The following is a 114,608-nucleotide window of genomic DNA, read 5'->3' as shown; positions in this document are numbered from 1 at the left end:
ATCGTCCATTGCTCGATCGGGCGCGGCTATGAACTCGCCGCCGCCTATCGCCAGCAGGGTCATGAGGCGACGATCGAGGCGTGCATCCATTACCTGACGCTCGACGAGGAGGACCATGTCCGTCGCCTCGTCGGCCGTGCCAAGATCAACCCGCCGATCCGCCCCCGCGCCGAGCGCGAGGCGCTGTGGCGGCACCTCGCGGCAGGCAATATCACCGTCGTTTCCACCGACCATGTAAGCTGGTCAGCCGACCGCAAGGACGATCCCGACATGCTCAAGAACGCCTCCGGCGCGCCGGGGCTCGAAGTGCTTGTGCCGTTACTGGTAAAGGGCCTCGTTGAGCGCGATTTGCCGCTGAGCCATGCCGCGCGGCTGCTTGCGCACAACCCGGCGCATCTCTTCCGGCTGGGCGGCACCAAGGGCGCGCTGGCGGTGGGCCGCGATGCGGACGTGATGCTGATGGCGAAAAACCCCTATCGCTACGATCCCGCCGCCTCGGGAATGAATGTCGTCGGCTGGAGCCCCTATGAGGGCATGGAACTGCCCTATCGCGTCGAGGCCGCCTATCTGCGCGGCGAACAGATCTCCGCCGGTGGGCGGACCAGCGCCGAACCCGGCACCGGCCGGTTCCAGCGCCCGCTGCGGCAGGCGGCATGACCAGGGTCGTCGTCGACGCGGCGCGCTTGTGGGAGGATCTGATCGAGCTGGGCACGATCACCGAGCCCGGCAAGCCCTATACCCGCCGCTCCTTCTCGCCGCTGTTCGATGAAGGCCGCGCGCTGCTGACGACCTGGCTCGAAGCCGTGGGCGCCACCGTGCGCGTCGATGCCGGCGGCAATCTGATCGGGCGGATCGAGGGCAGCGAGCCGGGCCTGCCCGCCATCGCGATCGGATCGCACAGCGATACCGTGCCCGCCGGCGGCCGTTTCGATGGTATTGCCGGGGTGATCGCCGGCATCGGCGTCGCGCGCGCCTTCGCCGAGGCGGGCGAGGCCTTGCGCCATCCGCTGGAAATCATCGATTGCCTCGCCGAGGAGCCGAGCGAATTCGGCCTGTCCTGCATCGGCAGCCGCGCGATGGTGGCGCGGCTCGACCCGCCGATGCTGGAGATGACCGACGCTAAGGGCCGCACGCTCGCCGATGCGCTGCGCGCGGTGGGCGGCGATCCCGATCGGCTGGAGGAGGCCCGGCGCAGCGATATTGCCGCCTTTCTCGAACTCCATATCGAACAGGGCCCGGTGCTCGAGGCGGAAGGCATCGACATCGGCGTCGTCACCGCGATCGTCGGCATCCGCCGCATCGAGATTCGCTTCACCGGCCAGGCGGCGCATGCCGGCACCGCGCCGATGCACCTGCGCCGCGACGCCGCCTATGCCGGCGCGCTCACCCTCGCCCGCCTGCGCGAGCGCGCCGAGCAAATTGCGGCTGAAGGCGGCCCCTATTTCGTCGCGACCGTCGGTATCATGGAAGTATGGCCGGGCGGCTCCAACGTCGTCGCCGGCAGATGCCGCCTCGTCGTCGACGTCCGCAGCTCGGACATGACCATGACCGACCGGTTCGCCGTGGAACTCGACGCGATCAGCCGCACCGCCGCCGAAACCGCGCGGGTCGAGCGCAGCGAGATCGCGGTGCTGTCGGACGGTGTGCCGGCGCTGTGCGATCCGACCTTGCGGACGCTGATCGCCGAGGCCGCCGCAACCGAGGGGCTGAGCGCAATCGACATCGCCAGCGGCGCCGGCCATGACGCCGCGTTCATGGCCGCCATCTGCCCCTCGGCGATGGTCTTCATCCCCTGCCTGCGCGGCATGAGCCACACGCCGGACGAATATAGCACGCCGGACCAGCTTGCGGCGGGGACGAGGGTGTTGCTGGAGACGGTGCGGCGGTTCGATCGGCGGTGAGCCGACGCAATGGCGCTCAGCGCTGGCGGACGGGGTCCAGCACGATCACGGTCGGCTCCGCCGCCGGCCCCGGCTCTCCGGCCTGCCGCGTCCGCCGTGGTAGCCCGCGGATCGCGATCAACCCCACCACCGCCGCCGCCGCGACATAGCCGGTCGGCGCCTGCGCGCCGAAGCCGTTGGCGGCGAGCCAGGTGATGATCGCCGGCGCGAAACCCGCGAACAGGGTGATCGCGGCGTTGTAGGAGATCGAGGTGCCGGTGGAGCGTATAGCGGTCGGGAACAGCTCGGCGAGGATCGCCGGCGCGGCGCCCGAATAGAGGCCGACCAACGCACAGAACAGCATCTGGATCGGCACCAGCAGCAACAGGCTGCGCGCCTCCGCCAGCGCCGCCATCAGCAGCGGCGCACCGATTGCCAGCGCGATCGCAGCCGCGCCCATCAGCGCGCGGCGCCCGAACCGGTCGGCGAGCGCGCCTGAGACGAAGCAGGTACCCGCCAGCACCGCATTGCCCGCCAGCGACGCCAGCAGCGCCTCGTTCGCCGAATAGCCGAGCGCCCGTTGCAAATGCACCGGCATGAACACCACCAGCGCGTAGATCGCGACGCCCCACAGCACCGATATGCCGAAGCCGCGCAGCAGCGCCTCGCCATGCCCCGCGAGCAATTGGCCGATCCGCGGCCGCCGCTCGGGTGCTTGCGCCGCCACCGCCTCGAACGCGGGCGTCTCGTCCAGCGTTGCGCGCAACCAGATGCCGATCGGCACGATCAGCAGGCCGAACAGGAAGGGGATGCGCCAGCCATAGGATGCCATCGCCTGCGCGTCGAAGATCTGCCCGGCGCTGATCGCGACCAGCGCCGCCAGGATGTTGGACATCGCCATGCTCGCCTGCAGCCACGCGCCGATGCGCGCGCGCCGCGTCGGCGGGGCATGTTCGATCAGGAACGCCGCAGCACCACCGATCTCGCCGCCGGCGGAAAGCCCTTGCAGCAGCCGGCCGAACAGCACGATCACCGGCGCTGCCGCCCCGATCATCGCGTGCGTCGGTGCCAGCGCGATGATCGCGGTGCCCAGCGCCATCAGCCCGAAGGTCAGAGTCAGCGCCGCCTTGCGCCCGGCGCGATCGCCGAAATAGCCGATCAGCACCGCACCCACCGGCCGCGCGATGAAGCCGACCGCGAAGGTCAGCAGCGCCTTGATCATCCCGGTGGTGCCGTCATCCTCGGGAAAGAAGGCCTGCGCGATGAACGGCGCGAACAGAACGAAAACCGAGAAATCATACCATTCGAACGCATTGCCGATCGCCGCCGCGGCAATCGCGCGCCGCCGGCCGGGGCTTTTGCTGTCGCTGCTCACGCCAGACAGCGGTGGATGCCCTCGGCCGCCACCGCGTCCAGCGCCTGCTCATAGCCCGCATCGGCATAGCGCAGCACGCCGAGCGCAGTGTCGTTGGTCAAAGCCAGCCGCAGCCGTTCATCCGCCGCCTCAGTTCCGTCAGCGATCACCGTCACCCCCGCACTCGTCATGAACCCCGCATAGCCCCCGCCCCCGGAATGAATCGCGACGAGGTCCGCCTGCGAACTTGCCATCGCCAGCGCATCGAGCAAGGGCCAGTCGGCCACCGCGTCCGATCCGTCGCGCATCTTCTCGGTCATGATCGTCGGATGCGCCATCCCCGCCGCGTCGAGATGATCGCGAGTGAAGGCGATCGGCCCAGCCAGCCGTCCGTCGCGCACCATGCGGTTCACCGCCAACGCCAGTTCGGTGCGCTCGCCATGGCCCAGCCAGGCGATCCGCGCCGGCAGGCCTTCCACCGGCACATGGACGCGCGCGAGTTCGATCCAGCGGCGGATGATCGCATTGTCGCCGAACACCTCGAGCAGATAGGCATCGATGCGCGCAATATCGTCGCGCTCGTTCACCAGCGAGATCCAGCGGAATGGGCCGATAGCGCGCGCGAACAGCGGCCGGAGATAGGCTTCGGTAAAAATGGGAATATTGAACGCGTCAGGCACGCCGCCCTCGACGGCCTGACTGCGGATCAGGTTGCCATTGTCGAAAACAATTGCGCCGGACCGCTGGAATCCGAGCATGGCGCGAATCTGCTGCGCGATGCTCGCGCGCCCCGCCGCCATCAGCGCCGCCGGGTCGCTGCGCAGCGCGGGCACCGTCTCCGGCGTCTCGCCGATCGGGATATAGCCATAGACGAGGTCGTGCGCGGAAGTCTGGTCGGTGACGATATCGGGCACCACGCCGCGCGCGAGAATCGCGGGGTAGATCTCGGCTGCATTGGCGCACAGCCCGATCGAGACCGCGCGGCGCTGGACAGCCGCCTGCGCCACCATCTCCAGCGCCTCTTCCAGCGACCCCGCGACCATGTCGAGCAGCCCGGTCTCGCGCCGCCGCGCAATGCGCGCGGGATCGACCTCGACGCACAGAATCGTCGCCCCCGCCATCCGTCCGGCAAGCGGCTGCGCACCCCCCATGCCGCCCAGCCCGGCGGTCAGTACGAACCTGCCGGCGAGATCGCCGCCGAAATGGCGCTCGGCGATGCGCATCAGGATCTCGTAGGTGCCCTGAATCACGCCCTGCGATCCGATATATTGCCAGTCGCCCGCGGTCAGCCCACCCCAGCAGATCAGCCCGGCCTCTTCCAGCCGGTAGAAATTCTCCGCCGTCGCCCAGCGCCCGACGAGGTTGCAGTTCGCCATGATGACCAGCGGCGCCCTGACATGGGTGCGCAGGATGCCGATCGGCTTGCCGGACTGGACGACGAGCGTCTCATCCTCCTCCATCGTCTTCAGCGCGGTGACGATCGCATCGTGCGAGGGCCAGTCGCGCGCCGCCTTTCCGAGCGCGGCATAGACCACCAGCCGCTCGGGCGCCTCGCCTACCGCCAGCACATTTTCCAGCAGTCGAAGCAGCCCTTCCTGCCGCCAGCCCTTGCAGCGCAATTCTCTGCCGCCCGGCACGGGAAAACCCCGGCTCATGCGAGCGCATGCTCCGCGATGGCTATGCCGAGCGCCTGTTCGACCACCGGATAGACGCTGGCGTCGCGCACCGACGAACTCAGCGGGATCAGATCCTTGGCTATGTGGAACACCAGCAGTTCGGCACCCTCCTCAATATGGCCGACGCTCACCGGCGCGCCTTCCGGAGTCAAAGTGGAGATCACGTCGGGATAGGTGGCGAGACGCGCGCCCGTCGGATCGTCCACCGCCATATATTCGTTCATCACGTGGAGCAGCACGCCCTTTCCGCCATCGTCGATCGCGATCGTGCCGATGTCGAACGCCTGTGCAGTATATTGCACAGTCTTTTTCGTGACCCGCCCGCGCGCCAATATGCGCCCGCCGGTGCTCGCGCAGATCGCGTCCACCACCGCCATGCTGCCCTTCGGCCGTGCATCGCGGATCGCCTCGCCAAGATCGAGCGCCAGCGAAATTCCGCCCAGCGCCGCATGCTGCTGCACATAGGATGCCCGGATCGGGTTACGGCAGCTCGCGATGAACCCGCCCGACATGTCGGAGGCGGCGCGCAGCACCGGAGATACCTTGGCGGTCGCGCCGCGCGTAACCAGTTCGATATAAGAACTCGAGGCGCGATGCCCGCCCGCCGCCGTCTGGATCATCGGCTCCGGGCTGGCGGCGAGGCCGAGCGACCCCATGTCCCCGGTCGGGTGCGCGCGCACGTCGCCCACCGCGTCTACCACCACCAGGCCAAGCTCCACTGCAGGCAGCCAGCCGTTGAGCGTGCTCGACATGCCGTTCTGGCCGACGATGAGGCCAGCAAGCGGCGCACCCAGTGCCTCCTGCAGCAAGGCCACAGCGCGAACATAGTCCTCACCACGCATCTCCCACCGCGTTGTGCCGGCAGGGGCTCCGATTGCCGCCGCCGTCGCGATCCACGCGTCCTCAGGCAGTTCGTCGATCGAGACGAGTTCAGGGCTGCCGCGATCAATTGCCGCGTTACCCAGCATCATGCCATGATCGGCCCAGCCGCCGCCGCCGCATGCGAATACCGAACCGCCCAGAACCGCGGCCTCGACATCGTCGCGGACGAGGCGACGCTTCATCGATAGAGGTTCACGCGCACGGGTTGATCGAGCGTTGTACCGTGGATCGCGACCATCTCGTCGAAACGGCGCCGAACCTCCTCGCTGGTCGCAGCCTCCTCGGTATAGCCATTGTAGCGCATGTTGCTGATCGCCTCGGCGGCATATGCGTCGAACCCGCCCTCGAACATGCGCGGCTCTGCGAAGAAGGCTATTGTCTCGCTTGCGAAGACTGGCGCGGCATGGGCAGAGAGAGCCGCAACCGCATCTGCGCGAACCTCTGTTTCGTCATGGTACGGCGCCATGACATACTGTGCCGCTCCTGCCGCTACTGGTTCTGCCACGCACAGAGTGCCGCCGGGCTTGAGGATGCGTTTCGCTTCGTTGAGTGCGCCTTGCATGCGCTCCCTAGGCACATGGTGAAGCGAATATACGAACAAAACAATGTCCGCACTGGCTTCGAGGAGCGGCAGCGCATCTGCCTGGCCGACCGCAAGCCGATAGCTGCCCCTGCCAAGCATGATCTCGTCTGTACTTTCTATGAAAGGATCGATGCCGATCACGTCCGCTCCGCGCTCCGCGAGCGCCTGAGCCATGGCGCCTTCACCGCACCCCACATCAATGACCTGCTTGCCGGCCACATCGCCGAGCACCTCGATCAAGCCTTCGAAGCGCGACTTTCGCTCGAGGGTAAACGGCATGTTCATTGAACGCTCTCTGTCCGACTGTCATTCTTTCCAGCTTATTTCCCTACTGCGCTCCCGCAAAGAAGGATGGACTGATACTTGGCCGAGATAAGCCATAGGGCAATTCGAACATTTACCCGGCCGCGCCCCTGCTCGCGGACGCGCCGCTGCCCTTGTTTGGACGACCGCCGGACGCCTCGGCAGATCGGCAAGTTCGTACACCGTATCGCGGCGGGCACCGCGTTGTTCGGCGCGGCGAAGGGCGTAGGGGTGACAGGCGATGACCTTGGGGCAATCACGAACGCGCGCGCAACCCGCGCCCCATTGCCGAGCATCAGCCGCCACCATCGGTCAGTTGTAACAGGCTGTCGCGATCGGCGCCGGTCACCGCGTAGCTGTCGATCAGCAGGAAGCGGCCGTTTCCGCGGCGGATCAGCGACATGTGCGTGCCCACATCGATCAGCTTCGCGATCCTGAACACGCCGCGGAAATTCCAGAAGTTCGATGCAAGCTGCTGCACTTTCCCATCTCGTTCCTTTGTGCGGACACCTTGGGCGGCATCCGGCAGGGCACGAAAGCCCGGGCTTCATCATCGTTCCCCGCTCGCGGATATGCAGAGAGCTGCCATGCCTGGCCAATGTGATTGGCGAAATAAATTTGATACAATTCCGCCACTTTTCCACACCACCTGCCGGCAATGTCAATGCCGCCTTCGCTATATCATTCATGCCAAAGCTTGCAGGGTAAATAGAGGAGCGCTCGCGCAAGGATTGCGGCGTGTCTCGGCATTTACAGCAAAAGACTGTAGCCTACCGTCCTGCTGACCGGCTGGCGTAAACTTCGGCGGCGCAGCTTTGGTTCTGCCACCTCCTAGGACCTGCTCGGATGCATGAAGGGCTTCCGATCTCCACCAACGCCGATTGCAGACCTCCTGCCGACTGGATCGCCGCGAATTTCGCCGCATCGGCCCACCATATCGTCGTGGATCGCATCACGCTGGACGATACCGATGCCCCACGGGCCCCGGAAATCTTCGCGCTGCGTCGGCGCACCGGCGCCTATTGGCGGGCGGTCCGCGCTATCAAAGATAGCATCGATCCGGTCCCCTGGGATCCGCCCCCCGCCATGGCGATCACACCGGGACCAGCCTGGCGCCGACAGTCGGGCTCTACCACAAGGCCAGCGGCGTGCCACTGGTCGCCGTCGGCGACGACCGGGCGCTGGTCGATTCAGCAATGGCTGCAGGCGGAAAGCTCCTGCATCCGGAGACGGTCTGGAGCCGCGCGTCCGCACGCGTCTGCGGCCGCGCAACCGGTGGCATGGCCGAGGAGCTCGCACGCTGGCGCGACGCCCTCGCGCGCGAGGACGCCTTGCTCGTGCCGGATTACAAGCATTGGGGCGAGCGGGCGCAGTGGCGCGGCGCGCAGCGGAAGGTAAGCAACGGGGCCCAGCTGCGTAAAGCCGAGGAACGTCTTTCTCCCCTGCCCTGCGATATGGCCCTGCCCGGGGGATCGTCCCTGTGACACGACCGATCGGCTACTATGTCCATCATCATGGCGATGGCCATCGCCAGCGTGCCGTCGCGATCGGCCGGGCCCTGGGGTCCGGCATCTGCCTGCTCGGAGCCGTCCTAGCCGGGCGTGGCGGCGGGTTGCCCGTCCTCGACCTGCCAGACGATCGGCTGCATGATGGCTTTGCCGGCGCCGCTCATGGCGACCGCCTTGGCTCGCTTCATTACGCGCAGATCGATCATGAAGGGATCCGCGCTCGGACAGCGGTCGTCACACGGTGAATCGCGAAGGCCCGCCCGCGGCTGATGGTGGTCGACGTGTCGGTGGAGATCGCGATGTTCGCGCGGCTGGCGTCGGTTCCGATCGTTTATGTGCGACTGAAAGGCAGGTGTCTAGACCGGCCCCATCTCGATGCGTTTCGCGCCGCCACCACGCTGCTCGCGCCCTTCCATGATGCGCTTGACGATAAGGAAACGCCGGCCTGGGTGCGCGCCAGGACCTTCTACGCTCCCGCGATCGTCGACGCGGCACCAACGCGCGCCCGCGTCGAGGAACACGTCGTTCGCGTCGTGACCGGCCGTGGCGGTGGTATTGCGGATGGCGTGCGCTGGTCCGAAGCTGCCTGCGCCGCGCCAGACCGTCGCTAGCGGATCATCGGTCCTGCCCCTCCCCGCGGATCTGCCACCCAATCTCGAACTGCGCGGATGGGTCGACGATGCGGATCGGATGATTGCCGGCGCCGGTGTCGTCGTCGGTGCTGCCGGTGATGGTCTCTTCATCTCGGTGATCGCGCATCCCAAGCCCTTTGTCTGCCTGCCCGAACCACGCCCGTTTGATGAGCAGGCGTCGAAGGCAAGCCGGTTGGCCGCGCTCGGGTCGGCGGTCGTCATATCCACATGGGCGCACGCTCCCTACTGGCCGCGGCTGCTCTACCAGGCGATGGTGCGTGCCTCGGCCTGGCCCGCGCAGCTCGCCGCGCCGGGCGGGCCTGCCAGGGTCGCACAATGGCTGGAGGCGCTGGTCGAGCCGGATCTCGGGCTTGCGAAGGCCCGGGCATGAAGTCGCAGGCAAAGCCATCGGTCGAGAAAGGCATTGCTGTCGTCGAGCGCCTTGCTGACCTCGGCACCCGCTATGATGCGGCGCCGAACTTTCCTGTCGAAAGCTTGGCCACACTCGTATCGGCGGGCTATCATCGACACTTTGCGCCCCGGGCGTGCGGCGGCGCGACCTTTGCGGACGGACCTGCGCGCCAGGGCGCGATGAGCCGCGCACTCCGCGATTTCGGACGCGGCGACCTCAGCATCAGGCGGCTGTACGAGGGCCATGTCAATGCACTCCAGCTGTTCGATTAGTACGCCAGCCGCTTCCAGCTCGACCGGCTCGACGGCGCTCGACGCCGGTGCCTGGTTCGGCGTCTGGGCGACCGAGCCTCCGCCCGGTGTGCGGATCGCCGGTGAACCGCCGGCCTTGTCCGGTGAAAAGCGGTTCGCGAGCGGCGCCGGCGGCCTCGACTACGTGCTCGTCACCGCCGCGATCGACGGTGGCGACCGGCGGCTGGTGATCGTTCCGGCCGACCATCCGGATCGCGCAAACCTGTTCGAATGGCGGGCGCGCGCCGCGCGCGCGAGTGCGAGCGGCCGCTACATCCTTGACAGCATGCCTCTCGACCCGGCGATGCTGCTGGGCGCGCCGGGCGACTATGATCGCGGTCCGCGCTTCACCGCCGGAGCCTGGCGGTTTTGCGCCGTCCAGCTCTGCCGTATCGAGGCGCTCGTCGACGAGATCCGCGCGGCAATGTCGGAGGATGCGAGGCAGAACAGGATCCAGCGGGCACGCCTGCCGAAGCCTTTGTGGCGATGCGCAACGCGGGCTTCTGGTTCGAGGAAGCAGCGCGCCAATTCGCGCTCACCGAGGATGATGCCGTTGTCGTCGCGCTCTTGGCCCGCGGCGTCGTCGAGCAAGCGGGCTTCACGGTGATGGCGGCTTCGGCGCGGATCCTGGGCACGCGAAGTGCCTTCGATGGCCAGCGCGCCGACAAGATCATCCGCGATCTGTCACTTATTTTTGCGCCAGGCCAGTCCCGACCATGCCCCCGACGCGGGGGCCGAAGTGCTGCTCGACCATGACTGACGTGACCCCCTGATTTTCCTCCAAGCATGATTAGAGCCCGGCCTGATGGAAGGACGGACAATGAAGCGAATGAGGTTCACGGAAGAGCAGATCATTGCGGTGCTGAAGGAAGCCGAGGCGGGAGCCAAGACGGGCGACCTGGCGCGGCGGCACGGTGTCTCTGAAGCGACGATCTACAACTGGCAGGCCAAGTATGCCGGCCTGGAGGTGTCCGAGGCGAAGCGGCTGCGGGCGCTCGAGGACGAGAACGCCAAGCTGAAGCGGCTCCTGGCCGAGGCGATGCTCGATAATGCCGGTCTGCAGGATCGTCTGGCAAAAAATTGGTGACGCACGATCAGCGACCATTCTTCATCGGAAACATCAGATGGATAAGGCTTACGGACGATCTCCATCCAACCCTTTGAATCCTTTCGGACTCAAGTCCATAACAGCCTCTAGGCCGGACCCTCGCTACCACCACCTCACTTCCCGACAGTCGAGCGCGGCGCGATAGCTTCAACGGTTGACCATTGCCAGCGCTGCGCTTCCATAGCGGTCTCCTGAGACCGCGAAGTCCGACAGCGCGCCGTCCAGCCGCTCCACCTCTTCGGCGGAGAGGACGAGCATTTCGGCCGCCAGGTTCTCCTCGAGATACTTGCGCCGCTTGGTGCCGGGGATCGGCACGACGTCGTCCCGGATTTGGAGGAGCCAGGCGAGCGCCACCTGCCCCGCCGTCGCGCCGTGCGGCCTGGCGATTTCGCGCACCAGTTCGGCAATATGCATATTGGCATCGAAGTTCGCGCCTTGCAGGCGCGGATCGCCCTTCGCGCGGAAATCATCGTCCGGATACTCCTCGGCGCGCTTGGCAGTGCCAGTCAGAAAGCCGCGGCCGAGGGGGCTGAACGGCACCAGGCCGATGCCTAGTTCGGCAAGCAGCGGCAGGATCGTTTCGTCCAGGTTGCGTTCCCAGATCGAATATTCGCTCTGGAGCGCCGAAACGGGCTGGACGGCATGGGCGCGGCGGATCGTGTCTGCGCCGGCTTCGGACAACCCGAAATAGAGTATCTTTCCTTCGGCGATCAGGTCCCGGACGGTGCCGGCGACGTCCTCGATCGGCACGTCTGGATCGACCCGATGCTGGTACAGAAGGTCGATGCGATCCGTCTGCAGGCGTTTCAGCGACGCCTCCACCACCGTGCGGATGTGCTCGGGCCGGCTGTCGGCGCCCGCGAACAGGCCCTGGCCGATCACGAAGCCGAACTTGGTTGCGATCTGAACGCCTTCGCGGCGATCCTTCAGCGCGCGGCCCAGCAATTCTTCATTGGTGAAGGGGCCATAGACCTCGGCGGTGTCAAAGAAGGTGCAGCCCAGTTCGATCGCACGGTGGATCGTCGCGATCGATTCGGCGTCGTCGGGCTGTCCATAGGCATGACTCATGCCCATGCAGCCGAGCCCTAGCGCGGATACTTCGAGGCCCTGTCGGCCGAGCTTGCGTCGTGTCAGCATGATCGTGTTTCCCTTGTCGTGGATAGGCCTGTTCAACCTGATGAGGCTTCAGGCGGGCCGCAGGATCGATGCCGCGTCGGTGCCGACGACCGTCGCCCATTCGCGAATGCGCCAGTGGCGGACGAGACCATTGTTCACGTAGGGGTCATCGCGGACGAAGCGTTCCACCACCTCGGGGCTCTCGCCTCTGAACAGGATGAGGCCGGTGTCAAGCGGATCGGTCAACGCGCCGGCCAGGATGAGTTCGCCCCGGTCGGCCGCCGCCCAGGCTCGTTTCAGATGCGCGTCGCGAAACTCGGCACGCCGTGCTTCATATGCTTCGCTGAAGTCCAGAAGGAGAACGTAGTGCTTCACGAAGATCGGCTCCTCACGGGCGGTTGCAGGGCGATGTCGATCACCCAGGCGCTGCAACGCTGCCCCTCCGCGGAGAGTTCTTCGCCAAATCGTCCGCGCTGACCCGACATATCGGAACCATCGGTTCGCAATCAGGCGCGCCACACTGGCCGGATTGCGGGACGGTCGCGGCCTAGTGCGGACACATGATAAGATTGTGCAGAAGGGGGAACTGGTTTGCTGTTCGACGGCAGGATTATTGCAGGCATCACCGTGTTCGTCGCCGTCGCCCGCACCGGCAGCTACGCCCGTGCGAGCGAACTCCTGGGGCTGTCGCGGTCAGGGGTCGGCAAGGCGATCGGGCGGTTGGAGGAGCGGACCGGTCTGCGCCTGTTCGATCGCAACGCCCGTGCGCTCAAGCTGACGGATCAGGGACGCACCTTTCTTGAGGAAGCGACGCCAATGCTTGAGGCATTGGGGCGGATCGCAACCCCCGCTGGGCCCAATGACGTTCGCGGACGCCTTCGGGTCTCGACGGACGGCGCGTTCGGGCCGGATGTGCTGATCCCCATGCTGCCCGACTTCCTGGCGGCCTATCCGCGCGTGAAACTCGATGTGCTGGTGCGCGACCGGATCGACAATCTGCTGATCGAGGGCTTCGATGTCGCGCTGCGCTTCGGCGAACCCGATTCACGCGGGCTCGACAAGCAACTCCTGATCCAGAGCCGCGTACTCACCTGCGCCAGCCCTGCCTATCTTGAGGCATTCGGCGTGCCCGGGCATCCCGAAGACATTACCGACCATCACCGCTGCATCCGCCTGATCGACGACGTCACCGGTAAGCCGCACGCCTGGAACTTCATTGACGCGGCCGGCGAAACACGCACGATCTCGCCGGATTGCAGCCTGACGGTGAACGACGCCCAATCGCTTATCGCCGCGGCACGCGCGGGCTACGGCATCGTCCGACTTCTCGACGTCGTTGGCGAGGCCCAGTTGCGCGCGGGCGAACTGGTCGAGATCCTTCCCGAATGGAACTGCCTGCGCTGGCCCGCCTATCTCTACACCCCAAACCAAGTGCATCGTTCGCCCGCGCTCGAGGCCTTCATGGCGTTTGTGCGCAAGCGTCTCACGGACTGACTCCGGATCGGCAGCGCGCCCCGGCGTCCGTATTCCCGCGACATTTCGGCGTCGAACCGACGCCGGTGCCGTGTGTTGAAGGCGCGATCATCAGGGAGGACCCAGCTTGCGATCGCCCTTGCCTCACTTCGCTGCCGCCGTGCTCGCCATCACCGTGCCGGCCGCGGCGGCCGTTCAGGACAGCCCGATGCCGATAAACGCCGAGACCACCAACCGTGCTCTGATCGAGGAGGCATTCTCCCGTTGGGCGAAGAACCAATTCGACATCTTCAGCCTGCTTGCCGAGGACGCAACCTGGCACATCATGGGGCAGGATCCCGATGTCGCGACGACCTATCGCTCCCGCCAGGCGCTGCTCGACGCGACGTCGCTGCCGCTGCGCGCGCGCCTGGCAGGACCGCTCAAGCCGACTGTGCGCCGCGTCTGGGCAGATGGCGATGACGTTCTTGTGCATTGGGACGGGACAGCTCCGCTCGCCGATGGATCGACTTACCGCAACAGCTATTTGTGGATCATGACGGTCCGCAGCGGCCGCGTGGTCGCGGTCACCGCTTTCCTCGACAATGCGGCCTTCAAGGCTGCGCTGGCGAAGCCGCTTGCATCGGGTGGCAGGACGCCCGCCGACTGACGGGGATCGGCAGCCCGACCAAGCCCGGCCGTCCTGCTTGCACCGGCCGTCCGCGCGTAGCGCGCACACGAATTCACAGGCGATCGAGCCAAGGGAGGAAATGTGGACTGGATCGATGCGGAAGCGACCATCGAGCTTTCACTGACGATCAACGGCGCTGAACGGCGCCTGGCCGTCGAGGCGCGCGTGACTTTGCTCGACGCGCTGCGCGAGCATCTGCAGTTGAGTGGGACGAAGAAGGGCTGCGACCATGGCCAGTGCGGCGCATGCACGGTGCTCGTAAACGGGCGGCGCATCAACAGCTGCCTAACGCTCGCCATGATGCACCAGGGCGATGAAATCGTCACGATCGAGGGCATCGGCGGCCCCGGCGCTCTGCATCCGCTGCAGGCCGCCTTCGTCGCCGCAGACGGCTTTCAGTGCGGTTACTGCACACCCGGCCAGATCTGCTCGGCAATTGGAATGCTCAGCGAGATCGACGCCGGGTGGCCGAGCCATGTCAGCGGTGATCCGGTGACGCCGGCGACGATCAGTCCCGAGGAGATACGGGAGCGAATGAGCGGCAATCTTTGCCGCTGTGCCGCCTATCCCCGCATCGTCGAGGCGATCAGCGCCTATGCACATGACCGCACGGAGAATGCCGCATGATCGCGTTCGACTATGTCCGGCCGACCTCGATCGAGGCGGCGCTCCTTGCCCAGCGGGCGCGCGGCACGGGGCGGTTCATCGCAGGAGGCACCAACCTGCTCGACCTGATGAAACTCGGCGTCGAGCAGCCGCGCCAACTGGTCGACATCAACGAACTCGACCTCAAAAGGATCGAGGAAACGGCCGATGGCGGGCTGCGCATCGGCGCGCTGGTGACCAATGCCGATCTCGCCGCCGACATCCGCGTGCGCACGCACTATACAATGCTGTCCCGCGCGATCCTGGCGGGCGCCTCTGCACAGCTTCGCAACAAGGCGACGACGGCTGGCAACCTGCTTCAGCGCACGCGCTGCTTTTATTTCTACGATCCAGCCACGCCCTGCAACAAACGCGAGCCGGGAAGCGGGTGCAGCGCCATTGGCGGGTTCAACCGGATCATGGCGATCCTTGGCACGTCAGCCGACTGCATCGCGTCTCACCCCTCCGACATGGCAGTCGCCATGCGCGCTTTGGACGTGCGGATCGAGACGGCGAGGCCGTCGGGATCACGTCGGACACTGACGCTCGACGCGCTGTATCGCCTGCCCGGAAAAACGCCACATCTGGAGACACATCTCGAGCCGGACGAACTTGTCACCGCGGTAGTCGTGCCGCCCCCGGCCCCCGGCCGCCAGATCTATCGCAAGGTGCGCGACCGCGCTTCCTTTGCGTTCGCCCTCGTCTCAGTCGCTGCAATCGTCGGGGTGGAAAAGGGACGCATCGCTCATGCCGCGCTTGCATTCGGCGGGATCGGGACGATGCCATGGCGCGATCGTGCGGCGGAAGCGCTGCTTATCGGCGCCAGACCAGATGAGGCGCTGTTCGCACGGGCGGCGGACATGGTGCTTGCCGAGGCACACGGCAGCGGCGCGAACGATTTCAAGCTGCCGCTCTTCAGGCGAACGCTGATCGCTTGCCTTTCGGCGCTTACGCAGGAGAGTGTCCGATGAATGCGACGGTGAAGATGGACGACAGGTTCGAGCGCAGCCTGCTCGATACGACAGCCGAGCCGTGCGTCGGCACGCCGGTCGATCGCGTCGACGGTCCGCTCAAGGTTGCCGGTCGGGCGCGCTATGCGGCGGAGCATTTTCCCGCGGGGCTCGCGCACGGCGTGATGTTGCGCGCGCCGTTCGGCAAGGGCCGAGTGACGCGGCTCGAATCCGACGCCGCAAGCGGAATGCAGGGCGTCATCGCCATCGTCACGGATGATCGGCTGATCCGCAACGGTGGCGATTTCGCGGGCGCCGCCGCGCCGGCGCAGGGCGTAAGCGACGTCGTCTATTTTGGTCAGCCGATCGGCGTCGTCGTCGCCGAGAGCTTCGAACAGGCGCGCGCGGCCGCGTTATGCGTCGAAGTCGGCTATGAGAATGAGGATGGTGTCTTCGACATGATGGCCGCACTCGACGATGCCGCGCCGCCCACCGACGACATCTTCGGGCTCTTCCTGATCCATACCGAGCAAGGTGATGTCGATGCCGCGATGAAGGCAGCCGCAGCTGACGTCGACGCGGTCTGGACGACCCCGAGCCACAGCCATGCGGCAATGGAGCCGCACGCGGCGGTGGCGGCATGGGATGGCGATCAGGTGATACTCGAGGCTTCCTACCAGTCGCCCGTCACGTCGCGCGATCAACTGGCGACAGTGCTGGGTATCGATGCGGCGAACGTCCGCATTCGTTCGCCCTTCGTCGGCGGCGGCTTCGGCGGAAAACTGGGGCTGATGCCCGAGGCGGCAGCGGCGGCAATCGCGGCGCGGCAGATCGGCCGTCCGGTCAAGATCGCCATGATGCGTCAGACGGTGTTCGAGACCACCGGCCGCCGCCCGGCGACACACCAGCGGATCCGGCTCGGCGCTGACGCAGAAGGCAGGCTGACGGCGATCGCGCACGAGACGATCACCGATCAGCTGGCCGGCGAAGTTTTCTTCGAGCCGGCTGGGATCGCCACGCATCTGCTCTATGAAGGCGACAACCGCCTGATCGACCACAAGGTCGTGCGCGTGAACAAGCTGCTCGGCGTATCGATGCGCGCGCCTGGCGAGGCGGCGGGCCAGCTCGGCCTGGAATGCGCAATGGATGAGCTTGCCGAGCGGCTTTCGATCGATCCGGTCGAACTGCGCCTGCGCAATGAGCCTGACCGCCATCCCGAGGAAGACATCCCGTTTTCCAGTCGATCGCTGGTCGCATGTCTGCGCACCGGGGCCGAGCGGTTCGGCTGGGCTTCGCGCAATCGCAAACCGGGCAGCATGCGCGAGGGCGAATGGCTGGTCGGCCACGGCATGGCCGCCGCCGCTCGCGGCAACTTGTTCGGTCCAGGCGCGGCGCGCGTAAGGATCGACGGCGACGGTCGCGTGACCATCGAAACCGAGATGACCGACATCGGTACCGGCACCTACACCATTCTGACGCAGATCGTCGCCGACCTCCTAGGCGTCGCGATCGACCGGATCGAGGTTCGGCTGGGCGACACCAATGATCCGCGCAGCGCAGGATCGGGCGGAAGCTGGGGTGCGGCAACAGCTGGGTCTGCCGTTTATGCCGCGTGCGCCGCGCTGCGCGCGGAACTTGCCGAGAGGGCCGGCGTGCCTGTCAAGGAAGCACGGTTTATAGGCGACGCGCTCATCGCGCGCGGCGAGCGCCATGTGTTGTCTGCGCTCGCCTGCGATGGCATCGCCGTCGTGGGCAGCACCGAACCGGGCGAAAGCAATTCCCGGTTTAGCCAAGCCGCCTACGGCGCGCATTTTTGTGAAGTGCGCGTCAACTCCGTGACGGGCGAAACGCGCGTGTCGCGCTGGAACAGCGTCTTCGCGGCGGGGCGCATTCTCAATCCGAAGACTGCGACGTCACAGGCGATTGGCGGCATCGTCTTCGGCATCGGCGCCGCGCTGACCGAGGAACTGATTCACGATGCGCGCACGGGCAAGGTCGTGAATCGTGATCTGGGCGAGTATCATATCCCTGTCCATGCCGACATTCCAGCAATCGACATCCTGTTCCTGGATGAACGGGACCCGGTCGCGAACCCGCTGATGCTGAAAGGCGTCGGCGAACTCGGCACCTGTGGATCTGGGGCGGCGGTCGCCAACGCAATTTACAATGCGACCGGCGTCCGCGTTCGCGATTTCCCGGTCACGCTCGACAAGCTGCTGTCCGGCCTGCCCGGCTGACATGATCTGCAACCTGCCCAGGAACAATGATGAAAGGCGCAAACACCACCCTCGTCGCCGCTGCGGCCAGCTGCGCGCCGTCGGACTGGACCTGGGTCGAGGACACAATGACGCCGCGTTCCTTCGCCCGCTCGTAGCCGGTGAAACCAAGATGCCACGGCAATGCCAACTGCCCAGCAGGTCCCCCGGTCATCAGTAAAGGTCAGGGCGATTATAGACCATCTCGCCGCAGCCATCACTTGGCCGCCACCGCCTGCGGGTTGCCTGGTGCCCGGCCCTGGGCCTGGATGTTCGCGCGCCGCCGACAGCGCTTCGGATCGAAACTGCTCCGCCGGATTCCGCGACACCATCACTGCGCGGAAGACCACATCCGCTCAACCGTCGCGGGCAAGGATCATCTCGCAATCCCATCCAATTGGGCAAGCAGCGCCCGTGCCAGTGGTTCGGCGCTCGCGGGGTTCTGACCGGTGATCAGCCGCCCCTCTTCCACGATCCGTGCGTCGAACGGCGCGGCGCGGCTGTAGACCGCGCCCTGACGGACAAGTTCAGTCTCGGCGAGGAGCGGCACGATCTTGTCATATCCGAGCATCGCCTCCTCCTCGTTGCTGAAACACGTCAGCGACTTGCCTGTGACGAGGTGCGCACCGTCAGGGGTCGTTGCAGTCAGCAGCCCGACCACGCCGTGGCAGATTGCAGCGACCGGCTTATCCTGTGCAATCAGCGCGGACGCGAGCGCGCCCAGGGCCGCACAACCGGGGAAATCCCAGAGCGTCCCCGTCCCTCCCACCAGGAAAATCGCCTGGATCCGCATGGCATCTACATCAGCCAGATCCAGCGGCGCCTCAAGTTGCGCCATGGCCGCCGACTGGCTGAGGAACCAGTGTCCTGCCGGCAGCAGCCATGGTTCTTCAAGGCTGGCGGGGTCGAGCGGCGCAGGCCGCCCCGCTGGCGTCGCGAATATGACATCATATCCGGCAGCCTCGAGTATCTGATAGGGCGTTGCCAGTTCTTCCAGCCACACGCCCGTACGGGCGCCGGTGTCGCCCAGTTCGGCCTGTGCGGTCAGTGCGAATAGGATCGTCTTGCTCATCGTGACTTGCCTCATGAACGTCGTCGACGAAGTGGCCGCCGCGTTCGATCGGGACAATCCACCGATTAGGTGGATGGGAGGCGTTGGGCTTTGTGGCATCATCGCGCCATGCTGATCCAGACGAAGCTCGCTCCGCCGAACAGGTCGATAGATTTGCTGTGGCGCGCGACCTTGGTCGATCGGATCACCGGCACCGGCCAGCATCTGACCGTCGTCTCGGCGCCGGCCGGCTATGGCAAGACGACCCTCCTCAGCCAATGCCATGCTCAGTGGCGGCGGGAGGATGTCGCCGTTGCCTGGTACAGCGTCGACGAATCCAAGTTCGAGGCCGATCAGTTCTTCGCCTATCTGATGGCGGCTCTCCACCGCGCCGGCCTGCCGCTGCCCTATTCGCAAGAGGCGATCGAGGCGGGACTTCCGGGGCTGGCGGCGGAAGCCGCTGCTCGCGCGATCGTGCTTGCGCTGGAGGCGAGCGAGGAACCGGTGCGCCTCATCATCGACGATTATCACCGCATTGCATCGCAGGGGACGAACCGGTTTCTCGACTATGTGATCGAACGCATGCCGGCCCACGCGGCGATCATCATCGCGTTGCGTGGGCTGCCCGACATCGCCCTGTCCAGCCTGCGCGTCAGCGGACAATTGCTCCAACTGGAACAGAGCGATCTCCGTTTTTCGGACAGCGAAGCCCGGTCCTTCATCAGTGACCAGTCCGGAAAGGTCGATTGGGAGGAGCTGATCGATCGCACGCAGGGCTGGCCTGCCGCGCTGCAGCTTCTGCGGCTGTGGCTCGCGGGGCGTGACCAGGTCGACACGCTGGCGCACTTGACGCGCCGATCCAGCGACCTGGCAGACTATCTGGCCGAGCAGGTGGTTTCCGGCCTGTCTCCTGAGACCCAGCAATTCCTGCTGGAAACCTCCATCGCCCAGCGCATCTGCAAGGGGCTGGGCGATGCGATATCCGGCCGGACGGACAGCGCCCAGATGCTTGATCAGTTGCGGCGGCAGAACCTGCTGGTCGCGCCCCTGGACGAAGAAGGCGTCTGGTATCGTTTTCATCCGCTGCTGCGCGAGTTCCTTTACGATTCGCTGGCGCAGCGCGGGCAGGCCATGCTCGACGCGCTACACCTGCGGGCGGCGTCATGGCTGGCCGGCCAGAATCTGCTGCCCGAAGCACTCGCCCATGCAGCGCTGGTTTCGGACGCTGCCGCGGCGCTGGGGATCATCGAGGCCGCGGGCGGATGGCGGATGGCGATCCGCGGCGGGCTGGCGCTGCTGCGCCATCTCGACGACCTGGACCCGGCAGCTGCCGGCGATTTCCCGCGCGTCACCCTTGGCCAGGCATATTATGCTGCACAGCATGGGCGGCTGCTGGAAGCGCGTGCACTTCTCGATGGCCTCCTTGCCGCCCGACCGATCGTCGAGGTCGAGCGAACCGATCCGGCGCTTGCCTGCGAGATCCTCTGCAACGACCTTGTCACGCACATCTACGAGGATCGCAGCTTTCCGCCGGAATGCCTGCCGATCCTGGAGCGCCAGCTGGCCCATGAAGGGCATGATCCGACATTGCGCGTGTTGCTGCATCATCTGCTGTGCCTCGACAGCTTTGATCGGGGGGACGATCTATGGTGCCGGGTGCATGGCGAAAAGGCGTGCAAATTGGCGCGCTTACATCAACTGCCGCTGCTGGAGGTCTACGCCTATCAGTATCTCGGCCTGTCGCAGATGCGCACGGGCCGCAGGCGCGAAGCCGAACTCTATTTTCGGCGAAGTCTCGAACATGCGACCCGCCATTTCGGTGAAGGCAGTCCGCAGGTTGCGGTCGCGATCGCGTTACTGGCCTACACGCTTTACCTGTCCGGTGACCTGTCCACCGCCACCGACCTGCTGGAATCCGCGCTGCCGGTGATCGAGGCGACGGAAGGCTGGCACGAGGTTTTCGTAGCCGCCTATGCCACGCAGGCCTGGTTCGCGATGCGGACAGGCAATCTGGCGCAGGCCGAATATGTCATCCAGCGCGGGCACGAGACGTCCGAACGTCGCAACCTGCCACGGCTGCGCTACCAGTTGGAGCTGATGCGCGTCCGCATGTTGCTGAGCCTGGGACATAGCGACAGGGCTGCGCAGCTTCTGGCAGGGATGGTCGCGCCATCGGCGACCTTCCTGCGGCGCGACCGGCGCCTCTCCTGCGACCACCGCGTCGCGCTCCTGACCTGCGCCCTGCAATGCGGCACGGTGGACGCGACCCTGATGGCCTCTCTGGAGGAGGATGTTGCCGATGCCGGATCCATCGTCCTCGAGATCGAGATGCACATCCTTCGGGCGGCGGCGCATGCCGCCGGCGGTCGCCAGACCGAGGCGGCGCGAAGTCTCCGCCTTGCACTCGAGGCCGCGGAGAGCGAAGGGCTGATCGGCATCGTGTCGCAATTCGGGGCGCTGCTGCCGGCGATCCTCGAAGCCTGCGAGGAAGTCCTCCACCTTTTCGAACCGGCGCAGCGCACGGTCGTCGCGCGTCTCCGGCAGAACAGCCCGGCGGCGCGCAAGGGCGCCATCGCCATTCCGCCTTCCGCAAGTGATATCATCGTCACGCCCCGCGAAGTCGATGTGCTCCGCGCGCTGGCGGACGGCATGTCCAGCAAGGAGATGGCAAGGAGCCTCGGCGTGGCGGAAAGCACGATCAAGACGCACCGCATCAACATCTACCGCAAGCTCAATGTCGCGACGCGTTCCCGCGCGATCTCCGCCGCGCGTAACCTGCGCCTCATCTGACGCCTCCACCTTTTCTCCTGATATACGCCCATCGCCGCTCCTCCCTAGGTTCGGGTTCCGGCGACCGGATCAAAGTCCGGCGCGGCGAACGATGGGGGCATGCGAGATGAAATTCGGGACATCCTTGGCGAGCGGGCTGCTGGGTTCCGCCTGTCTTTATGCCGGCGCCGCCCAAGCGCAGGATATGGACGGCAATGCCATCATCGTGACCGCGCGCCAGCGTTCGGAAAGCCTACAGCAGGTACCCGATTCCGTTACCGCTTTTTCCGCGCAGGCGATCGAGGAAGCGGGCATCCGCAACATTGATGACGTCACCGCGCTGATCCCGAACCTGTCGCTGGTCGACGCGCAGGACGCCGGCACCGTTGCGATCAGCATCCGCGGCATCGGCCAGGTCCGTAATGGCGAGGCGCCGGTCGCGCTGGTCATCGACGGCGTGCAGATGACGTCGACGGACGTGATCAAACAGACGCTCTACGATCTCGAGCAGATCGAGGTGCTGAAGGGGCCGCAAGGCGCGCTTTACGGCCGCAATGCCATTGGCGGTGCGATCAACATCACGACGAAGCGCCCGACGAACGATCTGGAGGGGCGGATCGGCCTCGACTATGCCAATGGCGACGACCGACGCCTGTCCGGTTCGCTGAGCGGTGCGCTTGTGCCCGACCTGCTTCTGTTCCGCATCGCGGCGGACTATCGCAAGTTCGACGGCGTCTTCGACAATGTGACGCTAGACCGGAAGGTGGATTTCGTCGAGGATCTGAACCTGCGCGGGCGGCTGATCCTGACGCCGACCGATCGGCTGACCATCGACGTGCGCGGGGCCTATGGCGATCTGGATGGCGGCGCATCCTGGTATATCCCGCTGCCCGATGGCCAGCCCAACAACACCGACATCCCGATCCAGAACGACTTTCTTGGCCGGAGCCCGCGCAAGACGAAGGACGCATCGCTCAAGATCGACTATGCGTTCGAGCCTTTTACGCTGACCTCCGTCAGCGCCTATAACGACACCAGCATCGACCTCATCGAGGATCTGGAATGGACGCCCGCGTCCATCCTGGGCGCGCGGCAGCTGCGCGGCTATGAAAGCTTCAGCCAGGAAATCCGTCTCGCCTCCCCCTCGTCGCGGAAGCTGCGCTGGACCGCCGGTGCCTACCTTCTCGATGCAAGAAAGAGCATCGACACCACCATCCTGCTATCCCCCGACCCGACGGCGAGCGGGTTGCCGCCTTCGGCCTATATTCCGGCGCCGGTGGCGGGGGCGGACGAGGACATCCTCACGAAGGCCGCCTACGGCCAGATCAACTACAGCGCGACCGACGCGCTGGAACTGACCGCGGCGCTGCGTTACGACCATGACCGGCGCGAACAGACCAACCGGCTCATCCCCAGCCCTCGCCGTGAGGCCAGTTTTGACGAGTGGCAACCCAAGCTATCGATCAAATACAGCTTTTCGCCCGACGCCATGGTCTATGCGACGGCCGCCCGAGGGTTCCGCAGCGGAGGCTTCAACCCACCGACCGGCGTGTTCCCGGAAGTCTATCGGCCCGAAGTTGCCGACACGCTGGAAATCGGCACGAAGAACAGTCTCGTTGACCGCAAGCTGACCCTGAATGCCGCCGCCTTCTACATGCGTTACAAGGATCAGCAGGTTTTCGTGCTGAACGTCGCCGACCAGGGCATCGTGAACGTCGCCAAGACCGACATCTACGGCTTCGAACTGGAGGCGCAGGCGCGACCGATGCGCAACCTGCAACTGGGTGCATCGCTGGGTTTCATCGATACCAGGATAAAGGACTATAACGGCACGGCCCAGTTCCGCGGCAACAGCGTGCCGCTGACCTATCGCTGGTCCTATACTTTGTTCGCCCAGTATCGCGCGCCGATTGCCGACAGTCGCTCACTGATTGCCCGCGTCGACTATTCGGGACGCTCCGGAAATTACTGGCACATCGATAATGCCGACAGGCAGGATGCGGTTCATCTGGCCAATGCGCGGCTGACCTTCGATGCGAAGCAGTGGTCCATCGCGCTCTACGCGTCCAACATCTTCAAGGAACGCTACACCGAGGAATTCTTCGCCAGGGAGTTCTCCGCCGGTGCAACCGACATCCGCTACCCCGGCCAGCCGCGCCGCTACGGTGTCGTCGCCAGCTTCAATTTCTGAGGAATATCGTGATGTCGACACAGATCCGCGATCTCGAGGACATGTTCCATGGTCCGCGCGCAGCCATCGAACTGATCGATCGCCGCCGCCATGGCCGGGGCGTCACCTATGAGGGGCAGGATGACCGCTTCTCGCAGAACTGGTATCCGTTGTGCCGCTCCGGTGAGGTGGCGCCGGGCGCGGTGCTGGGACGCAACTTCCTGGACGGGCGCGTCGCCGTCTATCGCAGCGAGGATGGCGTCGCCAACGTCGTCAGCGCCTATTGCCCGCACAACGGCGCGGATCTTTCCATCGGCAAAGTGGCGGGCGACCGGCTGGTCTGCGCCTTCCATCACTGGGAATTCGACATGCGCGGCAGATGCGCCCGCACTGCCACCGACGACCGCGTCGTCGATGGAATGCGGGTGTTCCGCTATCCCGTGCAGGAGCGGTTCGGCCTGATCTGGGCGTTCAATGGAGAGGAGGCGCTGTACGACCTGCCAGATCTGGGCTTCCCGGACGAGGAACTGGCCTTCCACAGCGACATCCCGCATCTCGACCTGCTGGCCGATCCCTGGGTGTTCATGTGCAACACCACCGACTTCAATCATATCAACATCGTCCACGGCATCGACATCGCCGGCGATGCAACCAATGATATCCGCTGGCACCAATATGGCTATGAATATGATCTAAAGGGCCGGTTCCGCGAAACGGGAGCGGAGATCGAGTACAAGGTCGGCATCCACGGCACCAACATCTTCTACCAGATGGGCAGCGTAAACGGGCGCTGGTTCGCCTTCCTCTACCCCTGCGGCATCCACCGGCCCGGCACCCTGCGCAGCTATTTCGTGATCGCGACGCAAAAGTCCGACGGCACCCCGGAAGACGATCGTCGCGTCCAGGAAACGCTCGATTTCGCGCAGGCGCTGGAGATCGCTGTGGTCGATCAGGACGTCGAGATCCTCAACACGATCCGCTTCACGAGGGGCATGTTCACGCGCAGCGACAAGGCGCTGGGCCGCTTCGTGGATTATCTCAAGACCTTTCCGCGCGCCCATCCGGGCGCCGATTTTATCCGCTGAAGGAGAAGGCGATGCTGACGGTCGAAATCGCGCGCCGGATCGCGGCGCCTGCCCAGAGGGTGTGGCAGTTCACCGGGGATTTCGCCGGGGACACGCTGACGCGCGGCTACGTCGCCCGGGTCGAGGCGAGCGGGCGCGGGATCGGCGCGCTCCGCACCTACCATCTCGACCCCGCGATCGGCGGCGGGGCCGTGGTCGAGCGGCTGATCGAACACGACGAAGCCGAGCGGGTGATCGCCTATGACATGGTCGATTATGGCCCCCTCCCCTGGGCCGACTATGGCGGACGGATCAAGGTGACCCCCGCAGGGCCGGATGCCTGCATCTTCATCATCCGCACACACTTCTTCCCGCTGGACCCGGCGCGGGACGACGAACTGCGCGGTCTTTCGCGCGGCAATATCGAGAAGTACATCGCCAATCTGGAAGCTGCTGTCGGACTGTAACGCAGCATCGATCGGCGGTCTTGAATCGAGCCTTTCCTCGCACTTCAACGGGGTTCTATTGCGATGATCCCTCCTGATGGCTCAATTCCGTCATGAAGAACATCCAGATCATCGCCGGTGCTGCGAACGCCACTTTCAGCGTGTTTCAGGCGACAGACGAGGAGTTTGCTGCCGTCTTTCCGGATGGGCGCGACATCGAATTGATCGAAGACCTGATCGGCCGGCTTGGGGAAGATGTTGCAGGCGCTATGTTGGCGCCGATCTGGGGCCGCCCAATCCTGAAGCGCGCCGCGCTCGGCATCCACCGCACACTGTTCTACGACAATGAGCAAGGGCGAGGACCACATCCCGCCGTCAAAACGGAAGGTCGACTTGAACAGCGGATCGGTCAATCAAGCCCAACGAGACCTGTTCGCCAAGCATCGCTAATCTCTCCACGCCGCCTGGATTAGAGGCATCCGACTCTCGTCGAAAATCGTGGTCCCGCGCAAAACTGGCATCGATAGCCCCGGGCCCGAGCGAACTCTCAGCCTGAAAACACACCGATGCCATGCAAACGGATACAGCGGCCGCAAACATTTTGCAGTGCTGATCGTGTCGGGCGAGAACACTCGCAAACGAGCGCGAATCTCCCGACCGATCGCGAGTCGGCGATTCGCTGCATCAAGCAAATCACGCGGCGTCCCCTGCCCGCCAACCGTGCACCCGAGAAAATTCGCGGTGTCGGCTAAGAACATCCGAGGGTGTTTTCCGTACTCTTTCCGTACGGCAACCCGGGGCGCGAGGCCAAGTCATTGAAAAAAATTGGCGCACCCGAAGGGATTCGAACCCCTGGCCTCTGCCTTCGGAGGACAACTGATAATCCTGTAAGCCGCAGAAAACCGCGATTCTCTGCTTTCGAAGTCCGGAACGAGAAGTGAACAAAGCGGCTCGTTTTTCGGTTTACACCGGACCAACACCGGAGCTGCGATTTCCCCGCGAAATACCTTCCTTTTTGGCGGGCCAGAGCGGATTCTGCTAAGGACCATTACGACGCATCGTGCGGTCTCAGATCTGGCGGCCGAGTCGCGATCTTGAGGACGCCGCCTCCGCTGATACCGGATCAACTCGTACGCACTCTCGATATCGTGAAGACCAAAATGATGATTTATGAGCGCGCGGTGACCTTCCCCTCCGTTTCGACGGACCCGCTGAGTTAGCCGGTCATTCGCTGCGCGGCTTGCTCGGGTGTAAGATGCCCAACTGCTGAATGCATGCGGCCCGCGACGCGAATGGCCGATGAGGCCAGGGGCTGGACGCTGCCCCTGAGCGGCCATCATCGTGGCAGCGAGTGGCAGTTCGATTCGTATATGCATCTCTTCGTATATTCACAGTCCTTCGACGTTCATTGCCTCGGCCAATCCCGACGCGACACCCGCCAAAGGCCCTCTTTCCTCTTCAGCGCAGGTGCCGCCGCCCCCCCCCCGAGACAGTAGCGACCCGCCGCCGCACCGGCCGCCCCCTTCCGCGAAAATCCGACTCGGTACCACCATGTCGTGCGAAACGACCGCCGGCCTTCCCAATCCATGCGCAGCAGCTCAGTTCACGCCGCCGGCCCGAAATCGCACCCAAAGGCACGTGCCGCGATTGCCGCCGGCATTGGATATTCAAGAGAGCAAATTGCGCCGGGCCGTTTATTCGAATTCGGTTTACGGACATACCCTATCTGGCTGTGACGATCTCATCGACCTGAGCGATCGCGTCACAGACTGGCGCAGCGTGCTTCATGTCGCAGCCAATCCGGAATTGGGGCGGGATGAGCTATTGCCCTGCTCGCTCGTGGGTGGATGTATCCGATGCCAAAGGGCATAGAGTGCCGGCAGGAACACGAGCGTGAGGACGGTGCCCACCATCGTTCCGCCGATCAGCGTGATCGCCATCGATCCCCAGAACACCGAACTGACGAGCGGGACGAAGGCCAGCACCGCTGCCAAGGCGGTCAGGATCACCGGTCGCGAGCGTTGGACGGTCGCCTCGACGACGGCCGAGTAGGGGTCTAGTCCTGCCATCTCATTGTCGTGGATCTGGCCAATCAGGATCAGCGTATTGCGCATTAGGATGCCCGCCAACGCGATCAGGCCAAGGATGGCGTTGAATCCGAACGGCTGTCCCGTCACCAGCAGCGTCGGAACCACGCCGATCAGCCCAAGCGGAGCCGTCAGCAGCACGATCACCATGGCCGACAGGCTCCGCACCTGCAGAATGATGACGATCATCATGAGCACGATCATGATCGGGAAGATCGGTGCAAGCGCTTCGTTCGCCTTCCCCGCCTCCTCAATCGAGCCGGCCATGTCGATATGGTATCCGCTCGGCAGACCCTTGCTAATCGGCTGCAGCTTCTCGAGCATCGCAGTCGAGACGTCGGGCGGTTGAAGCCCGTCAGCGATGTCGCCGCGAACAGTGATCGTCGGGACGCGGTCACGGCGTTGCAGAATGGGGTCTTCCATCCGCACTTCGAGCTTGCCGACTTGGCTAACCGGCACGCGCTCACCATTTGCGCCGGTCAGCATATAGTCCCCGATACGGACGGGATCGAGCCTGTCGGTTCCGCCTGACCGGGCGACAACATCAACCGTGCGGATATCTTCGCGCGCCTCGCTGACGGTTGCGCCGGTCAACAGGAACTGCAACTGCTCAGCGACATCGCTGGAAGTGAGGCCGAGGGCGCGCAACCGATCCTGATCCAGAACGAACCGTAACGCGGGCGCGCGTTCGCCCCAATCGCTGTTGACCGTCCGCATCATCGGATCGTCCTGCATCACCTTCTGGACGCGTGCGGCGATGCCACGGACGGTATCGACGTCCGGTCCATTGACACGGAACGCAACTGGGAAGGGCGACGGCGGCCCGAACACCAGTTGGGTAGCGCGAACCCGCGCGGCGGGCGCAAGCCCGTCAGCAGCAGCCTGACGGAGGCGCAGCTTCAGGGCATCGCGGTCTTCCTCCTTGTCCGTGCGGACAATGATCTTTGCGAAGGATGGGTCAGGTAGTTCCGGCGCAAGCGACATATAGAAGCGGGGTGCGCCCTGGCCGACATAGGTCGTGACGATGGCCGACTCCGGCTGCTTGCGCAGCCAGCTCTCCACCTCGCGGGCGGCTTCGCTCGTGCGACCGATGGCCGTCCCCTTCGGCATCTGCACTTCGACCAGCAGTTCGGGCCGATCGGAGGTCGGGAAGAACTGCTTCTTCACCGGCCCCATGCCGACACCGGCGATCAGGAACGCGCCCAGCGTCGTCAGCGCGACCAGCTTCTTGCGGCGCACCGCCCAGGCGATGACGCCGCGGACCTTCTGATAGCGCGGTGTCTGATAGATTGCGGCATGACCGCCCTCCACGGGCTTGATAGCGGGCAGAAGTTTCACGCCCATGTACGGCGTGAAGATCACCGCGACGAACCAGGATGCGATCAGCGCAAACCCGACAACCCAGAAGATGTTACCGGCATATTCGCCGGCGCTCGATTGCGCGAAGCCGACCGGCATGAGGCCGATCACCGTGACCAGCGTGCCGGCAAGCATCGGGGCGGCGGTATGGCTCCAGGCATAGGCCGAAGCGCGGATGCGATCGTATCCTTCCTCCATCTTCACCACCATCATCTCGATCGCGATGATGGCATCATCGACCAACAGGCCGAGCGCGAGAATGAGCGCACCAAGCGTGATGCGATCGAGCACCCGGTCGGTCGCCCACATGATGACGAGGGTGACGGCCAGGGTCAGCGGCACCGCGGCGGCGACCACAATGCCCACCCGCCAGCCCAGGCTGAGGAGGCTCACGACCATGACGATCGCCAAGGCTTCGAGGAAGGTCTTCATGAACTGGTCGACGGCATCACGGATGTTCACCGACTGATCGGTGACGCTGCTCAGCGTCATGCCCAACGGCAGGTCCTCACGCACTTTGTCGATTTCAGCGTTCAGCGCCTTGCCGAGATCAAGACCGTTCCAACCCTCGCGCATGACGACGCTGAGCAGCAGCGCCGGTTCACCCTCGCTGCGGATCAGGAAAGACGCGGGATCCTCATATCCCCGCGCGACCGTGGCGATCTCCGATAGACGCAACGTATTGCCGTTCGCCACGATGGGCAGGTTACGGATTCTCGACAGGTCGTCGAACGCGCCATCGAGGCGAACGACGACCTGCTGTCCCTTGGTCTCGATCGAACCGGCGGGCGTGATGAGGTTCTGCCTGGCGAGCGCGTCAAAGATCGCGCGTGGTGCGATGCCGAGCGTGGCAAGGCGCTCTTCGGCAAATTCGATATAGATGCGCTCGGGCCGCTCGCCCAGGATCTTGATCTTGTTGACGCCGGGTATATGGAGCAACCGCTGACGCAGGCTTTCGGCTTCCCGTGCGAGATTACGCTGTGGTTCGCCTTGGGCCTTGAGCGCGTAAAGGGCGAAGGCGACGTCGCCATATTCGTCGTCGACGAATGGACCGACGACGCCGCGTGGCAACTTTGATGCCTCGTCCGAAAGCTTTTTACGCGCCTGGTAGAATTGCTCGGGCACATCCCTGGGCGGCGTCTTGTCGCGCAAGGTCAACGTCGTGAAGGCAAGCCCTGGCCGGGTGAAGGTTTCGCTGCGGTCATACCAGCGCAACTCCTGCAGTCGCTTTTCCAGCGGCTCGGCGACCTGATCCTGCATTTCCTGCGCTGTCGCGCCCGGCCACGCCGTGACCACGGTCAGATTCTTGATGGTGAAGCTGGGATCTTCGGCTCGACCAAGACTGAGAAACGCAAAAATTCCCGCAAGGATGATCATGATAAGGAAGAACAAGGTTACCGACCGCTCGCGAACCGCGAGCGCCGACAGGTTGAACCAGCTTGACCCTCCCGAGCTTTCCGGCGTGCCGCTCATCGGGCGGCCACCCGCACGGCCTGGCCGTCATGCAGCATATGCGCGCCCATCGCCACGAAGCGATCGCCGGCTGTCAAACCCGCGCTGATCGTCGCGGTTTCCTCGCCAAGCGCAACAATGCGCACCGGGCGCCATGTCACCTTGGGCGGCCCGTCCTTGCTGACGATCCAGACGCCGGGCCCCTTGCCCGCATCGCGGATCGAGCCGAGCGGCACCTGGGTCGCACCGGCGTCCCCCGGCAACGCCAGCGTGACGGTAACCGTTGACCCCAACGGCGCACGGGCAGCCTCGCCGGCCAGGACATAGCGCGCCTCGAAAGTCCGCGTCATGGTATTGGCGGCATCCGAAAGCTGGCGAAGCGTGGCGCTGCTCTGCGTTCCACCATAGGTGCGCGCTCGCGCGGCAGAGCCGACCGCGGGTCGCAGATCTTCGGGCAGCTGCACCAGCGCCTCGCGTGGCCCAGAGCGCGCGACCCGCACGACGGTCTGCCCCGCGCCCACGACCTGGCCCGGCTCGGCCAAGGTCTCGACAACGGTCCCGTCGGCATCCGCGACCAAGACACTGTAGCCGGCTTCGTTGCGTGAGACGCGCGCCTGCGCTTCAGCCGCCAAAAGCTGCGCACGGGCCGCGTCAGCGGCCGCCTTGGCCTGATCGTAGGACGAGGCCGACACGGCACCAGCCCCAACCAGATCCCGCAAGCGGCGCTCATCGGCCGCCGTCTGCTCAGCCCGCGCCCTCGCCGCCTCGACCGTGCCGAGCGTGGCGCGCATCGCCAGCGCAAGATCGGTCTGGTCGATGCGCATGAGAGGCTGTCCACGGCGGACGAAGTCACCGGCATTCACCAGACGTTCGATGACCTTGCCGCCGACCCGGAAGCCGAGATCACTTTGCACCCGCGCGGCGACGATCCCGGTGAATTCACGGTTCGCCGTGCTCTCCGTCAACGGCGTCAACACCCGCACCAGCGGCGGCTTCGTGCGCGGGTCAGCTTCAGTCTGCTCACACGCCGTCAGGAAGAGCGGCAAAGCGAGGGCGGCGCGCCCGATAGTGAAAGGCCGACTCGACACAGGGGAACCTCCAGCAAATTCGGAGGATCACATGTTTCCTTGTGACCAATTAGTCAACAGGTCACAATCGTAAGCGGGCTTCCGGCTTTTAGCCTCATGGCGCCAGGCTGCGGAGGATAAGGCCAGTGACCTCGGTCTGGGCGTCAGGCAGTAGGTCGAGATTTTGCTCGAGATGGAGCGGATGGATGAAAGGAGCCATCGCATAGAAGATTGCGCGGCAAGTCTCGTCGAGCGGGGTCTTGCGCTCGAACTCGCCGGCTTCGCGTCCGCTCCTGACGATCTCCTCAAGCATCGTCCTGAGCGTTTCCTTGTACCGGTTGGAGGAGCTCCATTGCTCGGTGGCCGAGTATTTGGTGATGTCGTAGATCTTGCGATCTTCAAAAAACAGTTCGACGCTCAGCGTGGTCAGGCTCCTGAACATCCGGCGCAATCTCTCGCTGGCGCTGCCGCCTTCATCGATCGCCGCTCGCGTCTCCGTGGCTATGCGTTCGAGGTAGGTTGTGCAGATCGCCTCGCCGATCGCCTGCTTCGATTCGAAGAACCGGTAGATGTACGCCTTGGAGAAGCCTATCTCACGCGCAAGGTCGGCCACCGTCGTCTTGCCATAGCCATAGCGCTTGAAACACTCGTTGGCCGCCTCGACAATCTGGTCCCGGACCGCGTGCTCGGCTGGACCGCGCAAAGACGCGGCGAGAGGAGTCTTGTTGTTCATATGGGAGATATAGCGTTGCCGCGATTGATTGACAAACTGTGACCATATAGATCATTGGTCACCGTGATCGTTAATCGAGTCGAACCGCCATGCGCTTCCAAACCGCGACGTCGTTGATGCTTCTTTCTATCCTGCCGAGCGGTTGCGCGGTCGGGCCGCGCTATGTGAATCCGGTCTCAGCCGCACCCGAGACTTTCCTGGCCGGTTCCTCCGTTGAGGCACGCTCCGCCAACGGACGGATCGCAGATCTCGTCGATTGGTGGCGCTCGTTCGATGACCCGCTGCTCACCAGCCTCGTCGAACGGGCGCTTGCCGAGAATCTCGATCTGCAGCAGGCGGTAGCGCGGGTATCCCAGGCGCGCGCCGCCCTCAAGGGCGCCGATGCGTCGCTGCTGCCATCGGGTCAGATCACCGGGCAAGCAGGTGAGGCATATCAGTCACTCGAAACCCCGATCGGGCGCATCGGCAGCGCCTTTCCGCAGTTTGAGCGCTCAACCGAACTCTATCAGATCGATCTCGGCGCAAGCTGGGAAGTCGACCTGTTTGGAGGACGTGATGCCGCCCGCGATGCGGCAAGGGCGGAGTGGCAGGCCTCGGCCGCAGGTGCGGTCGCCGCACGGCTTGCTGTCGCGGCACAGACCGCCGACACCTATGTGCTGATCCGGGCCCTTCAGGCGCGCGTCGCTATTGCGCGCGCCCAGATGGAAACCCAGCAAAGACTGGTCGATCTGACGGCGCTTCAGTATGAAAAGGGCGTGGCGGCGGAGTTGCAATTGCGTCAGGCCGAAGGAGCACTCGCGCAGGTTCGAGCGATCGTCCCTGCACTGCAAAATGAATGCGATATCGCGATGAACGCGCTCGATGTGCTGCTGGGCGTTCAGCCGGGCGCAACCCGATCGGAACTCGCAGTATCCTCGCCGATACCGCTTGCCCCCGCGGTATCGATGGCGGGCGGGCCTGCATCGCTCCTGCGACGCCGGCCCGACATCATCGCGGCGGAGCGCACCCTCGCGGCTTCCAATGCCCGGATCGGGGCGGCGGTGTCCGAATATTATCCAAAATTCTCGCTCAGCGGGCTTCTCGGCTCGGCCACAACGGCAGCGGGCGGCCTTCTTACGGGCAAGGCCACGCAAGCGAGCGGATTTCTCGGTCTTCGCTGGCGACTGTTTGATTTTGGCCGCGTCGATGCCGAGATCAAGGCCGCCAAGGGGCGCAATGCTGAAGCGCTGGCGGCTTATCGCCAAGCCGTGCTCCGGGCCTCGCAGGATGTCGAGGACGCCTTCTCCACGCTGGTCGAGCAGGAGGCGCGCGCCGCGGCGTTGGGACAGGGCGAGATATCCCTTGCCCGTGCCCAGCAGGCGTCGCTGGCCGCTTACAAGGGCGGCGCGGTCAGCCTGGTCGAAGTGCTCGATGCGGATCGCCGGCTCCTGGAAACCCGCGACGGTGCGGTACAGGCGCGCGCGGCGGCCGCTCGCGGCGCCATCGCCTCCTTCCGCGCGCTCGGCGGCGGCTGGTCGCCATCCACCTGAAGGTCGAAGGAAGAATGGCTAGGGAGCAGTGGCCGCCAGCGCTGCAAAAATCTGCATCCGCAAATCGGAGTCCATATCATGGATGACGTTAGCATCGCCGGCGGCGGATTCGCCGGTCTCGCCCCCGCGCCGTAGCTCGGCCGCGCCCGCCGCAAGGTCGCGGCTTTCGATACCGGCCTGCAACGCAACCGCTTCGCCGCCATTTGCATGGCGTGCTTGGCCGCGACCACAGGCCGCCTCAGGACGTTATGGCCGAAGCGCGCAATTGGCTCACGCGCTATCCCAAGATCAGGTTCGTCAATGCCCGGCGAGAGCCTCTCCGGCGCCGTCGACTCCTTTTCCGTCCTCACGGGCAACGCCGAAAGCTTTACGGCGCGCCGCGTGGTCCTCGGCTATGGCGTCGTTGACCAGATGCCGGAAGTTCCGGGCTTCGCAGAAGTCTGGGGCAGGCCCTCGCGCGCTAACCCGTCGCCAAACTGGCCATCTGCGCGCCAAAGCGGATCTACGTAGAGATGGACGTGCCCGACAAGCCGTCTTTTTCTCGAAGCGACAGAAGACTGAGGGGTTGTGAATGTCGGTTAAAATGAGTTCCGGTCGCAGCCCCTCCTAAGCATGCGCGTGTTCGAGGGCGCCAGCGCTCCAGTCGCCTGTCTCGAGAAAATGCTGGCCATTCTTGTCAAGGCCGCCAGTGCAGCCGCTTGCTGGGCCGCATCGGTGGTGATGATGCTCTTTTCAAATAGCACCATCTCCTCCCAGTGATCTAAAATCGATAATTTAGCATGAACCGGCCCGTGCGGCCGAACAGTGGGCGCGCGACACCACGATTGCCGTTGCCGTTCGGAGCTTTGAGATCGAAGAACAGCGGATCGCCTTCGGTAAAGGAAAGCTGATTTGTCAAATTAGCGATGTGGAACTGTATCGAGAGATGGTCCGTGAGATCGATCAGCGCCCCGACGTTGATGATGTAATACGAAGGATAGAGCGTGACATTCAGGTCCTGCGAGTTCGAATAGCGCGCGGACCGATACTCGTACTGGCCGTATAATTTGACCGGAAGCCCGCTCACAGGCTTAAGGTCCCACCGCGGCTGGATGTTCAGCGTAGTGGTCGCCTGACGCCCCTCCCGGCGCCCGTCCTGGCTGACCGTGCCAAATGCATAGCTGTTCCCGACCTGGTTGACGATAGTGTAGCTCGATCCATTCACCTTCGGATTCTGCAGCACAATATTGGCCTTGAGATCGAAGCCCGGCAAGAAGGGCGGCCGAACCACGAACTCCAGCTCAGCGCCGTAGTTCGTCGTGCCGAAGGAATAGGGTTCGAAGATGAGTGGGCAAGAGGTGATCGTCGCCGGCGTCGCCGTCGTTCCTCCAGCGGTGCAGACCGGCGCGTTGATGTCCTGGTACTGGTTGATCAGGGTCCGGGGCGTGAACTTGTTGTAGAAGCCAGTCGCAGACGCGTCAAAGACGCGTCCACGGAAGCGCACGCCGCCTTCATACTGGTCAATATGCTCAACTGGATCGCCAAGCGGTGCCGACTGTGCGAATGCCACGCCATCGTTGAAGCTCGGCAGCCTGAACGATTGTGACGCGAGCGCATAGACGGCCAGCGTGTCGGTGATCCCGTAGTTCGCGCCTACCGACCAGCCATGGCCATTGTAGCGCTCATTGAGAAACTGCGGCGCACCGAGAGTCTGGACTTGGGTGTAGGCGCGATTCCCGGTCTCGGCGTTGCCGGGCAGAAAGACGGTGCAGCAGGACCTGTTCTGGAAGCGTACGCTCAGCTTCTCCGTTTCCCAGCGGAAGCCCGCGTCGATACGCAGGCGGCCGTCCAGCGCCTCCCAATGGTCCTGGATAAAGAGCGCGAAATTCTCGGCATCCCCGCTCGCCGCGTTTCCGGCAAAGCCAGGCAAATAGCTCCCATTCAGCGATAGCGAGGGGCCCACCTTGTTGCCCTTGGCATCGATGATGAAAAGGTCGACAAGCTCACTCGGACTTGCCAGCGTCGTGATCGTGAGGCTTTGGCGGAAGTCATAGTTATCATCGTTGGTGCTGTGATAGGCGCCAAACGTAAGATTGTGCCGACCGAGGAGTTCGAACTCCTTTTGCACCTTCAGGTTCTGCGCCGCGCTCGACAGTTTGGACCGCACGATCCAGGGGATCTGGAAGCTGAGATTGCTCCCCGCCGGAATCGCCTCTCCGTTCCGCGTGTTAAAGGCGCCGATATAGCCGCCGGGGCCGCCGATCGTCTGGTTGGCGCCATATTGCGCCCGCAGCTGTTCGAAATTGCTGAAGCCGGATTCGAGCAGGGGGGTGCGATACATCTGGTCGAAGGCCGCCGGGCTTAGCGCGTTGAAGTAGGTGGCGAGGATGTTGCGGTTGTAGAACGGAGCGTTGTTCGGGGTGCCTTCCGCCGCCTGGAAATTCGCGTCGAATGCGGGCTGGAGAACGTCTCCGGCCCAGCGGTTGGCAAGAAAGGACGCGGCGGTCGCAGCATCATTGCCTGCAAACAGAGCATTGAACCCGGCGGTACCGGACGTGTAGTTCGCATCGAATTCGAAGCGCCAGCCGGAATCCAGCTCCTTCGCGAATTTGGCGGTGATCGTCGTAAACACGGGGTGGATGCCATCGGCGAGATCCGCCGTCCTGACCCGACCGGAATCATCGATCTGCGTCACATAGCGTGTCGACGGGGACAGCAGCGTCCCGTCCCCGAAGTCAATTCCAATCGGCCTGACCGTGCTGTTGTCAATCCTAATCGGATTTTCAGCCGTGCCCGGTGTCGTAAAGCCCGGCACCTCAATGGGCAGATTGTTGTAAACCGCGGTGCGGTCGTTGAGGTGCGACAGATACAGTCCGAAGTTCGTCGTGCCGTCGCTGCTGTTGTAGGTGAGGTTGCCGCGGATCTGGCCGCCCTTGTCGGCGGTATAGCCGGTGTCGCGCAAACCGCCCGACGTCCGATAGAAGCCACCGATTGCGAAATGCAGGTTTTCGGTGATCGGGCCGGCGAGGTAGAAATCATTGCGGATGAAGTCGTAGGTCGCGAGCTCCAGCTTGTATCCGCCTTCGAGGCGATCGCCACCGGTCTTTGTCACATAGTTGACGATCGCGCCGAGACCGTTCGAGTAGAGGATGCCACCCGGGCCGCCCTTCACCACCTCGACGCGATCGGTCATCAGGTCGTTGGAGAAAAAGACGTCGTTGTTGGCGAACGGAACGTCCGAATCCTGGTAGACGGGGAGACCGTCGATCAATTGCGGGGCGTAGCGATAGCCGCTGCTGGGCAGACCGCGAACGGTCACATTATTACTGCGCTCGCCGGCGGTGCTGCCTTCTGCGAAGAAGCCGGGGATATTGTTCAGAAGATCAGCGGTGCTGATTGGCGCCAGCCGCTTGATATCCTCCTCGTCGAGCGTGTCGATCGTAAAGGTGGTGTCGAGCTTGCGCGTCTTGCGAACGACGCCGGTGACGATGATATCCTGTTCAAGGTTCCTCTCGGCGGCCCCAGCCGCGGCAGCATCCTTCGCGGCGCCCCCCCTGCCGCCCGCAGGTTTTGATTGCGGGGTCTGACCGAGTGCCGGTGCCGCAGCCGCCAGCGCGACGATGGACGCGGTCGCGGCCAAAGCGAAGACAGTCCGTCGCTGATGCGGATTCATCATATTCCTCCCCCATTCCTGTGATGTGAGCGTCGATCTGAGTCGAGTGCGGGCCGATAGAGCATGCGATTGTCGACGTCGTCAATTCCAAAATGTCGACGTCGACAATATAATGCCCGTGTTGCGGATTATGCGCTACACTGTCGGGGAATAGGTCGAACGGAGTGGCAGTTTGCAGACGATCAAGGATGTTGCAGCACTTGCAGGCGTTTCGGACAGGACCGTATCACGCGTCGTTAACGGCGAGCCGAACATCAGCAGCAAGACGCGGGCGCGGGTGGAGGATGCCATCACCCGCCTCAACTACATCCCCAACCTGGCGGCGCGCATGGTTCGGACGAACCGGTCGGGCGTGATCGGGCTGATCACCGACGTCGTGTCGACCACGCCGAACTCAGTAGAGATCATCCGCGGCGTCCAGGACCGCGTATCCGAGGCGAACCAGAGCCTGCTGATCGCAAACACGTCGGGCGCGTCCTACGAGGAAGCGAAGGTATGGCGGACGTTTCAGGAACATCGCATCGACGGCGTGCTGTTCGCCACAATGTACCATCACGAGATCGACTTCGACCCAGCGGCGCACAACATCCCTGCGGTGCTGGTCAATTGCTTCGCGCCGGACGGTGGTGTCCCCGCCGTGGTCCCGGACGACGAGAACGGTGGGTATGCGGCGGCCCGGCACGCCATCGAAAAAGGGCATCGGCGGATCGCGTCCGTCACCCTCAACCCACTGATCCTTGCGGCAAGGCTTCGCCGCGCTGGCTTCACCCGGGCCATGTCCGAAGCGGGCTTGACGGAACGTGACGACTGGGTCCAGCCGGGCATCCGGGGCCCGATCGGCGCAGAAGTCATGTGTGCGTTCGACGCTGCACGGGAGATCCTGGCGGCGGACGAGCAAGAACGGCCGACGATCATCCTTGCGGGAAATGACGAGATCGCGATGCAATGCCTGTTCGCCGCCGGCAGCCTGGGCCTGCGCGTCCCGGCGGATCTTGCCGTAATCGGCTTCGACGATTTCCGGATGATCTCCGAGCAGGTGATCCCCCCGCTGACCACGGTCGCCCTGCCCTATTACGACATCGGGATCCGTGCAGCTGACCGCCTGTTCGCCGTCCTCGCCGGCGATGACGGAAAGCCGACCGTGGAGAGGATGCCCTGCCCGCTCATTCAGCGCGGTTCGGCCTGATCCAATGTAACAGGCGCGGGCTTCAACCGCCATGCCCGAACGCGCACGCTCGCCGGCCTATCCGATATGGCACCGAACAGCGTACTTTCCGCGAGTGTCGGATAGATCCGGAAGGAAAAGGCCGCCGCGTTGTTGACGAAGACCTCCACCACGGAGTGATCGACATAGACGCGAAAGTCGCTCGGCTTGCCGAAGGCCTTTTCGTCATAGGCACCGCGCAGGATCTGCGGCCCTTCCCCGTCACCGCTCAATGTGGAGCGGTGCGTGTCCAGGACAAACTGTCGATCCTCCGGATCATAGAATAATTGCGTTGTCTCCCGCCCATCGGGAGAGGTCGCGAGCGTGACACCGTAACGCCCGGACTCCGGTGGCGCGACGAACTCAGCCCTGATCTCGACCATCCGCCCGAGGTCGCCCGCCGGTCGGTCGCCGGCCCCGTCGATCTGCAAGTCGATGCCGCCCGCCTCGTCGCGCAGCGCCTCCAGCGCGGGCAATGGAGACTGGCCGAGCGTCTCACCATCCGGGAGGAGCCGCCAGACGCGCGGAAGACTGAAGCTGTGTGCCCAGCCCGCCTTTCGCTGCGCCTCCGGCGTCCGCCGCTCGTCGACGATGCCGATACCGATCAGTCGGTCCGCTGCATCGCGATCGACGGTTGGGCTGAGGTGCCCCGGCAGCACGTCGAGATTTTTCGGCGTCAGATTGTCGGGCGTGAACATGGCGCCGTCCCAGCGTCCGATCCAGTAAACGCCCCGTGTCGCGGGATCGCCATATTTTGTGATCTTGCCGCCTATCGGGTTGGCGACGAGGATATATTTCCCGTCGCCGATCTTCTCGAAGACCGGCATCTCCCAGATTTCCGATGCGACATCCATCTTGCGGAATGGCGCGATCGGCGCCTGTCGCTTCCAGCAGCTGCGGCTCGCGAGATTGTTGCAGCGATAATAGGTCAGCCCGCCGGCGCCACCAAGCGCCGCACCGACGATCATTCGGGCCTCGCCGCCTTCGAACCAGACATAGGGATCACGAAAATCCTGCACGCCGGCGGCGTCGACCAACGGACCCGCCTTCTTCCACTGCACCAGGTTAGGATCGTCGCTGATCGCCATCGAGACGCCGGGATTGAAGAAGCGGGGACTGTGATTGACGCTCGTGTAGAAAGCGAAGGCGTAGCCGCCGGGTCCCGTCACGACGTCTCCAGACCAGATGCCCTTCATGTCGAATCCGAAGTCCCGCGTCTGCAGTTCGGGGCGGAGGGCGATCGGAAGATCGGTCCAGTGCAGCAGATCGTTGCTCTTCATATGGCCCCAAGTCATCAGGGTCTTGTAGGGGCCATTGGGCGTGCGCTGATAGAACATGTGCCAGGTCGAGCCGCGCCGGATCAATCCGTGGGGCTCGTTGGTCCAGTTCGCCGGCGGCAAGGCGTGGTAGCGGGGTCGTTGCAGATCGGCGGCAAAGCGGGAGTCGGGCACGATCAACGAGCGCGAGGCTGGTGGAGCCAGGACGGCCGCCGCAGCCGCGATCATGCTGACCGGGAGAGGCATGTTCACGACGCGCACATCGTCGAACGCCCCATTCAGGCCGTTGATGTTGAAGACGCCGAGCGGCGCCGGCCGCCAAGCGCGCCCGATCTTGAACGCCGTGTCCGCTGGCTTGAACGGTGCCGCCTTGCCCTTCCTAGCGGAAACCAGGTTGCCGTTGAGGTAAAGACGCGCCTCCCCCGCCGCCGGATCGTAGACGGCGGCGACATGGACCCACCGATTGAGCGGAAACGGCTCCGGGGCCTCCGCCTTCAATGAGCCGGATTCGGTGGAGACGCGCAATCCCCATCGTCCGAAAGCATCGATGAAGAGGTCGAACCCCGCCTCGCGGGTCGCCTGCTGGAAAATGGATGCTGCGACCATCTCCGCGACGGGCTTCTCCTCGGCAGAGGGATAGCTTTCCAGCGCGACCCACGTCTGCGCCGTGAACCCGCCGGCCCCGTCCAGCGCAAGCGGTCCCGAAACCCAGCTTGAGAAGCCGTCGCTTCGCCACGCGCGACCGGTAACGCCCGGCACGAAATCCGGCTCGGGAAACTGGGTATGGATCTCGGGTTGCGCGCTTCCCGCTTCGAACTGCCAATCGAGCGCCGCACGTTGCGCGGCGTCATCCTGCGCTGGGGCCGGCGCGCTCAGGGTGAACATGGCGAGAAGGAGCGCCTTGGTCGTCAGGGTGGCGCGTCGTATGGACCGCGTCATCAAACTCTCCGAATGCTCAGGGCCATGAAAGCCCGTTCCTGTTGTTCAAACCTACGCCGTCGGACGCTTTTGTCGGGGTCGACATGGCAAGCGAAGCTGCGCTGTTCGCGCGGTTCGCAGGTGCATGGCGAATGCGGAGGGCGACCGTGTTGCGCCAGCGGCCGGATCTATAGCCCGGCGCCGGCCAAAATCGACGACGCCCCGCATTCAGCCGGACTTGCGCTCGACCGCATGATACCGAACAGTTCACGCCCGGTTCCGGGGCTCGGTTCTGGTTCGTCCACCGTTTCGCGCCGGCTCCATAGCTCCGGATCCACAAGCGCTTCCAGCAGGCCTTCGCGCGCGCAAAGGCGCACCATATCGCCATCGCGCAGCCTGGCCAGTGCGCCGCCGCCAAGCGCCTCCGGGCTGACATGGATCGCGGCCGGTATCTTGCCGCTTGCGCCAGACATGCGGCCATCCGTCACCAGCGCGACACGGTAGCCACGGTTCTGGAGCACGCCGAGCGGCGGCGTGAGCTTGTGCAACTCCGGCATGCCGTTCGCGCGCGGCCCCTGGAAGCGAACGACAACCACCACGTCTCGGTCGAGTTCGCCTGAAGCGAACGCATCCTGGACCTGTTGCTGGTTGCTGAAGACGCGGCAGGGCGCCTGGATCGTCCAGCGGTCGGGTTCGACCGCCGAGACCTTGATGCAGGCACGGCCGAGATTGCCGGTCAGGATGCGAAAGCCGCCCTCCAAGGAGAAGGGCCTCTCGAGCGTCGCGAGAATTCCCTGGTCGCGGGACGTGGTCGCGTGGCTTCGCCAGACGAGACGTCCCTCCTCCAGTTCCGGCTGGTTTGCATAATCGTTCATGCGCGGTCCGCCCGCGGTGAGGGTGTCCGGGTGCAGCAAGCCGCCACGAAGCAATTCCCGCATCACGAATGTAGGACCTCCAGCCTCCTCGAAGCCGTTCACATCGGCGGAACCGTTGGGGTAGATACGGGCAAGCAGGGGCACGACGCGCGATAGCCTGTCGAAATCGTCCCAGTCGATGAGGATGCCCGCGGCCCTTGCAATCGCCGGGAGGTGGATGAGATGGTTCGTCGACCCGCCGGTGGCGAGCAAGGCCACCGCTGCGTTGACGATTGCCCTTTCGTCGACGACCCGCCCGATCGGCCGATAATCGCTGCCTTTCCAGCCGATCTCGGCGATGCGGTGCACCGCGGCACGGGTCAGTTCCTGCCTCAACCGGGTGTTGGCGAGCGCGAAGGATGCCCCGGGAACATGAAGCCCCATTGCCTCCATCATCATCTGGTTCGAGTTTGCCGTGCCGTAGAAAGTGCAGGTCCCCTGCGAATGATAGGCCGAAATCTCGGAGTCGAGCAGTGCCTCTCGTGAGGCTTTGCCCTCGGCATACAGTTCGCGGACGCGGGCCTTTTCCCTGTTGGCGATCCCGGATCGCATCGGCCCGCCAGGAATGAACAGCATGGGCAGATGCCCGAAGCGCAATGCGCCGATCAGTAGCCCCGGCACGATCTTGTCACAGATACCCAGCAGGGCCACGCCCTCGAAGGTGCGATGGCTGAGTGCGACCGCGGTTGACAGGGCAATGGTGTCGCGGCTGAACAGCGACAACTCCATGCCCTCATACCCTTGGGTGATGCCGTCGCACATCGCTGGCACGCCGCCGGCCACCTGAGCGGTGGCGCCCGCTTCGCGCGCCCACACCTTCATCTGCTCGGGATAGCGGTAATAGGTCGCATGCGCCGACAGCATGTCGTTGAAGGCGGTGACGATGCCGATGTTCATCGACCGGCCGCTCCGCAATTGGTCGCGCTGCTCCGCCGTTCCCGCATAGGCGTGCGCCAGATTGGCGCATCCCAGGTCCCGGCGATCCTTGCCTGATGATCGTTCGGCACCGATCAGCGCCAGATAGGCCTGCCGCCGATCCTTGGAGCTCGCGATGATGCGATCGGTAACGCTTGCGATCTCGCGATGTACTGACGACATCTACGGTCTCCTTTCGAAATTTCGATGCGCGCGGGACGCCGTGCCAATCTCTAGCCGGCCACGGGATCAGTTCATTCGTGCCACGCGTGTTCGTCACGCGCGGTGAGGGCGACTGCCGAGGAAGGGCCCCAGGCTCCCGCGGGATAGAGCCGTGGGCGAAGGTCATGAAGCACCCAGCCCGCGCGGATCGCGTCGATCCACTCCCATTGAGATTCAACCTCGTCGCGGCGCACGAACAAAGTCGGGTCGCCGTCGACGAGATCGAGCAGCAGCCGTTCATAGGCGATGCGGCGCCGGCTCCGGACAAACGCGCTGTCGAGGCTTAGGTTAAGCGGGACCTCCCGGAGCCGCACCCCCTGCCGGTCGAGGCCCGGCTCCTTGGTCATGACGAGCAGCTGGACATATTCATCGGGCTGGAGACGAATCACCAGCGTGTTTGGGTGAAGGAAACCACCGCGTTCGGCGAAGATCGAATGTGCCACCGGCCTGAACCGAATGACGATCTCCGATCGACGCTCGGGAAGCCGTTTGCCGGTCCGCAGATAGAAGGGCACATTCTTCCAGCGCCAATTGTCGATATGCGCCTTGATCGCGACGAAGGTCTCCGTCGCCGAACCTCGTGCAAGCTCGTCCGCATAGCCCGGCACGAACGTCCCGCCTATCGCGCCATTGCCATATTGACCGGTGACTGTCAGGCCGCGCACATCGGATGGTGCGATCCGCCGCAATGATCGCAGAACCTTGACCTTCTCGTCGCGGATGGCCGCCGCGTCGAAGCTTGCCGGAGATTCCATCGCGACCAGGCTCAGCAGTTGGAGGATATGGTTCTGCACCATATCTCTCAGCGCTCCGACAGCGTCATAGTAGCCGGCACGCCCCTCCAAGCCGACCGTTTCCGCGACGGTTATCTGGACATGTTCGATGCCGCGCGCATTCCAGATTGGTTCGAACAGCGCATTGCCGAAGCGCAGCGCGAGAATGTTCTGGACGGTTTCCTTGCCAAGATAATGGTCGACGCGAAAGATGCGCTCCTCTGGAAACACATCGCCGACCAAGTCATTGATCTCGCGACTGGTCGACAGATCGCTGCCGAGCGGCTTCTCGAGCCCGATCCGGCTCTGCATCCCGGCGAGCCCGGCAGCATTTAGCCCCGCAATCGTCGGTTTGAACAGCCAAGGCGCGGTCGAGAGAAAAATAGCGAGGTCGCCGGACAGGTCACCGATGGTCTCGGCGAGTTTGGCGAAGCCGGCCGTATCGTTCGCATCGAGCGCGCAATAGCTGAGCCGGTCGGCGAAGGCTGCGACCGCGCTGCGATCACGCTGCTCAGCAGGTAGCGCCGCGGTTATCGCCTCGGCCGCAAGTGCCCGGTACTGGGTGTCGTCCATCTCCACCTGCGAGGTCGCCGTGATGACCATGTCATCACGGAGGAGGCCCTCTGCGTGCAGGGAAAAGAGCGACGGGATCAGCATGCGCTGGGCAAGGTCGCCGGTGGCTCCGAACAGAAGCAGCTTGCTGGCAGCCTGCACCATTATCGGATCACGGGCGCGTGAAGCTTCGTCGCGTACGCTGGGACATTGTGGCTGCCCAAGATGAACCTTGCACCCGGCTCGGCAACAATCTGTGTCCGCGACTGGCCGACGGCGAAATAGCAGGCGGTCAGGACCTGCCGACCATCGCCGATGAAGACTTCGACCGAGGAGCGATCGTTGACGATCCGGATAGAGAGCGGTTCGTCACCCGGCAGCACATTGCTCGACTTCGCCGCGAACGCTTCCGGCTCCATATCGGGATGCGATCCCCGGCGCAGGTGGATTTCGCGCGCATCGAGGTCGAACGCGATCCGGATGCCACTGCCGGACTCGGCATCGACCGCGAACAACAAAGTGCCATGCGATCCGGCTTGCACCGTGAGAACCGCCTGTCCCAGAAAGGGCTCTGCGAGGTCGCCCAGCATAAGGCTCTCGCCGCCCGCAAGAACGCCCTCGACCTCGATGGCCGGCACGGCCGCCTGGAACAGCGACGCCGGCTCCTGCGCCAGCACAAGCCCCTCTTCAGCCGTCTTGAACCGAAGCTGCCGCGGCGCCGTCATCGCACCCCGCCATGGGTGGGTCGGATAAGCCTTGCCTGTGAGATGATTGCTCATCCATCCGATCCAGAGCGGCCCCCCGGCAGCTTCGGGAAGATCCGACCAGCTCTGCGCCGCATAGAAATCGGGGCCGACGTCGACGATCTGATGTCCATGTTCCCGGTCCGGCGTGAAGACGAAGCCGTCGAAGGTACCGACAAATAGCTGTGCGCCGGATCCGCCGCAGACGAAATCCCTGTCGACATCGACCTTGAGCGCCCAGGCTGTCCCGGCCCCACCGTCTATCGGCACCTCGATCAGGTCCGGGCACTCCCATTGCCCACTCGTCGAGCCCGCCGGCCCGAATGCCGAAACCAAATCCCATGATGTGAGGTCCGCCGAACGGTAGATCTCGATCTTGTGCTCGCGCGCCAGCGCGACGACCATCACCCAGGCGTTGCTAGCAGCATGCCAGAAAACCTTGGGATCCCTGAAATGCTCGAGATCGAGATCGATGACCGGATTGCCCGGATAATCGGTCCAGGTCCGGCCGCGATCATGGCTGTAGGCGAGGTGCTGCGCCTGGCGCTCGTGCCCAGGATGATAGGCGGTGTAGAGCGCGACCAGCGGGGGCGAAACGCCGTCACCGAGGCGGCTCGTATTACTCCAGTCAACAACGACCGACCCTGAGAAGATCATGAATTCCCGTTCGGGCATGGCGATCGGAAGCTCGTCCCAATGAACGAGGTCCGTGCTGACCGCGTGGCCCCAGCTCATATGCCCCCAATCCTTGCCATGCGGGTTGTACTGGAAAAACAGATGATATTCGCCATCGAAGAAAACGAGTCCGTTGGGATCGTTCATCCAGTTCTTGCGCGGCGTAAAGTGATACTCTGGTCGATATTCCGTGGAGCCTTGATCGATTAACTTCATGCGAGGTTCCTGGATATTGAGTTTACTGACGCCGGCAATCAGGCGCGCGTCACGGGAATTGCGACGTCATGTTCATCGAACAGGTGGCAGCGGGCGGGATCGAAGGTGACGCCGACCTGCCCGGTGCTTGGCAGGGCGCGGCCCGGATCAATACGCACCGCGACCGGCTCTTCGGCCCTGCCCTCAACGAACGCGAATGTGTCACTCCCAAGCCGTTCCACCTGGAGAACCTCCCCCGCGAAATGACCCTGGTCGGGCGCGCACAGTGTGCAGTCTTCCGGCCGTATGCCGATGGTAGCCGGCCCAGGCTCAGCGTCGCGCGCCGGGAGGATGAGGATGGCGCCAGCGTCGGTGGTGCGCACCGCAAGCCCACCGTCTCTGCCCCCCAGGATCTCGCACGCGAGAAACCCCATGCGCGGGGTGCCAAGGAAGCCGGCGACGAACTTGTTCGCAGGCCGCTCGTACAACTCCAGCGGCGGGCCGACCTGCTGCACCTGTCCCGCCTCCATCACCACGATGCGGTCGGCAAGCGTCATTGCCTCGACCTGGTCATGCGTGACATAGACGACCGTGTTCTGCAGCCGATGATGCAGCCGGCTTATCTCCAGCCGCATCTGGACCCGAAGCGACGTGTCGAGGTTGGAAAGCGGCTCATCGAACAGGAAGACGGCTGGCTTGCGGACGATCGACCGGCCGATGGCAACGCGTTGGCGCTGGCCGCCGGACAACTCGCTCGGGCGCGACTTGCGTAAAGCGGACAGTTGCAGGACCTCAAGGACCTCATCCACCCGACGCTGCCGCTCCGCCGCGTCGACGCGCGCGAGTTTGAGCGCGAACCCGACATTCTCCTCGACGGTCATGTGCGGATAAAGAGCGTAGGACTGGAACACCATGCCCACGTTGCGCGCAGCGGGGGCCAATGTGTTGACGCTGGCGCCATCGAAAAGGATCTCACCGGTATCGACAGTTTCGAGCCCAGCGATCATCCGCAGCAGGGTCGATTTGCCGCACCCCGACGGGCCGACAAGCACAAGGAACTCGCTCGGCGCGATGGTGAGACTGACCCCCTTGATAATCTGTCGTTCGCCGAAACCCTTCCTAACGGCACGGAGCTCAACCTGAGACGGCATCGATCATCCTTTTACTCCGCTTCCCATGACGCTCTGGACGAACCAGCGTTGGAAGAAGACGAATGCGGTGAAGACGGGAAGTGTCGCGAGCGTCGCATAGGCCATCACCTGGCCCCACTCCGTCTGGAATCGAAAGAATTGCTGCAGCCCGACCATCAACGGCCGGGCCTCTTCGCTGGGCACGACGATCACCGGCCAGAGATACTGGTTCCAGGCGGCGAGGCCCTGGATGATGGCAACCGTCGCGAAGGTGGTTCCCGAGAGGGGAACGATGACGTGGCGATACACCTGGTAGGGCGTTGCGCCATCCACATACGCTGCCTCGTCGAAGTCGCGAGGGATGTCGCTGAAAGCTTGATAGAAGAAGAAAATCGAGAAGGCATTGGCCACGAACGGCACGATCTGAACGAGCCTGGTATCGAGCCACGACCATTGGATGGAAATGCCGCCATCGAAGCCGATCGTCGGCAGATAGGCGACCATCAGCATCATCGGGACGGCAATCGCCTCGAGCGGAACGATCAGGAGGATGACGATGAGACCGAGAATGATCCCCTTGCCGCGCCATTCAAGCCGCGCCAGCGAGAAGGCGGCAAGACTGTTGACCACGAGCCCCGCGCATACCGTGACGATCGTGACGAACGCGGAATTGAGCGCATAGGCACCGACGCCGGACGACGCGATCACATCCCGATAGTTCTGCAGTGACACCGAACCCACCGGCAGGAAGGCCCGTACCGAGGTCAGATCCGCGAAGATTTGCTCGTTGGGCTTGAGCGATGCCATGACCATGAAGAGGAATGGTGCCAGGAAGATGGTCGCGAACAGTAGCGTGACCGCGTAGAGCGCAAAACGCGCGGCGCGGGAGGTGGCGTCGGGAGCATGTGTCATCGTTTGTCCGCCCGGCGTGCGAAGAAGCGCTGCTGAAGGAGGGCGAGCGACGCGATCAGTACGAAGTAAACCACGGTGATCGTCGAGCCATAGGCGATGTCCTGGCCCCTCACCCCGCGTTCGATCGCGTAGAACATCACGGTGCCGGTCGCATTGGCGGGTCCGCCCTGCGTCATCACATCCACCTGGGTAAACAGACCGAAGGCTGCAATCGTCGTGATGATGACGACGAAGGCGATGGTGCGAGACAGCCCGGGTAGCGTCACATTGACAAACCGTTGCCAAGCCGTGGCGCCATCGATCCGCGCGGCGTCGTAGAGCTCTTTCGGGATCGCCTGGAGTCCCGCGAGAAAGATCAGCATCTGCAGTCCCGCTCCCTGCCACGCGGACATGAGGACGATCGCCGGCATTGCCGTGGCGGAAGTGCCGAGCCAGTCGACAGGATCGATGTGTCCGAACGAGGCCCAGTGCAGGAACTGGTTGAGGAGCCCGATGTCGCGATTGAACAGGAACGCCCAGATCACTGCCACCACGACCATCGACATCACGACTGGCGAGAAATAGATTGTTCGGAACACACGTTGGCCCGACAGGCCGGCGTTGACCAGCAAAGCCATTGCCAGCGCCAGGCCGCCCTGCACCGGAACCACCATCAACGCGAACAGCGCCGTGTTCAGTACCGACCGAATGAAGATGGGGTCGCGCGCGAGAAGGACATAGCGCGAAGATCCTGCAGTGGCCTGAGCGAGCGGCTTATAGCCTTCGAAGCGGACGGAGTGGCGAGTAACGTCGCGGATACGGGGGAAAGCGGTGGCGCCGCCAGGATCGGACATTCCCGCCTGGCGCATCACGGCAAGGCCAAGAAGACGCTCATAGTTCGTCAGGCCGACAACATGCGTGGCTTGTGGCGACAGCAGCTTCTGATCGGTGAGGGTCAGCGCGAAGGCCATCAGGAACGGGATGATCAGGAAGACGATCAGGCCGAGCATCGCCGGCGTTCCGAACAGGAAGGCGAGCACACCTCGCCGCATCCAGGCCGGCCTCATCGCGGCGCTCGCTGGGCAACGGCAAACCCGCCATTGTCCGCGATCGCCTGATCGATCTCGTCGACGGCGTCGTCAAGCGCATCCTGCGGGTCGGCGCCGTCCATGATGTCCCGTGCCGTGCGGTACCAGGTGGTCGACAGGGTCGCGAATGCGGGGGTAGCGGGCCGCGATCGTGCATAGGCGCGCGACAGGTCGAGGAAGGTCCGCCAGTCACCGCCGCGGCGAAAGCGGGTCGTGCGCTCTGCCGCCGCTTCGGTCGACGGGATCATGCCGGCGGCCGAAGCCATTGCCGCGATTTCGCTGGTGCTGACAAGGTGTTTAATGAAGGCCGCCGCTTCCCTGGGATGCCCGCAGCTCGTGCTGACCGCCCATTGCCAGCTGCCGCCCCCAATAACCGGCCCCCGGCCGAAGTCGGGCGGGGGTAGAACCAGAAGGTCGTTGCCGAACGCTTCTTCGAGTTCCGGCGTACGCCAGTTGCCGGTATAGGCGATCGCCGCCCTTCCGCGGAGCAGGCTCTGATCGTCCGGCTCCTGCCGGCGCGCCAGATCCTCGCGAAACAACATGCGAAACCAGTTCGCCCATCGACGGGCCGCCGGGCCGTTCAACGTCCCTTCCGCACTCCGCATATTCTGCCGATCGATCAGGTCCCCACCGAAACTCTGAAGCATCGGGCTATACGCGTACGTCCACCAATTCGGATTGGGTTCCCGTGTCCCGAGATCGAGCGGAACCTGCCAACGGCCACTTGCCTTGATCTTCCGAAGAACAGCATTAAACTCTTCACCCGACCATGGTTCCTGGACAGTGGGTATGCGCGCGCCGATCAATTCGAGCGTGGAGCGGCGGGTAAACAGGGCAAGCGCTGCGTCGAATTGGCCGACGGCATAGATATGCCCGTTATACCGGCCGAGCGCTGCTGGCGCGATCTCGGCAAAGGTGGTTGCCGGCACAAGCTCTTCCAGCGGGCGAATGTGCCCCGCCCAAACGAATGACGGCACCATCGGACTGTCGACCGTCAGCACGCACGGCAAGCGGTCAGCCATCGCGGCGGCAAGAATGGACTGGGGGTATGAGCCCTGCGGTATGGTCTGGTCGACGACATCGATACCCGGAAATTTAGTATCGAAACGGGCCAACAGCTGGCGGTTCGCGGCCGTCTCTTCAAGGCCTGTTTGATGCTGCCACACCTTGAGCACAGTGCGGTTATTGGAAGGTCTGTCGCCGCACGCCGTCGCGGCAAGCGCTGCGATCATCGTCGCAAGCGTGGTGGGACGCATTAGTGGAAAGCCTTCGCGGCTGCGATACGCGCCATTTCGATCGCGCCGACGAGGCCCGGAGAGGGGTCGACCAAGACCGGAGCGACCAAGAAGGTTTCCGGGTCTGCCGCATGCCTCCCAATCGCGTATCCGCCCATCAGCCGCATGAAGTCTTCTCGGATGCGCGCCAGGAGCGACGGGGCGGACATGACCCCGCCGCCCAGAACGATGCGCTCGAGCCGCAAGGCGTACGTCAGGTTCACGCACAGCGACGCGATGTAGTGGCTGGTATATGCCCAGCCCGGGTGATCCGTTTCGAGTGTCTCCGCGCCCTGCTTCCATCGGAGATGCATCGACGGCCCCGAGGCAAGGCCTTCGAGGCAATCGCCATGAAACGGACACGCACCGACAAACAGGTCTCCTGGCGCCCGCGGGACCCGGATATGGCCTATCTCGGTGTGAGGAAAAGGCGATCGAACCTGCCCGTTGAGCATGATACCAACGCCGATCCCCGTTCCGACCGTGACATAGGCGAAATTGCGAACATCCCGGGCGGCACCCTGCAGGTTTTCGCCCAACGCGGCAGCATTCACGTCGGTGTCAATCGCCACCGGCGCGCGCGTCGCAGCCGCCAGCGCACCCCGGATGTCCGCTCCGTCCCAGCCTGCTTTCGGCGTTTTCAAGATGCGTCCGAATGACGACGCCGATGGATCGAGCTCGATGGGACCGAACGAAGCCAGCCCCGCCGCCGCCGGTCGGCCATGCCGGAGGGCGGCCGCCTCGAAGAAGCTCGCCACTGCGGCGAACGTCTCGCCGGGGGTTAAGGTCGGCAGGGTTATTTGTTCGAGCACGTGCCCCTGCCGCCCTACGAAGGCGCAGATAAACTTGGTGCCTCCGGCTTCAACTGCCGCAAAAAGGTCGTCATTCGACATGATACAGTGCACTCAACCTCTGATTGTCCGACATTTTTAGATATCTCGTCAATATGACCAACGATATCTTCGCAAATATCTCAGCCATATCAGCGGTGAATCAGGGATTTAAAATAAAGACACGTCTCTGCGATCGGCCCAGTGAGCTAGCCGCTCCCGCACATCTGCGGAAAATCTTCTCGGATATCATCATCTGATATTGGCCTCTCCTGCCGCGGTCGCCATTTTCGGACGACATCTTGCTCGGCGCCCTGCCGTCCCCTCGCTGTCCACCGGGTGGCCCGCCATCTTATGCGTCCTTCTAGTGGGGGGCTCACGACACCGTCAACGTAAAAATGTCGACGTCGACAATCTTTCCAAATATGAGCACTCGGCGGTATATTTGAAAGGATTTAAGAAATGGCGGAGACACGCGGCGTTGGCTGGAGATGCATTGAATTGCAGGCCTTTACCCCCCCATTCGTCGAGCGGTGCCCGGCTACCAGATCGGCGTCTCGGCGCGCGCTGGGCAATCCGACGGCGGCGCCCCGGTGATCCTCGCTGCCGCCGAAACCGTGGATATCGCGGTCGCCCCAGCCGGCGCGATGCGGATGCATGTCTTCCGTCCGGCAGCGGACGTTCGCTTCCCTGCGATTCTGCTCTTCTCCGAGATCTACCAGGTGACACAGCCGATACGGCGCCTTTCCGCAATCCTCGCGGGCCACGGATATATCGTCGGCGTGCCCGAGGTTTACCATGAGTATGAGCCGGCCGGCACAGTGCTCGGCTACGATGCCGCGGGTACAGCCCGCGGCAACGAGCTCAAATATAGAAAGACGCTGTCCGCCTACGAAGCCGATGCGGCAGCAGCAATATCCGCGCTGGCCCGGCATCCCGTTTGCAGCGGGCGCATCGCAACATTCGGCATTTGTCTTGGCGGCCATCTAGCCTATCGCGCGGCGCTTGATCCGCGCGTAACTGCCGCCGCGTGCTTCTATCCAACGGACATCCATTCCGGATCACTCGGACTTGGACAGTCGGACGACAGCCTTTCCCGCATGGCGGACCTGAAGGCGCAGATCATGTTCGTCTGGGGACGGCACGACCCCCATATTCCGGCAAGTGGACGGGCGATCATCCGTGATCGCCTTGAAAGCGTAAACGCGAATTTTGAGTGGCATGAAGTCAACGCACAGCACGCCTTTCTTCGCGATGAGGGACCGCGTTTCGATCCGGATCTGTATCTCCGATGCATCATCAGCACACTAGCTTTTCTTGAAAATGCTTTTCGCTGCGAGACCAGATCAGCCTAGGGTTAGGACCCATTGATGTGAGAGGCGAGATCTGCTTCCGGCTCCGTAGAGAGACCGAATGTGAGCGACCTGTGCTGGCTGACAGACGAGCAGATGGCGCGGCCCGAGCCGTGTTTTCCGAGGAGCCACGGGAGGCCCCGGGTGGATGATCGGCGGTGTTGAACGGGATCTCCTCGTCAACCTCAACAGGCTACGCTGGCGGGATGCTCCGGAGGACTGCGGGCCCCACAAGACGCTGTAGAAGCGGTGGGGCACTGCGGGCGTGTTCGCCCGGATAATGGAGGGGCTGGCTGCTGCCGGCGCCGAGCGCAAGACGGTGATGATCGATGCAACCTACCTGAAGGCACACCGCACCGAAGGCGGAATGAACACCAGACTCCATGCCGCCGCCGATGCCAATGCACCTTGAGCTTCTTCATGACCGCCGGTCAGATCAAGTACTGGGTCGGCGCGGCGGCCCTGCACGACGAATTGTCGAAAGCGCGGTGGCTGCTGGCCGACCGGGGCTGCCGCGTCGCCTACACTCCCAAGAGATAGATCAGGATCTGAGCGACGAGGTAGATGGCCACGATCGCAAGCGCGATTGAACATGTATTGTTTGCGAGACCGTCCAGCTTACTGATCATGGTCCAATCCTCTCACATCGACGGTGCTGCCGTTTGCCGGCTTTGTTACCGCATGACCCATCCGTCCGATGACACTAAAATCACCTATCAGGTGTGTCCAGCACGCGGGTCAATTCTTCCTCGCTGCAACAATCACAAGATGCGTACCACCTCGACCAGCCTTATTCGCAAACGACCACCACCACCGCTTTGCGTTGCGAAAAGCTCGGACCGGACGCGTCGCGCACCTGCTCGATCGAACCGGATGCATCATGCATGCATCAGCTATGTGATAAGTAGCGGGCCGTCCCCGAGCCCGGTCTTGACGGATCGAGTGGAACACGGGCTGCTGAGGGGACAGACTGACTGCGGTTCCCCCGACGCCTCGCAAGGTTTCGATCGAGAACGAATCACGGTCTCCAGTCGAAGGCGCAAATGATGAAGAACTCGCCGCTCGAAGCCGTCGAAACAGGCATGATCTTCTATGGGCAAATAATGCCACAGGTCGATGTCAGAAAGCTCGCGCCGATGTGGCACGTCTTCACCTTGGGTCACATCGTCTCTACCGATTTGGATCGGATATCACGGCGCTTCGGTCTCAGCATCGCTGACGTTCATCTCCTGGGAACGGTGAGGATTGAGCGACCGCAGCCCATCCGCGCTGTCGATCTCGCAGCAACGCTCAACGTCTCCCAGGCGGCGCTGTCGACGCGGATCGATCGGCTCGTGCAGGCCGGCTTGCTGCACAAGCAACGCCAAGACGGTGACAGGCGCGCGTTCGCGCTGATGCTGACAGACGAAGGCAGGCGCATCGCCGACGCGTCGGTCGAGGCGTTCGTCAAGGACGCTCATATGGTGCGTGCCCTCGACCAACTTTCGCAGGATGATCGTGCTGCGCTGACCCGTATCGTCGGGAGCCTGCACAGGGAGCTGGACCGCGCGATCGCGGCGGGCATCCCGGGAGATGCTTAAGGCCTTTATCTAAATCCTGTTCCGCAGGCGTGCTGGCGGAGACATAGGATCGCCTCCGCGCAGCGGCGATCGGCGCTGATCGCACTGATGGATAGGACGAGATGTGCAGCCTGACGCTCTGAACCCCACGATCAGCCATGTTCCCCATAATCGGGTCGTCGACATCGACATCTTCGACTTGCCGCTTGCCGACGGCGATGCACAATCGCGATGGAGAGCGCTGCGCGCGCATGGGGCGCTGATCTGGACGCCACGGCATGGCGGCCACTGGATCGCGACGCGCGGCGCGCTCATCGAGCAGATCTATCGCTCTCCCGACCTTTTCTCCAATCGCGAGGTCGGCATTCCGCCCGGAAAATTTCCCCTTCAGTTGCTGCCGATCCAGCTCGACGGAATCGATCATCAGACCTATCGGGCGCTTATCGATCCTGCCTTCCGGCCCGCCGCGGTGCAGCGCTACGGCGTGACTGCGCGCGCGCTGGCACGCGAACTGATCGACGAGTTGTACCCCAGGGGCGGTTGCGAGTTCGTCGCCGACTTCTCGCTCGTGATGCCGTTGGCCATCTTCCTGACGATCGTCGATCTGCCGGTGGAGGATCGGGTGACGCTCCACACGCTCGCCCGTGCAGCCTCCCGGTCGCCGACCCAGGATCGGCGCTCCGCCGCCTTCTTCGAGATGGTCGCCTATCTCGAGCAGTGGGTCGACCGTCGCCGCGAATGCCCCGGCGACGACCTGCTCTCCACCATCGTCCACGCAAGGGTGAACGGCGAGCCCCTCTCCCGCGAACAGATCATGGGAACGGCCATGCTGCTGCTGTTCGCCGGCCTCGACACCGTCGCGGCGATGATGGCATTTGTGATGCGCCATCTCGCGCTGCATCCCCAGCACCGCCAATGGATCCGCGACAATCCGTCAAAAGTGTCGTTTGCGGTGGAAGAACTGATGCGGCGCCACGGCGTCGCCAACAATGTCCGCACGGCGGCGCAGGATATCGAACTTGACGGCGTCGCGGTTAAGGCCGGCGAGATCGTGGTCATCCCCAACTGCCTCCACGGACTGGATGATGACCAGTTCCCCGAGGCCTGCAGTGTCGATTTCGGCCGGGTGCTGGGCCAGACGGCAACCTTCGGCTGGGGGCCGCATCGCTGCGCCGGCGCCAATCTCGCGCGGCTGGAAATGCGCATCCTGCTGGAGGAGTGGCTGGCGCGCATCCCCGATTTCGGGATCGACCCCGATCAGCCGGTGGTCCAGCAGACCGGCACCGTCAACGGCGTTCTGCAACTGCCGTTGCGCTGGGCCGTCGCCTGACCCCCGCGATCGCCAATGGTTGACCATGATGCGGCCGGAGGGTCGAAAGGAGATGGAAGACGCATGTTGAAAGTCATCAATCGAAGCGGGCAAGAGCGCGTCGTCGAGGCCGAGGAAGGCCTGTCGGTGATGGAGTTGCTGCGCGACAACGGCTTCGACGAGCTGCTGGCGCTGTGCGGGGGCTGCTGTTCCTGCGCCACCTGCCATATCTATGTGGATCCCGCTTTCGTCGACCTGCTTCAGGACATGAGCGAGGACGAGAATGATCTGCTCGACAGCTCCGGCCACCGCGACCCACGCTCGCGGCTGTCGTGCCAGATACCCTACCGCGCGGCGTTGTCCGGCCTGACCGTCATCATCGCGCCTGAGGATTGAACGCGGCGGGGTGCTCAGGTGCCGGCAAGTTCTCCCGGCGCCGAGACCCGGCCCATGTCCCCGCCCCGTTCGAAACGCTGCAAATAGGCGCCGAGGCCTGCCGGTTCGCGACGGTCGCGCGGGTTGTAGAAGGGAGAGAACACGCCGAGCAGGTCGCGGATCGTGTGGCGCTTCATGAACGTGCCGAAGGCGCGTTGACGCTGCCGGGATTGTTCTACCTCGTCGGGCGACATACGTTCGCGGTCGGCCTTGATGAGTTCGCGGTAAACCGCCTTGCTGTAGCCGCCGAGATGCCGGATCGTGCAGACGAAGCCGTAGCAGCGATAAATCCAGCCATTCCAAATCCTGCCCCATAGCGTGCGCGCGTAGAGCGCCTTGAACAGCTGGAAGCAGACCTCGCGATGCTCATATTCCTCGGCCATGTGCCATTTCCACAGCGCCACCGCTTCGTAATCGGCGCCTTCGAGATAGGGCGCATAATCCTCGAACCACATTCGGGCGGCGATCGGCCCCATCGATTCGAAGCCTTCGGAATATGCGAGGCAGAACTTCAGCGAACGGCCGCTCAGCATCTCCGCATATTCGCGTTCGATCTTTTGCTCGTGCGGAATGATCTGCGGGTAAAGCTCTCGGATACGCTTGTTGAAGCCGTTATGCTGGCGGTAATGCTGCGCTTCCTGCGCGATGAAGATTGCGACCTGCTCATGCAGTTCGACATGGTCGGCCGGCAACAACCCCTTCGCCCGCCGCATTACTTGGATCAGCCAAGGCTCGACGAAGGACGGAATAGTCGACGACGCGTTCACCTGATGCGCAAATTCCGGGATCGGCGCCCAGTTGGGTCGGATATCGGCATAGTCGATCCTGGGCAGACGTGCCTTCATACCATCTCTCCGCGCGGGCAGCGCTTCACGTGCCCTTCTTCGTGCATGTGCGGAACCGGCATTGCATTGGGCGCGGGCATTTCGGCCAGCGTGATTTCATTAAGGGGTTAACCGAGCTCAGGGGATGAAGTCACGTTCCAGCGCGCCCTGTACCTTGGTGAGCACGGCGCTGAAGCCGCGCATCTCCGCCGGGTCCATGCCAGCGAACAGTTTCGCGATCTTGGCCGTGCCGACCAGTTCGCGGATGCACGCATCGACCAGTTCCTCGCCCCGGGGGGTCAGCGACAGTTCCATCGAGCGATGATCGTCAGCGCTGCGCCGCCGGATCAACAGGCCGTCCTTCTCCAGCCGGCCGATCCGGCCTGATAGTGCCGCGTTGGAGATGAAGAGCCAGGTGGTGAGATCGGTGGCGCGCACCGGACGGCCAAGATCGATCCCGATCCGCCCGAGCAGATGCAGGTCGGCAAAGCTGTACCCGAGACGGTCCGCGATACGCTCAAGATCTGTCATCACGAGATGGCTGACGATCAGCATCTGCCGCATCGCTACCAGCGGCGACATGTCGATGTCCGCGAGGCGATCCGCATAATATGGGATGCCTGGATCCGGTCGATCGGATGGGCCGTCCGCCGTCATTCTCCGCGCGCCTTCGAACCGTGGAACCGCCCAGGGCGTATAGCGCCGCCGCGATCCGGACGCGAGCGCGGCTAACGCCCCATCGCCGCGAGGATCGCCATACCTTCCATCGCGAGGCCCTGGTCGAGTTCCGCCGCCAGCCGCTCGCGAAGCTGGCGTGTCAGCAGGACGCGCGTGTAGCGATTGGTGATTGCGGGCCGCGCCGCGATCATGGCGGCGAGCTCACGCGCGCGCGGCATCAAGCGATCGCCCGGAAGCACCTCCCCGACCATCCCGAGCGCCAGCGCTTCCTCGGCGCCGATCTCCTGCCCGGTCATCAGGAAATAGCGTCCGCGGTTCGGGCCGAGCAGCAGCGGCCAGATTGCCTGCACGCCGTCACCCGGCACTACGCCCGCGGCAGCATGCGGCTTGTCCGCAAACACCGCCGTCTCCGTGGCCAGCACGATATCGGCAAGCAGCGGGATCTCGGCATGGATGAAGGCCGGGCCGTTGACCGCTGCGATCACTGGCACCTCGATCGCGAGCAGATTGTGCAGCAGGCTGCGCCCTTCGCGCAGGATGACATCCCAGGTGGCGGCAGACATCGCGGGCATCTCGACATCGGTCTGGAAGGACGCACAGAACGTGTCGCCGGTGCCGGTGATCAGCAGGACGCGCAGATCGGGATCGGCCGAGACTTCCGCGAAAGCAAGCCCCAGCTCGCGGTGCAGCCCGCCCCACGACGCCCACTGCGCCGGGCCGCCGCGGTGGTGGATGCGCAGCTCGACGACGCCATCCGCCTTCGAAATGACGATATTCTCGTACCCGTCCGCCATGGTCCTTCCCCTCGCGCCTCAGTTTGTTATGAAGTGCGCACTTGATAGTAAATCTGGCAACGGTGGCAAGAACGAAAGGCTTAGAGGATGACGACGAAGGTCAACCAGGCAGTGCAGGAAACGCTCGATCGCCTCGTTGCGGACGGCAAGGAGATCGGCCTGCAGGTCTGCGCCTGGCTGGGCGAGGAACAGATCGTCGACTGCTGGGCCGGCCTCGCCAATCCCGAGACCGGTCAGCCGGTGGACGGCGATACGCTGTTCAACGTCTACTCTGTGTCGAAGGCGGTCTCCGCTACTGCGATGCACATCCAGGTCGAGCGCGGGCTGGTCGACTATGATGCACCCGTCGCAAGCTACTGGCCGGACTTCGCTGCCGCCGGCAAGGGAGACGTCACCGTGCGCCACGTCCTGTCGCATGTGTCGGGGGTTCTGCGCATGCCGCCGGACGTGACGCCGGAACTGATGACCAACTGGGACTGGATGTGCCGCCGCATCGCCGAGATGGAACCGGCCTATCCTGCAGGCAGCCGCTCCTCCTACCAGTCGATGACCTTCGGCTGGCTCATCGGCGAAGTGGTGCGGCGCACCGATCCCGGTCGACGGCCGTTCGGCCAGTTCATCAAGGAGGAGATCGCCGATCCGCTGGGTGCGACCGACCTGTGGATGGGTATTCCCGACGCCGTCGAGCCACGCATCGCCAAGCTGGACGACGTCGCCGTCTATGTCGCGCCCGACGACAATATGATGCGCGCAGCGCAACCACTGATCGTCGACCTGATGCCCGATCCGTTCGAGCGCCCCTATGTCCGCCGCGCCTGCATCCCCGCCGTCGGCGGCATCTTCAACGCGCGCAGCGAGGCGCGCTTCTGGGCGATGCTGGCCAATGGCGGGCAGTTGAACGGTGTGCGCCTGCTCTCCGAGGACCGTGTCGCGAGCTTCGCTTCGCCTCGCCCGCATTTCGAGGATGCCGACCCAGTGTTCTTCGGCATGGTCGTGCCGATCGCCTGGTCCGGCTTCTGGCTTGGCGGCGCCGAGGCGCCCCCCGTCTCCTCGCCGCGCAACATGCGGGCATTGTGCCATCCCGGCATGGGCGGGTCGATCGGCTGGGCGGATCCGGACAGCAAGCTCGCTGTGGCGTTCTGCCACAACCGCATGTTCGACACGATCGACATCGCCGAGGACAGCCGCACGATTATCGGCGATGTCATCCGGGCGAGCATCTGATGATGTGGGACTATATCATCGTCGGCGGCGGATCCGCCGGATGCGTGCTGGCCGACCGCCTGTCGGAGAATCCGGCGAACATGGTGCTGCTGCTCGAGGCGGGTCCCGAGGACAAGAACCCGTTCATCCACATGCCCCGCGGAGCCGCCAAGCTCTACAAGAACCCAAACCTCATCTGGTATTTCCAGACCGAGGGACATGACGATGTGCCGTCGGAAACCTGGATCCGCGGCAAGATGCTGGGCGGCTCCTCGTCGGTCAACGGCATGATGTATTTCCGCGGCCAGCCCGAGGATTACGACCATTGGGAGGCGTTGGGGGCGAAGGGCTGGGGCTGGAACAACATCGCCAAGGCCTATCGCGAGTTGGAAGGGCATGAACTGCCGGGTGACGAGGTGCGCGGTGCCGAGGGGCCGCTGCGCGTATCGATCGAGCCGGATCGCGACGCGCTGAGCGAGGCCTTCATCGCGGCCGGCCAGCAATTGGGGGTGCCGCGCGTCGATGATCTCAGCCGCTCCGGTCGCGGCGGCGTCGGCTATACCAGCCGCACCATCTGGAAGGGCAAGCGCCAGAGCAGCGCCCAGACCTTCCTGAAGCGCGCGCGCAAGCGCCCTAACCTACGCGTCGTCACCGGCGCGGTGGTGGACAAGGTAATCTTCGACGGCCGCCGCGCGACCGGCGTGCGCGCGAGCGTCAACGGCTCGATACAGACTTTCCCGAGCGCGCGTGAGGTGATCCTGTCGGCCGGCGCGCTGATGTCGCCCCAGATCCTCGAGCGGTCGGGCGTCGGATCGGCGGCGCTCCTGTCGGCGCTCGGCATCGCGGTGGTGGCGGACAGCCCCGGCGTGGGCGAGCATATGCTGGAGCATCGTCTGCTGCAGATGACCTACGACGTCATCGGCCCCTACAGCCACAACATGCAGTTGCGTGGCCTAAAGCTGGTCGCCAATGTGCTGCGCTATTATCTGTCCGGCACCGGGCCGATGGCGGCCGGCTATGGCAATGTCGGCGCGTTCGCGACGGTGCTGCCCGAATCGCTGACACCCGACATCGAGATCCTGCTCTCCCCCGCCGTGGCGCTGCTTGACGCCAAGGGCAATCTTGCGCCGGATACGGTGCACAGCCTCACCTTGTTCGGTTATCCGCTGCGATCGCGCAGCGAGGGATCGGTGCATATCGGCGGCGCCGATCCGATGACGCCCGCGCGGATCCGGGCGGGCTATCTGACCGATCCCTACGATTGCGCGGTCACCGTCGCGATGCACCGCTACCTGCGCACATGGATGGGCCAGAGCGCGCTGGCGCCGTTCATCGGCGGCGAGCGCGAACCGACGCGGTCGCTCATCAGCGACGATGAGATCCTGGATGGCTTCCGCAGGATCGGGCAGGCGGGCTATCATGCCTGCGGCACCTGCCGAATGGGCGATTTCGATGATGCGGTGCTCGACGAGAAACTGCGCGTGAAGGGCGTGGACGGGTTGCGCGTCATCGACGGATCGATCATGCCGACCATGGTATCCGCCAACACCAACGGGCCGATCATGGCGTCGGCCTGGCATGCCGCGAACGTCATATTGGAGGGGCGCAATCGCTGACGCACTGACACCCGAGACCCCGGCCGACACCGAACAGGGTCGAGTCCGCCGCCGCCGCCGCACCCGCGAGGACGTGGTCCAGCGGATATGCGACGCGGCCCGGCAGCTCTTCGCCGAGCGCGGCTATGCAAGCACGACGACACGCGAGATCGCACGCCTCGCTGATGTCAGCGAGACTTTGCTGTTCCGCTACTACGGCGACAAGGCGGGACTGTTCGGCGAGGTGGTGATCGCGCCCTTCAACGCGCTGATGCTGGATTTCGTCCGCCTCCATCCCGATCCCACCGCCAACTTCCCCCGCGAGGCGGAGACGCGGCGCTTTACGCGCAGCGTCTACGAGCTGTTCGAGGGCAATGAGGCGATGTTCCGCGCGCTGCTGGCGGGTCCGGCGGCAACCGAGGGCGCGGAAGCTGCGCCAGGCTTGCGCGGCCTCGCACCCTTTTTCGAACAATCGGTCGATCAGGTGCGCCGCCGCTATGAGGCGGCCGGAATCGAGCCGCCCTTCGATCTCAACATCGGCGTGCGGCTCGGCTTCGGCATGATCGCATCGAGCGTGATCCTCGCCGACGCGCTGTTTCCGGACCCGCCCGACCGCAGCGCGCTGATCGGCACGCTCGAACATCTCATCGCGAAGTGGCTTGCCGGACCCCACTGAAAATTGACAGCCCTGCCGTCGCAACTTATGTAGTGCTCACTTCATAGGAGAGAGCAAGCGATCATGGCTACCGCGGTCAGGATTCAGGAATTCGACGATCCGAGTTACGATCCGTTCAACTCGGACGAGGTCAATTTCGGCGACACCCGCGATCCTTATCCCGATATCGCGAAGTGGCGGGCACAGGGTGCGGTTCTTGAGGGCGACTATCGGCCGAAGATGGGCTTGCAGTCGGCGATGTATCCCGACCGCAAGATGTTCACGGTCGTCGGATCCGAGGAAATACTGACGGTGTTGACCGACACCGATCGCTTCTCGAACGCCGGCTACAAGTTCAACCTGGGCGCCACCTTCGGGATGGGCAGCATCAGCGTGATGGACAATCCCGAACATGGCCGCTGGCGCAAGATATTCCAGAAGATCTTCCTGCCCCAGTTCGTCAAGCATTGGGGCGAGTCGATCGTCGATCCGGTCGTCCACGGCTTGATGGACAAGTTCATCGGCCGCGGTGATGCGGACCTCATCGAGGAATTCACCCTCCGCTATCCGTTCGAGGTGATCTACCGTCAGCTCGACCTGCCGCCGTCGGATGTGGGCACGTTCCAGCGGCTCGCGATAGGCCAGACCGACTATGTGAATACCGACAAGGCAGTCGAGGCGGGCCGGAAACTGGGCGAATATTTCGTCGCGCTGGTCGCCGAGCGCCGCCGCAATCCCGGAGACGATCTTGTCAGCCTGCTCGCCAACACCGAGGTCGATGGCGATCATCTGCCGGAGATCGTGCTGATCTCCTTCCTGCGGCAGCTGATGAACGCCGCTGGCGACACCACCTATCGCGGCACCAGCGTGCTGCTGACGGCGCTGCTCGAGCATCCCGACCAGTACGCGCTGCTCCGCGCCGATCGCAAGCTGATCCCCCAGGCGATCGAGGAAGCGCTGCGCTGGGACGGACCTGTCGCGGTGCAACTGCGCATGGCAAAGGAGGATGTGGTGCTGGGCGGCGTCGCCATCCCGGCCGGATCGCTCCTCGATGTCGTCGCGGGCGCGGCGAACCGCGATCCGGCGATCTTCCCCGATCCGGACGCCTTCGACATCCGCCGCGAACGCAAGCCGCATTACTCCTTCTCGCGCGGCCCGCACATCTGCGTCGGCCAGCATCTGGCGCGCGTGGAGATGACGCGCGCACTGCACGCGGTCATGGACAATCTGCCGAACCTGCGCTTCGATCCCGACAAGCCGCGGCCCGAGATCCGCGGATCGATGATGCGGGTGCCCAAGCATCTGTACGTCCGCTTCGGCGACTGAACGAAACATCCAGGAAAGACAGCCAAGATGCCAGAGATCATCGTCACCCGGCGTGACGGCGAGCAACAGACCGTGACGGCCGATGTGGGGCTGTCGCTGATGGAAGCGATCCGCGATGCCGGGATCGACGAGATGCTCGCGTTGTGCGGCGGATGCTGCTCCTGCGCGACCTGCCATGTGAAGGTCGATGCGGCCTTCTCCACGCTGCTGCCGCCGATGAGCGAGGACGAGAGCGATCTGCTCGACAGTTCGGACCATCGCGACGAGCGTTCGCGCCTGTCCTGCCAGATCGCGATGACCGATGATCTGAACGGACTGCGCGTCACCATCGCGCCCGAGGACTGAACGCGACCGAGAGAGCATCGCGAGGAGAGGAAGAGATGATGGCCCTGGAGGACATGACCCGGCCCGATCACATACCGGCCGAACTGGTGCGCGACTTCGACTTTTACGACATTCCCGGATCGGCGGAGGACGTTCAGGCGGCCTATGCCGCGATCCAGCGAGCCAATCCGGATATTTTCTGGACGCCGCACAATGGCGGCCATTGGGTCGCGACGCGCGGCGAGGACATCCTTGCCATGCAGCGGGACTATCAGCATTTCTCGCACAAGCATATCGTCCTGCCGCCGATGCCCGAGGGCACGCCGCGCCAGATCCCGCTGGAGATGGACCCGCCCGAGCACGCGCGTTACCGCCGGCCGCTGATGCAGTCGCTGATGCCCGCGATCGTCGCCGAGCTGGAAGACAAGGTGCGCGATGTCGCTGTCGAGGCGATCGAAGCTATCGAGGCGCGGGGCGAGTGCGAGTTCATCGAGGATTTTGCGAAGGTGCTGCCCATCCATGTCTTCATGGAACTGGTCGACCTGCCAATCGCCGACAAGGCCATCCTCCTGCCCCTCGCCGAAGCCTCGGTCCGCGGGCGCGATGCCGAGACACGGTTGCAGTCGCAGCGGGCGATGGGTGGCTATCTGATGGACAAGATCATCGCCCGACGCGAGACGCCCGGCGACGATCTGCTGAGCAAGCTGGTCAATGTCGAGATCAACGGCAGCCGCATCTCCGAGATGGAAGCCGTCAGCTATGCCTCGCTGGTGCTGTTCGGCGGCCTCGACACCGTCGCCGGGATGATCGGCTTCATTGCGCGCTTCCTGGCCATGAATCCCGGCCACCGCCGGCAGCTGGTCGAACGGCTCGACGACGAGGCCTTCCTGAAGCAGGCCATCGAGGAACTGATCCGCCGCCACGGTCTCGCCAACACCTCGCGCGTGATCCCGGAGGATTTCGAATATAAGGGCGTGCAGTTCCGCGCGGGCGACCGCGTCCTGCCGGCGAACCTGTGGGTCGGCACCGACGATCGGCTGAACGTCAATCCGCTTGTGGTGGATTTCGAACGGGAGAAGCCGATGCACGCTGCCTTCGGCAATGGCCCGCATGCCTGCCCCGGCGCGGTGCTGGCGCGTCGCGAAATCCGCATCTTCCTTGAGGAATGGCTTGCGCGCATTCCCGACTTCCGGATCAAGCCGGGGACCCAACCCGTTCTCGCGACCGGAATGGTCAACGGCGTCCTGCGGCTGGATCTTTGCTGGCCCTGACCGGTCACGGCGCTCACGCCTGACCGGTCCAGTCCACCGCCTCGCTCAGGAAGCGTGCCACCGCCTGTACGGCCGGCCGCTTGCGGCTTTCCTGCGGGATGAACAGCAGGATGTTCATCACCGCCTCGTTCCAGTCCTCCAGCACGCGGACCAGCCGGCCGTCGCCCAGCTCAGGCACGACCAGCATCTCCAGCGTCTGCGCGATGCCCACGCCGGCCACCGCCGCAGCGGCGATGGCGTCGCCATTGTTAAAGGTAGCGACGCCACTGGGGCGCAGCGCCTGACGCTCACCGTTCCGCGCGAAGCGCCACTGCCCCACCGGCCGTTCCATGGTGGCGTAGAGGATGCAGTCATGATCGTGCAGCGCGTCGATCGTGTGCGGCGTTCCGCGCCGGGCGAGATAGTCAGGCGAGGCGACCTGAACGAAGCGTGTCCGTCCGAGTTCGACGATCTGGCCGCGTCCCTCCGGCGCGACGCCGACCCGGATCATCATGTCGAACCCGTCAGGACGGAACAGCATGGACCGATCGCCCACGCTCAAATCGAGCATGACATGAGGGTGAACGCGCCGGAAGTGGGGGATCGCGGGCACTACGAAGCGCAGGCCGATGCCCCCAGGCGCGTCGATCGATACCCTCCCCATCGGGCCCACCGCGCCCTGGCGCACGCGGTTCTCCGCATGGCCAACGGCTTCCAGGATCGCGCGCGCCTCGTCCAGGAAGATATGGCCCTGGGTGGTGAGCGCAAAGCGGCGCGTGCTGCGCTGAATGAGGCGCGCGCCAAGTCGGTCCTCAAGGCGGGCGATATGCGCCGAGACCATTGTCGACGACATCCCCAGCCGCTCGGCCGCCTTTCCGAAACCGCCATGGTCGACGATCGCCACAAGCACTTCCAGGCTGGTCAGACGGTCCATGATTATCCTCTCACAACGGATAATCTACGCTTCATTCGAATGATTATCCAGCATCTCATCATGTTTATGCTGCGCAAAGATCAAGAACATCATGAGAGGATCCATGGCCTATCCAGCCCTGTTCCAGCCGTTCAGCATCGGCAGCCTGCGCCTCAAGAACCGGATTGCGATGGCGCCGATGGAAACCCATCTTGGCAATCCCGACGGCTCGGTAAACGGGGAGGTGATCGCCTATTACAGCGAACGCGCCCGCGGCGGCGCCGGGCTGATCATGACGGAGTTCACCTGCGTCGACGGCACCGACGGCTTCAGTTCCAACGTGCCGCAACTGCGCCTCGACAATGAGCGCTACAAGGCCGGCCACGCCCAGTTGGCCGCCGCGATCCATGCCGGCGGCGCCCGGGCGGTCATCCAGATCTCCCATGCCGGGCGGCAGACGAAGGAAAGCGTGATCGGCACCACGCCGGTTTCGGCGAGCGCTATCCCGCTCAGGAGCATCTACATGAGCGGAGCCCCGCGGGCGCTGGAGGATCATGAGATCCGCCGCGTCATCGCCAGCTACGCCAACACCGCGCGGCTCGCCATGATGGCCGGCTATGACGGCGTGATGCTGCACGGCGCGCACGGCTATCTGCTGCAGCAGTTCCTCTCGCCGCTGATGAACCACCGCGACGACGATTGGGGCGGCGACTTCGAACGGCGGCTGCGCTTCCCAATGGAGGTCATCAAGGCGGTGAAGGCGCAGATCGGCGACAAGCCTCTGCTCTATCGCATGTCGGTGGTCGACGGCGTCGACGGCGGCCTCACCATCGAGGACAGCGAGATCATCGCGCCGCGGCTGGTCGAGGCTGGCGTGGACGCGATCGACATCAGCTGGGGCTTCCTGGAATGCCCCGACCTGATCCTCGAGCCGATGTCGATCGCCGAGGGCGATCGCCTGCCCTACGCCCGCCGCATCCGCGAGGCGACCGGCAAGCCGGTCATCACCGCGGGCGTGATGCGCTGGCCCGACAAATGCGAGCAAGCGGTTCTCGGCGGCGACACTGACATCGTATCGCTCGGCCGCGCCCTGCTTGCCGATCCGATGTGGCCGATCAAGGCGCAGCGCGGGCTGGCGCACGAGATCCGCCCCTGCACCTCTTGCAACTGGTGCATTCGCGAGCTGGGACAGAGCCGGCCCGTCGCCTGCGCCGAGAATCCGCGCTGCGGCAAGGAGACGGATCCCGACATCGGCAGCTTTGGCGCGGGCCTGCGCGCGACGGTGGTGGGTGGCGGCCCAGGCGGCATGGCCGCGGCGCTGATGCTCGACCAGGCCGGGTTCGCGGTGACGCTCTACGAGAAGCGCCAGCGGCTCGGGGGCAACCTGATCACCTCGGCGGTGCCCCCGGGCAAGGATAAGCTGTTCTGGTACCACGCCTTCCTGGTCCGCCGCATCGAGAAGAGCGGCGTGCAGGTTCGAATGGGCACGGTGGTGGATCAGGAGACGATCGGCGCCGACCTGCCCAACGTCGTCATCCTCGCCAGCGGGTCCCGCCCTGCCCCGCTCGATCTGGCGGCTTGGGGCAATCTCCCGACCGCGCCGGCCTATGAAGTGCTGATCGACGAGATGCGCGTTCCGCCTTCTTCCGCCGAGCGCCCGATCGTCATCTATGGCGGCGGCGAGACCGGCACCGAGACCGCCGAGCATCTCGCCAAGGCCGGCCACCATGTGCTGCTGGTGACGCGGTCGAATGCCAAGTTCCTCGCCCGCAATGCCGAGGCGCTGTACCGCATGCATCTGTTGCGGCGCCTCAGCACGAACGCGGCGATCCGCATCCTCGACCACACCAAGCTGCACGCGATCGACGGCGAGCATGTCGTGCTGGCGGCATCCGACGGCACGCTGTTCGACCAGCCCGCCGCTGCCATCCTGCTCGCGCATGGGCTGGTGCCGGATACGACCCTCGCCGACGCGCTGGCCGATAGGGACATTCCGACCATCAGCATCGGCGACGCAGCGCAGGTCGCTCGCATCGGCGAAGCGGTGCGCGACGCCTATCGCGCGGCGCAGGATCTGCGCCGCCTCATCACCCAACCGGAGCCCATCGCATGTTGACCGAAGCCCCCTCCATCGAAGCCCGCCGGCTCGACGCGCCCTTCGGCTGTGAGATCGTCGGCGCCGATCTCACGCGCCCGATCGACGATCGCACGCGGCAGGCGATCCGCGAGGCGTGGATCGACGCGGGCATCCTGCTGTTTCGCGGCCTCGAGAATGACGATCAGGCGCAGATGCGGCTGAGCTCGATCTTCGGCGAGATGGAGCCGGCCGCGACGGCGGATCTCAACGATCCGACCAACCAGTTCATGATGACGCTGGCCTATGATCCGGAGAATCCGACCGCGCGGGCCAATCCCTTCTATACCGTCGACGGCATTGACCGGGCGGGCTGGCTTGGCTGGCATTGGGACCAGGCGTTCATGCCCACCATCGTGCGCGGCGCGGTGTTGCGCATGACGCACCCCGCCCGAACGATGGGTGAGACCGGCTTCATCGACGCCATCCAGGCGTATGACCGTTTGTCCGACGCGATGAAGGCGCGGATCGAGAAGCTGGAAGTGGTGTACGCGTTCAACCCCGATTTCTGCTCCGGACAGTTCGGCTTTCCCACGGACATCCAGCGCATCGAGATGGGCTCGGGGAGCAAGGGCGGCATGGGCTATGACTTTCCGCCCGTCGTCCATCCGATGGTGATCACCCAGATGGAAACCGGACGGAAGGTCCTCAAGCTCTCGCCGATGCATGCCCGCTACGTCCTGGGCATGGACAAGGCCGAGAGCGACGCGCTGCTGACCGCGCTCGCCGCGCACCTGACCGATCCCACCCACGCCTATTTCCACGACTGGCAGGAAAACGACATGCTGGTGTGGGACAATTGGCGGATCATCCACTCGGCCAATGGCGTGCCGCTCGACTGCGGACGGCGCGCGCGCCGGACGACGATCGCCGGCGACTACAAGGTCGGCCGCTATCTCGACCCGACGCTGGATCGTGACCGTCAGATCAAACGGCTGGTCGACTGACCGGCGGCGTGGCGCAGGTCCATCCCAGCATCTGCCGGCTCTGCACGGCTTATTGCCCGATCCAGGTCACGGTGGACGGCGGCCGGGCCACGAAGGTTGCGGGCAATCCGCGCGCGCCCCTGTATGGCGGTTATACCTGCCCCAAGGGCCGCGCACTGCCCGAGCAGCATTATGGCGAACAGCGGCTGCTTCATGCGCTTCGGCGCGGCCCGGGTGGGTTCACGCCGATCCCCTCCGAACAGGCGATGGACGAGATCGCGGCAAGGCTGCAGGCCGTCATCGACCAGCATGGCCCGCGATCGGTCGCGCTCTATGTGGGCATGGGCCTAGTGCCATTCGCGGGATCGATGTCCGTTGCCGCCGGCTGGCTGCGCGGCATCGGATCGCCGATGTTTTTCACGGCGGGCTCGATCGACAAGCCGGGCATCCTGATCGCGCTTGCCCATCATGGCATGTGGCAGGCGGGGCAACCCGCCTTCGCCACCGCGGATGCCTGGCTGCTCGTCGGCATCAATCCTGTCATCTCCAAGTCGCCGGGCTTCCCCGGCCAGAACCCGGGCCGGGTGCTGAAGGACATGCAGTCCGCGAACGCGAAGCTGATCGTCGTCGATCCGCGGATGACCGAGACCGCGAAGCGCGCGCATATTCACATGCAGGCGCGCCCCGGCGAGGATGTCGCGATCCTCGCCGCGATGATCCATGTCATCCTGGCGGAAGGGCTGGAGGATCGCGACTTCGTTGCCGCCAATGCGCAGGGCCTCGCGGCATTGCGGGCGGCCGTCGCACCCTTCACGCCCGACCATGCGGCGGCGCGCGCCGGCATCTCCGCCGAAGACCTGATCGAGGCGGCGCGCATCTTCGCCACGGCCCACAACGCAGGGGTGAGTTGCGGCACCGGCCCCAGCTTCGCGACGCATTCGACGCTCACCGAATATCTGGCGCTCTGCCTCGCGACCCTTTGCGGCCACTGGGCGCGCGAGGGCGAGTTGCTTGCCAAGCCAAATGTGCTGTTGCCGGCCTATGAGGCCCGCGCGCAACCTTGGCCGCCTTTCCAGGGTTGGGGTTTCGAACCGCGCCTGCGTGTCCGAGGGCTGGGCGGCTGCGTCAGCGGCCTGTCCGCTGCGGCACTGGCCGACGAGATCCTCCTGCCGGGCGACGGCCAGGTGAAGGCGCTGATCGTCGCCGGCGGCAACCCGATGATGGCCTGGCCGGACCAGAACCGCGCCTTCGCCGCGCTCAACGCGCTGGACCTGCTGGTCACGCTCGACACCGAGATGACGGCGACCGCCGAGTTGTCGCACTATGTGATCGCGCCCCGGCTGACGCTGGAAACGCCGATGACGACCTACATGCCGGAAAGCGTGAAATATTACGGCACCACCCGCGGCTTCCCCGAACCTTATGCCGCTTATACTCCCGCGCTTGTCGAACCGCCGGCAGGCAGCGACGTCATCGAGGATTGGACGTTCTTCTGGGGCCTCGCGGCGCGGATGGGAACGCGGATCCCGGTGACAATGCGTTACGGCAATGGCCCGCAGGCCGAGCATCCGCCGCAGGAATTCGTGCTCGACCCCACGGAGCGCCGGCCGACCACCGACCAATTGATCGACCTGTCCTGCACGGGATCGCGGATCCCGTTGGAGCGCGTGAAGCAATATCCCGATGGTCATGTCTTCGCGAGCGATCAGCGCATCCTCCCGCGCGCGCCGGGCAATGACGACCGACTGGAGCTCGCCGCGCCGCCAATGCTGGACGAGCTGGCGGCGCTGCTGGCCGAGGACAATCGCGCGATCGAGGCGGACTATCCGTTCCGCCTCATTCCGCGCAGGACCAACACCATCCTCAACTCCTTCGGACGGCGGATCGCCAAACTGGCTGGTGACGGCACCAATCCCGCGCATCTCCATCCCAGCGACCTCGAGCGCCTGGGGCTCGCCGAAGGCGATTGCGTGACGATCCGGTCTCCGCACGGCGAGATCGAAGCGATTGTCGCGGCCGAAGCGGCGCTGCGGCCCGGCATGGTCTCGATGGCACATGGCTTCGGCACCAATCCCGGGGCGGACGATCCCCGCCGCACCGGTGGCAACACGGGCCGGCTGATCTCCGTTGAGGATGGCTATGATCCGGTGACCGGCCTTCCCCGTATGGGCAGCATCCCGGTGCGGCTGACACCGTCAGAGCGCCGCGAGATCGCTCCCGCCTGACCTCTTACCCCACATCTCCAACGATCGCCGAGCGAAGGGACATGGCCATGACATCACTGCCCGCCTTCACCGCAGCCGATGATTGCCCCCATGACCCGGGCGCCGAGGCGAGCTGGCAGGAAAGCGCGCTGTTCGTCTGGCATGATCGTGAGGCAGGCGTGGGCGGCTTCTGGCGGCTTGGGCAGGAACCCGTGGTGCAGGCGCTCAACAGCTGCTTCGCCCTGTTCACCGACGACGGTACGCGCTTCCGGTCCAACGTGACCGGCGTGCCCATGGCGGCCAGCGACCGTGGCGACCGTCATATGGGCTGGGGAAATGCGTTGCGCGTGGAGCTGGACAGTCTTCAGATTGCAGCCGACTTCGCCGATTGCACCGCGACGCTGCGGTTCGAGGACTTTCATCCACGCTACGACTATATGGCGCTGGTCAAGGGCCCGCCAATGCCGGACGGCACCGCGCATCATTTCGAGGTCGCCGGCCGGATGACCGGCACCGTCCGCCTCGGCGACCGTGAGATCGTGGTCGATGCGCTGGGCTATCGTGATCGCTCCTGGGGCCCGCGCTCCTGGGGATCGCTGCGGTCGACCCGATGGTGGCCGAGTGTGTTCGGCCCCGATCTCTCCGCGCACGTCCTCGCGGTGGTGACCGAGGGCGGGCAATATTTGAAGTTCGGCTACATCCTGCGTGACGGCGTGCCGCTCGCGATCGTCGATTCCGAGATTCTGGTTACGATGGAATCTGACGCGCTCAGTCCGCGCGGCGGTACGGCCCACATCCTGCTCGAGACCGGCGAGACCCTCGAGATTGGCTGCGACCGGGCGGATGGTGTGGCCATGCATGTGCGCGGCTACACCGCCGTCGAATGTATCGGCATCGCGCGCCTGGGCGACCGGATTGGCATGTCGAACCTGGAAGTGTCGACCAACGCGACCGGCGGGAATCGGCCGCCGGTGCTGGCGATCGGTGCGAACGGCGTCGATGGGCTGAGCGTCAGGAAGAGCTGGAGTGCACCGGCTTGACGCAAGTGGTCGCGCCCGCCGGCGCCCTGCCCCTGCCGCTCGTGCCGGAGGGTGTGACCGCCGATTGGCTGACCGAGGCGCTCCGCCAGCACCGGCCGGCGGTGACCGTCACCTCGGCCACGATCGTCGACATCCTGTGCGGCACCTCGACCAAGATCCGCGTGCGGGCAAGCTATGAGGGTGATGATGCGGGAGACCTGCCCGCCACGCTGATCGTCAAGGGCGGCTTCGAGGCGCACAGCCACGACATGGCGGCAATGTATGCCAACGAGGCCCGCTTCTATGCCGACATCCTGCCGTATATCAGCATGCCCTCACCGCGCTGCTACTTCGCAGGAAGTGACCCGAGATCGCACCAGTCGATCGTCATCATGGAGGATCTCAGGCGGCCCGGCCTGGAATTTTGCAGCGCGCTGCGCCCGCAGACATTCGACCAGGTTGCACGGCGTATCGACGCGATGGCGCACTATCACGCCGAGACCTGGCAGTCTCCGGCATTCGAGGCGGGCGGCCGCTGGTCCGACATCGGCAGCCGGTTCGAAAGCTGGGGCCAGGAATTCCAGCAGCGCTTCCTCGTCCCCGAGGTGTGGGACCATTACATGGCCTCGCCGCGCGGTGCCGCCGTGTCGACGCGTTGGCACGATCGCCACTGGATGGCGCAGGCGCTGACGACGATCGGTGAGATCCAGTTCGCGCAACCGCGCTGCCTGATCCATGGCGACACCCATCTGGGCAATCTGTTCATCGACGAGCATGGCGCGCCCGGCTTTTTCGACGCGCAGGTCGCGCGTACCGCTTGGCATCATGAAGTGTCGTATCACATCGTCTGCGCGTTCGACGTCGCCGAGCGGGCGAGATGGGAAGGCCCCCTGCTGCAACGCTACCTCACGGCGCTCGCAAGCCATGGGGTCGAGGTGCCCGGGTACGACTCGGCGTGGCTGGATTATCGGCGCTCGATCGCGTGGGGGCTGTTCATCTTCCTCACCAATCCGACCAAATATCAGACGGAGGCGGTGAACACCGCTTATGCCGCCCGCTTTTCCAGCGCCGCGCTCGACCATGATCTCAAGCGGCTGCTGGATTGAGCATGGATGAAGAGGGAGAGAGCAGGATGAAGGCATCGCGGATCCACCGGCACGGCGGCGCGGAAGAGTTGCGCTACGAAGATGCTGAACGCCCTTCGCCGGGCCCCGGCGAGGTGCTGATCCGCGTGGCGGCGGCGGGTGTGAACCCGGCAGATCACAAGCACCGCGCCGGCCTGTTCAAGGATTTCATTCGCTACGATTTCCCAAAGACCCTGGGCTATGACGTTGCGGGAACCGTCGCCGCGCTGGGCGTGGGCGTCGCAACGCTTGCGCCGGGCGCTCGCGTCTTCGCCCTGCTCGATCCGATGGTCGCGGGCGGCTATGCCGATTATGTGGTCACCGCGGCGACCGGTTGCGCGCACCTGCCCGACGGGCTTGATTTCGCCACCGCCGCGGGGATGCCGTGCCCCGCGCTCACCGGCACGCAGATGGTGGAGGAGTATCTCCGACCGGCGCCGGGCGATCTCATTCTCGTCACCGGAGCGACCGGCATGGTCGGCCGCTTCGCGGTGCATGCGGCGAAAGCGGCGGGCGCGCGGGTAGTCGCCGCCGTTCGCCCTGCCTATGCCGAGGCCGCGCGCGCGCTCGGCGTCGACCATGTGGTCGCGCTGGACGGTGCCGGCTGGGGCGGCGCCCCCTTCGACGGCGTCATCGACACGGTCGGCGGCGCAGCATCGACGGCGCTGGCCATGGCGACGAGGCTGGGCGGCCACATCCTGACCGCCGCCACGGATCCGCTCGACAGCGCGCGGCTGCCGGTCACGCCAGAGTTCGTCGCGGTGCATCCGGACGGCGCCCGCCTCGCCATGCTTGGCGCAGACGTGGCTGCCGGCGCCATCGCGGTACCAATTGCGGCGCGGTTCCACTTGTCCGAAGCAGGGCGGGCGCAGGAGATGATCGAGCGCGGCGGCGTGCGTGGCAAGGTGGTGCTGATCGTCGACGACAGCCAACCCCGATGACGGCGCTGCCAGCGCGCGACCTTTCGGCGACCCGGGACACCATGATGGCGTGGCTTCATGCCCGCATGCCGCGGGCCGGCTCGATCGATCTGGCGCCGCTTCGCGCGGCGGAAGGCGGTTCTTCCAGCGAGACGATCTTCCTCGACGTCGACATTGTCGAAGGCGGCGCGCGCCGGCGGGAGCATTGGGTGCTGCGCATCCAGGCTATGCGACACCAGGTCTATGCGGACCCGTCGATCGCGCGGCAGTATCGGGTGATGGAATGCGTCCGTCGCGAAAGCACGGCACCGGTACCACGCCTGCTCTGGCTGGAGGAGGATCCGTCCATCCTCGGAGCACCCTTTTTTGTTATGGAACACGTCGCTGGCGCCGTTCCCCACGAGCGCTATCACAGCCAGGGTACGCTGTTCGACGCGTCCCCTGCCGCGCGGACGTCAATGTGGCTCGCGGGCGTGCAGGCGATGGCCGCGATCCACCGCATCCCGGCGGACCGCGCTGCCTTCCTGAACCGCCCGGCCTTGGGTGCGACCGGGCTCGACCAAGAGATCGCCGCGTGGGACGCCTATCTTGACTGGGCGGGCGTGCCGCCTCATCCCGTGCTCGAGAAGGCGCGCGGCTGGATCGCTGCACACATGCCCGCCTATCGCCCCACGGGCCTCGCCTGGGGAGATGCCCGGCTGGGTAATATGGTGTTCCGGGAGCAGCGGTGCTGCGCCGTGCTGGATTGGGAAACGGCCTCGCTTGGCGGCGCGGAAAGCGATCTCGGCTGGTGGATCTATTATGATTGGTGGGTCACCGAAGGCACGGGCGTTCCCCGCCTCGACGGGATCGGCGGTCGCGAGGAGACGATCCGCGCCTGGGAGGATGCCATTGGCCGGAGGGCTGATGCGATGGCGTGGCACGAGATGTTCGCGACCTACCGCTTCGCGATCATCAGCGAACGCGCGATCGCACTGGCGCTGGCGGCCAATGCAAGCCTTCCGATCAGCGGCGGCGACGGCAACCCCGCAGTGCGCCGATTGCGCGACCTGCTGGGCTGAGCACCCGAAGTCCGGCGCACGCACGCGCGTCATCGCATATCAGATGGGGGATGCCTCGCACGCGCCGCTATGCATCGATCCGGTCATCGCCCAGCATGCCCGGCGTCGAGATCGGGAGAGCATGGCGGGATGGAGCACATGTCGCACGCGCGGATGGCGGTTCGGGAATGGCGCGCTGCCTGGCGCCAGGGCGTGGCGGCGCTGTTCGCCGGATCGCTGGGCTATTCGCTGTTCTCCGCGGTCTCCAGCCTGTTCGTCGAACCGCTGCAGCACCAGTTCGGCTGGTCGCGCGGAGACATTGCCTTCGTCCACAGCTTCGGCCTGGTCACCGCCTTCGCCGCGCCGGTCATCGGGCGGCTGACCGATCGGCGGGGCGTACGCCCGATCCTCGTGACCGGCCTGCTGTTCACGGCTGCCGGCTATGTGCTCCTGGCGCTGATGGGCGGGTCGCTCGGCTATTATTACGCCGCTTATTTCCTGTTCTCGATGGCCGGCATGGCGACGACCGGCATCACCGTCACGCGCATCCTGAGCGGCGCCTTCGATCGCACGCGCGGTACCGCGCTCGCGATCGGCCGGTCGGGTCTGGCGATCGCGGGCGCGCTGATGCCGATGCTGCTCTTTCCCGTCATCGGCCGGTTCGGCACGATGGGCGGATATCTGACGCTCGGTGCCTTCATCCTCGCCCTTCCCTTGCCGCTGATCTGGCTGTGGCTGCCGCGCAGGATGGCGGTGCCAGCCGCGCGGGCGAACCGCACGCCGACGATCGACTCGTGGCGGGGGCTGCTCGCCAGGCGCAAGGTCCAGATTCTGATTGCCGCATCGGTGCTCAATTATGTCCCGGTGGTGTCGCTGCTGTCGCAGATGAAGCCGCTGGCGGTCGAGAAGGGGCTCGATGCGGTTGCCGCGGTCGGCGCCGTCTCCGTCATGGGAACCGCCGCCGCGTTCGGCGCGCTGCTGAGCGGCGTGCTGGTGGATCGGTTATGGGCGCCAGCAGTCGCGTTCGTGCTCAACATGGCGCCGGCGGTCGGGTGCCTGTTTCTGCTTCAGGCCGACGTACCGCCCGCGCTGTTCTATGGCGCGGTGCTGATGATCGGATTGGGCCAAGGGGCCGAGATCGACATCGTCGCATTCATGATCGCCCGCTATTTCGGGCTGCGCAGCTATGCGACGATCTACAGTCTCTCGACCCTGGGCATCGCGCTCGGTGTCGCTGTGGGGGCCAGTCTGATCGGCCGCGCCTATGATCATTTTGGCAGTTACAACGTCGCGATCATGGCGGCTTCAGCCAGTTTCGCACTGGCCGCGGTCGCTTACCTCGCAATGGGTCGATACCCTGACGAGCTGCCGGACTAGGGCAGCCGCGTCAGTGCGTCGAGCGCTGCGCGCTCACCCGCGCTGCCGTTTGCTGCGGGCATGAACTCCGTCTCGATCAGTCCCTTCCAGCCGATCATGTCGAGCGCTGACATAATCGGCTTGAAATCGATCTTGCCCGCTCCCGGCTCGACGCGACCGGGCATGTCGGCGAACTGAACGCCGGCGAGAATGTCCACGTGCCGAACGATTGCACCTGCCATATCTTCGCCGTTGCAGTCGCAGTGGCAGCTATCGAGAATGAGCCCGAGCGCGGGCGAGCCGATCGTCCTGACAAGGCGTGCAAGCGCCGTGACCTTCACGTCGAGCGCGTGAGGCACGCGCGCACGGCTGATCGACTCGAGCGCCAGCATGACGCCGCGCTCCGCCGCCATCCGGGCCGCGATCGCCAGATTGTCGGTCGCATGGCCCAACTGGTCGTCGCGAGGTCCACCGCCGTCGAGCACAATGAGATTGACGATGCCGCCGCCGATATCCGCAGCAACCGACCAGGTCGTCGCGAGCGCGCCCTCGATATCGGCCATCCGCTGCCCCCAGTAGCAGGTCGACGCGCCCGGTGGATCATGAACGAAACTGCCCATCGCCAGACCGTGATCGCGTAACGCCAGCCGCATGTCGCGGCGGACGGGTGGCGCGCGCAACTTAAGCAGATTGTCCGTGACGCCTGCAAAACCGAGCCGCGCTGCGCATGCGATCTGAGCGACCGGATCGGTACTGCCGGCGCTGGCCCGGAGAAGGGGCATGTCGCTGGACGCGATGCCGAGATGCGCTGCGAAGCGCCAGCGGGAGGAAGCAAGGCTCAGGCCAGTGCCCACCGCGCCCATACAGCATCGACATCCCGCTCGAGCGGCGGGTTCACCTCTCCGATGCGGCCCGGCGTGCGCGAAAGGCGCGGTGTCGGCGCGGCCAATGCCAGATCGCCGAGGCTTTCGTGGCTTACACGCACGAGGCTGCCGCGCTCGCTCACGTGCGGATCGTCGAGCAGACTGTCGAGGTCATTCACAGCCGCCACCGGAATACGCCTGGCAGCCAGGAGGTCGATCAACGCCATCTGCGCCTGCCCGGCGATCCAGCGCGCGACGCGCGCATCCTCGTCTCCCTCCCCGCCGGCGAGCGCGACGAGATCGGCCTGATGGCGCGCGGTGCTCGCGGAGATGGCAACAAAGCGGCCATCCGCCGTGCGATAGACATTGCGCAGGACGCCGGGCAGTCGGGAACCGCAGCGGCGGGGCGGTCGACCCGGCGTCCAATGCTGGGCGGCATGCGCGACGATCTGCAGGACCGGCTCATAAAGGCTCGCATCCACCTGTTGGCCCCGACCGTTGCGCTCGCGGTTGTAGACCGCGGCCAGTGTGCCGATCACCGCGCTCATCGCGCCCACCGCGTCGCCAAGGGCAACGGACGGCAACATCGGCGGACCATCCGCTTCCCCCATCAGCCAGGTCAGGCCACCGAACCCCTCGCCGATCGTGCCCGATCCCGGCCGATCGGCGTAGGGGCCGCTCGCGCCGAAACAGGATATGCTGAGCATGATCAGCCGCGGATTAAGTGCGGAGAGTACAGGCCAGCCGATGCCACGCCTTTCGAGCACCGCAGCAGGATAGTTTTCGACGACGATGTCGGCCTGTTTCACCAGATCCTTGAACGCCGTGATGCCGGCGGCTGTGCGCAGGTCAAGGGCGAGGCAGGTCTTGCCGCGCGCCACGATCGGCCACATCTTGGTGCCACGAAAAGGATCGCCGTCCGGCGGCTCGATCTTCAGCACGTCGGCGCCGAAATCCGCCATGATCGTCGCGGCCAGCGGTGCGGCATAGAGCGACGCCATGTCGATCACCCTGAGGCCCGAGAGCGCGCCGCTATCGGGTTCAGCCATGCACCGCCTCCTGCCCGAGAAAGTTTTCCCGCAGCCTGCGTTTCATGATCTTGCCGGTCTCCTCGCGCGGAAGCGCGGCGACAATGGCGATGTGCCGAGGCACCTTGTAGCCGGCGATCCGCTCTTTCAGAAAGCTGCGCACGGCTTCGACCGAAAGATCTGCGTTCGATTGCAGCTGCGCTGCGAGTGTTTCGCCATATTCCGGATCGGGCACGCCAAACACCGCGCAATCGGCGATGTCGGGATGTTCCAGGAGAGCGGCTTCGACTTCGGCCGGATAGATGTTCACGCCGCCGGAAATCACCATGTCGACACGCCGGTCGCACAGGAAGAGATACCCCTCATCGTCCAGCCAGCCGACATCGCCGCAGGTGATCAGCCCGCCATGTTCGACCGACGCCCGTTTGGCGGCATCGCCATGAAAGGTGAAATCCGGCGTGCCGTGGATGCGCAGATAGACGTCGCCGACGATTCCGGATTCCGCCCAGCCGCCACCCTCGGCAAGAACGCGAACCTCGCCGGTGAGCACCGGCTTGCCCACGCTGCCCGGGCGCGCGAGCCATTCGGCAGGGCTGATCTTTGTGACCACCCCGGTCTCGGTCGAGCCATATGTTTCGTGGAGCACCGGCCCCCACCATGCCAGCATCGCCCGCTTCACTTCCGCCGCGCACGGAGCACCCGAATGAACCACATGGCGCAGCGTGGCGAGATCGTAGCGCGCCTTCACCTCGGCCGGCAGGCGCAGCAGGCGCACGAACAGGGTCGGCACCAGCGCACTATGGGTGACGCCGTACTGCGCGATGAGGCGCAGGCACGCCTCGGGATCGAACCGTTCCATGACGATCACGGAGCCACCTGCGCCAAAGGTCGCCATCAGCAGCGCCTGGCTGAAGAGATGGTAGAGCGGTCCCGTCACCAGCGCGACATTCTCCGGCCCGGTATCGTGAATGATCGACAGCACGCGCGCCCGCTGCGCCGATTCCTCGCCGGTCGCCGGCAGGCGCTTGACCGCCTTGGGCCGCCCCGTCGTTCCCGAGGTGTAGACCATCGACGAACCCAAGCCGTTGCCGAGCCCGCCATAGGGTTCATGGGCCGCGATCCAGCCCTCATAGTCCACCCAATCCGGCCCCGCCGCATCCACGGCGACGACCGGCAGACGATCGGGAAGCGCGTCGCGGATCGCGTCCAGCAGATCGGCATGTCCGATCAGGACGCGCGGCGGGCAATCGCGCAGGACATAGCCGATCTCGCTCGCATGCCAGTGCCAGTTGATCGGCACGCCATAGGCATCGAGTCTGCGGACGGCGAGATTGGCCTCGAGCACCGGAAAGTCGTTGCGCAGCAGCAGCGCCACCGCGTCGCCAGCGACGACGCCGGCCGCCGCCATGGCGCCTGCCAGCCGCGCCGCGCGGTCGAGCACCTCGGCGCGGGTGCGCACGCGATCGCCGACGATGACTGTGCTCATGCCGCCACGACCGGCTGCGAGACGGTCAGGCAGGTGCCCCAGCTATGCAGCATCGCCGCGTGCAGGCCGCCCTCCCCGCCGGCGACCATGACCAGCACATCCTCGGGCGTCGGGACCAGATGGACGCGTCCGTCCGGCTTGATGCGCCCGAGATTGCCGATGGGATCACGATATTCGGGCCGGAACCAGTCGATCGGAAGCGCGCATCTGTCCCACAGATAGGCCTGCACGTCGGCGATGTCGGGGTAGTCCCTGGCGATCACCTCCGCCCAGATCGGATTGATCACGCACAAGGTTTCGGAAAAGGCCGATGAGGGCAGGAATCCGTTGGCACCCGGATAGGCCATCGACTTGGCGATCATGTCGAGAAAGCCATCGGCGCTTTTCGTCACCACGTCGCAGATGTTCGCGGTTCCCATCGCGCCATAGGCGGTGACGGCATCGCCCGGAACACCCCGCCGCTCGGCGAGCGGCGCCCAGGGCGAACGCTCTTCCCATTCGGCGAAAACGATGCCCGCGACCCGGCCCGGCGTCCCGTAGACGCTCTGCGACGTGGCGCCGATCAGTTGTCCGGCAACGTTGCGCATGATCAGGCGGATCGCCCGGCCAATGGCAACCGCCGGCGACGCCACGCCCCCCAGGCAACCGGCCTGATACGGAATATCCAGCCGGTTGCGGATGGGCCCGTTGACGATCAGCGCCGGTACGACCGACCCGGTCGTGGCATTGAGACCGGCGAGGTCGAACTTGGGATCGGCCATCGCCGCGATGGCGGCGCACAGCAGCGACATCGCGGTGCCGTTGCAGCCGGCCATCACGGCGTTGACCGCGATCTTCTCGACCGTGCATTCGGCGCGCATTGGCGGCAGCACCGCAACGAGTTCGTCGGGGAAGCGACCGCCCGCCACGAGGAAATCCTGGACGCGCGCCTCGGTGGGTGGGATCAGGGGAAGTCCGTCGCCCCAGCCCTGCGCCATCGCCCAGTCGTTGAAGGCGACGATGTCGTCGTTAACCTCATGCCGCCGACTGCTCAACCAATCGGCTTCGCACCCCGAAACCCCGCAGGAACGATCGGTACTGATCTCTTGCAATGTCATCGACCTGCTCTTTCGAAAGGATGTCGAGGGGATAGGGAAGGATGTGCAGGCGCAGGCCCGATCGCCCGCCGCGCTTGGCGAGATTTCTCGCCAGTCCTTCGAAATGGGCGGTGGCCACCGCGATCGTCGGAAGGCCCGCTGCCGCCGCGGTGAGCGCGTCCGCAATGGTCCAGCTGGTACATGATCCGCAATTGCCCAGGCCGACGATCGCGAGGTCGCTCCGGCCGATCAGGGCGCGATATTCAGCGTCGGCGGCAATGCCTTCCGCTCCGGTGCGGCCGCAACTGCGCCAGAAGACGACTTCCGCGCCCTCGGCGCGCAGCCCTTCCGCCCAGACCGCGCTCACCCAGTCCCAGCTCCGCCATAGCATGTCGATGCGGATCGCCACGCGCTTGCCGGCGAGCCCGCCAGCTTCGGCACCGGCATCGGCGATATCGTGCGCCAGCGATGCGGTGGGGTCGAGAATGATCGTCATAGCGTCTCCTCTCTTTCCGCTCTTATGCATGTTGCATGCAAAGTTGCAAGGCCGTGATCAGAAGGTGAAACGGGCCTCGGGCAGGCCGCGCAAGCCCGTTCTGATCGTGAACAGACCACCCGCCTGCGCCCCCATCGGTTCGTCGCCGGGGATGTGGCGGTGCGCCGCGCTGGTCAGATAAAGCATGGCGAGGTCAGGACCGCCGAAGGCGATCTTTGTCGGCTGCAGCACGGGCACCGGGATCTCGCGCTCCAGGCGGCCATCGGGCGTATAGCGCGCGACCGCGCCCTTCATCAGAAGCGCGACCCAATAGCCGCCCTCGGCATCGACCTCGGCACCGTCGAAGATGCCGTCGGCGCGATCGCGCGTCACGAATACGCGCCGGTTGGAGGGCATGCCGTTCTCGACGTCATAGTCGAAGGCGTAGACGGTGGCCGCGGGCGAGTCGGCGAGATACAGGGTGCGGCCATCCGGGCTGAACGCCATGCCGTTCGCACATGTGATGTCGTCGATCACCGGCACCAGGCCGCGATCGTCCAGCCGATAGACCGCTGCGCGCCCGGCCTCACGGGACTGGTAATAGGACAGGTCGACCGATCCGATCAGATAGCGGCCCTGCCTATCGCAGCGGCCATCATTGTAGCGATGCGTGTCCTGTGGATAGGGTGGTGGCGCCGCGACCGGCGCCAATGCGCCCGTTGCACGGTCGAAATCGAACAGGCCGGACCGAAGCGCGACCAGGATCGGTTCGTTCGCGCCGCGCAGTGCGAAGCTGCTCACATGCGCCGGCATCTGCCATGCCTCGTTCGTGCCGGACCCGGGATCGAAAGCGTTGAGCCGGTGCGCTTCCTGGTCGACCCAGAACAGCTTGCGTTCAGACCCAGACCAGACCGGCGTTTCGCCCGATTGCGCCTTGATGTCGAGCACGCAGGTCACCGCGGCGATATCCGTTGGGTCCGTCATGCGCCCAGCACCTGGGCATATTCGTCATAGACGTCCGCTGGCTCGTCGAGGGCGCCGCGCGCACAGATCGCGTCCCAGTGCGCCGCGATGTCCGCCGGTTCGGGCGTCCCTGCCTCCTCGACGCGCCACCCCTTGCCGACGCCGATGACCACCTCGCCATAGCGGCCGAACGCATAGGAGAAGAGGCCGCGGCTCCGCGTGCAGCGGTCGCTCGCCAAATAGAGCGCCAGCGCTGCGCTGTAGGCGGGGTCGCCGCGCCGGTTGGCCGCGAAGTCAATCCGGTCCATGCTCGCAGCGAAGGCGGGCAATTCGCGGAACCCCCGGCCCATCGCTGCGCCGACCCGGCTCGATGCATTCGGCATCAGCACGTTCGAGAGAATGCCATGCGGCGCACCTTCGATCGCGATGGTATGGGAAAGACCGACGATCGCCGCCTTGGCCATCGCATAATTGGCCATCCAAGCATGGCCGAACAGGCCGGTCCCCGAACCGGTGAACACGAAGCGGCCATAGCCTTGCCGACGCATCTGACGGAAGGCTGGCTGGGCGAGGAAGACACTGCCCCTCAGGTGCACGTCCATCACCCTGTCCAGCGCCTCGGCGGTCATGTCCTCGAACCGGCTGTTGGCGACGATGCCAGCGCTGGGGATGACGACATCCAGCCGGCCGAAATGGTCGAGCGCGCATTCCACCACCGTCGCGCCGGTGGCGGGTTCTGCAACCGAATCGTGGTTCGCGACCGCATCGCCGCCCGCCTGCCGGATCTGCGCCACGACCGCATCCGCCGCGGTCGCCGAGGCCCCCTGTCCGCTCGGATCGCCGCCGAGATCATTGACCACCACCTTCGCGCCGTGTCGCCCGAGCGCGAGCGCGAGCGCATGCGCGCGGCCGATGCCGTTGCCGCCACCGGTGACCACTGCCACCCGCCCATCGAACCATCGCTCAGCGGTCATAGAAAGCCCGTCCTCCGTCGACATGGAAGGTGCGGCTGGTGATGTAGCTCGCGGCGTCGCTCGCCAGGAACACAATGGTCTGTCCGACATCCTTTTCGCCGTCGCCCATGCGGCGCATCGGGATCATCGCGAGTTGGTGCGCCTGCTCCGCCTCGCTCAGGCTTTTCCACCAGCTATCGAACAGCGGCGTCGCGACCATCGGACAGACGGTGTTGACGGTGATGCCATACTGGCCCCAGCCGGTCGCGGCGGTCTTGGTGAGGCCCCTGATCCCCTCCTTGGCGATGGCATAGGCGCCCACCTCAGGCAGGCCCATGGTCGCGCCGCCCGAACCGAAATTGACGATCCGTCCGCCGCGCGCCTTCATCGTCGGGAAGCAGGCCTGCATCATGTAGAGCGAGCCGTGGATCGAGGAGCGCAGTACCAGGTCCAGATTGGCGTCGTCGACATGCTCGATCGCCCGGTTGTCGGCCGACACCGCATTGTTGACCAGCAGCCAGACCGGTCCCAGATCCGCTTCCGTCCGCGCCACCGCCGCGTCGACCTGCGCCCGATCGGTGATATCGCACACCGCGACGATCGCGTGGCCGCCTTCGGCCGCGATCGTCGCGCGCGTCCGTTCAAGTGTTTCAGCGGTCCGACCGGCCAGCGCCACCGCCGCACCGGCCTTGGCCAACGCACGAGCGATACCCACGCCCATGCCCGAACCGCTGCCGGTCACGATCGCGACCTTGCCATCCAGAACTTTCTCCATCCGCGCTTCCCCTCTCAGAACAGACCGGCCTGGCCGCCCGACCAGGGCAGGTGCGCGAAATAGCGCTCGGTCTGCGCCCAGAGCGTCGGGATCATCGTGGGCCGGCTCAGGTCGCGGATCACTGCAATATTGGCGGCGATGCCTTCCGGCGTGATCGCGGGATCGAACATGCCGTCATTGTCGAAGATCGCGAGTCGCGCCACGCGCCCGCCGCCGACGTTGAAGATCTCGCCGCTGAATTCGAGCGGCTCGCTGCAAAGATAGGCGACCAGCGCCGACACCTTCCCCGGCTGGAAGTGCGTACGATACCATTGCGCCAGATCCGCCTGCGAGCCGTCGGTGAGGCGCGAGGCGCCGGTCGGGAAGATCCCGTTGACCAGAATGTTGTGCGGTCGACCGTCGAAGGCCACGTCATGGGTGAGACCGAGCAGCCCTGCCTTGCCCGCCGCATAAGGCGCGAGTTGGCCCGCGCCGAGCACGGCCGAGGACATCACATTGACGATGCGTCCGAACCGCTGCGCGCGCATCAGCGGCCAGACGCGCCGCAGCAGCATGTAGGGGCCGATGAAATTGGTCCGCACGACGCCTTCGATCTCGTCATCGTCATAGGCATCGGGTTCGCCGATCAGCGCTCCCCCGGCATTGTTGACGAGGATGTCGACCCTGCCGAACCGGTCCAACGCATGATCGACGATCTCGCGGGCTGCGGCGCCCGTGCCGACCTGCGTGGCATCGGCCTCGGCCTCGCCGCCTGCCGCGACGATCTCGTCGGCCACGGCCTGCGCGTGGGAAATGGTGCCCGGGCGGATCGTGGATTGCGATCCGCCATAATCGTTGACGAGAAGTTTTGCGCCGCGCGCGGCCAAGAGCAGCGCATGGGCCCGCCCCATGCCGCGCCCGGCACCGGTTACGATCGCTACCCTGCCATCCAGCCGAATCATGCAGTCCTCCGCCCTGCGGCAATCATACATGCAACATGCAAATCATCGCGGTGCGTACGACTTCCCGCCGCACTTATCGGCCTTGTGATACCTTTCCGGTTCAGTCCGCCGGCGGCACCGATCGCAGGAAGGTGCGCGTCCGCTCGATATGGGCGCGGAGTGCCCGCTCGGCCGCGTCGGCATCGGCTGCGGCCAAGGCGTCGACGATTGCGCGATGATCCCGGATCACCGCTTTTCCGCTCCAGCCCTTGGCGCGCGACAGGCGGCCGTTGAGTACCCGCAGTTGCTGATCGATCTGCACCAGCTGCCGCGCCAGCCGCGCATTGCCGGCGCCCTCGCGAATCATTGCATGGAACGCCGCGTCCAGTTCGACGTGACGCGTGAGATCGCCGCCTTTGACCACCGCCTCATGTTCCGCGACGAGCGCCTTGAGCGCGCGCACGGCGCCCTTGTCCATGCGCTCGGCCGCACGGCGCGCCGTCATGATCTCCAGCCCCTCGCGAATGTCGAGCAGGTCGAGGATCTCAAGCGCGCCGCCAGCGATCACAGCGACTCCGGCGCTGGGGCGCGGCTCGACAAGGCCTTCGCGCTCGAGCACGATCAGCCCCTCGCGCGCCGGCGTCCGGCTGACCCCGAGCTGGCGTGCGATTTCCGGCACGCTGAGATGCGTGCCCGGCGGCAACGCACCGGACAGGATCGCGTTACGCAGTCGCTCAGCAACCTTTTCGGTCAGGGCTTCGGAGCGCAAAAGAGGCTCGAATGGGTCCGGATTGTCCTTGTGCGCCGCAGCGCGGGCCTGATCCTTTTGCATGCAAGTCGTCATGCGCCCAATCAAACGACGTTGCAATTGCCGCGCTTAAACGGCCGGCGGCTTCCCGAATCAAAACCTGGAGGTCAGTTCCGGCACGACTTTGAAGAGGTCGCCGACGAGGCCGAGGTCTGCGACCTGGAAGATCGGTGCGTCCTCATCCTTGTTGATCGCGATGATCGTCTTGCTGTCCTTCATCCCCGCGAGGTGCTGGATCGCGCCGGAGATGCCGACGGCGATATAGACTTCCGGGGCGACGATCTTGCCGGTCTGGCCGACCTGATAGTCGTTGGGGACATAGCCCGCATCGACCGCAGCGCGGCTGGCACCGACCGCGGCACCGAGCTTGTCGGCGAGCGGTTCGATGATCTCGTGGAAATTCTCGCTGTTCTGCAACGCACGGCCACCCGAGACGATGATCTTCGCCGAGGTGAGTTCCGGACGCTCCGACTTGGAGATCTCGGCACCGACGAAGCTGGAGAGACCGGCATCGCCCGCCCCCGAAACCGCCTCGACGACACCGCTGCCACCCTCGCGCGACGCCTTCTCGAAGGCGGTGCCGCGCACGGTGATCACCTTCTTGGCATCCGACGACTGCACCTTGGCGATCGCGTTGCCGGCATAGATCGGCCGGGTGAAGGTGTCTTCGCTCTCGACCGAGAGGATGTCCGATATCTGCATCACGTCGAGCAGGGCGGCGACGCGCGGCGCGACATTCTTGCCGATCGAGGTAGCGGGCGCGACGAACGCGTCATGATCGGCCATCAACTGGACGATCAAGGGCGCGACATTCTCGGCCAGCGCGTGCGCATAGGTCGCGTCGTCGGCGACATGGACCTTGCCGACGCCGGCGATCGCCGCCGCCGCCTCGGCAACACCGCCGACGCCTTCGCCCGCGACCAGCAGATGGACTTCGCCCAGCTTCGCCGCGGCGGTGACGGTGGAAAGCGTCGCGTCCTTGACCACGCCGCCTTCATGCTCGACCCAAACCAGCGTCTTCATGCCGCAACTCCCATCGCCTTGAGCTTGCCGACCAGCTCGTCGACATCGGCCACCTTCACGCCGGCGCTCCGCTTGGGCGGCTCGGCGACGTGCAGCGTCTTGAGGCGCGGCGTCGTGTTGACGCCATAATCCTCGGGCGTCTTCTGCGCGAGCGGCTTGGACTTCGCCTTCATGATGTTGGGCAGCGAGGCATAGCGCGGCTCGTTGAGGCGGAGATCGGTGGTGACGATCGCGGGGGTCTTGAGGCTGACCGTCTCAAGACCGCCATCGACCTCGCGGGTGACCGTCACGCTGTCTCCCGAAACCTCGACCTTCGAGGCGAAGGTGCCCTGCGGACGCCCCGTCAGCGCCGCCAGCATCTGGCCGGTCTGGTTGCTGTCGTCGTCGATCGCCTGCTTGCCCAGGATCACGAGGCCCGGCTGCTCTTCCTCGACGATCTTCGCCAGGATCTTGGCGACCGCGAGCGGCTCGACCTCACCGGTGGCGGTGACCAGGATGGCGCGGTCGGCGCCCATCGCCAGCGCGGTGCGCAGCGTGTCCTGCGACTTGGGTTCGCCGATCGAGATCGCGACGATCTCGGTCGCGACGCCCTTTTCCTTCAGGCGGATCGCCTCTTCGACGGCGATCTCGTCGAACGGGTTCATCGACATCTTGACGTTGGCCAGGTCGACGCCCGTGCCATCCATCTTCACCCGCGGCTTCACATTGTAATCGATAACCCGCTTCACGGGCACAAGGATCTTCATCTCGAGCAACCTCTGTCAGCAGCAGGCCTGGACCTAGCCGACGGAAGTTGCGGGACAAGGCGCGCGCCCATCTGATCGCATAGCTGATGGAATGGCGCGGCAAGTGATCGGGCGATTGCCGTTTGGGCGCGGAGGCCACATCCTTTGCCCACCGCAGGCAGCGAAGCACAAGGCAAGCCATGACGGACATTGAGCGGCTGCTCGCGATCGAAGACATCAAGCGGCTGAAGGCACGCTACTTCCGCTGCGTTGACACCAAGGACTGGAACACCTTCAGGACGCTCTTCACCGCCGACGCGGCGTTCGATATCCGCGACGACGTACCCGGGTGCTTGATGATCGGTCCTGACGCGATCGCATCCGCGGCGAGCGGACCTCTCGAGGGATGCATCAGCGTCCATCACGGCCACTGCCCGGAGATCGACATTCTGTCCGACGTCGAAGCCCAGGGCATTTGGGCGATGGAGGATATTCTGCGCTGGTCGGCGGACTCTGCCTTGCCCGGCCAGACGCTCCACGGCTTCGGCCATTATTTCGAACGCTATGCCAAGGCTGACGGGGCATGGCGCATCAGCGCGCTGAAGCTCCAGCGGCTGCGCGTCGATGTCGGAGGATCGACCTGAAGCTGATGCGGAGGCAGAGATGACCCATATTTTTTCCGGCTTCTTCCAGTTCGGCTATGTCACGCGCGAACTGGACGCAGCGATCGCAGCCTATCGGCAGCGGTTCGGTGCCATCGAATTCCTGATCAACGCACCCGATCCCATCGATGGCGTCGCACCGCCGACGCGGCGCATCGCACTCGCCTATATCGACGCAGTGATGATCGAATTGATCGAGCCGGATCCGGCGCAGGCGACGATCTATGACGATGCCCTGCCCACGCGAACGGGCGACATCGCGCTTCACCATTTCGGCTATCTGATCGACGATCATGAGGCGATGGTCGCTCGTCTGCAGGAACGCGGCTACGCGATGCCGCTGGCGGGGTCGGTGCCGGGCGCCCTCGACTATATCTATGCGGATACGCGCGCGCATCTTGGCCATTATTCGGAGTTCATTTGTCTCGACGAGGGCGGACGGGCCTTCTTCGGCGCGGTTCCTCGGCTGCGAACCGGCAAACAGCCATAGGCTTCACATCGCCGATATGTTCAGGCCTGCGCTTCCCATTGCAGGCCCGCCCGAAGCATCCGGCGGCATCATCGATCGAAAGGCGCACGGCAATGGCAGACAACAGGCACGCGTTTCGCTCGGCGCTTGGTCGCTTCGTCACCGGCGTCACCATCATCACGACCCGGGATGTCGGCGGAAAGGCGATCGGCCTGACCGCGAACAGCTTCAACTCGGTCTCGCTGGATCCGCCGCTGGTCCTGTGGAGCCTCGCGCTGGGCAGCCCCAACCTGCCGGCGTTCAGGAACGCCGGCTGCTGGGCCGTGCATGTCCTGTCGGCGGAGCAGGAGGCGCTGTCCAACCGCTTCGCCTCGCGCGGCATCGACAAGTTTGAGGGGATGGACATCGCGGATGGACCGGAGGGCGCCCCGATGATCCCGGGCTGCGCCGCCCGTTTCGGCTGCCGGTCCACTTTCGAATATGAGGGTGGCGACCATGCGATCTTCGTGGGCGAGGTGATCGACTTCGCCGACCAGGACGTCCAGCCGCTCGTCTTCCACGGTGGGCGCTACGGCGGGGTCTTCTCGGGCGCCAGGGAGACCCGCCCCACCGAGCTGAACAATGACGGCGAGTTCGGCCGCTATTTCATCGGCCATCTGTTGAACCGCGCCTATGACGCCGCATTTCGCGGGGTGCGGCGGGAATATCGCAAGCGCGGGCTGCGGTCGTCCGAATATAGCGTGCTCGTCGCGCTGGGGCTGGGTGACGGCTGCCCGCGTGCCGAGTTGACGCGACGCGCGGCGAATGGCGGGGTCGACCTGCCGGACGCGGCGATCGAGAGCCTGATCGCCCGCGGCGCGATCGTCGCGCGCGGTGAAACCCTGCTGCTTGCGAGCGAGGGCCAGATGCTGCTTACCGAGTTGATGGCGGTCGCCCAATCCTTCCAGCTGCGGCTCGAGGACACGCTCGCCCCTTACGAGATCGGCCAGCTCACCACCTTGCTGCAGAAGCTCAGCCTGCTGGGCGAGGACGAAGCCTAGCGGGTCGTCTGCGCAGCGATGCGTTCATAGTCTGCGATGATCCGTTCCATGGTCGGGCGATAATCACCGAAGGCAGCGGGGATATCGTCCGGGCATGCGTCCCCGCCCGCCGCAGTCATTGCCCGGCGCTGCATCAGGCTCACCGCAGCGCCGATCACCACCTGGTTCACCTCGATATAGGCGTTGGTGGCAACCGCACGGTCCAGTCCGCTGGCTTCGAGGCGACGCAGAATGTGGTGCGCATAGTCGACCGCTTCGGTGTCGAGACCACCCATCATCAATTGGGTGATCAGTTGGGGGATGTGGCGGAACAGATGGGCACTCGTTGCCGCATGTTCGCGCAGCACGTCCTGCCAGGACTGGCCGCGATCCTCGAGCAGCGACCGGAAGGCAATGCGCCGGCCGACCATCTCGAGCAGCTGCGCGCGGCTCTTCACATAACCGTAGAGCGTCGCCACGCCGGTTTCGAGCCGATCGGCGACCAAGCTCATCTCCAAGTCGGCCAGGCCGATCTGGCAGGCGGCATCGACGATCGCGTCGAGCGTCAGTCGGCGCGGACGACCGGGCGGACGCCGCAATCGCGCTTCGGGCATAGGCTCTCCCAAGCCGACGGCGGCTGTTCATTCGCTTGGCCGGCATGCTTTACCCGCCCCTTTTAAGGCCCGCACCGAGGATCACCACCCTTTTCCGATGCCGGTTCGGAATAGTTTCCGAATCAGACTCGACAAAGATGTGGCCGCATCCTAACGCCGCAGCGCGGCGGGCTGGGCCCGCGATTTCCAAAAGGGGTGATCATGAAGATTTGCTACGCGCTCGCATTGGGTCTGAGCGTTTCGTCCGTCCCGGCGGTGGCACAGGACGCCGCGCCTGCTGCCCAGGCCGCGATCACCCCTGGCGCGATGATCGTCTCCGCCGACGGTCGACGCGTTGGCCGGATCGATCGCGTGCTCGCCAGCACCGTCAGCCTGATTTACAATGGCCGCTTCATCCAGATCCCGACGGCGACTCTGACCCCGAGCGACCGGGGCTATACGACGACGCTGACGAAGGCGGATCTCGCCAAGCTCTAAGCGAAACCGATTCCGGGCCGCGCCGGCGAGCGACGGCCCGGACGGCGGTCAGATCACGCCCTGGCTCCGCGCCGCCCGGGCAACGGCGGTGAACTCGTCATAGACGGTGAGCGGCTCGTTCGGCGCGGACAGGTCGCAGATCTGCGCGAAATTCGCGGCCACATCCTCGACCGAAGGTGGCGTCGGCCCCATCGGTGAAACCCAGCCATCGGCGGCAGCAATGGCAACGCGCGCATAGCGGCCGCTGTTCTGCGAATAGATGCCGTGCGTGGACGTGCACTGCTCGCTCACCAGATAGACCGCCAGCGGCGTGTTGAACGGCACCTCGATCCGGCCTGCGCTCGCGGCATAGTCCGCGCCCTGAACGGCGTGGGCGAACGCCGGTATCTCCATGAAGCCCGCATCCATCTCTGCGGCGAGCCGCGACTGCGCCGTTGGGAGCAGCAGGTTGGCGGTTATGCCGTAGGCCGCACCTTCGATCGCGACGACATGGCTGAGCCCCATCAGTCCACCCTTTGCCGCGGCATAATTGGCTTGCCAGGCATGTCCGAACATGGCCGAGGCCGACCCGGTGAACAGAAAGCGCCCATAGCCGTTCTGCCGCATCGCGCGATAGGCCGGCTGCGCCACATGGAATGCCCCCTTCAGGTGGACACCGATGATCGCGTCGATCTGCTCGTCGCTCAGATCCTCGAACCGGCCGTTGCGCAGGAACCCGGCATTGTTGATGCAGATATCCACCTTGCCGAACGCATCGAGGGCCGTTCCGACGATTGCCGCACCGCCCTCACGCGTTGCAACGCTGTCATGGCTTGCAACCGCATCGCCGCCGCCATCGCGGATCTCCTCCACCACCAGGTCGGCGGCGCGCTGCGAGGCGCCCTGCCCCGACCCGCTGCCGCCGAGATCGTTGACCACCAGCCTGGCGCCCCGCCGCGCCAGTTCCAGCGCATAATCCTTGCCGAGCCCATTGCCCGCGCCGGTGACGATCGCCACTCGGCCTTCGAATCCGATCGCGGTCATTTCCCGCATCCTCCTGTTCAATTGACGCTTTGTACCTGCCCGCCATCCACACGGATGTTGGCGCCGGTCATGTAGCCGGCGGCGGGACTGACGATCATCGCGACGACATGGGCGATCTCCTCGACCCGCCCGATCCGGCCGACCGCGATCGGCGTGATCTCTCGCGCCGCGCGCGCTTCCGCCTCCTCGATCGCGACCGCACCCCAGCCCATCGCCAGACCCAGGTCGGCGAGCCAGGCCTCCACAGCAGGCGTCAGCACCATGCCCGGGCTGACGCTGTTGGCGGTAACGCCGCACGCCCCCAGCGACTTCGCAAGGCTGACCGTCATGTTGAGCATCGCCGCCTTCGCCGCGCCATAGTCCGGCCCGAAGGCGATGGGCTGCGTGCCCGCCGCGCTGGCGATATTGACGATCCGCCCCCAGCCCTTCGCCTGCATCGCCGGCAGCAACCGCCGGATCATGCGGGCGGCGGCGATCGCGTTGAGCTGGTAGGTCGCGCTCCAGTCCGCCTCTTCCACGGCCGTCCAGTGCATCGCCGATGTACCGGCCGCACCCCCGGCATTGTTGACGAGGATGTCTACCGCGCCCGCTGCCTCGGCAACGGCATCCGCTCCCGCATCGGTGGCAAGATCGCCGATCGCGATCCCGGCCGCGCCGATCGACTGAGCGACGCGCTCCGCCTTCGCTGCGTCGCGCCCATGCACGATCACCGCGCATCCTTCCTGCGCGAGCGTCTGCGCAACCGCCGCACCGATGCCCGAACTGCTTCCGGTCACCAGTGCGCGCTTGCCTGATATGCCTAGATCCATGTCCCTCTCCACGGAACCGCTGCGCGGCCGACAGGCGCGCAGGATTTCACCGCTGCTTGACGCAGTCTTGCCGGGTTTTGTCATGCGCCCCGCCGAAAGCATCATAGTCGTGATTAGGATGGCCGCAGGCGGGCCATTATCGTGACCGTGACAGAAGCGGGAGCGGATCATGCAAAGACTACAGGGCAAGGTGGCCGTGGTAACCGGCGCCGGGCGCAACATCGGCCGGGCGGAGGCCATGCTGCTGGCGGCTGAAGGCGCCAAGGTCATCGTCAACGATCTAGGCGGCGGCCCCTATGGCACCGAGGCGGGCGACGCGTCGCTGGCCGATGCAGTGGCGCAGGAGATCCGCGATGCTGGCGGCGAAGCGATCGGTCAATGTTCGAGCGTCGCGTCCCGCGAAGGCGGCGAGGCGGCAGTACAGAAGGCGATCGATGCGTTCGGACGGATCGACATCCTGGTCAACAATGCCGGAATCGTGCGGCCGTCCCGGATCGACCGGATGACGGACCAGGACTGGTCGCTGTGCATGGACGTCAGCCTGACCGCGAGCTTCTATACCTGCCGTGCCGCTGCCGTGCACATGATTGCGCAGCGTTCGGGCGTGATCGTGAATACCGGCTCGCCATCGGGCTTCGGCCATTGGGGCATGGGCAATTATTCGGCAGCGAAAGAGGGTCTGCTGGGCTTCACCCGCAGCATCGCCCGCGAACTGGGGGAGTTCGGCATCCGCTGCAACCTCGTCCGCCCGGTCTCGCACCTCACCGGCACCCACACGCCGGAGATCGACGCCACCATCGCCGAATCAGCGCGGCTGGGTATCCCGCTGCTGTGGAACAAGCCAATGGCGGCGCCGCGCATGACCGCGCTACCCGAGCATGTCGCGGCGCTGGTGGTCTGGCTCTGCACCGATGCGGCCGCGCAGATCAGCGGCCGCGACTTCTACATCCAGGGCGACGAAGTGGCCCTGATCCCGGAACCCGAGGCCGTTCGCACCAGCATCCATCCGGGGGGCTGGACGCTCGATGCGTTCGACGAACAGGCGAACCGCGACTATCTCTTCGGCGATATCCGCAACCGCTTCGTTCGCCACGGTTGACGGAAAGGGGGTGCGCCGCCGTGCCGCGCAAGCTGACCGAGCGCGTCGCGGCCGGCCGCGCCTATTACGCCCGGCGCCTGCCCGGCGTGGACGGCGCCCATTTCGCGGCGCTGTGGCACCTCTTCACCGTCGGGCATCTCGTTGCAACCGACCTCGATGCCATCGCCCGTCGGGACGATTGCAGCTTCTCCGATCTCGACCTGATGGGCACGCTTGCCCTTGATGAGGAAGGGGCGATGCGCGCGACCGATCTCGCCTCCGCACTTTATGTCTCCAATGCCGTGGTCTCGATCCGGGTGGCGCGGTTGATGCGCAAGGGCCTCATCGCGCGGGAGCGGGGCGCCGACCGGCGCGCCTTCGTGCTGCGCCTCACCGATGCGGGACGGGCGCTGATCGAACGCGCGATCGGGGACATCGCGCGCGACGCCAAGATCGCGCGCTTCTTCCGAGAGCTGCAGCCAGCCGACCGGGAAGCGCTGGTGCGCATTCTGGGCGTGCTGCACCAGCGCTTCGACCGCGAGCACATCGGATGATTAGGATCCTAAACAACTCATAGTTCAACAGCATCGCCGACGCGGCTAGGCTCTGGGCCACAACAGACAAGGAGCGCAGGATGGCCAGCAAGGTGAAGCAGGATGCCGCGGAACCGATCCAACAGCGGCGACTGAAAACAGCGAGCGACCATCGGTTCGACCCCCTCGACCCAAACACCATTCGCGACCCCGGCCCCGCTTATTCCGCGCTCGCCAAGGAATGTCCGTTCTATCATTATGAAGGTACCGATTATAATTTCTACATAACCAGCGATTACAAGGAAATTCGTGAGAAGATCCTGTCCGACAACCCCTTCTGGTCGTTCAAGTGGGGCGACGCGCCGATGGACTGGGAGACTTTCAGCGACTTCGGCATCCTGACCGATCCGCCCTTCCACCTCGAATATATCGCCGCGCTGCGCAAGGGCATGACGCCAGCGCGCATGAAATATTACCGCCCTGAGGTAGAGGCGATCGCCGACGACCTGATCAGGCAGTTGAACGCGCGCGCCGACAAGCACGGCAATTTCCATGACCTGTTTGCGCTGCCGCTTCCCGCACGCACGATGTGCTTCATGCTCGGCGCCGATCAAGCGCTCTATGCCGACTACAAGCGCTGGGCGGACGAATTACAGTACCTGCTGTTCAACGACAAGGATCCGAGCGCCGAACAAACGCTGATCCGCGAGATCCAGCCCCACTTCATGGGGTTGATCGACGCGCGCAAGGCGATGCTGGCAAAGGCCGGCATCGACGATCCGACGCACGAACATTGGGGCACGGTGTTGCCGGCCGATTATATTTCGCTCGGCCTTGTCAGCCGGGTCGAGGGCCGCCGCTTCAACGACATGGAACTGTTCCAGATCTGCACCGCGCTGCTGACCGGGGGCCAGGAAACCACGACGAGCCTCCTCACCAACGTCGTCTGGCGGCTCCTCGAGGTTCCGGAACGCTGGGAACGGCTGAAGGCCAACCCCGATCTCGTGGAAAATGCGATCGAGGAGAGCCTGCGCTTTGATCCGCCGATCAATTCGCATTTCCGCACCAGCCTCTGTCCCGTGTCGATGCATGGGGCCGAGCTGCCGGACCGCGCGAAGCTGATGTTCTCGATGCTGGGAGCCAATCGCGACCCGTCCATCTTCGACGAACCGGACAGCTTCAAGCTCGATCGGCCGCTCAACCAGTCCAAGCGCCATCTCAGCTTCGGCTATGGCGTTCATTTCTGCCTCGGTGCGCCAATCGCCCGGCTCGAGGCGCAGATTGGCCTGCGCAGGCTGGTCGAGGCGCTTCCTACGCTGCGCCTCACCGGTGAACCGGAACGGATCAACAGCTGGATCTACTGGGGCCAGCGCAATCTGCCGGTCGCCTGGGACTGATCGGTCACGCCTGTGATGAGTCGCGCCGCCATCTGGCCATGATCCCACCGCCGCCTATGCCGGGACAAAGAACCGGCACGGGCAAGAGGAGAGGCATGGATGGCGGACGGCCAGACCTGGCGGGCGGCGGCGGACGAGTGGCGGATGCACTGGCGAATCGGGATCGCCGCCTTCCTGGCGATCGGGCTTTCGCAAGGCGCTTACCAGGCGCTGTCCAGCCTGTTCGTCATCCCGTTGCAGGAGGCCTTCGGCTGGTCCCGCGGCGAGATCGCCTTTGCCCATTACGCGTTGCTGTCCGTTGCGTTCGCGGCGCCCTTCGTGGGCCGGCTCGTCGACCATATGGGCGCGCGGCGCATCATGCTCGTCGGCATGATCCTTTCGGCGCTGATCTATGTCGGCATGGCATCGATGAACGGCTCGCTGCCGCTGTTCTACATCCTCTACGGCCTGTCGGGCGTCATCGGCCTGTCGGCAAGCGGCCTCACCTGCTCACGCGTGGTGAGCCAGGCCTTCGTGCGCTCTCGCGGGCTGTCGCTTGCGATCGCCCGCAGCGGGCTTGCGCTGGCGAGCGCCGCGCTGCCCACCATCCTCTACGCGATCATTGCCCGCTTCGGATGGCGCGCCGGCTATCTGGCAGAAGCCTTGCTTGTCCTGCTCGTCGCGCTTCCTGCTGTCTATTTCTGGATCGGCCATTCCCGGGCGCCCGGCACTGCGGATCGGCCGCACGCCAAGCCCGACCTGCCCAAATGGCTGCACCTGCTGCTTGACCGACGCGTCTGGCTGCTCTGCATCGGCGCCGGTCTGGGCTATGCGCCGGCGACCGCGATCATGGGGCAGTTGCAGCCGATCCTGGTAAGCAAGGGGATCGCCGCGGCCCCCGCCGCCGCACTGGTCGGCATGGCGGGGATCGCCAGCTTCATTGGCGCGCTGGTGACCGGCAGCCTCGTCGATCGCTTCTGGGCGCCGGCGATCGCCTTCCTGTTCGCCTGCGGATCGGCGGCAGGCACCTATCTGCTGGCGTGGAACGGGACGCTGGACAGCCCCACCGCCAGCGCAGCGATCATGCTGATCGGGTTCGGCCTGGGCGCCGAGATCGATGTTGTCGCCTATATGGTGGCCCGCTATTTCGGCGTGCGGAATTTCTCGACACTCTACGGCATGACCGTGTTCTTCATCGCCTTCGCGGGCGCGATCGGCGCGTCTACGCTGGGCATCGCCTATGACCGGCTGGCCAGTTACGACCTCGCGCTGATGGTGATCGCGGCGTGCTTCCTGGCGGCAGGCTGCTGCTATCTGCTGCTCGGCCGCTATCCCCAGAAGCAGGAGGGCGAAGCGGCACACTGATGGCGCGGGGGCAGCGTTCCGCGCAAAGCATCGTCTATCTGAATTGTCCCGCCCGGCCGTTGAGCAGCCATCGGCGAGACGCCTATCCTGCCTTATCCCTGCAACATGGACTGGATCGCGACAGCGATCCGGAAAGCCGTGACGGATGCCTGCGATCGCAGGCCGCGAGAGGACAGGCTGATGGCTGATTATGACCTTATCATTCGGGGCGGCACGGTTCACGACGGTAGCGGCGGGGCGCCGTTCGTCGCGGACGTCGCCGTCAAGGACGGCATCATCGCGGCAGTCGGCGCGATGGACGGGACCGCTGCGGAGGAGATCGACGCGCGCGGTCGCATCGTAACCCCGGGCTTCGTCGACGTGCACACCCATTATGACGGCCAGATCACCTGGGAGAATCGGCTCGCGCCCTCTTCCGACCATGGCGTGACCACGGTGGTCATGGGCAATTGCGGCGTCGGCTTTGCACCGTCACGGCCGGAACACCGCAAGCTGATGATCAAGCTGATGGAAGGCGTCGAAGACATTCCCGAAGTCGTGATGACCGAAGGCGTGCCGTTCAACTGGGAAACCTTTCCCGACTATCTCGACGCGCTCGAGAAGCGGGAGAGCGACATCGACTTCGCCGCGCAGCTGCCGCACAGCCCTTTGCGGGTCTATGTGATGGGTCAGCGCGGCGCCGAACTTGAGCCGCCAACCGACGCGGACCTCGCCGAGATGCGCCGCCTGACCCGGGAAGCGATCGAGGCCGGGGCGCTCGGCGTTACCACTTCCCGCAGCTATGCGCACCAGTTCCGAAACGGCCGCCCCGCCCCTTCGGTCAAGACCGAGGACCAGGAGGTGCTGGCGCTCGCCGAAGGCCTGCGCGACGCGGGCAAGGGCGTGTTCCAGATGGTGCCCAGCTACGACGCGACCGCCGCCGAGCGTATGGACCTGCTCGACGATATCGCGCGCACCTCGGGCCGTCCGGTCTCCTTCACCTTCATGCAGACGCCTAAGGGTGAAGGCGACTGGCAGGAGATGGTCGCACGGCTCGACGCCGCCAAGCAGCAGGGGCTGGAGGTGCGCGGCCAGATCATCCCCCGCCCCACCGGCGCGCTGCTCGGCCTCGAGCTTTCGATGCATCCTTTCTCGTTCAACCCCAGCTTTCGTGCGATCGAGCATCTGCCGCTCGAGGAGAAGGTGGAGCGCATGCGCGACCCCGCGTTCCGCAAGCAGCTGATCGCCGAGGAGCCGAGCGACCCGCAGGCCTTCTTCGTCTTCGTCATCTCCGACCTCGACATGATGTTCGTGCTGGGCAATCCCCCGAACTATAATCCGCGCAGCGACGAGAGCATCGGTGCGCGCGCCCGCGCGATGGGCGTCGATCCGAAGGAATTGATCTACGACGCGCTGCTCCAGCGCGACGGGCATGAAGTGCTCTACCGACCGCTGGGCAATTCGGAGGGAGAGCGGTTCGAGAGTTCCGGCCGGAACCTCGTCAGGCACGACCGCACCTTCCCAGCGCTCGGCGACGGCGGCGCGCATTACAGCATGATCTGCGATGCCGCATACACCACCTACTTCCTGACCTATTGGGTGCGCGACGCGAAGGCGGACAAGCAGATCGACCTGCCCTACGCGATCCGCAAGCTCACCTATGAGCCCGCGTTCGCCGTGGGCCTGAAGGATCGCGGACTGATCAGGCCGGGCTTCAAGGCCGATATCAACGTGATCGACATGGACCGGCTGCACCTCTACGCACCGCACGTCGTCTACAACCTGCCGACCGGCGGCCGCCGTCTGCAGCAACGGGCGGACGGCTATGACGCCACCGTCGTCAGCGGCGTCGTCACCTATCGCAACGGCCGTTCCACCGGTGCGCTGCCCGGCCGGCTGGTGCGCGGCGGCAAGCAGGCACCTGTCGCCGATCGGCCGCTCGAAATTGCGTGAACGCGGAGAGGATCATCGCATGACCGTCGAACTCACGCCGGAACTCGTGGCTTTCGTCAGCGAGCAGAAGGATCGCGAGGACATTCGCGCATGCCTGCTGCGCTACACCCGCGGCGTCGACCGCCATGATCGCGAACTGATGCTGTCGGCCTATTGGCCGGACGCCTATGACGAGCATGGCGTCGCCGAGGGCATCGCCGCCGACTTCGTCGATTGGGCGATCGGCTGGCATGGCAAATTCCAGACCAGGCATCACCACGGCATTCTCAACCATAGCTGCGAGCTCGACGGGGACAGCGCGCACGCGGAAACCTATTACATCTTCTGGGGTGAGAACCGGCAGGGGCCGCCGCAACTCAGCTTCGGCCGCTATATCGATCGTTTCGAGCGTCGCGGCGGGGAGTGGCGCATTGCGCACCGGGTCTGCATCAATGAGATGACGGCGACGCTCACTGCCGCCGAAATCCCGGACGAATGGAAGGCGCTGATGTTCAAGACCGGCCCCAACCAGCGGGATCGAAGTGACGTTTCCTATGTGCGCCCGCTGCTTCGGACGCCGGCTGCCGCCTGATCCGGCGCGCGACCCCAAGCTCAGACCGAAAAATGGACCGCATTGCATGACATCACGAACTGTCGTCGTCACTGGAGCCTTCGGCGTCCTGGGAGCAGCGGTCGCAGGCGCCTTCGCTGCGGCCGGCGACCGGGTCGTAAGGGTCGATTATGCCGACGCCCGGGGCGACCCGCTGCCCGGCGGAATCGACCATGGCCGCATCGACCTCACGGATGAACGCACCGCACGGCGGGTCGCGGCCGATATCGCCTCCGCCGCCGGCTCGATCGACGTGCTGGTGAATGTCGCGGGCGGGTTTGTCTGGGAAACGCTGGCCGACGGCGGCAGCGCGACCTGGAACCGGATGTTCGCGATGAACGCAACGACCTGCGTCAACATGACCAGAGCGGCCCTGCCCGCGCTGCGACAGGCAGCAGGCGCACGGATCGTCAACATTGGCGCGGGCGGCGCCGTCATCGCGGCGGCAGGCATGGGCGGCTACGCAGCATCCAAGATGGCCGTGCACAAGCTTACGGAGAGTCTTGCCGCCGAGCTTTCCGGCGAGGATGTCACCGTGAACGCGATCCTGCCTGCCATCATCGACACGCCGACGAACCGCAAGGACATGCCGGATGCCGATTTCAGCCAGTGGGTGCAGCCTCAGGCGATCGCCGATGTCATCCTTTTCCTCGCCTCACCGGCAGCCCGCGGGATCAGCGGCGCGCTGATCCCGGTAACGAGGGGCGGCTGACCCGCGCCGACACGCCTAGACGATCTCGAAGAGAGCGGCAGCGCCCATGCCGCCGCCGATGCACATCGTGACGACCGCGGTCCTGGCGCCGACCCGCTTGCCGGCCAGAAGTGCGTGGCCGGTCATGCGCGATCCGGTCATGCCGAACGGATGGCCGATGGCGATCGCGCCGCCGTCGACATTCACTTTCTCGGGATCGATGCCCAGTCGGTCGCGACAGTAAAGCGCTTGGCTGGCATAGGCCTCGTTCAACTCCCAAAGATCGATATCCGCCACGGATAGGCCAAGTCGATCGAGCAGCTTGGGCACCGCGAAGACCGGTCCGACGCCCATCTCGTCCGGCTCGCAACCCGCGATCTGCATGCCCTTGTAAAGCCCCAGAATGGGGATGCCGCGCCGCGACGCCTCATCGGCATCCATGATCACGCAGACGCTGGATCCGTCCGAAAGCTGGCTGCAATTGCCGGCCGTCACCGATCCGCCGTCAAACAGCGGCCTGAGCTTGCCAAGTGCTTCCCTGTCGGTACCGGGTCGGTTGCACTCGTCGCGGGTGAGCGTGACTTCTTCCTGCCCTGTCACGGCAAGCGTCTTGTCCACGATGTTCTTCACTGCGGTGACCGGCACGATTTCCGCGTCGAACCAGCCGTTTGCCTGTGCCTGTGCAACGCGCGCCTGGCTGCGCACCGCGAAGGCGTCCTGCGCCTCGCGGCTGATCCCGTAGCGGCGTGCGACGATGTCGCCCGTCAGGTTCATCGCCATGTAGAGTTCCGGCTTGTGCTCCAGCAGCCACTCATCCTTGTTGCGGAAGGTGTTGCGGTGCGGATCAACCAGCGACACGGTTTCCACGCCGCCGGCGACATAAATGCCGCCCTCGCCGCTGCGAATGCGCTGGGCGGCGAAAGCGATGGTCTGAAGGCCGGACGAGCATTTGCGATCGAGGGTGACGCCGCAGACGCTGACCGGCAGTCCCGCGCGGAGCGCCGCCTGGCGCGCGATGTTGGAGCCCACCGCGCCTTCGCAGCGCGCCGAGCCCAGCAGGACATCGTCGATCTCGTCCGGATCGATCCCGGCGCGCCCGACCGCCGCCTCGATGGAATGCGCCGCAAGCGTCGCGCCATGAATATTGTTGAGCGCGCCACGATGCGCCTTGCCAATCGGCGTGCGCGCGGTCGCGACGATGGCAGCTTCCTTCATGCCGACAAGTCTCCTGCTGGTATGGCTGCGAGATAGGCGCCGCCGGCTGTGCCGGCCAGAAGCGCGCCGTCTCATCACGTCTTTGATGACAGCCCGGGTCCGCTTGACCAGGCACGGCCACGCCAACAAAGCGGGCGGCACCTTCGCGGCAGGAGCCCCCATGACCATCACCGTCGACAAGCAAGGCGCAATCGCCATCGTCACACTTGACCGGCCGCAGACGAAGAACGCGATCACGCAGGAGATGCGGGGCCAGCTCTACGGCGCATTCGAGGACATCGCGCTCGACCGGACGATACGCGCCGCAATCCTGACCGGAGCCGGCGGCGATTTCTGCTCCGGAATGGATGTCGGTGGCATGGGCCAAGGCGGCGTCACCGCGTCGATCGACCGTATGCACACGCTGAACCGTATCGCGCGCGCGATACACGCGCTCAAGAAGCCGACCATCGCGGCCGTGCCGGGGATCTGCGTCGGCGTCGGCTTTTCCTACGCGCTGGCCTGCGACATCGTGCTGGCAGCGGAAAAGGCCAAGTTCGCAGCGATCTTCCGCAACATCGCGCTCGCGCCGGACGGCGGCCTGGTGTGGCACCTGCGCCAGCTGCTTGGCGTTCAGAAGGCGAAGGAGCTCGTCTATTCCGGGCGCATTGTGCGCGCCGACGAGGCAGTAGCGCTGGGCCTCGCCTATGAGAAGGTGACGGACGATGCGCTGATGGACCGAGCGATGGAACTCGCGATCAGCTTCGCGAGCGGCCCGAGCATCGCGATGGGCCTTGCCAAGCGCCAGTTCGAACTCTCGTGGAACAACAGCTTTGACCAGTATCTGGAGATGGAAGCGACGATGCAGCCGATCGCGAGCCGGACCGAGGATCATGAGGAAGGGGTGCGAGCGTTTCGAGAGAAGCGCAAGCCGGAGTTCCGGGGCGAATGACCATGACGCTCCAGCCCGAAGCCGAATGGCGCGGCCACCTCGCCGAGGGGCGGTTCATGATCCAGCGCAGCCGATCGACCGGTGGCCACGTGTTCTATCCGCGCATCGCCGAACCTCGGACCGGCGCAGCCGATCTGGAATGGGTTCCGGCATCGGGTGACGGCGTGGTCCATGCGTTGACCATCGTGCGCAAGAAGGACCCGGCGGACAGCTACAACGTCGTCCTGGTCGATCTGGCGGAAGGTCCACGGCTGATGAGCCGCGTCGACGGTGTCGCGCCCGACGAGATCAGGATCGGCATGGCGGTCCGTGCTGCGATCGTCGAAGAGGGAGGCCAGCCCGTGCTCGTCTTCATGCCCGCATGACCATGATCAACGGCTTCCCGCGGGGACGCACCGCAATCGTCGGCGCCGCCACTTTCGGCATCGGCCGGTGTCCGGGCGTTTCCGCCGTCGACATGGCTGCCAAGGCTGCGCTGCTCGCGCTAGCCGACGCGGGCATTTCGTTGTCGGGTGTGGACGCGCTCTACACTTCGGCGCCCTATGAGGCGCTGGGTGGCCTCGAGCTCGCCGAGTATCTCGGCATCACCCCCAAGGTCACCGACTGCAACCGCACCGGCGGCTCCGCCTTCGAGGTATATGTCCAGCAGGCGGCGCTGGCGCTGGAGGCGGGTCTGATCGACTGCGCGCTCATCGCCTATGGCTCCAACCCCGCGAGCAATCCGCCCCCGGGGGTAGGGATGACGCGCCAGTCTCCCTGGGAAGCACCCTACAGGCCGCTCGCGCCGATTTCCTCCTATGCGCTGGCGGCAAGCCGGCACATGCACCTCTATGGCACGACCCGCGAACAGCTGGCCGAAGTCGCCGTTGCCGCACGGGCATGGGCGCAGCGCAATCCAGAGGCCGCGGCGCGCGACCCGCTGACCATCGACGATGTGCTGAAGGCGCGCCTGATCTCCGATCCCCTCGGCGCACGCGATTGCTGCTTGTTCAACGACGGCGCGGCCGCCGTGGTGATGGTGCGCGCCGATCGTGCCAAGGACTGCGCGAAGACGCCGGTCCATGTCCTCGGAGCGGCACACGCCGTCACCCATCGCGAGATCAGTTCCATGCCCGATCTCACGGTCACCGGCGCGGCAATCTCCGGCCCCCAGGCGTTCGCGCAGGCGAAAGTGAGGCCTGCCGACATCGATGTCGTCATGCTCTATGACGCCTTCACGATCACGCCGATCCTGTTCCTCGAAGATCTTGGATTTTGCCCGAAGGGCGAAGGCGGCCGCTTCGTCTCGGCGGGCCACATCGCGCCGGGGGGCGGTCTCGCGGTCAACACCAATGGCGGCGGCCTCTCCTGTGTCCACCCCGGCATGTACGGGCTGTTTCTGCTTGTCGAGGCGGTACGGCAGCTGCGCGGCGAGGCCGGCGATCGGCAAGTCGAAGGTGCCAAGCTCGCAGTGGCGCATGGCAATGGCGGCGTGTTGTCGAGCGAGGCGACGGTGGTGCTGGGCAGCGGCGCCGCATTGTGACCGTGGCGGCGCACAGCCGCCATCACAACCATGATTTCCGATGCCACGACATGTTGCATGCAACATGTCGTGGCGGCTGCAACTCTCTTCTGCGATGTAGTGCTTGCACCATAGCGACCCCGAAACCGGGGCGGGTGCGCATCATGGGAGAGAGAGATGAAGGGCAAGAGCGCCTGTTTTCGCGTTTCCGTCGCCATGGCGACGCTGTCTGTGGCTGGCACCGCCGGGGCTCAGCAGAATGAGGGCGATGCTTACGGCATCCAGGATATCGTGGTGACCGCGCAGAAGCGGGCGGAAAGCATGCAGGACGTGCCCATCGCCATCACCGCGATCGGATCGGAACAGCTCGAGCAGCGCGGCATCACCGGCCTCGCCAATCTGCAGTTGACGCCGCCGCCCGGCCTCTTCGCTCAGCCCTTCGCGGGCGACCCGACTTTGCTGATCATCGACATGCGCGGTGTCGTGAACACCGATCCGGGCCAGGGCACGATCGAATCGGGCACCGCGGTCTATCTCGACGACATCTATCTCGGCCGCTCGCAGGGTAGCGGCGTCGAGCTGGCCGACCCCGAGCGGATCGAGGTTCTGCGTGGTCCACAGGGCACGCTGTTCGGCCGAAATGCGGAGGGCGGTGCGATCCGGATCGTCAGCAAGAAGCCGACCGGCAGCCTGGGCGGCACGCTGCGCGGCCAGGTCGGCAATTTCGGGCGGTTGCGCGGCGAGGCGCACATCAACCTGCCGGAGATCGCCGGCTTCAAGATCAAGCTCGACTATCTCAACAATCAACTCGACGGCTATACCCGCAACGGCGCGGCGCGGCTCGACCGACTCTCGTCGCAACGTCGCTTCGGTTATCAGGACGCCGAGGGTTATCGCGGGTCGGTTCGCTGGGAAGCGACCCCCGACATCACGATCGACTATGCCTACGACTGGATCAAGCAGAAGATCGCGACCGACTATTACGTGCTCGATCGGCCGATCGACCCACCCTATCCCGCCAATGCGCCCAGCCAGTATTTCGCGCCGCGAGCGGACGAATCGGTCAACGAATATGAGCGTCGGAGTTCGCTGCCCCTCTACCTCGACACCTTCGACACCAAGTCGCGCGGACACACGCTGCAGGGCGAGTTCGTGCTGTCAGACGCCATAACGATCCGCTCGATCACCGGCTACCGCAAGCTCGACACCGCGGGGCGTGGGCAATTGGGAGAGGCGTTCGTCGCGCAGGACTTCGCGTCGATCTTCGGTGCGCCTCCCGGAACCCCGGTCGGCCTGCCGATCGAAGCCTTCACGCCCGTCGACGGCGGCAGCTTCGGCCTTCCGGCGGGCACCACGGTCTATGGCTTCTCCGGCGTCGTTCCCGACGCACGCCTGCGCCAGCGCCAATTCAGCCAGGAATTCCAGCTCGTCGGCACCGCCGGCGACTTCGAATATACGCTGGGCGCCTATTATTTCCACGAGAAGGTGACGGACACGCGCCAGTCGCTGTTCAGCATCATGTATGTCGGCCCGGGCGTCGGCACCTTCCGCATCACCGATCCGCAATCGGTCAATCCGTTTGCCTTGCCCTTCCCGGGCCAGGGGCCGACCGCGCAATCGGCGACGACGGACTCGTTCGCCGGCTTCGCGCAGGTCACCTGGAGCCCCGCCTTCGCCCAGGACAGGCTGCACATCACCGGCGGCCTGCGCTATACCGACGACAAGAAGAAGTTCCTGCGCTTCCTGCTGGGCGGCAGCGCCGTCGATATCGAACCCGAGCCGTTCGAAGAAAGCCGCTTTGATCCGGCTTTCACCCTCGCCTACGACATCGCCGATCGCGTGAATGTCTACGCGAAATATTCGCAGGCCTACCGGGCCGGTGGCGTCTCGCTGCGGTCGCCCAACTTCGTGCCGTTCGGCGCGGAGGTGAACAAGGCCGTCGAAGTCGGGCTCAAGAGCGAATTCCTTGACCGGCGCCTGCGCCTCAATATCTCGGCCTTCCAGAACCGCATCTCGAATCGCCAGCTCGGCATCCAGACCGATCCGCTCGATCCCGCAGTGACGGACACGATCAACGCACCCGGCATCACGCGCGTGCGCGGCATCGAGACCGAATTGACGCTGGCGCCAACGCCCGGACTGACGTTCAACTTCAACTACGCCTACCAGACCGCGAAGCAGCCGAGCTTCGCGACGATTGATCCCAATGCCAGCTTCTATCTGACCAATACGCCAAGGCACGCGCTGAGCGTGGCGGGGGATTATGTCATCCCGCTGGGCATGGGGAACGCCGAACTCGCCCTGCATGCGGACTATGCTTTGACCAGCGACATCTTCGGATCGGTGCGCGTCGCCAACGACAACTTCGCGTGGGACACCAAGCGCGACGTCGCCAATGCGCGCATCGGCGTCCAGAATATCGAGGTCGGCGAATTCAGCTTTCGCATCGCCGGATTCGCCAACAACGTCTTCGACACGGCCTACCCGACCTACACGGCGCCGGGCGCCAACGCCATCCTGCTGCCGCCCCGCACCTATGGGCTGGAGCTCGGCATCAATTTCTGAGCGTCCGGGAGCAGGGGCGATCAGCCGGGCCCGGGCAACATGGTCGCCCTTGCTCGAAATGACAGCGACGGGAGAGCATTGATGAATGATTGGCCGCAATATGCAGATCTGCTGAAAGGCGCCGAGCAGCTTCTGGAGCGCGTCGCCTTTCCCGACGATCCGGCGCTCAAGGCGCAGCTGTGGAAGCAATTCGCCATGAACCTGTCGCAAGGTTACTTCCTGCTCTTCCAGTCGACCCCCGACCATCCGGAGTTCGCGCCGTTCGAGAATTCGGTATTCCTGGCGCAGCCCAATCCGGATGCGGTCTATTATTATGCACCCGTCGACGGCCGCGGGACCTATCGCGTCACCGGCGAGCGCGGCGACGCGCCGGTGGCGGGGTTCGCGCTCGGCAGCCGCATCATCGGCATGGACCCACTGCCGGGCAAGGGCCTCGGCAATTACGACATGGACGATCTGCACCGCGATGCGGACGGCCGGTTCGAAGTGGTCTTCTCGACCGAGCGGCCGGCCGGCCATGACGGCAACTGGCTGCGCATGGATCCGGAGACCGATTTCATCCTGGTCCGTCAATTCTCCTATGACTGGGGCAATGAGCGCGACGTCCGGCTTGCAATCGAGCGCATGGACATCCCATCCCAGATCCGCCCGCCGCTCACTGCGGACGAGATCGATGCGAAGCTGACGCATCTCTTCGCCGGCTATGTCCGCAATCTCTCGGGCATTTGCCTTGGCGCGGTGCAGCGTTGCGCGGAACGCGGCTTCGTCAACCGCTTCAATCTCAACACCTTCCAGGAACTCGGTAACGGCGAGGACTGGCCGCAGGCTTATTTCGAGACGGTATTCGACGTCGCGGAGGACGAGGCGCTGATAATCGAGAGCGCCATGCCCGACCGGCGGCCCTATTGGAATGTCCAGGTGATCGACGCCCTGTGGAACCAGGTGGACTATGTCTACCGCCAGTCGAGCCTCAACGGCCGGCAGGCAGCGGTCGATCCGGACGGCAGGTTCCGCGCCGTGCTGTCTCATCAGGATCCGGGCATTGCCAACTGGCTCGATACGGGCGGCAACCGATACGGCATGATGATCGGACGATGGTATCGCTGCTCCAGCCAGCCCACGCCGACGGTCATCAAGGTGAAATTCGCCGACCTCGCCGCTCACCTGCCGGCCGAGGTGTCGCGCATCGACGCCGCCGGCCGCGATGAGGCGCTGCGGCGGCGGCGGATCGGGTCGCAACTGCGCCGCAAATGGTGACGCGAGCGATCGTCGCCATCGGCATTCCGATGCCTGTCGCGGCCGGCTTGCCGCATGGCATGCGAGCCTGCACGATACCGACAGATCGGCAGGATGGGAGATGCGGATGGGCTATATCGAGGCACGTGCGAACCTTGCCGGCAAGGTCGCTGCGGTCGTAGGCGGCGGGGGCGGCATCGGTGCCGCCATATCGCTGGCGCTGGCGCGGGCAGGCGTGGACCTCGCGGTCTGCGACATCGACATGCCGGCGCTTGGCAAGACCGAGGCGGCCATCCGCGCGCTCGGCGGCGCCGTTACCGCGACCCACGCCGATGCGACTGACGAGACCGCGCTCGACGGTTTCTATGATGCGGTCGAGCGCGACTATCGGCGCCTCGACATCGTCGTGAACGTCGCCGGCGGGACGAGGCGGACACTGCTGGCCGAGGCGACCCGCGCGGATATCGCCCGTGATATCCACCGCAACTATGGCTATGTCGTGCAATCGGTGCAGCGCGCGGTGCCGCTTATCAAGCGGTCGGGCCTGGGTGGCAGCATCATCAACTTCACCACGATCGAAGCCCATCGCGGGGCCGCCAGCTTCGCGGTCTATGCCGGCGCGAAGGCAGCGACAACCAACTTCACCCGCTCGATGGCGGTGGAACTCGGCAAGGACCGAATCCGCGTCAGCTGCATCGCGCCCGACACGACGCCCAGCCAGGGCAATATCGATGCCATGCCTCCGGAACTCGGCGCAGCGTTCGCTGCGCTTCAGCCGCATGTCCAGCCCCGGGGGATGGGCATGTACATTCCGCGCGGCGAGCAGCCGCCGGCGGATGCGCTTGCCGACGCGGTGCTGTTCCTAGGGTCGGATCTCTCGACCTTCGTCTCGGGGATGACGCTGCATGTCGACGGCGGCACCATGGCCGCCGCCGGCTTCCTGGACTGGCCGTACGGCGACGGCTTCGTGCCGGCGCCGCTCGCGGGCACCTTGGCACACCTGTTTCGCGATGGGGACGCCGCGTGATCCTCTATGCCGTCACGCTGTCCCCCTTCGCCGCGCGCGTCCGCCTCGCGCTTCGGGTCAAGGGGATCGGCCATGACCTGCTGCCGCCACCGGGCGGCGGCACGCGCTCCCCGGAATTTCTGGCGATCAATCCGATCGGAAAATTGCCGGTGCTGGTCACCGACGATGGACTCACCATCGTGGAATCGGAGACCATCATCGATCATCTCGACGAGCAATTTCCGACGCCGGCGCTGACGCCGGTCGACCCGCGCGATCGCGCCCGCATGCGTACCATCATCCGCGCCTTCGAACTCTACGCGACGCCGGCGATGTTCCGGCTTTTCAAGCAGATCGACCTTGCGACGCGCGATCCGGCGGTGGTCGAGGCCGAAGTCGCGCGCTGGCGGGAGGGGCTGGCATTGACCAGCGGCTTCGTGGACAATGCGATGTTCGCGGTCGGCGGCGCGATCAGCAAGGCGGATTGCATCCTGCTGCCCAGCCTGTTGCTGTGCGGCGTCACGGCGTCGATCTTCGGGCTGGAGGATCCGCTCGCCGACCTGGGGGCGCTGGCGGGCTATCGCGACAAGGCGCGCACGCACGAGGATATGGGCGTGATCTGGACGGAAACCGCGGACGCGCTCGCCGCGATGCGCGCGCAGCCATGACCGGCGCGGCACCAGCCGCCGATTGGATCGACCCGGCGACGGGGCAACCGCGCGCGGATGCGCCGCTGGGCATGCTCCTGACCGCGCAGGCGCGCGCGACGCCGGATCGGCCGGCGTTGACCATCGCCGGCCGCAGTTGGAGCTTCGCGGCCTTCGACCGGCGGGCGAACAAGCGCGCGCGTGCGCTGCTTGCCGGCGGCGTTCGGCACGGCGATCGGGTAGCGCTTTCGCTGCCCAACCGCGTCGAGTATCTGGAATGCGTCTTCGCGCTGTGGAAGATCGGCGCGACACCCTGCCCCGTCTCGGATCGCCTGACGGGAGGAGAGTTCGACGCGATCCTCGCGCTTCTCGCGGCGTCTCACATCATCGGCACGGCCTCGGTCGTGCACGGATCGGTGTCTCTGCACGACGTTGACCGTCCGCTCGATCCGGCGCTGTCGGATGCGCCTCTTGAGGCCGTCCTCGCGACGCCGGGCAAAATCGCCACCAGTGGCGGCAGCACCGGTCGTCCCAAGCTGATCGTCGATCCGATGCCGTCAGCGTGGGGTCCCGACAAGGAAGGCTGTCGGCGCGACGCCCGCCTCACACTGCTCAATCCCGGCCCGCTCTACCATTCCGCCCCTTTCAACACGGCGACGATGGCGTTGGCGCAGGGCACCCACATCGTCTGCATGGAGCGCTTCGACCCGGTAGAATGGTTGACCTTGGCGGCCGTGCATCGCGTCGATTACGCCTATATGGTACCGACAATGATGACGCGGATCGCGAAGCTTCCCGCCGACCTGACCGCCGCCGCCGATCTGTCGTCGATCCGGACGCTGCTGCACATGGCGGCCCCCTGCCCGCCCGAGACCAAGCGCTGGTGGATTGATCGCATTGGCGCTGACCAACTGTGGGAGGTCTATGGCGGAACCGAGCGGATCGGCGTCACCACCATCGGCGGACGTGAATGGCTGGCCCATCCCGGCTCTGTCGGGCGGGCAGCACCAGGGCAGGAGATCGTCATCGCCGGCGAGCACGGCCAGCCGCTGCCGCCCGGCGAGATCGGCGAAATCCGGTTCCGCAAGGCGGGCGGGGCCGGCACCAGCTATGCCTATATCGGCGCGGCGAACCGGATTGCCGGCGACACGGACAGCTTTGGCGACATGGGCTGGCTCGACGCCGACGGCTATCTGTACGTCGCCGACCGCCGCACCGACATGATCCTCGTCGGCGGCGTCAATATCTACCCTGCCGAGATCGAAGCGGCTGTGGAGGCGCTTGCCGGCGTGCTGTGCTGCGCGGCGATCGGCCTGCCCGATCCGGACCTGGGCAACCGCGTGCATGTGATCGTCGAACTGGCACCGGGCGCGGCAGAGCCTGATGAGCGCGCCTTCCTGCATCTGGTGAACACGAGGCTCGCCGGGTTGAAGCGCCCGCGCTCGGCGGAATTCACGCGCTCGCCCGTCCGCGATCAGGCCGGGAAGCTGCGCCGCTCAGCTCTGCGCGCTGCGCGCATGCAGGACGCCTAGCAGCGCTCGATCAGCCGAACAGGTCAGGTTCTGCCAGCCGGTCGGCCACGAAGCGGCAGAACCGCGCGGCGTCCGCGCCGTTGATCACGCGATGATCGTAGCTGAGCGAGAGCGGCAGCATCTGGCGCCATGCGATTCCGCCTTCCTCGGCCGGAACCGGCACTGGCCGCGCACGCGTCACGCCCAGGATCGCCACTTCGGGCGCGTTGATGATCGGTGTGAAGCTGGTGCCGCCGATATGGCCGAGTGAGGTAAGCGTGATGCAGCCGCCGGACATCTCCGCCATCGACAGGCCCCTGGTGCGCGCCTTCTCCGAGATCGCGACGATCTCCGTCGCGATCTCGCCAACCGACTTGCGGTCACAATCGCGAATGACCGGAACCAGCAGGCCGCCGGGCGTGTCGACAGCGACGCCGACATGAACATATTTCTTGAGGGTCAGCATGCCGCTCGCGGGGTCGAGCGACGCGTTGAACTGCGGGAAGGCGCCCAGCGCATCGGCCAGAACCTTCACCAGCAGCGGCACTGCCGTCAGCTTGATGCCGCCGTCCGCATTGTGCGCCTTGCGCCGCTCTTCGAGCGCGGTGATGTCCGCATCGTCATTGTGCGTGACGTGGGGGATCGCCACCCAGTTGCGGCCGAGGAACGCGGCCACGAACTTCTGGATCTTGCTGAGCGGCCTCTGTTCGACCTCTCCGAACATCGAGAAATCGCCCGTGGGCCAGGGTGCGAGACCCTGTAGAAGATCACTCATCGACGATCAGCCCTTGTGCGGCTTGAGGAAAGTGAAGCACGGACTTTGCGGGTCGATCGCATCCGTCAAATGCATCGTCGGCACGGCGGCGAAGACGCTTTGCAGCAGCGCCGCCGGATCGTCGGTCTCGACACTGTAGTCAGCGACGAACACACCAGTCTCCTGGCCCGCCATGTCGAGCTCCCGGTAGCGCGTGCACGACAGCACACCTGGCAGCGCGCACATCTCGACGGCATGGACCTGATCGTACCAGCGATCATAGTCCGCCTCGCGGCCGTCCAGTGCGCGCGACGCGACATGGAGGATGTAGCGCATCCTCAGCCGATCGTGGCAAGCAGCGTGCCGACCTCATAGGTCTCGCCGGTCTGGGCGATGATCTTGAGCGTGCCGGTCGCCGGGCTCTCGACCTCCTGCGTCGACTTGTCCGATTCCAGCGCGTAGAGCGGCTGGCCCTCGACGGCCTGGCCGCCATCCTCAACCAGCCATTCGGCCAGCATGCCTTCGTTCATCGAGAAACCGATCTTGGGCAACAGAACGTCAAACGCCATGAGAATCTCCCTGAGCGATATTAGGCTTTGATCAGCGCCTCGGCAGCCGCGACGATATCGGCTGTCTGAGGCGCGAAGGCGGTCTCGAGCGGCTTCGAGAAGGGCACTGGGCAAAAGGCCCCGCCCAGCCGCTTGATCGGCGCCTTGAGGCGGCCGAACAGTTCCTCGTTCAGCACCGCGGCGATCTCGGCACCCGCGCCAAACGGCGTCACGGCCTCGTGCACGATCATCGCGCGACCGGTCTTCGCGACCGAGGCGAGGACGGTCTCCTTGTCCCAGGGCGCGATCGTGCGCAGGTCGATCAGCTCGGCTGAGATACCGGCTTCCTTGAGCTTGGCGATCGCAGGCATCGCTTCCTGGATCATGCGCGCATAGGCGATGACGGTGACATCGCTGCCCTCGCTCAGCACATTGGCCTTGCCGATCGGCACGCGATGCCCCTTTTCCGGTGCCTCGGCCGGCGACCAGTAGGTCGGCAGATTCTCGATGAACAGCACCGGGTCGGGATCGTCGATGGCGCTGCGCATCAGGCCGTAGGCATCGCCGGGGCTCGACGGGCAGACCACCTTGATGCCGGCGGTATGAGCAAACCAGGCCTCGAGATAGTCGCAATGCTGCCCACCCGATGCGAAGCCGGTGCCGGTCATCGTGCGGATCACGATCGGCACATGGGTCTGGCCACCGGACATGAACCGCAGCTTCGCGGCATGATTGACGATCATGTCCATCGCGACGGTGGTGAAGTTCATCAGCATGATCTCGGCGATCGGCTTGAAGCCGACCAGCGAGGCGCCGATCGCCGCGCCGACGATCGCCTGCTCCGAGATTGGGGTGGAACGCACGCGATGCGCACCGAAGCGCGACGAAAGCCCCTTGGTGACGCCGCAAACGCCGCCCTCCTCGGGATCGGCCAGGTCCTCGCCAAGCGCGATCACCGTCTCGTCCTCCTCCATGGCGTCAGCGATGGCGGCGTTGATACCCTGGAGGATGTTCGCCTTTGCGGCCTTCACTTGGGTTTCGGCGTTCATCAGGCCATCTCCTCGGCGAACACGTCGCGCTTCAGTTCCTCGACGCCAGGGAACGCGCTTTCGAGCGCGAATTCGACCGCCTCGTCGATCTCCTTCTCGATGGCCGCCTCCAGCCCTGCGAGCTGGTCTTCGGTGGCGATGCCGGTTTCGATCAGCGCGGCACGGAAGCGCGGCACCGGATCGTTCGCGATCGCCTCGGCCTTGCGCGCCTTGTCCATATAGTTGTCGGCGTCGCCGAAGACGTGGCCGAAGAAGCGATAGGTCATCGCCTCGATCAGGGTCGGCCCCTCGCCAGCCCGTGCCCGCGCGACGGCCTCGGCGGCCGCAGCGTACATCGCGAACGGATCATTGCCGTCCACGCGCTCACCCGGCATGCCATAGGCGGCGGCGCGATCGGCGACCTTCACGTTGCTGGTCTTGTCGTAATGCGTGTGCTCGCCCCACTCGTTGTTCTGGCACACGAAGATGACGGGCAGCTTCCACACCGCGGCGAGGTTCAGCGATTCATGGAAGGCGCCGATGTTCGCCGCGCCGTCTCCGAAGGAGGCGACCGTCACCCGCCCGTCGCCGCGCAACTGCGATCCCCAGGCAAGGCCGTTGGCGATCGGCATCGTCGAGCCGACGATACCGGTGGTGACCATGATTCCCTTGGCAGGATAGGTCACGTGCATCGGCCCGCCCTTGCCCTTGCAGGTGCCATCGACGCGCCCGGCGACTTCCGCCCAGAGATCCTTGAGCGGCAGCCCCTTCGCCAGCTGGTCATGGCTGCCGCGATAGATGGTGCAGATATAGTCGTCGTCGGTGAGGTTGACGGAGATGGCGCTGGGGATCACCTCCTGCCCGCGCGGGCTGTAATAGGGCATGACCAAGCGCCCATTCATGATCACCTTGCGCGAACGCTCGTCATTGGCCTTGATCAACGCCATCCGGCGGTAGATCTCCACCTGCGTCGCCGCATCGGGCGTGGCCCTGTTGCTCATTCCTCAGACGTCCTTTCGAATGGCCTCTTCGCTGCCATCCGCGATGTTGGCGCGGCTTGGAAGCCTGTCGCCCGCCATATCGCGGTTGTGAAGGGTTGCGGCAGGCGCAGCGCTATTCGGGGCGCGTGCGGCGCGCGCGCAACGCGACCCGGCCCTTCCCGAACGGCGCATCGCGATTGACCAGCGCCTCCTTCAGCCCGAGCTCGGCCATGTCCTTGCGGAATCTCGAGCGGCGCGGCCCGGTGCTCAGATGCGCGCGCGCATCCTGCTCTGCGGCGTAACGCAAGGATTGGCGCGCACCGGCAAGCTCCATCTGCATGTTGACCACCCGCTTGTGGCTGGCGAGAATCTCCGCATCGACGCTGCCGATCCGCCGCGCCATCTCGTCGGCCTGGGCATCGATCTCCTCCGCGGGATAGGCTTCGAGCACCAGCCCGATCAACGCCGCGTCCAGCCCGCTGATCGTGTCGCCGGTGAACAGCATCCGCTTCGCCCATTGCGGGCCGCAATGATAATACCACAGGTTGGTGGGGGGCGTGCCGTTGGCCCGGGCAGCGGGGAAGCCGATCTTCGCATTGTCGGCCGCCAGGACGATGTCGCAGGAAAAGGCCAGGTCGGTGCCACCGGCCAGGCAGTTGCCCTGTACCTTGGCCACGATCGGCTTGTGCAGGTCAAGCATGATCGCGGTCAGATCCTGCTGCCTTTCAAGCGTCCAGATGTCGTCGTCGAGCGTACCGGCGCGCGTGCGATAGGCTGCGGGATCGTAGGCGGTCGCATCGTCGGCCTTGCCGCCATAGCTGTCGGTCAGGTCGTAGCCCGCACAGAAATCCCGGCCGGCCCCCGACAGCAGGATGACGTTGACATCGACCAGGTCGTCCGCTTCCAGCAGGGCCTGGTTGAGTTCGCGCAGCGTCAGCGCGGACAAGGCGTTGCGCTTGTCGGGCCGGTTCAGCGTGATGCGCGCGACCTTGTCGCTCACGTCGAAGCTGATGCACTCCGTCGATTTCAGCCATTTCATTCCCGTCCCTCCCGCCATGCCGATCCAGACGGCCATGCTAGCGCCCGCCGAACCCGGCTGGCGAGACCGCCCCCATGCTATCGGCCATGTGATCACTCTGGGGGCGGCATATTGCCGCGGGACAGTCGTTCGGGCAGGTCCGTCACGGATGACAGGTCAAGAGACGATGCAGGAAGTTCCAGACGGCTTTCGGCCGTTGGTGACGTTCGACGCTGTGACGGGCGCCTTCGGCCCTCTTCACGCACGGCGGGCGGAGGA

106 protein-coding genes and 2 pseudogenes (2 of these 108 cut by a window edge) are annotated in these 114,608 nt (G+C 65.1%); 59 read left to right on the top strand and 49 right to left on the bottom strand.

The features are described 5' to 3' along the window. Window positions 1-657 carry the 3' portion of a hydantoin-5-propionate amidohydrolase gene (gene ertD / locus FHS96_RS19625; RefSeq protein WP_429595575.1) on the top strand. It extends 699 nt beyond the left edge of the window, so the window shows 657 of its 1,356 coding nt (coding positions 700-1,356); its start codon lies beyond the left edge, outside the window; it ends in the stop codon at window positions 655-657. After that, entirely contained in the window at window positions 654-1,901 is a 1,248-nt protein-coding gene (gene ertE, locus FHS96_RS19620) for an N-carbamyl-l-glutamate amidohydrolase ErtE (RefSeq protein ID WP_429595572.1), read from the top strand. The genes ertD and ertE overlap by 4 nt, the downstream gene beginning before the upstream one ends. 16 nt (window positions 1,902-1,917) lie before the next feature. Here the strand turns inward: ertE and FHS96_RS19615 are convergent, their stop codons facing one another. The 5 genes from FHS96_RS19615 to FHS96_RS19595 form a co-directional block, all read right to left on the bottom strand. Then, the gene (locus FHS96_RS19615; RefSeq protein ID WP_429595569.1) at window positions 1,918-3,255 is read right to left on the bottom strand and encodes an MFS transporter; all 1,338 of its coding nucleotides are present in this window, start codon (window positions 3,253-3,255) and stop codon (window positions 1,918-1,920) included. Then, complete coding sequence (gene ertB / locus FHS96_RS19610) at window positions 3,252-4,889, bottom strand: thiourocanate hydratase (protein ID WP_429595566.1); 1,638 nt, start codon at window positions 4,887-4,889, stop codon at window positions 3,252-3,254. Before ertB ends, FHS96_RS19615 begins: the two co-directional genes overlap by 4 nt. Beyond that, window positions 4,886-5,974, bottom strand: coding sequence for a thiohydantoin desulfurase (gene ertC, locus FHS96_RS19605; protein ID WP_429595563.1), 1,089 nt, complete (start codon window positions 5,972-5,974; stop codon window positions 4,886-4,888). Before ertC ends, ertB begins: the two co-directional genes overlap by 4 nt. Next, entirely contained in the window at window positions 5,971-6,660 is a 690-nt protein-coding gene (locus tag FHS96_RS19600; RefSeq protein ID WP_429595560.1) for a class I SAM-dependent methyltransferase, read from the bottom strand. The genes ertC and FHS96_RS19600 overlap by 4 nt, the downstream gene beginning before the upstream one ends. Before the next feature lie 313 nt (window positions 6,661-6,973). Beyond that, entirely contained in the window at window positions 6,974-7,159 is a 186-nt protein-coding gene (locus FHS96_RS19595; RefSeq protein WP_429595558.1) for a hypothetical protein, read from the bottom strand. 667 nt (window positions 7,160-7,826) lie between these two features. Here FHS96_RS19595 and FHS96_RS19590 point away from each other — a divergent pair. After that, entirely contained in the window at window positions 7,827-8,162 is a 336-nt protein-coding gene (locus tag FHS96_RS19590; RefSeq protein ID WP_429595556.1) for a hypothetical protein, read from the top strand. 107 nt (window positions 8,163-8,269) lie between these two features. Here FHS96_RS19590 and FHS96_RS19585 read toward each other — a convergent pair whose 3' ends face one another. Beyond that, window positions 8,270-8,392 carry a hypothetical protein gene (locus FHS96_RS19585; RefSeq protein WP_429595554.1) on the bottom strand — a complete coding sequence of 41 codons (123 nt, stop codon included), beginning with the start codon at window positions 8,390-8,392 and terminating at the stop codon, window positions 8,270-8,272. Window positions 8,393-8,455: 63 nt separating this feature from the next. Here FHS96_RS19585 and FHS96_RS19580 point away from each other — a divergent pair, with 63 nt between their 5' ends. The 5 genes and pseudogenes from FHS96_RS19580 to FHS96_RS19560 form a co-directional block, all read left to right on the top strand. After that, window positions 8,456-8,797, top strand: a complete 342-nt coding sequence (locus FHS96_RS19580) for a hypothetical protein (protein ID WP_429595551.1) — start codon at window positions 8,456-8,458, stop codon at window positions 8,795-8,797. Window positions 8,798-8,876: 79 nt separating this feature from the next. Beyond that, window positions 8,877-9,209: a hypothetical protein gene (locus tag FHS96_RS19575; RefSeq protein ID WP_429595548.1), complete on the top strand. Its 333-nt coding sequence runs from the start codon at window positions 8,877-8,879 to the stop codon at window positions 9,207-9,209. Then, window positions 9,206-9,502 (top strand): hypothetical protein, encoded by a 297-nt coding sequence (locus FHS96_RS19570; protein ID WP_429595545.1) that lies wholly within the window; start codon window positions 9,206-9,208, stop codon window positions 9,500-9,502. Before FHS96_RS19575 ends, FHS96_RS19570 begins: the two co-directional genes overlap by 4 nt. 88 nt (window positions 9,503-9,590) lie before the next feature. Next, complete coding sequence (locus FHS96_RS19565; RefSeq protein ID WP_429595542.1) at window positions 9,591-10,127, top strand: acyl-CoA dehydrogenase family protein; 537 nt, start codon at window positions 9,591-9,593, stop codon at window positions 10,125-10,127. 213 nt (window positions 10,128-10,340) lie between these two features. After that, a pseudogene (locus tag FHS96_RS19560) lies at window positions 10,341-10,598 on the top strand (transposase); the annotation flags it as partial. A gap of 177 nt (window positions 10,599-10,775) precedes the next feature. On the opposite strand, the gene FHS96_RS19555 reads toward FHS96_RS19560, so the two are convergent. Beyond that, a complete protein-coding gene (locus tag FHS96_RS19555; RefSeq protein WP_429595539.1) occupies window positions 10,776-11,765 on the bottom strand; it encodes an aldo/keto reductase in 990 nt (329 codons plus the stop codon). A 48-nt stretch (window positions 11,766-11,813) separates the two neighbouring features. After that, window positions 11,814-12,176 (bottom strand): YciI-like protein, encoded by a 363-nt coding sequence (locus tag FHS96_RS19550; RefSeq protein ID WP_429595536.1) that lies wholly within the window; start codon window positions 12,174-12,176, stop codon window positions 11,814-11,816. A 159-nt stretch (window positions 12,177-12,335) separates the two neighbouring features. On the opposite strand from FHS96_RS19550, the gene FHS96_RS19545 reads away from it, so the two are divergent. The 5 genes from FHS96_RS19545 to FHS96_RS19525 all read left to right on the top strand — a co-directional run bounded on the left by FHS96_RS19545 (window position 12,336) and on the right by FHS96_RS19525 (window position 17,719). After that, the gene (locus tag FHS96_RS19545) at window positions 12,336-13,238 is read left to right on the top strand and encodes a LysR family transcriptional regulator (protein WP_429595534.1); all 903 of its coding nucleotides are present in this window, start codon (window positions 12,336-12,338) and stop codon (window positions 13,236-13,238) included. 106 nt (window positions 13,239-13,344) lie between these two features. Continuing rightward, a complete protein-coding gene (locus tag FHS96_RS19540) occupies window positions 13,345-13,866 on the top strand; it encodes a nuclear transport factor 2 family protein (RefSeq protein ID WP_429595531.1) in 522 nt (173 codons plus the stop codon). 102 nt (window positions 13,867-13,968) lie between these two features. Then, the gene (locus tag FHS96_RS19535) at window positions 13,969-14,514 is read left to right on the top strand and encodes a 2Fe-2S iron-sulfur cluster-binding protein (protein WP_429595528.1); all 546 of its coding nucleotides are present in this window, start codon (window positions 13,969-13,971) and stop codon (window positions 14,512-14,514) included. Next, window positions 14,511-15,503 carry an FAD binding domain-containing protein gene (locus tag FHS96_RS19530; RefSeq protein ID WP_429595525.1) on the top strand — a complete coding sequence of 331 codons (993 nt, stop codon included), beginning with the start codon at window positions 14,511-14,513 and terminating at the stop codon, window positions 15,501-15,503. The genes FHS96_RS19535 and FHS96_RS19530 overlap by 4 nt, the downstream gene beginning before the upstream one ends. Continuing rightward, the gene (locus tag FHS96_RS19525; RefSeq protein ID WP_429595522.1) at window positions 15,500-17,719 is read left to right on the top strand and encodes a xanthine dehydrogenase family protein molybdopterin-binding subunit; all 2,220 of its coding nucleotides are present in this window, start codon (window positions 15,500-15,502) and stop codon (window positions 17,717-17,719) included. Before FHS96_RS19530 ends, FHS96_RS19525 begins: the two co-directional genes overlap by 4 nt. Window positions 17,720-18,113: 394 nt before the next feature. Here the strand turns inward: FHS96_RS19525 and FHS96_RS19520 are convergent, their stop codons facing one another. Beyond that, window positions 18,114-18,809, bottom strand: a complete 696-nt coding sequence (locus FHS96_RS19520; protein WP_429595519.1) for a type 1 glutamine amidotransferase domain-containing protein — start codon at window positions 18,807-18,809, stop codon at window positions 18,114-18,116. 108 nt (window positions 18,810-18,917) lie between these two features. Here FHS96_RS19520 and FHS96_RS19515 point away from each other — a divergent pair, with 108 nt between their 5' ends. The 5 genes from FHS96_RS19515 (at window position 18,918) to FHS96_RS19495 (ending at window position 25,710) form a co-directional block, all read left to right on the top strand. Further along, window positions 18,918-21,578 carry a winged helix-turn-helix domain-containing protein gene (locus FHS96_RS19515; RefSeq protein ID WP_429595516.1) on the top strand — a complete coding sequence of 887 codons (2,661 nt, stop codon included), beginning with the start codon at window positions 18,918-18,920 and terminating at the stop codon, window positions 21,576-21,578. Window positions 21,579-21,684: 106 nt separating this feature from the next. Continuing rightward, entirely contained in the window at window positions 21,685-23,748 is a 2,064-nt protein-coding gene (locus FHS96_RS19510) for a TonB-dependent receptor (protein WP_429595513.1), read from the top strand. A gap of 11 nt (window positions 23,749-23,759) precedes the next feature. Further along, complete coding sequence (locus FHS96_RS19505; RefSeq protein ID WP_429595510.1) at window positions 23,760-24,812, top strand: Rieske 2Fe-2S domain-containing protein; 1,053 nt, start codon at window positions 23,760-23,762, stop codon at window positions 24,810-24,812. 11 nt (window positions 24,813-24,823) lie between these two features. Further along, the gene (locus tag FHS96_RS19500; RefSeq protein ID WP_429595508.1) at window positions 24,824-25,258 is read left to right on the top strand and encodes an SRPBCC family protein; all 435 of its coding nucleotides are present in this window, start codon (window positions 24,824-24,826) and stop codon (window positions 25,256-25,258) included. Window positions 25,259-25,350: 92 nt separating this feature from the next. Beyond that, window positions 25,351-25,710, top strand: coding sequence for a hypothetical protein (locus FHS96_RS19495; RefSeq protein ID WP_429595505.1), 360 nt, complete (start codon window positions 25,351-25,353; stop codon window positions 25,708-25,710). Window positions 25,711-27,021: 1,311 nt separating this feature from the next. Here FHS96_RS19495 and FHS96_RS19490 read toward each other — a convergent pair. The 3 genes from FHS96_RS19490 to FHS96_RS19480 all read right to left on the bottom strand — a co-directional run bounded on the left by FHS96_RS19490 (window position 27,022) and on the right by FHS96_RS19480 (window position 31,935). Further along, entirely contained in the window at window positions 27,022-30,156 is a 3,135-nt protein-coding gene (locus FHS96_RS19490; protein ID WP_429595503.1) for an efflux RND transporter permease subunit, read from the bottom strand. After that, window positions 30,153-31,181 (bottom strand): efflux RND transporter periplasmic adaptor subunit, encoded by a 1,029-nt coding sequence (locus FHS96_RS19485; RefSeq protein WP_429595500.1) that lies wholly within the window; start codon window positions 31,179-31,181, stop codon window positions 30,153-30,155. The genes FHS96_RS19490 and FHS96_RS19485 overlap by 4 nt, the downstream gene beginning before the upstream one ends. 136 nt (window positions 31,182-31,317) lie before the next feature. Continuing rightward, window positions 31,318-31,935 carry a TetR/AcrR family transcriptional regulator gene (locus tag FHS96_RS19480; protein ID WP_429595497.1) on the bottom strand — a complete coding sequence of 206 codons (618 nt, stop codon included), beginning with the start codon at window positions 31,933-31,935 and terminating at the stop codon, window positions 31,318-31,320. Window positions 31,936-32,051: 116 nt separating this feature from the next. On the opposite strand from FHS96_RS19480, the gene FHS96_RS19475 reads away from it, so the two are divergent. Further along, a complete protein-coding gene (locus FHS96_RS19475; RefSeq protein WP_429595494.1) occupies window positions 32,052-33,464 on the top strand; it encodes an efflux transporter outer membrane subunit in 1,413 nt (470 codons plus the stop codon). An 18-nt stretch (window positions 33,465-33,482) separates the two neighbouring features. Here the strand turns inward: FHS96_RS19475 and FHS96_RS19470 are convergent, their stop codons facing one another. Both FHS96_RS19470 and FHS96_RS19465 read right to left on the bottom strand, forming a co-directional pair. Then, entirely contained in the window at window positions 33,483-33,647 is a 165-nt protein-coding gene (locus FHS96_RS19470) for a hypothetical protein (RefSeq protein WP_429595491.1), read from the bottom strand. Window positions 33,648-34,224: 577 nt separating this feature from the next. Further along, window positions 34,225-37,116, bottom strand: coding sequence for a TonB-dependent receptor (locus FHS96_RS19465; protein ID WP_429595488.1), 2,892 nt, complete (start codon window positions 37,114-37,116; stop codon window positions 34,225-34,227). 172 nt (window positions 37,117-37,288) lie between these two features. On the opposite strand from FHS96_RS19465, the gene FHS96_RS19460 reads away from it, so the two are divergent. Next, window positions 37,289-38,302, top strand: coding sequence for a LacI family DNA-binding transcriptional regulator (locus FHS96_RS19460; protein WP_429595485.1), 1,014 nt, complete (start codon window positions 37,289-37,291; stop codon window positions 38,300-38,302). Here the strand turns inward: FHS96_RS19460 and FHS96_RS19455 are convergent. The 9 genes from FHS96_RS19455 to FHS96_RS19415 all read right to left on the bottom strand — a co-directional run bounded on the left by FHS96_RS19455 (window position 38,284) and on the right by FHS96_RS19415 (window position 50,780). Further along, entirely contained in the window at window positions 38,284-40,536 is a 2,253-nt protein-coding gene (locus FHS96_RS19455) for a LamG-like jellyroll fold domain-containing protein (protein ID WP_429595482.1), read from the bottom strand. The genes FHS96_RS19460 and FHS96_RS19455 overlap by 19 nt on opposite strands. Window positions 40,537-40,703: 167 nt before the next feature. After that, window positions 40,704-42,527, bottom strand: a complete 1,824-nt coding sequence (edd, locus tag FHS96_RS19450; RefSeq protein WP_429595479.1) for a phosphogluconate dehydratase — start codon at window positions 42,525-42,527, stop codon at window positions 40,704-40,706. 71 nt (window positions 42,528-42,598) lie between these two features. Continuing rightward, window positions 42,599-44,056 carry a glucose-6-phosphate dehydrogenase gene (gene zwf, locus FHS96_RS19445; RefSeq protein ID WP_429595476.1) on the bottom strand — a complete coding sequence of 486 codons (1,458 nt, stop codon included), beginning with the start codon at window positions 44,054-44,056 and terminating at the stop codon, window positions 42,599-42,601. Continuing rightward, window positions 44,056-45,525, bottom strand: a complete 1,470-nt coding sequence (locus FHS96_RS19440) for a glycoside hydrolase family 32 protein (RefSeq protein ID WP_429595473.1) — start codon at window positions 45,523-45,525, stop codon at window positions 44,056-44,058. Before FHS96_RS19440 ends, zwf begins: the two co-directional genes overlap by 1 nt. A 38-nt stretch (window positions 45,526-45,563) precedes the next feature. Beyond that, window positions 45,564-46,655, bottom strand: coding sequence for an ABC transporter ATP-binding protein (locus tag FHS96_RS19435; protein ID WP_429595470.1), 1,092 nt, complete (start codon window positions 46,653-46,655; stop codon window positions 45,564-45,566). Window positions 46,656-46,658: 3 nt separating this feature from the next. Next, window positions 46,659-47,441 carry a carbohydrate ABC transporter permease gene (locus FHS96_RS19430; RefSeq protein WP_429595468.1) on the bottom strand — a complete coding sequence of 261 codons (783 nt, stop codon included), beginning with the start codon at window positions 47,439-47,441 and terminating at the stop codon, window positions 46,659-46,661. A gap of 101 nt (window positions 47,442-47,542) precedes the next feature. Beyond that, window positions 47,543-48,592 (bottom strand): carbohydrate ABC transporter permease, encoded by a 1,050-nt coding sequence (locus tag FHS96_RS19425; RefSeq protein ID WP_429595465.1) that lies wholly within the window; start codon window positions 48,590-48,592, stop codon window positions 47,543-47,545. After that, window positions 48,589-49,869, bottom strand: coding sequence for an extracellular solute-binding protein (locus FHS96_RS19420; RefSeq protein WP_429595462.1), 1,281 nt, complete (start codon window positions 49,867-49,869; stop codon window positions 48,589-48,591). The genes FHS96_RS19425 and FHS96_RS19420 overlap by 4 nt, the downstream gene beginning before the upstream one ends. Next, a complete protein-coding gene (locus FHS96_RS19415; RefSeq protein ID WP_429595459.1) occupies window positions 49,869-50,780 on the bottom strand; it encodes an ROK family protein in 912 nt (303 codons plus the stop codon). Before FHS96_RS19415 ends, FHS96_RS19420 begins: the two co-directional genes overlap by 1 nt. Window positions 50,781-51,250: 470 nt before the next feature. Here FHS96_RS19415 and FHS96_RS19410 point away from each other — a divergent pair, with 470 nt between their 5' ends. The 5 genes and pseudogenes from FHS96_RS19410 to FHS96_RS19390 all read left to right on the top strand — a co-directional run bounded on the left by FHS96_RS19410 (window position 51,251) and on the right by FHS96_RS19390 (window position 55,333). Then, the gene (locus FHS96_RS19410) at window positions 51,251-52,072 is read left to right on the top strand and encodes a dienelactone hydrolase family protein (protein WP_429595456.1); all 822 of its coding nucleotides are present in this window, start codon (window positions 51,251-51,253) and stop codon (window positions 52,070-52,072) included. A gap of 60 nt (window positions 52,073-52,132) precedes the next feature. Continuing rightward, a pseudogene (locus FHS96_RS19405) lies at window positions 52,133-52,579 on the top strand (transposase); the annotation flags it as partial. Between the two features lie 536 nt (window positions 52,580-53,115). Beyond that, window positions 53,116-53,649 carry a MarR family winged helix-turn-helix transcriptional regulator gene (locus FHS96_RS19400; protein ID WP_429595453.1) on the top strand — a complete coding sequence of 178 codons (534 nt, stop codon included), beginning with the start codon at window positions 53,116-53,118 and terminating at the stop codon, window positions 53,647-53,649. A gap of 103 nt (window positions 53,650-53,752) precedes the next feature. Beyond that, window positions 53,753-54,958 carry a cytochrome P450 gene (locus tag FHS96_RS19395; protein WP_429595450.1) on the top strand — a complete coding sequence of 402 codons (1,206 nt, stop codon included), beginning with the start codon at window positions 53,753-53,755 and terminating at the stop codon, window positions 54,956-54,958. 63 nt (window positions 54,959-55,021) lie between these two features. Beyond that, window positions 55,022-55,333 (top strand): 2Fe-2S iron-sulfur cluster-binding protein, encoded by a 312-nt coding sequence (locus FHS96_RS19390; RefSeq protein WP_429595447.1) that lies wholly within the window; start codon window positions 55,022-55,024, stop codon window positions 55,331-55,333. A gap of 14 nt (window positions 55,334-55,347) precedes the next feature. On the opposite strand, the gene FHS96_RS19385 is transcribed toward FHS96_RS19390, so the two are convergent. From FHS96_RS19385 to FHS96_RS19375, 3 genes are all read right to left on the bottom strand, one after another. Continuing rightward, window positions 55,348-56,217 carry a metal-dependent hydrolase gene (locus FHS96_RS19385; protein ID WP_429595444.1) on the bottom strand — a complete coding sequence of 290 codons (870 nt, stop codon included), beginning with the start codon at window positions 56,215-56,217 and terminating at the stop codon, window positions 55,348-55,350. A 117-nt stretch (window positions 56,218-56,334) separates the two neighbouring features. Beyond that, window positions 56,335-56,853 (bottom strand): MarR family winged helix-turn-helix transcriptional regulator, encoded by a 519-nt coding sequence (locus FHS96_RS19380; RefSeq protein WP_429595441.1) that lies wholly within the window; start codon window positions 56,851-56,853, stop codon window positions 56,335-56,337. Between the two features lie 71 nt (window positions 56,854-56,924). Then, window positions 56,925-57,668, bottom strand: a complete 744-nt coding sequence (locus tag FHS96_RS19375; RefSeq protein WP_429595438.1) for an enoyl-CoA hydratase/isomerase family protein — start codon at window positions 57,666-57,668, stop codon at window positions 56,925-56,927. An 87-nt stretch (window positions 57,669-57,755) separates the two neighbouring features. Between FHS96_RS19375 and FHS96_RS19370 the strand changes: the two genes are divergently transcribed. The 6 genes from FHS96_RS19370 to FHS96_RS19345 all read left to right on the top strand — a co-directional run bounded on the left by FHS96_RS19370 (window position 57,756) and on the right by FHS96_RS19345 (window position 64,042). Further along, entirely contained in the window at window positions 57,756-58,892 is a 1,137-nt protein-coding gene (locus FHS96_RS19370; RefSeq protein WP_429595435.1) for a serine hydrolase domain-containing protein, read from the top strand. Then, window positions 58,892-60,487: a GMC family oxidoreductase gene (locus tag FHS96_RS19365; RefSeq protein WP_429595432.1), complete on the top strand. Its 1,596-nt coding sequence runs from the start codon at window positions 58,892-58,894 to the stop codon at window positions 60,485-60,487. Before FHS96_RS19370 ends, FHS96_RS19365 begins: the two co-directional genes overlap by 1 nt. After that, the gene (locus FHS96_RS19360) at window positions 60,450-61,142 is read left to right on the top strand and encodes a TetR/AcrR family transcriptional regulator (RefSeq protein WP_429595429.1); all 693 of its coding nucleotides are present in this window, start codon (window positions 60,450-60,452) and stop codon (window positions 61,140-61,142) included. Before FHS96_RS19365 ends, FHS96_RS19360 begins: the two co-directional genes overlap by 38 nt. A 63-nt stretch (window positions 61,143-61,205) precedes the next feature. Then, window positions 61,206-62,447, top strand: a complete 1,242-nt coding sequence (locus FHS96_RS19355; protein WP_429595426.1) for a cytochrome P450 — start codon at window positions 61,206-61,208, stop codon at window positions 62,445-62,447. A 27-nt stretch (window positions 62,448-62,474) separates the two neighbouring features. Then, a complete protein-coding gene (locus FHS96_RS19350; RefSeq protein ID WP_429595423.1) occupies window positions 62,475-62,792 on the top strand; it encodes a 2Fe-2S iron-sulfur cluster-binding protein in 318 nt (105 codons plus the stop codon). A 35-nt stretch (window positions 62,793-62,827) separates the two neighbouring features. Next, window positions 62,828-64,042 (top strand): cytochrome P450, encoded by a 1,215-nt coding sequence (locus FHS96_RS19345; RefSeq protein ID WP_429595420.1) that lies wholly within the window; start codon window positions 62,828-62,830, stop codon window positions 64,040-64,042. Between the two features lie 13 nt (window positions 64,043-64,055). Here the strand turns inward: FHS96_RS19345 and FHS96_RS19340 are convergent, their stop codons facing one another. Next, window positions 64,056-64,955, bottom strand: coding sequence for a LysR family transcriptional regulator (locus FHS96_RS19340; RefSeq protein WP_429595417.1), 900 nt, complete (start codon window positions 64,953-64,955; stop codon window positions 64,056-64,058). A 103-nt stretch (window positions 64,956-65,058) separates the two neighbouring features. Here FHS96_RS19340 and FHS96_RS19335 point away from each other — a divergent pair, with 103 nt between their 5' ends. The 8 genes from FHS96_RS19335 (at window position 65,059) to FHS96_RS19300 (ending at window position 75,678) form a co-directional block, all read left to right on the top strand. After that, on the top strand, window positions 65,059-67,050 hold the full coding sequence (locus FHS96_RS19335; protein ID WP_429595414.1) for an oxidoreductase: 1,992 nt from the start codon (window positions 65,059-65,061) through the stop codon (window positions 67,048-67,050). Beyond that, window positions 67,044-68,015, top strand: coding sequence for a TauD/TfdA dioxygenase family protein (locus FHS96_RS19330; protein WP_429595411.1), 972 nt, complete (start codon window positions 67,044-67,046; stop codon window positions 68,013-68,015). Before FHS96_RS19335 ends, FHS96_RS19330 begins: the two co-directional genes overlap by 7 nt. A gap of 8 nt (window positions 68,016-68,023) precedes the next feature. Further along, a complete protein-coding gene (locus FHS96_RS19325; RefSeq protein WP_429595408.1) occupies window positions 68,024-70,219 on the top strand; it encodes a molybdopterin-containing oxidoreductase family protein in 2,196 nt (731 codons plus the stop codon). A gap of 47 nt (window positions 70,220-70,266) precedes the next feature. Beyond that, a complete protein-coding gene (locus FHS96_RS19320; protein WP_429595405.1) occupies window positions 70,267-71,238 on the top strand; it encodes a DUF7064 domain-containing protein in 972 nt (323 codons plus the stop codon). Window positions 71,239-71,243: 5 nt separating this feature from the next. Continuing rightward, window positions 71,244-72,323 carry a phosphotransferase gene (locus FHS96_RS19315; protein ID WP_429595955.1) on the top strand — a complete coding sequence of 360 codons (1,080 nt, stop codon included), beginning with the start codon at window positions 71,244-71,246 and terminating at the stop codon, window positions 72,321-72,323. 26 nt (window positions 72,324-72,349) lie between these two features. Continuing rightward, window positions 72,350-73,282 carry an NADP-dependent oxidoreductase gene (locus FHS96_RS19310; protein WP_429595402.1) on the top strand — a complete coding sequence of 311 codons (933 nt, stop codon included), beginning with the start codon at window positions 72,350-72,352 and terminating at the stop codon, window positions 73,280-73,282. Window positions 73,283-73,326: 44 nt separating this feature from the next. Next, a complete protein-coding gene (locus FHS96_RS19305; RefSeq protein ID WP_429595399.1) occupies window positions 73,327-74,322 on the top strand; it encodes a phosphotransferase family protein in 996 nt (331 codons plus the stop codon). A 138-nt stretch (window positions 74,323-74,460) separates the two neighbouring features. Beyond that, entirely contained in the window at window positions 74,461-75,678 is a 1,218-nt protein-coding gene (locus tag FHS96_RS19300) for an MFS transporter (RefSeq protein ID WP_429595396.1), read from the top strand. Here the strand turns inward: FHS96_RS19300 and FHS96_RS19295 are convergent. The 12 genes from FHS96_RS19295 to FHS96_RS19240 form a co-directional block, all read right to left on the bottom strand. Beyond that, a complete protein-coding gene (locus tag FHS96_RS19295) occupies window positions 75,675-76,439 on the bottom strand; it encodes a TIM barrel protein (protein ID WP_429595393.1) in 765 nt (254 codons plus the stop codon). The genes FHS96_RS19300 and FHS96_RS19295 overlap by 4 nt on opposite strands. A 56-nt stretch (window positions 76,440-76,495) precedes the next feature. After that, window positions 76,496-77,569, bottom strand: a complete 1,074-nt coding sequence (locus FHS96_RS19290) for a CaiB/BaiF CoA transferase family protein (RefSeq protein ID WP_429595390.1) — start codon at window positions 77,567-77,569, stop codon at window positions 76,496-76,498. Then, a complete protein-coding gene (locus FHS96_RS19285) occupies window positions 77,562-79,034 on the bottom strand; it encodes an AMP-binding protein (protein ID WP_429595387.1) in 1,473 nt (490 codons plus the stop codon). The genes FHS96_RS19290 and FHS96_RS19285 overlap by 8 nt, the downstream gene beginning before the upstream one ends. Then, window positions 79,031-80,068 (bottom strand): hypothetical protein, encoded by a 1,038-nt coding sequence (locus FHS96_RS19280; protein WP_429595385.1) that lies wholly within the window; start codon window positions 80,066-80,068, stop codon window positions 79,031-79,033. Before FHS96_RS19280 ends, FHS96_RS19285 begins: the two co-directional genes overlap by 4 nt. Further along, the gene (locus tag FHS96_RS19275; RefSeq protein ID WP_429595382.1) at window positions 80,049-80,606 is read right to left on the bottom strand and encodes a UGSC family (seleno)protein; all 558 of its coding nucleotides are present in this window, start codon (window positions 80,604-80,606) and stop codon (window positions 80,049-80,051) included. The genes FHS96_RS19280 and FHS96_RS19275 overlap by 20 nt, the downstream gene beginning before the upstream one ends. Before the next feature lie 57 nt (window positions 80,607-80,663). Then, window positions 80,664-81,569: an SMP-30/gluconolactonase/LRE family protein gene (locus FHS96_RS19270; protein WP_429595379.1), complete on the bottom strand. Its 906-nt coding sequence runs from the start codon at window positions 81,567-81,569 to the stop codon at window positions 80,664-80,666. Continuing rightward, window positions 81,566-82,522, bottom strand: coding sequence for an SDR family NAD(P)-dependent oxidoreductase (locus FHS96_RS19265; protein ID WP_429595376.1), 957 nt, complete (start codon window positions 82,520-82,522; stop codon window positions 81,566-81,568). The genes FHS96_RS19270 and FHS96_RS19265 overlap by 4 nt, the downstream gene beginning before the upstream one ends. Next, window positions 82,512-83,276, bottom strand: a complete 765-nt coding sequence (locus FHS96_RS19260) for an SDR family NAD(P)-dependent oxidoreductase (RefSeq protein WP_429595373.1) — start codon at window positions 83,274-83,276, stop codon at window positions 82,512-82,514. The genes FHS96_RS19265 and FHS96_RS19260 overlap by 11 nt, the downstream gene beginning before the upstream one ends. A gap of 14 nt (window positions 83,277-83,290) precedes the next feature. After that, on the bottom strand, window positions 83,291-84,217 hold the full coding sequence (locus tag FHS96_RS19255; protein WP_429595370.1) for an SDR family NAD(P)-dependent oxidoreductase: 927 nt from the start codon (window positions 84,215-84,217) through the stop codon (window positions 83,291-83,293). A gap of 100 nt (window positions 84,218-84,317) precedes the next feature. Further along, window positions 84,318-84,965, bottom strand: a complete 648-nt coding sequence (locus tag FHS96_RS19250) for a GntR family transcriptional regulator (protein WP_429595367.1) — start codon at window positions 84,963-84,965, stop codon at window positions 84,318-84,320. Window positions 84,966-85,097: 132 nt separating this feature from the next. After that, window positions 85,098-86,027 carry an electron transfer flavoprotein subunit alpha/FixB family protein gene (locus FHS96_RS19245; RefSeq protein ID WP_429595364.1) on the bottom strand — a complete coding sequence of 310 codons (930 nt, stop codon included), beginning with the start codon at window positions 86,025-86,027 and terminating at the stop codon, window positions 85,098-85,100. Next, on the bottom strand, window positions 86,024-86,773 hold the full coding sequence (locus FHS96_RS19240; protein ID WP_429595361.1) for an electron transfer flavoprotein subunit beta/FixA family protein: 750 nt from the start codon (window positions 86,771-86,773) through the stop codon (window positions 86,024-86,026). Before FHS96_RS19240 ends, FHS96_RS19245 begins: the two co-directional genes overlap by 4 nt. 179 nt (window positions 86,774-86,952) lie before the next feature. Here FHS96_RS19240 and FHS96_RS19235 point away from each other — a divergent pair, with 179 nt between their 5' ends. The 3 genes from FHS96_RS19235 to FHS96_RS19225 all read left to right on the top strand — a co-directional run bounded on the left by FHS96_RS19235 (window position 86,953) and on the right by FHS96_RS19225 (window position 88,923). After that, complete coding sequence (locus FHS96_RS19235) at window positions 86,953-87,396, top strand: nuclear transport factor 2 family protein (protein ID WP_429595358.1); 444 nt, start codon at window positions 86,953-86,955, stop codon at window positions 87,394-87,396. Between the two features lie 19 nt (window positions 87,397-87,415). Beyond that, a complete protein-coding gene (locus tag FHS96_RS19230) occupies window positions 87,416-87,904 on the top strand; it encodes a VOC family protein (RefSeq protein WP_429595355.1) in 489 nt (162 codons plus the stop codon). 92 nt (window positions 87,905-87,996) lie between these two features. After that, window positions 87,997-88,923, top strand: a complete 927-nt coding sequence (locus FHS96_RS19225; RefSeq protein ID WP_429595352.1) for a flavin reductase — start codon at window positions 87,997-87,999, stop codon at window positions 88,921-88,923. Here the strand turns inward: FHS96_RS19225 and FHS96_RS19220 are convergent. Continuing rightward, a complete protein-coding gene (locus tag FHS96_RS19220) occupies window positions 88,920-89,516 on the bottom strand; it encodes a hypothetical protein (protein WP_429595349.1) in 597 nt (198 codons plus the stop codon). The genes FHS96_RS19225 and FHS96_RS19220 overlap by 4 nt on opposite strands. A gap of 201 nt (window positions 89,517-89,717) precedes the next feature. Here FHS96_RS19220 and FHS96_RS19215 point away from each other — a divergent pair, with 201 nt between their 5' ends. Next, entirely contained in the window at window positions 89,718-89,993 is a 276-nt protein-coding gene (locus FHS96_RS19215; protein WP_429595346.1) for a hypothetical protein, read from the top strand. 48 nt (window positions 89,994-90,041) lie between these two features. Here the strand turns inward: FHS96_RS19215 and FHS96_RS19210 are convergent, their stop codons facing one another. Beyond that, window positions 90,042-91,016, bottom strand: a complete 975-nt coding sequence (locus FHS96_RS19210) for an SDR family NAD(P)-dependent oxidoreductase (RefSeq protein ID WP_429595343.1) — start codon at window positions 91,014-91,016, stop codon at window positions 90,042-90,044. 17 nt (window positions 91,017-91,033) lie between these two features. Beyond that, the gene (locus FHS96_RS19205; protein WP_429595340.1) at window positions 91,034-91,825 is read right to left on the bottom strand and encodes an SDR family NAD(P)-dependent oxidoreductase; all 792 of its coding nucleotides are present in this window, start codon (window positions 91,823-91,825) and stop codon (window positions 91,034-91,036) included. 169 nt (window positions 91,826-91,994) lie between these two features. Here FHS96_RS19205 and FHS96_RS19200 point away from each other — a divergent pair, with 169 nt between their 5' ends. The 7 genes from FHS96_RS19200 to FHS96_RS19170 all read left to right on the top strand — a co-directional run bounded on the left by FHS96_RS19200 (window position 91,995) and on the right by FHS96_RS19170 (window position 99,410). Continuing rightward, window positions 91,995-92,924, top strand: a complete 930-nt coding sequence (locus FHS96_RS19200) for an SDR family NAD(P)-dependent oxidoreductase (protein ID WP_429595337.1) — start codon at window positions 91,995-91,997, stop codon at window positions 92,922-92,924. Between the two features lie 20 nt (window positions 92,925-92,944). Beyond that, window positions 92,945-93,457 (top strand): MarR family winged helix-turn-helix transcriptional regulator, encoded by a 513-nt coding sequence (locus FHS96_RS19195; RefSeq protein WP_429595334.1) that lies wholly within the window; start codon window positions 92,945-92,947, stop codon window positions 93,455-93,457. Window positions 93,458-93,537: 80 nt separating this feature from the next. Then, window positions 93,538-94,833, top strand: a complete 1,296-nt coding sequence (locus tag FHS96_RS19190; RefSeq protein ID WP_429595331.1) for a cytochrome P450 — start codon at window positions 93,538-93,540, stop codon at window positions 94,831-94,833. A gap of 99 nt (window positions 94,834-94,932) precedes the next feature. Next, window positions 94,933-96,177 (top strand): MFS transporter, encoded by a 1,245-nt coding sequence (locus FHS96_RS19185; protein ID WP_429595328.1) that lies wholly within the window; start codon window positions 94,933-94,935, stop codon window positions 96,175-96,177. Between the two features lie 180 nt (window positions 96,178-96,357). Further along, window positions 96,358-98,109, top strand: a complete 1,752-nt coding sequence (locus FHS96_RS19180; RefSeq protein ID WP_429595325.1) for an N-acyl-D-amino-acid deacylase family protein — start codon at window positions 96,358-96,360, stop codon at window positions 98,107-98,109. 19 nt (window positions 98,110-98,128) lie between these two features. Then, window positions 98,129-98,680 carry a nuclear transport factor 2 family protein gene (locus tag FHS96_RS19175; RefSeq protein ID WP_429595322.1) on the top strand — a complete coding sequence of 184 codons (552 nt, stop codon included), beginning with the start codon at window positions 98,129-98,131 and terminating at the stop codon, window positions 98,678-98,680. A gap of 46 nt (window positions 98,681-98,726) precedes the next feature. Next, entirely contained in the window at window positions 98,727-99,410 is a 684-nt protein-coding gene (locus FHS96_RS19170) for an SDR family NAD(P)-dependent oxidoreductase (RefSeq protein ID WP_429595319.1), read from the top strand. A gap of 15 nt (window positions 99,411-99,425) precedes the next feature. Here FHS96_RS19170 and FHS96_RS19165 read toward each other — a convergent pair whose 3' ends face one another. Beyond that, on the bottom strand, window positions 99,426-100,604 hold the full coding sequence (locus FHS96_RS19165; protein ID WP_429595316.1) for an acetyl-CoA C-acyltransferase: 1,179 nt from the start codon (window positions 100,602-100,604) through the stop codon (window positions 99,426-99,428). On the opposite strand from FHS96_RS19165, the gene FHS96_RS19160 reads away from it, so the two are divergent. The 8 genes from FHS96_RS19160 to FHS96_RS19125 all read left to right on the top strand — a co-directional run bounded on the left by FHS96_RS19160 (window position 100,570) and on the right by FHS96_RS19125 (window position 110,022). Further along, window positions 100,570-101,535, top strand: coding sequence for an enoyl-CoA hydratase/isomerase family protein (locus tag FHS96_RS19160; RefSeq protein ID WP_429595313.1), 966 nt, complete (start codon window positions 100,570-100,572; stop codon window positions 101,533-101,535). The two genes, FHS96_RS19165 and FHS96_RS19160, sit on opposite strands and share 35 nt — an antisense overlap. Next, entirely contained in the window at window positions 101,532-101,900 is a 369-nt protein-coding gene (locus FHS96_RS19155; protein ID WP_429595310.1) for a Zn-ribbon domain-containing OB-fold protein, read from the top strand. Before FHS96_RS19160 ends, FHS96_RS19155 begins: the two co-directional genes overlap by 4 nt. Next, entirely contained in the window at window positions 101,897-103,057 is a 1,161-nt protein-coding gene (locus FHS96_RS19150; protein WP_429595308.1) for a thiolase, read from the top strand. The genes FHS96_RS19155 and FHS96_RS19150 overlap by 4 nt, the downstream gene beginning before the upstream one ends. A 156-nt stretch (window positions 103,058-103,213) precedes the next feature. After that, complete coding sequence (locus tag FHS96_RS19145) at window positions 103,214-105,601, top strand: TonB-dependent receptor (RefSeq protein WP_429595305.1); 2,388 nt, start codon at window positions 103,214-103,216, stop codon at window positions 105,599-105,601. A gap of 81 nt (window positions 105,602-105,682) precedes the next feature. Next, window positions 105,683-106,858: a DUF1214 domain-containing protein gene (locus FHS96_RS19140; protein ID WP_429595302.1), complete on the top strand. Its 1,176-nt coding sequence runs from the start codon at window positions 105,683-105,685 to the stop codon at window positions 106,856-106,858. A 100-nt stretch (window positions 106,859-106,958) separates the two neighbouring features. Beyond that, window positions 106,959-107,864 (top strand): SDR family NAD(P)-dependent oxidoreductase, encoded by a 906-nt coding sequence (locus FHS96_RS19135; protein WP_429595299.1) that lies wholly within the window; start codon window positions 106,959-106,961, stop codon window positions 107,862-107,864. Continuing rightward, window positions 107,861-108,511, top strand: coding sequence for a glutathione S-transferase family protein (locus tag FHS96_RS19130; protein ID WP_429595296.1), 651 nt, complete (start codon window positions 107,861-107,863; stop codon window positions 108,509-108,511). The genes FHS96_RS19135 and FHS96_RS19130 overlap by 4 nt, the downstream gene beginning before the upstream one ends. Then, window positions 108,508-110,022, top strand: a complete 1,515-nt coding sequence (locus FHS96_RS19125; protein ID WP_429595293.1) for an AMP-binding protein — start codon at window positions 108,508-108,510, stop codon at window positions 110,020-110,022. Before FHS96_RS19130 ends, FHS96_RS19125 begins: the two co-directional genes overlap by 4 nt. A gap of 10 nt (window positions 110,023-110,032) precedes the next feature. On the opposite strand, the gene FHS96_RS19120 is transcribed toward FHS96_RS19125, so the two are convergent. The 6 genes from FHS96_RS19120 to FHS96_RS19095 form a co-directional block, all read right to left on the bottom strand. Next, a complete protein-coding gene (locus FHS96_RS19120; RefSeq protein WP_429595290.1) occupies window positions 110,033-110,776 on the bottom strand; it encodes a 2-oxo acid dehydrogenase subunit E2 in 744 nt (247 codons plus the stop codon). A gap of 6 nt (window positions 110,777-110,782) precedes the next feature. Beyond that, on the bottom strand, window positions 110,783-111,091 hold the full coding sequence (locus FHS96_RS19115; protein ID WP_429595287.1) for a hypothetical protein: 309 nt from the start codon (window positions 111,089-111,091) through the stop codon (window positions 110,783-110,785). 2 nt (window positions 111,092-111,093) lie between these two features. After that, window positions 111,094-111,324: a biotin/lipoyl-containing protein gene (locus tag FHS96_RS19110; RefSeq protein WP_429595284.1), complete on the bottom strand. Its 231-nt coding sequence runs from the start codon at window positions 111,322-111,324 to the stop codon at window positions 111,094-111,096. Between the two features lie 20 nt (window positions 111,325-111,344). Then, window positions 111,345-112,352: an alpha-ketoacid dehydrogenase subunit beta gene (locus tag FHS96_RS19105; protein ID WP_429595281.1), complete on the bottom strand. Its 1,008-nt coding sequence runs from the start codon at window positions 112,350-112,352 to the stop codon at window positions 111,345-111,347. Next, complete coding sequence (locus FHS96_RS19100) at window positions 112,352-113,332, bottom strand: thiamine pyrophosphate-dependent dehydrogenase E1 component subunit alpha (protein WP_429595278.1); 981 nt, start codon at window positions 113,330-113,332, stop codon at window positions 112,352-112,354. Before FHS96_RS19100 ends, FHS96_RS19105 begins: the two co-directional genes overlap by 1 nt. A 112-nt stretch (window positions 113,333-113,444) precedes the next feature. Next, a complete protein-coding gene (locus FHS96_RS19095) occupies window positions 113,445-114,350 on the bottom strand; it encodes a crotonase/enoyl-CoA hydratase family protein (protein ID WP_429595275.1) in 906 nt (301 codons plus the stop codon). Window positions 114,351-114,549: 199 nt separating this feature from the next. Here FHS96_RS19095 and FHS96_RS19090 point away from each other — a divergent pair, with 199 nt between their 5' ends. Next, window positions 114,550-114,608, top strand: the 5' portion of a protein-coding gene (locus FHS96_RS19090; RefSeq protein WP_429595952.1) for a PaaI family thioesterase. Its footprint extends 346 nt past the window's final position; the window shows 59 of its 405 coding nt (coding positions 1-59); it begins with the start codon at window positions 114,550-114,552; its stop codon lies beyond the right edge, outside the window.

It is taken from the genome of Sphingomonas zeicaulis (assembly GCF_050433225.1).
In the GTDB taxonomy this organism is placed as follows: Bacteria; Pseudomonadota; Alphaproteobacteria; order Sphingomonadales; family Sphingomonadaceae; genus Sphingomonas_D; species Sphingomonas_D zeicaulis.
This window is presented reverse-complemented; position numbering and strand designations above follow the sequence as displayed.

Bases quoted from the DNA above. Each gene is read 5' to 3' on its own strand.
- ertE (WP_429595572.1), top strand. From the start codon at position 654: ATGACCAGGGTCGTCGTCGACGCGGCGCGCTTGTGGGAGGATCTGATC.
- ertB (WP_429595566.1), bottom strand. From the start codon at position 4,889: ATGAGCCGGGGTTTTCCCGTGCCGGGCGGCAGAGAATTGCGCTGCAAG.
- ertC (WP_429595563.1), bottom strand. From the start codon at position 5,974: ATGAAGCGTCGCCTCGTCCGCGACGATGTCGAGGCCGCGGTTCTGGGC.
- FHS96_RS19600 (WP_429595560.1), bottom strand. From the start codon at position 6,660: ATGAACATGCCGTTTACCCTCGAGCGAAAGTCGCGCTTCGAAGGCTTG.
- FHS96_RS19585 (WP_429595554.1), bottom strand. From the start codon at position 8,392: ATGATCGATCTGCGCGTAATGAAGCGAGCCAAGGCGGTCGCCATGAGC.
- FHS96_RS19580 (WP_429595551.1), top strand. From the start codon at position 8,456: ATGGTGGTCGACGTGTCGGTGGAGATCGCGATGTTCGCGCGGCTGGCG.
- FHS96_RS19575 (WP_429595548.1), top strand. From the start codon at position 8,877: ATGATTGCCGGCGCCGGTGTCGTCGTCGGTGCTGCCGGTGATGGTCTC.
- FHS96_RS19570 (WP_429595545.1), top strand. From the start codon at position 9,206: ATGAAGTCGCAGGCAAAGCCATCGGTCGAGAAAGGCATTGCTGTCGTC.
- FHS96_RS19555 (WP_429595539.1), bottom strand. From the start codon at position 11,765: ATGCTGACACGACGCAAGCTCGGCCGACAGGGCCTCGAAGTATCCGCG.
- FHS96_RS19530 (WP_429595525.1), top strand. From the start codon at position 14,511: ATGATCGCGTTCGACTATGTCCGGCCGACCTCGATCGAGGCGGCGCTC.
- FHS96_RS19525 (WP_429595522.1), top strand. From the start codon at position 15,500: ATGAATGCGACGGTGAAGATGGACGACAGGTTCGAGCGCAGCCTGCTC.
- FHS96_RS19520 (WP_429595519.1), bottom strand. From the start codon at position 18,809: ATGAGCAAGACGATCCTATTCGCACTGACCGCACAGGCCGAACTGGGC.
- FHS96_RS19515 (WP_429595516.1), top strand. From the start codon at position 18,918: ATGCTGATCCAGACGAAGCTCGCTCCGCCGAACAGGTCGATAGATTTG.
- FHS96_RS19510 (WP_429595513.1), top strand. From the start codon at position 21,685: ATGAAATTCGGGACATCCTTGGCGAGCGGGCTGCTGGGTTCCGCCTGT.
- FHS96_RS19505 (WP_429595510.1), top strand. From the start codon at position 23,760: ATGTCGACACAGATCCGCGATCTCGAGGACATGTTCCATGGTCCGCGC.
- FHS96_RS19500 (WP_429595508.1), top strand. From the start codon at position 24,824: ATGCTGACGGTCGAAATCGCGCGCCGGATCGCGGCGCCTGCCCAGAGG.
- FHS96_RS19495 (WP_429595505.1), top strand. From the start codon at position 25,351: ATGAAGAACATCCAGATCATCGCCGGTGCTGCGAACGCCACTTTCAGC.
- FHS96_RS19490 (WP_429595503.1), bottom strand. From the start codon at position 30,156: ATGAGCGGCACGCCGGAAAGCTCGGGAGGGTCAAGCTGGTTCAACCTG.
- FHS96_RS19480 (WP_429595497.1), bottom strand. From the start codon at position 31,935: ATGAACAACAAGACTCCTCTCGCCGCGTCTTTGCGCGGTCCAGCCGAG.
- FHS96_RS19475 (WP_429595494.1), top strand. From the start codon at position 32,052: ATGCTTCTTTCTATCCTGCCGAGCGGTTGCGCGGTCGGGCCGCGCTAT.
- FHS96_RS19465 (WP_429595488.1), bottom strand. From the start codon at position 37,116: ATGAATCCGCATCAGCGACGGACTGTCTTCGCTTTGGCCGCGACCGCG.
- FHS96_RS19455 (WP_429595482.1), bottom strand. From the start codon at position 40,536: ATGACGCGGTCCATACGACGCGCCACCCTGACGACCAAGGCGCTCCTT.
- edd (WP_429595479.1), bottom strand. From the start codon at position 42,527: ATGTCGTCAGTACATCGCGAGATCGCAAGCGTTACCGATCGCATCATC.
- zwf (WP_429595476.1), bottom strand. From the start codon at position 44,056: ATGGTGCAGGCTGCCAGCAAGCTGCTTCTGTTCGGAGCCACCGGCGAC.
- FHS96_RS19440 (WP_429595473.1), bottom strand. From the start codon at position 45,525: ATGAAGTTAATCGATCAAGGCTCCACGGAATATCGACCAGAGTATCAC.
- FHS96_RS19435 (WP_429595470.1), bottom strand. From the start codon at position 46,655: ATGCCGTCTCAGGTTGAGCTCCGTGCCGTTAGGAAGGGTTTCGGCGAA.
- FHS96_RS19430 (WP_429595468.1), bottom strand. From the start codon at position 47,441: ATGGCATCGCTCAAGCCCAACGAGCAAATCTTCGCGGATCTGACCTCG.
- FHS96_RS19425 (WP_429595465.1), bottom strand. From the start codon at position 48,592: ATGAGGCCGGCCTGGATGCGGCGAGGTGTGCTCGCCTTCCTGTTCGGA.
- FHS96_RS19420 (WP_429595462.1), bottom strand. From the start codon at position 49,869: ATGCGTCCCACCACGCTTGCGACGATGATCGCAGCGCTTGCCGCGACG.
- FHS96_RS19415 (WP_429595459.1), bottom strand. From the start codon at position 50,780: ATGTCGAATGACGACCTTTTTGCGGCAGTTGAAGCCGGAGGCACCAAG.
- FHS96_RS19400 (WP_429595453.1), top strand. From the start codon at position 53,116: ATGAAGAACTCGCCGCTCGAAGCCGTCGAAACAGGCATGATCTTCTAT.
- FHS96_RS19390 (WP_429595447.1), top strand. From the start codon at position 55,022: ATGTTGAAAGTCATCAATCGAAGCGGGCAAGAGCGCGTCGTCGAGGCC.
- FHS96_RS19385 (WP_429595444.1), bottom strand. From the start codon at position 56,217: ATGAAGGCACGTCTGCCCAGGATCGACTATGCCGATATCCGACCCAAC.
- FHS96_RS19380 (WP_429595441.1), bottom strand. From the start codon at position 56,853: ATGACGGCGGACGGCCCATCCGATCGACCGGATCCAGGCATCCCATAT.
- FHS96_RS19375 (WP_429595438.1), bottom strand. From the start codon at position 57,668: ATGGCGGACGGGTACGAGAATATCGTCATTTCGAAGGCGGATGGCGTC.
- FHS96_RS19370 (WP_429595435.1), top strand. From the start codon at position 57,756: ATGACGACGAAGGTCAACCAGGCAGTGCAGGAAACGCTCGATCGCCTC.
- FHS96_RS19365 (WP_429595432.1), top strand. From the start codon at position 58,892: ATGATGTGGGACTATATCATCGTCGGCGGCGGATCCGCCGGATGCGTG.
- FHS96_RS19360 (WP_429595429.1), top strand. From the start codon at position 60,450: ATGCCGCGAACGTCATATTGGAGGGGCGCAATCGCTGACGCACTGACA.
- FHS96_RS19355 (WP_429595426.1), top strand. From the start codon at position 61,206: ATGGCTACCGCGGTCAGGATTCAGGAATTCGACGATCCGAGTTACGAT.
- FHS96_RS19350 (WP_429595423.1), top strand. From the start codon at position 62,475: ATGCCAGAGATCATCGTCACCCGGCGTGACGGCGAGCAACAGACCGTG.
- FHS96_RS19345 (WP_429595420.1), top strand. From the start codon at position 62,828: ATGATGGCCCTGGAGGACATGACCCGGCCCGATCACATACCGGCCGAA.
- FHS96_RS19340 (WP_429595417.1), bottom strand. From the start codon at position 64,955: ATGGACCGTCTGACCAGCCTGGAAGTGCTTGTGGCGATCGTCGACCAT.
- FHS96_RS19335 (WP_429595414.1), top strand. From the start codon at position 65,059: ATGGCCTATCCAGCCCTGTTCCAGCCGTTCAGCATCGGCAGCCTGCGC.
- FHS96_RS19330 (WP_429595411.1), top strand. From the start codon at position 67,044: ATGTTGACCGAAGCCCCCTCCATCGAAGCCCGCCGGCTCGACGCGCCC.
- FHS96_RS19320 (WP_429595405.1), top strand. From the start codon at position 70,267: ATGACATCACTGCCCGCCTTCACCGCAGCCGATGATTGCCCCCATGAC.
- FHS96_RS19310 (WP_429595402.1), top strand. From the start codon at position 72,350: ATGAAGGCATCGCGGATCCACCGGCACGGCGGCGCGGAAGAGTTGCGC.
- FHS96_RS19305 (WP_429595399.1), top strand. From the start codon at position 73,327: ATGGCGTGGCTTCATGCCCGCATGCCGCGGGCCGGCTCGATCGATCTG.
- FHS96_RS19300 (WP_429595396.1), top strand. From the start codon at position 74,461: ATGTCGCACGCGCGGATGGCGGTTCGGGAATGGCGCGCTGCCTGGCGC.
- FHS96_RS19295 (WP_429595393.1), bottom strand. From the start codon at position 76,439: ATGCCCCTTCTCCGGGCCAGCGCCGGCAGTACCGATCCGGTCGCTCAG.
- FHS96_RS19290 (WP_429595390.1), bottom strand. From the start codon at position 77,569: ATGGCTGAACCCGATAGCGGCGCGCTCTCGGGCCTCAGGGTGATCGAC.
- FHS96_RS19285 (WP_429595387.1), bottom strand. From the start codon at position 79,034: ATGAGCACAGTCATCGTCGGCGATCGCGTGCGCACCCGCGCCGAGGTG.
- FHS96_RS19275 (WP_429595382.1), bottom strand. From the start codon at position 80,606: ATGACGATCATTCTCGACCCCACCGCATCGCTGGCGCACGATATCGCC.
- FHS96_RS19270 (WP_429595379.1), bottom strand. From the start codon at position 81,569: ATGACGGACCCAACGGATATCGCCGCGGTGACCTGCGTGCTCGACATC.
- FHS96_RS19265 (WP_429595376.1), bottom strand. From the start codon at position 82,522: ATGACCGCTGAGCGATGGTTCGATGGGCGGGTGGCAGTGGTCACCGGT.
- FHS96_RS19260 (WP_429595373.1), bottom strand. From the start codon at position 83,276: ATGGAGAAAGTTCTGGATGGCAAGGTCGCGATCGTGACCGGCAGCGGT.
- FHS96_RS19255 (WP_429595370.1), bottom strand. From the start codon at position 84,217: ATGATTCGGCTGGATGGCAGGGTAGCGATCGTAACCGGTGCCGGGCGC.
- FHS96_RS19245 (WP_429595364.1), bottom strand. From the start codon at position 86,027: ATGAAGACGCTGGTTTGGGTCGAGCATGAAGGCGGCGTGGTCAAGGAC.
- FHS96_RS19240 (WP_429595361.1), bottom strand. From the start codon at position 86,773: ATGAAGATCCTTGTGCCCGTGAAGCGGGTTATCGATTACAATGTGAAG.
- FHS96_RS19235 (WP_429595358.1), top strand. From the start codon at position 86,953: ATGACGGACATTGAGCGGCTGCTCGCGATCGAAGACATCAAGCGGCTG.
- FHS96_RS19230 (WP_429595355.1), top strand. From the start codon at position 87,416: ATGACCCATATTTTTTCCGGCTTCTTCCAGTTCGGCTATGTCACGCGC.
- FHS96_RS19225 (WP_429595352.1), top strand. From the start codon at position 87,997: ATGGCAGACAACAGGCACGCGTTTCGCTCGGCGCTTGGTCGCTTCGTC.
- FHS96_RS19220 (WP_429595349.1), bottom strand. From the start codon at position 89,516: ATGCCCGAAGCGCGATTGCGGCGTCCGCCCGGTCGTCCGCGCCGACTG.
- FHS96_RS19215 (WP_429595346.1), top strand. From the start codon at position 89,718: ATGAAGATTTGCTACGCGCTCGCATTGGGTCTGAGCGTTTCGTCCGTC.
- FHS96_RS19210 (WP_429595343.1), bottom strand. From the start codon at position 91,016: ATGACCGCGATCGGATTCGAAGGCCGAGTGGCGATCGTCACCGGCGCG.
- FHS96_RS19205 (WP_429595340.1), bottom strand. From the start codon at position 91,825: ATGGATCTAGGCATATCAGGCAAGCGCGCACTGGTGACCGGAAGCAGT.
- FHS96_RS19200 (WP_429595337.1), top strand. From the start codon at position 91,995: ATGCAAAGACTACAGGGCAAGGTGGCCGTGGTAACCGGCGCCGGGCGC.
- FHS96_RS19190 (WP_429595331.1), top strand. From the start codon at position 93,538: ATGGCCAGCAAGGTGAAGCAGGATGCCGCGGAACCGATCCAACAGCGG.
- FHS96_RS19185 (WP_429595328.1), top strand. From the start codon at position 94,933: ATGGCGGACGGCCAGACCTGGCGGGCGGCGGCGGACGAGTGGCGGATG.
- FHS96_RS19180 (WP_429595325.1), top strand. From the start codon at position 96,358: ATGGCTGATTATGACCTTATCATTCGGGGCGGCACGGTTCACGACGGT.
- FHS96_RS19175 (WP_429595322.1), top strand. From the start codon at position 98,129: ATGACCGTCGAACTCACGCCGGAACTCGTGGCTTTCGTCAGCGAGCAG.
- FHS96_RS19170 (WP_429595319.1), top strand. From the start codon at position 98,727: ATGACATCACGAACTGTCGTCGTCACTGGAGCCTTCGGCGTCCTGGGA.
- FHS96_RS19165 (WP_429595316.1), bottom strand. From the start codon at position 100,604: ATGAAGGAAGCTGCCATCGTCGCGACCGCGCGCACGCCGATTGGCAAG.
- FHS96_RS19155 (WP_429595310.1), top strand. From the start codon at position 101,532: ATGACCATGACGCTCCAGCCCGAAGCCGAATGGCGCGGCCACCTCGCC.
- FHS96_RS19150 (WP_429595308.1), top strand. From the start codon at position 101,897: ATGACCATGATCAACGGCTTCCCGCGGGGACGCACCGCAATCGTCGGC.
- FHS96_RS19145 (WP_429595305.1), top strand. From the start codon at position 103,214: ATGAAGGGCAAGAGCGCCTGTTTTCGCGTTTCCGTCGCCATGGCGACG.
- FHS96_RS19140 (WP_429595302.1), top strand. From the start codon at position 105,683: ATGAATGATTGGCCGCAATATGCAGATCTGCTGAAAGGCGCCGAGCAG.
- FHS96_RS19135 (WP_429595299.1), top strand. From the start codon at position 106,959: ATGCGGATGGGCTATATCGAGGCACGTGCGAACCTTGCCGGCAAGGTC.
- FHS96_RS19125 (WP_429595293.1), top strand. From the start codon at position 108,508: ATGACCGGCGCGGCACCAGCCGCCGATTGGATCGACCCGGCGACGGGG.
- FHS96_RS19120 (WP_429595290.1), bottom strand. From the start codon at position 110,776: ATGAGTGATCTTCTACAGGGTCTCGCACCCTGGCCCACGGGCGATTTC.
- FHS96_RS19115 (WP_429595287.1), bottom strand. From the start codon at position 111,091: ATGCGCTACATCCTCCATGTCGCGTCGCGCGCACTGGACGGCCGCGAG.
- FHS96_RS19110 (WP_429595284.1), bottom strand. From the start codon at position 111,324: ATGGCGTTTGACGTTCTGTTGCCCAAGATCGGTTTCTCGATGAACGAA.
- FHS96_RS19105 (WP_429595281.1), bottom strand. From the start codon at position 112,352: ATGAACGCCGAAACCCAAGTGAAGGCCGCAAAGGCGAACATCCTCCAG.
- FHS96_RS19100 (WP_429595278.1), bottom strand. From the start codon at position 113,332: ATGAGCAACAGGGCCACGCCCGATGCGGCGACGCAGGTGGAGATCTAC.
- FHS96_RS19095 (WP_429595275.1), bottom strand. From the start codon at position 114,350: ATGAAATGGCTGAAATCGACGGAGTGCATCAGCTTCGACGTGAGCGAC.